The organism is Pelagicoccus mobilis, assembly GCF_016595505.1.
GTDB lineage: Bacteria > Verrucomicrobiota > Verrucomicrobiia > Opitutales > Opitutaceae > Pelagicoccus > Pelagicoccus mobilis.
Map to the genome: position 1 here is coordinate 1 of NZ_JAENIL010000031.1, position 96,136 is coordinate 96,136.

The window sequence follows — 96,136 nt, forward strand, 5'->3', positions numbered from 1 at the left end:
CCCCCCCATTGATAGGTAATCATACAACGTCGAGGAACTTCGTATTCAAAGTGCTTCCCTCGCCAGTTAACCGTAATGCGACGCGCCGACTGACTCCTGTTCGCCACAACGAGAGCTACGGAACTGTCCAAATTTTTAAACGCGACGGTTTCTAGATCTCCAATCCAGCTCGGGCTCGCAATTCGAACAGCACCCGGCCTCACGAATTTGCTCAAGTGCCCAAGGTAGTAGTATTGGCCGTTATAACTCACCTGATCCATGCTATCCGAGCGGATCAAAAGCATCCCTTCGTTGGGATTGTCCTCGCCAATGACTGAGGGTCCACTGTTTTGATCTAACGCTGCGTTCCAGAGAACAATCGCCTTCGCCCAATTTCTCGGAATCTCGATCATCTCGTGCACGATGTTATCGAAGTGATCGTTCCACTCGCCAAAGCCCCCTTCCGTAAACCAAATCCCCTTTTCGGGGAATTCAGAATTCAGGGTGCTCATTGCTTGAATAGGTCCACCGTAGTGGTGAAAGCCACTGCCTGCTACGTATTCAGATGCTGATGACGAGAGAATCGCTTGCGGAATATCCAAGCCGTCATAATTGTGGTCGTGGCAAATGATCTTAACGCGATCCAAGCCAGCGGTCCGTAGAGCTGGACCAAGATAATCGCCTATAAATCTTATTTGCTGATTCTTAGTCAGAATCATACCTGGGTAATGTGCGGGTGAGTATCCCGGTTCGTTCTGCGGAGTTATCGCGTAAATAGGAACACCTTCCTCTTCGTAAGCCTGAATGAACTTCACCAGATAATCAGCGTTGGTCTCATAGTGAGTGTTCAAAAGAGTGCCACCGATCAAATCTCCTGAGCTCTTCATCCAACCAGGTGGACTCCATGGAGACCCCATCACTTTAATCTGAGGATTGATGGATAGAGCGTCCCTAATTCGCGGTAGAATATACTCGCGATCACGTTCAATTGAAAAGCGCTCCAATTGAGGATCTTCTTCTCCGTCGTTATAACTGTAGGTGGATAGATTGAAGTCTGAAGCGCCGATCGTCTGCCTCAGCATGCTGAGACCAATCCCTGTTGGACCGAACAAACTCTCCATCACTTCCTGACGTTTGGCATCACTCAGTCGCTCCGTAATCAACCAAGATGAAGCCCCAGTCAGTGACACACCCCAACCATCGATAGTCTGGTACTGCGTGTCCTCGTCAATGTCCACGATGAGGCCACCACCAGAGCCATCGTCCTTAAACAGAACGTCTTCCTGCTGTTCCAAGGTCACATCAAGAGACTCTGTCGTAAGCCAAACCTCGACCTCGGTCTCACCAAGAGCGATTGCTCCACAAAACAATCCGCCAAGGATCGCTATTCTCCTTAAAGTGAAATCCATCGTCATCAAATTGCAAATACAGGATAGGAGGGCCGAACAACCGGCCCTCCATACCCCATTTACTAGGCTTAGTACCTGTAATCAAACGCAAGTCTCCAGCTGAGCGGAGCTTGATAGACTTGCCCAAACAGCTTCTGCGTATCTTCTATGTTATACACATTCAATTGGACTGACGCAGGATTGTCGTGCATTTCGAACTCGTACTTAACCATGCCATCGAGCTGAAAGCGTGATTCTGTCTCAAGCGTTAGCGGGTCACCATTTTCATCACCGATGATCGCTCCACCACCTTTCGTGATGCCGGAAAAATACTGCCTTGGCCCTTCATAATTGCCGCCTAAGGCGAAGCTAAACCCTTTCAGTTTCGAATCTTCAGGCATTTCGTAATTCACCCAAAAGCTTCCTTGATCTTCCGGAGTATCGTCTAAAGCGAGCCCTGTTCCCGCACTAATGCGCGTTGAGGTATCCGTCCAATCTCCATAGACTTCATCAATTGGCAATCCGCCCAAACCAGCCCATGTTGCTGGATAATACCAAACAGCCCATCTGTCCTCAGGATACGGATACTCGATCCAACCTCCGGCGTTGATAACCTTCTTCTTGGTGTGAGCCCAAGTGAATACAAGTTGTAGATTATCAGTTGGCGAGTAAATGAACTGAGTATCCCAACCAGTCGACTCATCCGAGCCAAGAGCTACTGCAGTATTTCCGATCGGTCCTGCCGGGTCTCCGCCATTATAGTCGAGAGTAGCGTTATTAGTTAGGTTATCCTGATTGTAGAGCCAGCCAAACCAACCGGTAGAGTTCGTCGCGTATGCATTCGCGAATACAGCATCGAGCAAGGCTGCCGCTTGTGGTTGCGAAGCGTTAGCGTACCAGTTGGTATTGCCTGCTGAGTTCGTCGCTTGATAGATGGCTCCAGATCCGACAGCATCGAACCACTCATCTGAAGACGCGACGACCGCAGCGTTCCAGCCATTATTGTCAGGATTGAAATCGTTCACCTGGTAAATGATGTCAGAATTCGGATTGAATCGATTCGCATCAGTCAGTACCGGAGCATACCAAACACTGCTTGGATTTCCAACGGGAGAGCGCTCGCGAGTAATATCGAACTTGCTGAACGTGCCCGACAACTTTCCGTCGAAAAGCTCGAACTTTATTCCAAACTCTTCGTTCTTAGCGAGAGCAGCCGTTATCGGTACTCCCTGGAAATCGACATACCCTGCGAAGTTTGGCTGCACTCCCTCACTACTCATTGCGTAAAGAGAAACGGCTTCGTTGATCTTGAAGCTGATACCACTTTGGTATGTGGTTTCAGATGTTTCTTCAGAAGCTGTGGAAATCGTGTCTAGACTTCCGCCAACAGTTCCGTCTACTCGGTACTGAGGATTTCGAATCTCAGTCGCGTTTGAGGTGGTGTCACGCCGAGCTCCAGCGATTACCATGAGACGATCGTTTAGGAAACGGCCTTGGAATACTCCATAGTACGCATCGTTCATGGTCTCGAAACGCTCGTTTTGGCGCTCTCGCATGACAACATCCTGGGTCACCCCATCTCCTTGGGTTCCAAAACGGAAATAGCTAGCGTCTGTTGGATTATGGAAATTAGCTCCATCGCCAGGAGTCCCGATCGTACTAAAACGTCGCTCCTCGGTCGTGTCGGTATACCCCAACAAGAGATCTCCATGGAATCCGAACCAATTTTCTTTCGGTCCAAAAAGATCGAAGCTGTAATTCAGCTCTGCACGAATCTGATCCGTGGTGTTGTATTCTTTCTTATCTTCCCACTGGTAGGCAATAACCGCTGGTTGAACACCGGTCGTGATCCCTACCGCCTCAGGGCTGATCGCTTCGAAATTCACATCACCAATCGCCCAGGCAGGAGCTTGGGAACGGTTCGAGGCAAGCTCCAAAGAAGCGAGATTATCGCGCTGTTCGTAGTCAAATGAAGAACTATTGGCACCCACTAGAAAATACATATTATCCATGATTTTCTGGGTCAGTTTGAGCTCCAAATTGGAAGACTCATTGTGATTGTAAGTGTCAGGACCACTCCAACGGAAGGTTCGTGGGTCTCGCCCGTCTACCTCCAAGAAGCCGCCAGCCTCACCCCCATCCCAATTGATGAAGTTACTTGCTACTGAACGAAGGCTTTTCCAACCGATGCCATCGCGCTCCTGCTCGCCAAACTCTCCATCCAGAAGAATCTCAGTTCCCTCCCATGGCTTGTAGCTGAGAATTGGGGCAACAAACCAATGACTCTCCGTATCGAAGTCCGTGAACGAGTCGGTATCCTGGAAAGCGCCACTAATCCGGAATGCTAGCTTACCCGCTTCATCCAAGCCATCGGTGTAATCAATGGTGGTCCGCTTCATGTTATCACTGCCTATGGCTACAGACACAGAGCCTTGGCGCTCAGTTGAAGGCTGTTTGACAAGGTAGTTTATAACCCCTCCAAAATTGCCAACTCCATAAAGGAGAGAGGCAGGTCCGCGAACGACCTCCACACGCTCGATGTTTACCGAGTCGGTAGCATGACGCCTGCGAAACCCGTCGCGTAGGACAGAGTCAGTCTGAAACCCGCGAATCTTGAAGCTGGTTCTGTAAGCAGTTCCCGACAGTCCCTGAGGATTGTTTACCTTGCCCGGCGTCTGAGAGGACTCGCCTCCAGGTGAACCAAAGTCATTCTGACTCTCCAAGAGAATTCCAGAACTATACCGCAAGGACTCTCTGAGATCATTCGACCCCGTATCTCTCAAGAACTCTTCCGTTATCACCTCGATAGGCATCGGAATATCCTTGATCGCCGAGTTAAGTCGGGTTCCGGATATCGTGTTCGTCGCACGATAGCCTTCGTCTTCGCTTGCATCAACGGTGAATGGGGAAAGCTCAAAGACCTCCTCCGTCTCTTCTGAATCCTGAGCTATAGCACCTCCGACACCGACAACGGCTACAATCGGAAATGCTCGAATCAATCGCTTTAATGTTCTGTGGTTTGACATTCGATATTGGGTTGAGGTTGCAGCAGGACCATTCCCGTCGCGTTCATTGCGGGTAAAAGGGGCGTTGAGAGCCTTTGAGGGGACAGCTCTGCTGTTGGGGTCAGCTTAGAATTTATAGCAAGCTCGGATATTCCGCATCCCCCTTTGTAGGGGGTGCCGCTTTTATTGCCTACCAGAAGACTATATACAGTCCCACAGTAAGGGAACAGACAAGAGCACCAACCCACTTCGCTCCACGCGAGCTCTCGAGGTCAATCTTGTCGTTTACTGGCATGCGCACAGGTTCCTCCAGGGGGCGAAGGCGAGTCACGAGTAGTCCGAAACCTAGCACTAGAAAGAAGCAAATAGCCATCCGATCGAGGAAGGCCATCTCCTGTGAGTACCACCATCCCTTCGAAACAATCCAAGGCCCCAGTACCCACTTCAACAAAGCATATGCGACAGCGTTCAAAACGATACCAATCGCGCCAAACGCACGAGGCGTCCTAGGAGAGAAGAAACCCAAGATGAACACCGCCAAGATTCCCGGGGAGATAAATCCCTGAAACTCTTGAATATAGGAAAAGATACTAACGAACTGATCCAAAGACGGAGCAACAAACGCCGCCAATACCACGAACAAGAGAACAAACCCGCGTCCAATCCGCACAAGCTTTCGAGAGTCCTTTTCGCCACTAAATTTTGAATACAGATCCATCGTCGCGATCGTCGATGCAGAATTCAACATCGATGCAAGAGAGCTTATAACCGCACCACAAAGAGCGGCTAGAACGAACCATGAAACCAATGGATACGGCTTGATAAGATTTCTAACCAAGACTGGGAAGGCACGATCGTAGTCATAGCTCCCATCCGACGCCAGGAGATCACCGCTAAACAGATTATACGCCAGTATTCCTGGAATAACTACAAGAAAGGGAATCAGAAGCTTCAAAGAAGCTGCAAAAACGATCCCCTTCTGTCCCTCTGCCAAGGACTTCGAGCCAAGTGTTCGCTGTACGATATACTGATTGAGCCCCCAGTAGAAAAAATTCGGAATCCACAAGCCCACCAATAATGCCGTCCACGGCAAGTCGCTATCCTCCTTGGGACGGATCATGTGAACCTTGCCACCAGATCCGTTAGGTCCATTGCGAGCGATTGCCTCACCATCGACTCCATCATTGAGCAATAGAAACCGCTCCCATGCTCCCGCCTCTTTCAGGTCTTCGAGGGTCGCTGTGGAATTCTCTACCTTGGTAGCGATGAGCTCCTCTGCGGGCATAGACTCGAGCTTAGAAAAAGCAGCAATCATAACGATGACGCCTCCGAGTATGAGAGCCGAACCCCAAACCAAGTCCGTCCATGCGCAAGCTTTGAGACCTCCTACGAAAACATAGAGCGCTGCAAAGCCGGCAATCAACCAACACACAACCGTCAAGTTATTCAGTAAAGGTATGTCGTTGTAATACTCGGAAACGAATTTACCGCCCGAGTAGATCACCGAGGATGTCGCCACAAAGACGAGCGTTACGATCGCAGGAATAGCCATAGCCATAGCCAGTCTAGCTACCCCTCCAAATCTGTACTCAAGGAACTCTGGAATAGTGTATAGCCCGGCCTTGAGGAAACGTGGCAAAAACCAGAACCCCACAATCACCAGCGTGACTGCGGCCATCCATTCATAGGATGCGATCGCCATACCCAACCAATTAGAGGCTGCGCCGGACATACCTACGAATTGCTCGGTGGAAATGTTTGCAGCAATCAGAGAGAATCCTACCAGCCACCAAGTAAGTCCGCGTCCGGCCAAGAAATAGTCAGACGCCCCTTCACTTGCTCCTGCGGTCCTCCGACTCTTGGCAATTCCGATCCAGATGACACCGACAACTGCCACCACAAACAGCAAAACCTCAATCAGGTACATGGCTTCTTAGAACAGGTCTAGTTCTTGAGAATGTAAGTATTGATCGCTCGCGGCAGTATTGAGGACTCAGCCGCAAGACCATCGATCATAACCCGGTAATCAACCGCTAACTCGGTTTTGTTGAGAACTACCAGAACAATTTCGCCATTAGGGTTCTGAAAGGCAACCTCACGAATCTGATCGCGACTTGACGAAGAGGCGATGCGCTTTGCTCCCGGTTCGATAAATTTTGAGAAGTGGCCGATATAGTAGTAGGAATTTGTATACACCAGCTCTCCATCCTTCGTGTTCGCATGCACAGGAGCGAAGCAATAGTTCCCAACGTGATTCGGACCACCTCGTTCATTCAACAAAATATTCCAATCAGTCCAAGCGACGGTTCCAGCCTTGAAGTCATTTACCATCGAGTGTCCATATCGCTCGCCCAACTCCCACGCATCCCAACGATCAGCGTCGAACCTCTCAGCGCAACCTTCCGTAAACACGAGCTTAAAATCTGGATACGACTCGGCAACTTGCCGCAAATTGTAGAACTGCATGTCGCCGCCGGTCCACGGTTCATACCAGTGGAAGCCAACACCCCATACGTATTTCGCCGCTTCCGCATCTCCGAGGATTGTCGTGGCGCGTTGATAAATCTGATCCCGGTTGTGATCCCAAACAATGAGCTTCTTGTCCGACATACCCGCTTCTTCCAAAGTCGGTCCGAGATGGTCACGGACAAAATCGCGTTCCTCCTCTGCTGTCCAGACACATGATTCCCAGGTCTGAACCGCCATTGGCTCGTTCTGTACTGTGAGCCCCCAAATTGGCATACCACGCTTTTCGTATTCTTCAATAAACCTCACATAGTGGCGCGCCCAGGAATCCCGAAACTCTGGCAACAGCTTTCCTCCTCGCAATCGATTCCCGTTGTCCTTCATCCACGCCGGAGGCGACCAAGGGCTTGCGTAGAGAGGCAACTCACCACCTGCAGCCTCTATCGCTCGTTTGATCATTGGAATCCGATACCGCTCATCTAGACTCACGTCAAAACTTGCTAGGGAAGCATCCCCTTCCTCCACGTAGTCGTACATCGAGCTGGAAAAGTCGCAGCTGGCAATGTGTGTTCTTAGTAGATTGTAACCAATCCCTTCTTTCCTGTCGAAATACGCTTTCAGAAACTCTTCCTGAACCGACTCGGGCAATTTCGCAAAAGTCTCGGCCGACGAGTCAGTGATCGCCGCCCCAACCCCAACAAAAGTTTGGAAACTAGCACTGGTATCCAGCAATATAAATCCATCCGTCTCAAGAGGCTGTCCAAAGGGTTCAAAAGCCAGCGACTCCCCAGCAGACAAACGTAGCTCGGTGTCCTTAGCCGTCGTGAACGTTTCGATCTTCTTCCAACTGGTCTCCTTGGCAGACAATCCTGCAAGTGAGAAAAATACGGCTGCCGCAGCCGTTAACGTGAGGGTACGTGTTTTCATAGTATTCTAGGGGTAGTCCGCAATTCGGGATAACGCGGACAACACAAACGAAAATAGCAGACGCCTCACACGTCCGCATCCCCCTTAATGGGGGGATCACTTGAGATTCATAGCGGCCTAAAATCCTAGGCTACGACCAGGACAAAATCCTCAAACTCGAAGATACCTCAAATGTTGAACACTTGCGATCTTAGTCTAAGATTCTGAGCCTTGGAGTGCGGAACACCCCTCTTTAGAGGGATGCCACTTTTGCAGCTCCGCAGTATATTTTCTTGCTAACCCCTTTTCATCTGATGCGTGTCATCCGCCCTTTCAAAACTCTAGCCCAGGTGGTTCTACTTGCCACCATCAACCCGGCAATCGCACAAGAAGAGGAGTCACCACCACAACCACTGCGAAACATCGCTGAGATTACCGCCTTGTCCGATAACCTAGCTGGACGACAACTTAGCATCGACGTCACCGGGGTAGTCACCGCAGCCGAACCCAGTTGGCAAGGTCAATTCTTCGTTCAAGATCCAACCGGTGGTGTCTGGGTAGAATACTACGGCAACGCAACCCCTCCAATCGGCTCTCTTATCAAAATCACTGGCCAGAGCCACCCCGGAGCCTTCGCACCTATCATTGCTGCACCTCAGTGGAGCATTCTTGAAACGGTCCCACTACCAACAGCTAAAACAGTCAACATAGACGACCTTGTTCTTGGCGTGTACGATGGCCAACGTGTCGAACTCAAAGGCATAGTGCGAGCCGTTAAACAGGAGGGAAGTCGCTATATCCTAACGGTAGCTGCAGCCGGCCATCGACTCGAAGTGTGGGTCCCAGTGGAGCTGATTAAATCCCCTGAATCACTGATCGCTTCCACCATCGCGGTACGTGGCACTACCGCAACCCACTACAACCAAGACCTCCGGCACTTAACTGGCGTCGGTATATATACAACTCGCAGTGAAGACTTTGAAATAATCGCACTGGAAGAAAACGATCCCTTCCACAGCGCTATCATTCCAATCAAACGTGTAGCTCAACACCGACCTGGAATGGGTTCTGACAAACGAATCCGCATTTCGGGCACCGTTACCCACAAAGGGTTTGGTCCACGTCTATTCATACAAGATGAATCTGCAGGGCTACGCATCATGAGTTCGAAATCGAGCAACATAAATGTTCAAGACCACGTAGAAGTAATAGGATTCCTAGAGTTCGAAAACCACTTGCCAGTCCTTAACGATGCCATTTTGCGTAAAACCTCCGCATCTCGCCAAGTCATCGACCCTAATCCCGTACCAATAGCAGAACTAAAACGTGGATTGCATCACGGAGAGTACATAGTCCTTGATGGAAGAGTATTGGACCGCACCTCGCGCCCTATACTCGATGCGACTGGCAACAGTATTGGAAACTCTACCACATGGCTTGTTCAAGGAGAGGATCTGAGTTTCACTATCGAATACGCATCTGTCGCCGATTCTCCAATACAGACAGTTGCTCCTATTGGCAGCCTCATATCAGCCCAAGGAGTCTGCTTTTCAGTTATTGAGGAACCCGTCGAGTTAAAATCCGTACAGCTCTTACTATCTGAACTCGGCCAAATACAAATAATAAAGAGTCCAAGTTGGTTAACCCCGACTCGTCTCTTAATCGGGCTCGCAATCCTTGGATCCCTCCTGATGCTCGCTATGGCTTGGTTGCTGACTGTCTCCAAAAAGAATGCACGTCTCAAAGTCTTGGTAAACGAAAAGCAAGAAGCGCAGAATCTCCTACAAGTCGCAAACGATACCCTAGAACAAAAGGTAGAAGAACGTTCTAAGCAACTCCAAGTTGAGATGAGCGCCCGTAAGGAAGCTAGAGTTCAATTCAAAGCAGTTATCGCTGAACGCACACGACTCGCCCGAGACCTTCACGACACGCTCGAACAAGCCCTCACAGGAATTGCTCTTCAACTCGAAACCGCCAACAAGCTCTTTTCCACTTCGGAAAAAAAAGCTCAAACACACATTTCACTGGCTAGGCGCTGGCTCAGCCAAAGCCAGATAGAGCTTCGCAACTCCATTTGGGACCTACGCTCGCGCGAGCTCGAGCAGTTCGATCTCGCCCAAGCCCTCAAACAAAGTGTAGAGCGACTTGCCGATAGTATGGGTCTAAAGGCCAATTTCGCGACAAATGGTGAAAAACGTCCTCTCGCTGAAATATTGGAGGAAAACGTTCTCCGTATTGGACAAGAAGCGATGACCAACGTCGCCAAACACTCCAAGGCCACCGAAGTTTGGGTTGAACTTTCTTACTCGGATAAAGAACTCAACTTGAAGATTCGAGACAACGGCATTGGTTTTGAAGCAAAATCCAAGCATACGTCTCCAGTAAATCACTACGGTCTTTTAGGTATGAAAGAACGAGCGAATCGAATCAGCGGAAGCTTCAAAATCGAAAGTCAGGCTGAAATTGGGACGACACTTTATTTAACCACGCCAATCGAAAATCGACCCGCCACAAACCACTTGAAAGACTAAGCAAATGAGCACCGAAGGAAAAATTCGAATAATCGTTGCAGATGATCACTACATCGTGAGAGCAGGTCTCGTTTCCTTGCTGGGAACTGCTGAAGATATGGAGGTCGTAAGCGAAGCGTCGAGCGGTAAGGAAGCCATAAAGGTTTACCAAAAGCATCTCCCCGATGTTGCCCTATTCGACCTCCGCATGCCTGGAATGGGTGGAGTCGAATCCATCAAACAACTTTGTTCAAAGCACCCAGATGCGAAGGTCATCGTTTTCTCTGCCTTCAATGGCGATGAAGACATACATAAAGCGTTCGAAGCCGGTGCACGCGGCTACATCCTCAAAAGCTCGATCGGCGAAGACCTCCTAGAAGCGGTGAGAGAAGTCGACGCTGGGCACAAATGGATTCCTCGGGATGTATCCAGCCGTCTTGCCATTCGCAAGACCTACGAAACGCTCACCCCTCGCGAAACTGAAGTCCTCTCAGAGATCGCACACGGCCGATCCAACAAAGAAATCGCGAACTCCCTCAATATTTCGGATTACACCGTCAAGGATCATATCAAAAACATCCTCGGGAAGCTGCAAGTCGCCGCCCGAACTGAAGCCGTAACTGTCGCTCTTCAACGCGGGATCATCGAAATCTAAATCGGATCTTTAATTGGTCTCCACACAAACAGTTTGGCATACCAAGCATACCCGAAATGAACAATTGGATACATAGCCTCAAAGGAGCAATCATTTCACTTAGTTTTACTTTCTGTGCGGTCGTGGCCCACAGCCAAGAGGCTCAACTTACTCTGATGTCCTACAATATTCGGCTGGATCTTCCAAGCGACGGAGAAAACCGTTGGGATAAGCGCAAGGAAGTCCTCACATCGCAAATACTCTTTCTAAATCCGGATATTTTGGGAATCCAAGAGGGACTGCCACACCAAGTCGACCACCTTGCGCAATCTCTCGATGAATACGCCTACACCGGGGTTGGACGAGACGACGGAAAACACGAGGGTGAATTCTCCGCCATTTTTTACAACGCAAACAAGGTCGAGTATCTGGCGGGAGATACTTTTTGGCTATCAGAGACGCCCAGTGAACCTTCATTGGGCTGGGGGCTTCCTATCGCCGAATTTGTACCTATGCCCATTTTCGCGACAGAGCGTCTGGTCGAACGTATTGGGTTTTCAACACCCATTTCGACCACGAGGTCCCAGAGGCACGATTTAACGGCGCCAAACTGATTTTAGATCGAATCGACAAGCTAGTGCCCCCAAACACACCTTACTTCCTCATGGGCGACCTGAACGCCATTCCGGAAACCCCAGAGATCAAGCTCCTTTCGCAATCGATGAACGACACGCGTATTCATTCTGAAGTGACAGTGTTCGGACAGTCTGGCACTTTCAATGGGTTCAATCCAAGTGTCGCGCCGACACGGCGCATCGATTACATCTTCGCCAGTCGAGACTCAATTCGAGTCATTTCTTACGCGACCTTCAGCGACCTCGTCGATCAGAGGTTTCCTTCCGATCATTTCCCAGTGGTCGCCAGGTGCGAACTTCTGAAAAAGTAGCTTCCTAACATTCGATGAGCAGTCAGAGACTACTCGATATACTTGTCGTGGGTCTTCTCTAGCTTTCCGCTCTTAACCAGCTTTTCGAATTTCAAAAGGTACAAGATTCCCAATACGCCCAGAAGGAATATCCAGTGGTACCCTGCCATGTAGTTGAACGTTCCTTCTTCCAAGCCATAAAAACGCGGCGAAATGAATTCGATCCACGATCCCATCGCGTTCGTTCCTACGAAAGCAATAAAACTGAATACGATCCCCAATCCACAGGACAGCGTCCCGAACTTGTTCCGCGAAACATAGTCGAAAATCAGCGGAAAGCTGGCTATCGTTATGAACGAGCTGACAGCCCCCTTGAAGAGTCCCAAACCCATCACCATGAAGAACGGAGGAATTCCATTTTCGGTCAGGTATTCGGCGTAGACGTAGTACGCGAACTTCAACCCAACCACTGCGCTCAGTCCGAACTTCAAAATCTTCAACCGGTCAAAACGGTCTGAAACAATACCTCCTAGAGGAGCGACCGCGACAGAGATCACCATACTGATCGCCATTATGTTTCCGTATTGAGATTTCGTATACCCCCACTGCTCCGTTACCAACAAGGACTCGAACTGAGCTAGCCCGATCCAAAGATTCTGCATCACGAACGCCAAGCCCAACAAGGGCAGCATTTTCCGGTCAAAGAGGTCCCTAAAAATCGACATGTAGGGCACCTTAGTCAGTTTGCAGGGTTTTATTCCTTCTGGCTTCGTCTCTTTGGTGAAAAACAAGATAACCCCACCCGTTATCAAAATCACCAGTACGTTCGCCCAATACATTATGGCCTCGCCGGTGATCTCAATCCCTTCCGCCAACTCGTAAACCTTATCGAAGCCTCCAATCAGTCCAGCGAATACAATTCCAAACGCTGCCGACTTATAGATGGAAGTAATCGCGCCCGCTCGCCCTCTTTGGGGTGGAGGGATAACTTCCATTGTCAACGACTCGTAGGGAGTGGCGAAGTCTACAAAAAACTGATACGCGATAATCAAGGAAAACGCCAGCCATAGCTCCGTCGCTACGGGAACAAAAAAGCACAATCCAGCAGATACGAAACAACTCACCAATATAAATGGCCGACGCCTTCCCCACGGCGTCCAGATGTGATCGCTGGCATAGCAGCATACCGCCCCGACAAGAAAGCCAAACGCTTGATTCGTGCTTCCAATCAATCCGATCAACGCGGGACTGTCCGTAAACTTCGAAAGCGTAAAGGTGATACCAGCATTGCTAATCGCCTCGCGCATCACAGTTGAGAACCACGGAAACAAAACGATCGTCACGTGCATCCAAGGCACTTGTTTCTGCTGCGTAATGATTTTCATTCTAAAGTTATTTCGAGCCGCTCCCAAACGCTTCTAGGAGGACAAACAGATAAGCCCAACTAGCTAAGCGCCATCTTCGTACCGTTAGTGGGTCTCTTCCTTCGACAAAGGAATCAGCCAAGAGTCACTTTCTGGGTCCACGCGACCTCCCATCTGCTCCACGACAACCGTATCGACCACATCGATACCTCTTCGAGCCATTGAGGAGAAGTCGTCGATTCCCTCATTCGGGAAACCGCCTCGTGTTCGGTGGATGAAGAAGCGGTCCGCAAATTTACGCCCAAACGCCTCCTCTACTCCCTCCTTGCCCAGCATAAATCCGAGCAGACCTCCCCAAGTCGCAGTGGGATTGTCCGAGTCCCACCCCGCCAAGGTCCCGATCTTGATCGTCTCCTTGATGTCGCCTTCGCCATAGAGCAAACTCACAATACTTGCTCCGAAATTGATGCCTGCCGCAAAACAGCCATTGCACGCCTGATCCTTCGTCGCCCACAGGTATCCATCTTCTTGGCGCACCTGATACTTCTCGTGCAACCCATCGCGAGCGGCCTCCCAAGTAGCCCCCGATTCGTACTGCTCGAGCACGAAATCATACATTTTGGCGGAGTAGGAATCCTCTGGCAGATTCTTGCGAGCCTCGCCGGCCATCCATTTGACCTGTTCGGCCATTGGCTTGGATTCGTCCACGATTGAAGCGAGAGAGTGCATCACCACGTAAAACTCCGCAATCCACTCCGCGTTTTCCCTCGCCACCGTACGGATCGGCAAATCGGCAATTTCCAAAGCCACGTCCGAGCGAGCCGGGGCGAACAACCCGAATATCTCCGTCGTCAGCTGAGCATCAATCATGTCGTAGAAAGGATTCAAATCCGGGTCGCTTGTATCCGGAGGCAACACACCTTCACGCATCAGATCATGCGCAGTCTGGTTCGAAACCCAGAGAAAATTCTCCGGGGTCACCCCATCCCTATGCAGAAAGGGAGTATTCTCGTCCGAATAGATGTGCTTCAGCCAACCGTCGCGGATCTCTTCAGGGCTTAGCAGCCCCGTCTTACTTGCCGACATCAACGCGAGGTAAATGTATTCAATATCTGTATCATCATCCGCGCCCCACACGCCTCCTTCATCCTCGAAAATGAAGTCGATTCGGGAAAACTTACCATTGTTCGCCGAATTCGGCCAGATCGTCGGCTGATCCGGTTTTCCCCAGTCCTCACGGGTGTAAAAGCCCGCCCCTCGGCCTTCTCTGCCTTCGCCTCCGATCTTATCCATCTCCGTCACAATTCCCGTCCAGTTGGCGATACATTGTCCCAGCCAAAAACCATAGAACCTCTCCTCGTAGTCTCTACGCGAGATGGTGATCTCCTGATCCTCGTTCGCTGGTCCGGACTCGTTGCTGCAAGCGGAAATCAACACAGCAACGCACATCAAGGAAATGGCAGACAGTGAAATATAAAACGTAGAACGACTCATCATGGAAAAAACTGGCAAGGGTTAAACCGATTACAATGCCCAAGCATAGAAGAACGGCCGAGCTCTAGCACTTATCCCGTCAACTCCTACCGACTTGCCGCAGAATTGATTATACAGAGCGAGTCATTCAAATATAATTACGATACGAATCAGTCTAATGTAAGAGACAACAGGTGAGTGACTCGCCAAAACCATGGCGATCTTTATTCGATCACACAAACAACTCCAATGCCCTACTCCATGAAAATACTAAGCATACTGATCTTCCTCACGCTAGCCGCAAGCAACGCCCTCGGCGAGAGCGCAAAAGCGCCGCTACTCTCCATTGGATCTCCCGCGCCGGACTTCAACCTTCCCGGCATCGATGGAAAAAACCACCAACTTTCCGACTACGATTCCTCCCGACTGCTGGCGATTGTCTTCACCTGCAACCACTGTCCGACAGCTCAAGCTTACGAGCAGCGACTCAACGAGCTTGCGACCGCCTACTCCAAGGAAGACCTAACCCTCATCGCCATCAGTCCAAACGACGACAAGGCCGTTCGCTTAGACGAGCTCGGGTATTCAGAATACAATGACTCGCTCGAAGAAATGATCGAGCGGGCCAAGGACGCGGAATTCAAATTCCCCTATCTCTACGACGGAGAAAACCAGAAGGTCAGCTGGGCCTACGGTGCGCAAGTCACCCCGCAAGTCCTCATCTTCGACGAGGAGCGGAAGCTGAAATTCAATGGACGCATCGACGACAACGACAATCCGGCGCTCGCAAAGAGCTTCGAAACCCGAGATGCGATCGACGCGCTCCTAGCTGGCAAGCCGGTTCCCGTCGAGACCACCAAGGTCTTCGGTTGCTCGGTCAAGTGGTCGAGCAAACGGGAAAACGCCGCGGAGTTCATTGAACGCTGGAACGCAGAACCCAGCGCACTGTCACTCCTCGAACTGGATCAGCTGGAGTCCCTGCGAAAGAACGACAGCGAAAATCTCCGCCTCATAAACGTCTGGGCGACTTGGTGTGGTCCTTGCGTAGCCGAGTTCCCCGATCTCGTCGACATCCATCGCCAGTACCGGGGACGTAGTTTCGAAACAGTGACCGTTTCAATGGACTTGCCAAAGACGCGTTCGAGAGTCGACGCGTTCTTGAAAGCTAAAGCCGCATCCATGACCAACTACCTCTACAATAGCACGGATCGCTACGCTCTGATCAATGCCCTCGACGGCGGTGAATGGGATGGAGCCCTGCCCTACACCCTCCTCGTCGCACCAGGCGGAAAAGTCATCTACCAAGCGCAAGGCCAATTCGATCCACTGCAGCTCAAGAAAGCAATCGTTGGCCACCTGGGCCGTACCTACTTCGAGTAGGTGGGGCCGCTGCGTCTCTAGATGAGATTAATGGCTAGGGCTCCCGAGATGAGCCTCAGCTTTTTGCCCAACTAAACGTGTAAAGTTCACGCCAGCGTTCAGTAGACACTGGGTCTATCGAGATATTTGCCTATCTCGAAACGCTTTCGGGTGCCCAACTGAATCAACAGGTTGAACACCATTACTGGACCTTTGCCAATGATCCCTCAAATCTCACGTTTACTGACTCTTGGTCTGTTCTCACTTGCCCTCAATTCGCAGCTGCAAGCCGAGAACACTATTACCCTAAATCTTTCGGATCGAAACCAGGAGATCGACGGCTTCGGTGGTTGCTTCATCGCCTACGACCAGATGCCCGCCTATCGCGACCCCACCTTTTACGATCTCGCGGTCTACGATGTCGGACTCTCGATCATCCGTGCCCACTTCCCAGATATCAGTACAGTGAATACAAATGGAGAGTCCGATCCAGAACGCTACAAAAAGAGCGAATACGGCAGGATGATTTTCCGCGAATTTAAGAAGCGCGGCGTCGAAACCTTCTTCAGCTCCAACTGGAGCCCTCCCGCAGAGTTCAAAACGAACCAATCCAACCTTCATGGTGGCTACCTAATCCCGGACAAGCGCGAAGCCTACGGACAATGGATCGTAGACAATATTCGAGCTCTGGAAAAGCAGGAAGGCATACGCCTGAAAGCAGTCTCCCTGCAAAACGAGCTCATGTTCATCGAACCCTATGACTCAGGACTCTACAGTCCAACTCAGTATCGGGAAACATTCCGAGCCATAAGCAAAGTTTTCCTAGATCAGAATCTGGATACACAGATCATTTTCCCGGAGGACATGGGGTGGTATGAACGAACCCGACAATATATCGACGCCATCATGCAGGACAAGGAGACAAAAGAGCTTCCGGGCTTCTTCTGCTCACATGGGTGGTCTGGAGATGAAAACTGGGAGCGAATGGGCACACTTGTAACAGAGTACGGTAGAAAACTCTGGATGACAGAAACCAGCGGCCACAATCAGGATTGGGACGGGGCTTTAGCCCTTGCCGCCGATATTCACAAGGTACTAGCCCTCGGCAACGCCAGCGGCTACATCTACTGGCAACTCAACGCCCGCATTCCGAACCGCTCCGCCATATTGATCGGAGGACGTCACAGCCCAAAATCAGCAGCGATGAAACACTACGCTCGCTACGTTCGCCCGGGTGCGGAGCGTATCTACGCGTCGAGCTCCGCTGATTCCCTGTCAGTCAGCGCATACCGTCACGCAGAGGATCAAACCTTAAGTATCGTAATACTCAATACCTCTGATCAACAGGTCCAAACCCGTCTACACATCGCTGGCTCCGACAGTAAACGCACAAAATTCACCCAATTCACGAGTGACGAACAAAAGCGCTTCGAATCCTCAGTCGCCCGAATTGGAAAGTTGATAACAATCCCCGCTCGTAGCATCGTAACGCTTTACGGTCGCGAAGACGGGAAACTCGAGCTTTTGCCAAGCCTAATACCGGCAGGACTGACAATCGATAACAACACTCCTCTTGCCACAACTCAAGACACCACCACTGGGCAGGACGAACAGCTGCACTATGCCGCCAGAGCCAATGATGTGGCAAAAATCAAATCCCTTCTCGCGAGCGATTACGATCCGAACATGAGAAACGTGGGGGGCTTCACTCCCCTTCACCGATCCGCCTGGCCAGGACACAAAGAAGCGATCTCTCCTTTGATCAAGGGAGGAGCCAACCCCAACGCCACTGATTCCAACGGCGAAACGCCACTTCACATCGCTAGCAGCAACGGACATGAAAGCTACATCAGAGAGCTTGTGGGACTGGGGGCCGATGTTGACTTCCCAAGTATCCAAAAATTTCAGACTCCACTCCACAATGCGTGCCGCGGAGGAAATCTAGAAGCGGTCAAGCTGCTCATCGAACTTGGGGCCGACGTCAATAAGCCCGACCACAAGGGCTGGACCGCCCTCTTCTTCGCGGGTGCGAGTCACTACCCGTCCACCCGAACGATACTTGATCACTTGATCAAAACTGGAGCGAACCCACAGCACACCGACGAGCAAGGCAAGACCGCCCTCCATGTCACCGCCTCGAACCTCCACTCCGTGGCGGGTCATCCCCCCGAAAAAGACGCCGATAAACTCAACGTTCTCATCAACGCTGGAACTCCCGTTAACCAAGTAGACATGCTTGGTAAAACCGCCCTCCACTATCTCGCCCAAATCAGCCATTGGGGTTATGCGGAAACCGCCGGAAAAACACCACAGCTCAACTACGAAAATTTCGCTCTCCTTTATCTGCTTGAGCAAGGGGCAGACCCTTCGCTTCAAGACCAATTCGGGAATACCGCCGCCGACTACGCCAAGCTAGAAGGTTACAAAGACTACGTGCGCCTTCTGCAAGAGCACGATTCGAAGGAGGACGAAGCCGCTGAAGGCTCCGAAACGGTCAACCGCGAGCTGAGTCGGGAGCTCCTAAAAGCGACGCACGATAACGATATCGATCGAGTCGCGACCCTCCTCGAGAAAGGAGCCGATCCCAATTTCAAGGAAAAGCAAGGAGGCACTAGCCTGCACGGGGCCGTGCAATCCGGAAACCAGAAGATGCTCATGCTCCTCCTTCGTAACGGGGCGGACATAAACATTCGCGATAGCGACGGCTACCTCCCCGTAGAGCGAGCCCAACAAAGCGGGCGCAGCGACCTCGTTCTGGTTCTCGAAAAGTATTAGAGCTCCAAAAATCCAACTCCAAGCCTGCAATGCGTTGCGAATACCTAGTCAACCCACAGGGAATAGACGTCCATCAACCAAGACTTAGCTGGTCTCACGCCCCGACAAGGGAGTCTAAACAACAGCAAGCCTATCGAGTCCTAGTAGCCAGCTCCATGGAGAAGCTTTCATGCGACGAGGGAGACCTATGGGACTCGGGAGTCGTCATATCGAACCAGTCTTCGCAGATTGAATACAGCGGAACGCCTCTGCGTTCACGGCAACGCTGTTTCTGGAAACTCATGACTTGGGATGACAATGGGTACCTCTCATCCTGGAGCGAACCCGCCTCTTGGACAATGGGACTGCTTAAAAGCGACGACTGGTCTGGCCAGTGGATCTCGATGCAGCAAACCTCGCTCCAAGAGAGAAAAACGGAATTCGGATCCGATGGGAAGGAAGAGGCTGACCACTTCTTCGAATGCAGGAACAGTCCCCTTCTCAGAAAGTCTTTTTCAATTGGCGGTACGGTGAAAACAGCGCAGCTCAGTATCTGCGGTTTAGGATTCCATGAACTCTTTCTCAACGGACAAAAAGTCGGCGATCATGTACTTGATCCCGCTTTGAGTTCATACCATCGCAACGCCCACTACGTTACCCACGAGATTGGACCTCTTCTCGTAGCTGGTGAAAACGTTTTGGGTGTTCAACTGGCGAATGGAATCTACAACCAAGGACACCCCGACGCCTGGGAGTTTCACAATGCCCCTTGGAAGGCGTTTCCTCAGATGCTGCTTCAGCTCGACATTGAATTTGAGGACGGTCGCCAAGAACGAGTCGTGAGCGACACCAGCTGGAAGGTCTCAAAAGGGCCGATTCTTTGGGACCAACTCAGGATGGGGGTCTTGTACGACGCTCGACGAGAAATCGCAAACTGGAACGAACCGGGCTACGACGATTCCGCTTGGGAATCCGCCATCGAAAGAGAAGGAATCGAAGGTCGGCTCTCCTCTCAAATGTCTGAGCCGATCAAGATAATGGATACCTTGAAGCCAATATCTATTTCCGAGTCCGAAGCCTCATACGAAATCGATTTCGGCCAAAACATTGCCGGTTGGGTACAGCTCGCCCTCACAGGTCCAAGGGGCACAGAAATCACCATAAAACACGGCGACCACGACCTCGTATACGCCGACCCACTACAAACCAGCACCTACATAATGAAGGGCGAAGGGAAGGAAGTTTGGGAACCCCGCTTCTCCTTCTACGGATTTCGCAAGATCAAGGTGTCAGGTCTCGCCTCACCTCCTACACACGATACGTTTACGGCAAAGGTCACCCATACAGCTTTCGACCAACGTGGAGGATTCAGCTCCTCAAACGAAATACTGAACGCCCTCGTGGAAAGGACCCGCTGGTCCTACATCGGAAACTTTGTCGGCATCCCGACCGACTGCCCTCACAGGGAAAAGAATGGCTGGACTGGCGACGCCCAAGTCGCTGCCGAAATCGGCCTGCTGTACTATGGAACCGAGGCGGCCTATACGCGATGGATCCAGGATGTGGCGGCAACCAAGAGAGAAGACGGCAAGCTCCCTTGCATCGTCCCGACAGGCACTTGGGGCTACGATACACTAGACGGGCCAGCTTGGGAAATCGCCTACCTCATGATTCCTTGGCACCTATACGAGTATCGCGGAGACAAACGTATCCTCGAAACCCACTACCAGGGGTTCAAGCATTGGCTCGACTGGTACCGCTACCATCCATCTGCGAATCAAGGACAAATCATCCACTACGGGATTGGAGACTGGGTGCCCATCGAGCAGGAAACGCCTATCGAGGTGACCTCCACCGCATACTATTTCGCAGCCACCAAACGGCTGGCAGCAATCGCCAAACGACTCGGCAAACAAAACGACCAAGAAGAGTACGAAAATCTTAGCGAAGAGATCAAGCAGGCGTTCGTAAAGGCCTTCTTTGATTCCGATACCGGACGAATTTCAAACGGTTCCCAAACTGCAATGTCCTGTGCCTTGTACCATGGGCTACTCACAGCAGAACAGTCCTCCACCGTTGCCAACGTACTCGTAAACTCGATACGTGAAAGCGATCACAGACTAAATTGCGGATTTCTCGGATCAAAATACCTTCTTCGCGCTCTCTGCGACTATGGGTACGCGGACGATGCCTTCAAACTCGTAACCAACGACCACGCCCCCGGCTGGGCAAGCATGATAGCGAGCGGAAACACCACACTCTGGGAGAGCTTTAAAAGCGAAGAATCGGACAACCACATCTTCTTGGGTGACGTTGTTGCTTGGTTCATTTCCTACTTGGCTGGCATCCGTCACGACCCGAAGCGCCCTGGCTTTCAACCCTTCATAATCAGCCCTGAAATCGTCGATGGGCTAGACGCGGCTTCAGGGTATCACATTTCCCCCTACGGTCGAATCGAGAGCAGCTGGAAGCGAACGAACAAGCAAATTGCGCTTAACGTTACCGTCCCCTTCAACAGCCAAGCCCGCATTGAACTTCCCGCTAACCAAGAGGCGACGATACTCCAACAAGACGAGCAAACGACGGGAGATAGTAGTCGACTACAGTTCCTCGGATTTGAGGAAGGGAAAGCAGTGTATCTAGCGTCCAGCGGTACCTTCAAGTTTGAAGCCACCCTCCCGAGCCGGAAGCAGACAGCCAGCCTAGCATAAAAACGAGACAGCCTTGGGTGAGCTCTACGGGGAACTCGGCATGGGCATCAAAAAAGCGTGTCAACTGAGGACGAATCACTTCAGGTCAACCGCTCATACACCTCTGGAGTGATTGGTCCTACAACCGCCTCGCCCCGACAAAAGCGTTTCAAATTTTCGATAGCGTGGTCGCCGGCATCGACCATGCGATCCGTCGTCGGACCTGCGATGTGGGGAGACAGCATCACATTCATGCATCCCCTCAATCCGTGAGTAGCCGGCAGTGGTTCTTCGTTAAAAACATCCAATCCGATCTGAAGCCTTCCCTCTTTCGCCACATTCAGTAAGCCCTTACTCTCGACAAGATCCCCGCGGGCCACGTTCACGAAAGCGCCTCCTTCCGGAATAGATCGAAGCAGCGCTTCGTCGACCACGCCGACTCGCTCAGGGGTCAAGGCTTCTACTTCGAAGATGACATCATTTTCCGAGAAAAGGGAGTTCAACGAATCACTGCATTCGACACCGTCATAATCAAACACACCCTTCGGTACACCGTCAGAAAACACCGTCACCTTGGAGGTAAATACCGACAGTAATCGGATCAATTCCTTGGCAATCGCTCCGTATCCGTGAATCCCTACACGGCGATCGAAGAGAGACTTCGTAGTCACAAAATCATCCTTCCACTCGCCATGGTGATGCATCCGATCGTTCCAGTAACCACTTCTGCGAACGCAAGACAAGCCCAGCAACAAGGCGCATTCCGCAACCGTCCGACTGATTGAGCGTCCCCAGTTCGTCACTAGCAATCCCTTCTCGATCATCTTACAGCTTACCTTGTCCCTAACCGTCCCGGGGACATAGCACAAATACTCCAGCCGCGGAGCCATCCAAGAGACACCATCTGGCAATTGCGGCAAGCTCCACCCACCCACGATCACCTTGGGATTGTGCCTAGCTAGCAGCTCCGCCCATTCCTCCGGCTCCATCATTTCAGCGTCAATCACACAGCAAGGCGCTATCAATTCCTCGACCTCCCGCTGACGCCTACCGGGGAGAAAGCATGCCAATTCGCTTTGGTTCATGATTAGAAGATTCATTTCGCTCATAGTAGTCTCAGATACTTCACAATGGGGTCCGGACTTGTTCTTTTCACAAAAGGATTTGGTCCCGAGCAAACAATCGATTTGCCACGTTAAATAGCGACATAGAAAAGGCGACAACCCCACGGGGTTGCCGCCACTGGTAAGCCAAGCCAGATTATACTATTCTACCGAGATTTCGTCGAGATTCGGACCGCCGCTTCCGGTGTTCACTGTCAGCCGGACGGCATTCAGTCCAGGGTCCAAGGACACTACCGCTTGCACAGTCACCCAGGTTGTCCAAGATCCACTCGGAGCGAACGCGACGTTTTGGATAGTCGCTCCGTTGACCGAGAGGGAACATTGGCGATTTCCACCAGACCCATTCGCGTAGCGGAAAGTCAAGGTAGCAGCACCGCCATTTGAGCCGCCATCTATCATTCCCCATTCAGCCCAAGTTCCATTGCCTCCGAAGTCTAGATACCCCGATCCGTTGTATCCGCCGTTCAACGTCGACGCCACGCATCCGGAGCTCGAAGTCGGGCTCTCGCCGGCGTGGGTCGCAGCAGGAATCGGTTCCGTGACACTCACGCTTACCGTAGCCGTATCGGTGAAACCGCCATCGGTTGTGGTGGCTGTAATCACTGCGTTGCCGACACCTTGAGCAGCGACCAAACCGTCGAACCCGACCGTCGCCACATTCGTATCAGAGGACGTCCATGTGACGGACTGCTCTGTCGCTTCCGCGGGAGCAATAGTCGCAGTCATGTATTCCGCCTCACCCACAGTCAGGATAAGATCCGGCTGCACAGTCACTCCAGTCACCAAGATCACTGTCGATCCAAGATCATCAACTTCCACCTCGTCGAGGTTCGGTCCGCCGCTGGAGGTATTGGCAGTCAAACGAACGGTATTGTTTCCGGACTGAAGCGTTACTTCGACTTCCACTAGGACCCAATCCGTCCACGCTCCGCCCGGAGCGAAATCCACGTTCTGTATCACGTTTCCGTTTACAGTGAGTTCGCAACGTCGATCCGTAGCGCCGCCATTTCCGTATCGGAATGCCAATGTAGCAGTGCCACCGCTAGCTCCCCCGTTGATATCGTTCCACTCCATCCAGCTGCCGTTGCCGCCGAAATCGAAGAAGCCCGATCCATTGTACCCGGAAGTATGGGTCTTCACACTTCCGCCGCTCGAGGCCGACAAGGCCTCCGCCTGATAGACGATCGTCGGAACCGGAGTCACCGCGTTAACCGTCACCGCAGTAGAATCGGTGAAGCCTCCGTCCGAGGTCGTCACCGTTATGTTGGCAGTCCCGGCAGCGACGCCGCTGACTAAACCGTTTGCATCCACTGTCGCCACTGTTGCGTCGCTAGTCGACCAGCTAACCGCTTGATTCGTCGCATTCGCAGGAAGCACTCCCGCTGTTAGCTGAACGGTGTCTCCTTCGACTATGGATACCGCCGATGGAGTCAGATCCACTCCCGTCACCGCAACATTCGAGGAAACCACAGTGATCAGGGACGTATCCGTAAACCCGCCATCGCTGGTGGTCACTGTTATCGTAGCAGATCCAGCCGCGACGCCTGTCACAACACCATTCGCGCTCACAGTCGCTACGGAGGCATCGTTGCTACTCCAGCTAACACCTTGGTTGGACGCGTTCGCCGGACTAATCGTCGCAGTTAGCTGCAGACTGTCGCCCTCCGAAACCGTACCGCCCGCTGGACTTAGCGAAACGCCAGTGACTGGCTCCAAAGTACCGCTACCAGCAATGCTCAGCTCGTCTAGATTCGGGCCGCCACTCCCAGTGATAGCAGTTACGCGTACCGTATTCAATCCAGCTGACAAGGAAAGGAACAGGGGCTCAGTTCCCCAATCATTCCAAGTTCCGGTGCTCGCGAAGTCTACGTTCTGCACGAATTGACCATTTACGCTAACAGAACATTGGCGATTACCCGCTGAACCGTTGGCGTAGCGCAACTCCGCATTAACCAAGCCACCAAGTGGACCAGCATCAACAGTCTGCCACTCCACCCACGCTCCATTGCCGCCGTAGTCGACAAAGCCGCTGCCGTTAAAACCAAGAAAGGCTGCCGAAACCTGAGCATCGCTAATAGCGTCGTATTCCTCTGCTTGATACGTCGAGGCAGGAACAGGAGCTGTAGGAGAAACCAAAACGGACGAGCTTCCAACATGCCCACCCTGCACCGTTGTCGCAGAAATGGTCGTAGAGCCTAGAGCAATACCTGTGATAGCCCCATCGGCGTCCACGGTCGCAATGGACGAATCCGCCGAGCTCCAAGTCACGTCCTTATTCGTAGCATTGGCTGGAGCGACCACCTCCGTCAGCTCAAGTACCTGCCCGATTGCGATCTCCGCCATCCCTGGTACAACCGAAACTCCGGATGGAGATACCGCAGCTACAGTAATAATCGCGGTATCGGTGAACCCACCATCATTGGTCGTTGCGGTAACCACCGCTGTTCCGGGTGCTACCGAGCTCACCAAACCATTAGGATCTACTACCGCAACACTCGTATCCGAGCTGCTCCAAACCACATTCTTATTCGTAGCATCGGACGGAGTCACCGTCTCGCTCAACTGAAGCGTATCGATCCCCTGGATCGTCGCGGACGATGGGCTTACATCCACCCCCGTTACATTGACGATCGTCGTCCCATCGTAGAGATAATATCCACTCACGGGAGCTCGATTGAAGCCTTCTCGGATATAGTTGATTGCCGAATACGCGGTCATTTGCCAAGGCAGCACGCCAAGCGGTCGATTCCGCAGCCAATCCAAATAATCTAGAGTGGAGTCGGTCCCTCCAATACTCGCGAAATAGTCTCCTGCATCATCGTCCGGATGAGGCCAAGAGGGATCGAAGGTATCTAACGCAGGATCCCAATTGTGGGAAACATTGTTAACAAATACTCCACTATCCAAATCAAGATAAGATCGATTAGTTCCATCCGCAATACGATTTGCGACAACATTGTCTTCAACAAGAACTCCCTCGATCTTACCTCCACCTCCATCAATGCCCCAAATCGCAGCCGATCGCAGGTAGTTATTATTGTAGTTATTCTCGATGTTATCCATGTCCATAAACCGTCCGCTTAAGACAACATTCTGCCACGCGCGATTTGGAAAAGTAACTACACCTGGATACGTAGGAAGACAGTGACCTCCCACATTCAAAGCCACCGCATTTTGGATAAACAGATTCCTGTCAACAAGCCCTCCCGACCTGGCTTGAATGCCATGGGCAGCACCCCGGGCACTGATATTGCCTCGAATGATTCCTCCTTCGACAATATCGCAATTTATGTAAACGTTATGATTGTACTTATTCGCACCCGCTCCTGGCACGTCTTCGCTCCATCCATTGTGATCAAAGAAGTTCTCCTCCACTAGATAGCTCCCATCAACATCCCCTCCCATGAAGAGTCCCTGAATCTTATCATGAGAATTGGAGGTATTATTAACCCAAGCGTCCAATATTATATTCCTTCGAATCCTAACATCAGTCACTAGGTTACCCCCATAGGAAATGACAGTGGTCATGCCGAATCGAATCTTACAATCCTCTATCAGCAAGTCAGCGCCACCACCTACGAAACGAAGAACCTCCTCGCAATTACTATTGGTATAATCTGGCGAAAACGGATCGCTATTGGACTTATAAATATCAAGACCCACGAAAGCCTGATAATCTCGAGCCTGACCATTCCAATCAATGAACTTCTTTAGTATCTTCACAACCGGTCGCTCACCACTCGCCCCATAGTAGGACATTACCAGTGGCTCGTCTGCACTTCGCCCGTTTTTCCAACGGCCAAGCAACACACTTGTTTCAACCGGAAACACATCTCCTCTTTTCAGAAGCAAGTGATCGGGATACCCATCTCGTATCAAAGCATCGGCAGCGAGAATCGTTTTCTTCGGGGTCGATGGCGACAGTCCGTCATTGGCATCGTCACCTTCTGAATTGCTTACATAGACAATTAGCGAGTCAGCGCTCGGCGTAATCTGAGTCCATCCATAACTATCCACGGAAACCGCGGCATGAGAAAGATTGCTCGTGAACAGGGCAACCAGCAGTGCGCACCAACGCAGCACAGACCTATTGATCTTTAGATACATACAAAAACTCGTTTCGGTTAACTTCAAGGCATATTGAATCCCCCCAAACGCTCTCCTTGCAGCCATGGGCTGGCCCCACAATCTGCTTGCAAACAGATATACGGGGACACAGCCGACCGCTCGACGCACCGGGCATTTGATCCTGGAACGCTGAAAGGAAAGTATTAGCAGGGGGTTAACGATAGCGAAAAAAGCGCCCGCATGGGGCACTCGAGTCTGGATCCAAACAAGGGAGTGACAACTACCCTTGCCCACTACTATAGCGCTCGCCCAAAGACTTTTGTATGTAAGTTTGCGAAATAGATTCTTGATTTTGCGTTGCAAGCACTCCGGTGCCTTTCTCCCTCATCTGCAATCACTTAAACAGCACAAAAACGATTACTACCCACCCTAAAAACAACGCCCTAAGCAATTCCTCCCTTACAAGGCTACACTCCCCCATGTCCCATCAAGCGGGGATCTCTATTCAATCCATGCTAGAGGCACCCCAAAAGCTCTCTTTTTCCCGATTAAGAAGAGTCAGAGCTGCCACGACTCCACCGGAGCCAATGTCGCAATGCAGGAAATGTGTACAAATTTAGTATCCATAATTTGGATCTAATGGAGACAACAAAATCATTGCTCTGACTCTATTTCAGTCCCCGTCCTCCGACAAAACTCCTCTGGAGCATGGGGAGCAAAACTTAGACCGTCTTCTACCGAACGCTTTCCTCAAACGCTACCCAGCACCGCCACTCTGGCTTCGAAATTCGCGCGGGCTGACGCCATACTCTCTTTTAAATGCCCTTCCAAAGCTGTCGCTTGCAGCGTAACCGCAAGACAGGGAAACCGTCTCCACATCAAGCGAGGAGCCAAGCAGCATCGCCCGTCCGCGCTCCAGCCTCAATCGCCTCAAATGGTTTCCAGGCGACTCGCCATAGCGCTCTTTAAAGCTTCGCGCTAAGTGTTCCCGACTCATACCGAGCTCGTCTGCCAATTCTGCCACTGTAATGGGATTCACATGACGCATCTCGATCGCGTTGTAACAATAAGCTACCGGATCCCTCAACCGGCCGACTCCATTTTTTTCCCGGCTCACCGCCAATAAAAACCGGTAGAGTAACTCGGCCATCTCCAAACGATCCCGAAACCTCCGATTCTCGAATCTCTCTAGAATCTCATCGAATAGACGTACCGTCTCACCGAGACCCTCGATGGAACACACATCGCCCCCATATCGAAAGATCTGCGCACAGATGGAATCCGCCAATTCCCCTTCCATGGCGATGAAAGAAAGTTCGTAGACGCCGCGAAACTCAAGCGGATAGCCATAGGCTGATCCGTCGCCATGGTGAAAAACCATCATCTCACCTTCCATCACATCTCGTCGATCCCCATCATGCGTCTCCAAAAAAGCGCGCCCCGACAGGGTCCGCTGAAACACCCACTGACTTCCCCCGTTCCGCCCTCGGTTCTCCCAGTAATACGAGGGGGTTGAATACTCCTCGCGCGAGGCGGCGATCAATTTCAAATACGGATCCATATATAGTCAGTGAAACGAGGCGGCATTTTCGATATCACATATAGCCGTTTCCAATCAACTTTTTCCTATCGGCCAATCCTACAGAGAATGATCACAGTCTGAATCATGCAGACAAAAGTAACCCTCATTGGCGCAGGCTCCGTGGTCTTCGCCCAAAACCTCATTTCCGACCTTCTTCAATTCGAGGAGTTCTCGGAGATACATATCTGCCTCATGGACATCGATCCGGAGCGACTAAAGGTCGCCGAGGTCATGACGCAAAAGATAATCGCCAAACTGGGAGTTCCAGCAACCGCGTCTGCAACAATCGATCGGACCGAGGCGGTGCGTGGAGCCAACTACGTCATCTGCACTATACAAGTGGGTGGATACAAACCGGGCACGGTTATCGACTTCGAGATCCCCAAGAAATACGGCTTAAAGCAAACCATAGCGGACACACTTGGCATCGGCGGCATCTTTCGGGCCCTCCGTACTATCCCGAAGCTAATCGATATCGCGAGGGATATCGAAACCGTCGGAGCGCCTGATTGCCTATTCCTAAACTACACCAACCCCATGGCCATGAACTGCATGGCAGTGGATAAAGCAGTAGGCATTCCCATGGTTGGACTTTGCCACAGCGTCCAAGGCACTAGCGAACAGCTTTCAAATTACCTGGGCTTGGACCATGCAGACGTCAGCTACAAGGTCGCTGGAATTAACCACATGGCCTTCTTCCTAGAGTTCAAGCATCGCGGACAGGATGCCTATCCCTTACTCTTCAAGAAACTGGAAGACAGCCGTTTCAAGAAAGACAAAGTGCGCTTCGAAATGATGCGACGCCTGGGCTATTTCGTTACCGAGTCCTCCGAGCACCAAGCTGAATATACCCCCTATTTCATCCATCATGGTCAAGACGTTATCGATCAGTTCGAGATACCTATCGACGAGTATATCCGCCGCTGTGAATCGAACATTGATACTTGGATACAAACAGAAAAAGACCTACTCGAGAGTGACGGAGAGATCACGATAAAGCCTCAAACTCACGAATACGGATCCTACATCATCCACTCCATCGAAACAGGGAAACCTCGCGTCATCTATGGCAACGTCCCGAATACCGGACTCGTAACCAACCTCCCTGAAAGATGCTGCGTGGAACTCCCCGTACTCGTCGACAAATCAGGTCTGCAGCCGACTTTTATCGGCAAACTCCCACCCCAGCTCGCCGCAATCTGCCGCAGCAACATCAACCCGCAAGAACTCACTGTCGAGGCTGCGTTAACCGGCAAACGGGAACACATATACCACGCTGCCATGGCAGACCCTCACACTGCTGCCACCCTCCCACTAGACAAGATCTGGGCCATGTGCGACGAACTCATCGAAGCTCATAGTAAAGAGGGCTACTTCCCGAAATTCACCAACTCCATCCGCAACACCAGCCGCGGCTTCTAGGGCACCACTAACACCACCTGCAAAAAGGTTTGAGCAAAATTGGTAGCGCCCGCTGTCCCTAGCGGGCACCCCCAAAACACAATGGCCGCAGGGACAGCGGCCGCTACCCTCTACAGCCGCACATTATCAATCTTTTTTGCGGACGGGATAATACAGTTTTCAGCCCAGTCTTGTCGTTTTTGATCACCTACAATCGAAAAATCAAGCAGCGGTCACCGCCCTCTCATTCCAAAACCGTTATCCGCACGTCGTCATAACGCGTGCTGCGCTCGTAGTGCATGTAGATACCGAAGTAGCCCCCGCGCTTTAGGTTATGGGCATCTAAGGAAATGAAGGGTTCGCCATTCATGGTCCAATCGATCCGCTTGGCCTCGACATCCACATCGATCCTCACATCCACCCATTCTCCTAGGTACGACCTTCCGGGCAGTATCAGCCCATCAATTACATTACCGCGAATATAGGCGTCCAGAACTGTCTCGTCCGTTCCGGGCAATTGATTCTCGTAGCCAATCTCGACTCCGTCGAAACCTCCCTTGCCTGCGCCCAGAAGGTAAAAGATCTGATCGTTGTCCGCCTTGAATTGTTTGAGTTCGATACGGTACTTTTTCGCGTCATCGGGAATCACCGCCTTGGCCGTGATCCGATTGGGACACTGGCTGCGATAAGCGCCAGAACGCCCCGCTTGGATCATCTCGCTGGTACCGGGCTCCACCACATAAAAAGCCTGCTCCCAGTCCCCTTCGAAATAACTGTAGTTCCAACCGTAGTGCCACTTCTTCAACAAATGGCCTTCAAGCAGGGAATTCGTCTTATACACCTTGCTGGTCGCATTCTTGGTCAGCTCGGCTTCATAGGATTCCTCCCCATTGAAATCGTCGAAGAAAATCTCCTGCGGTTCCGCCTGAATCAGCTTCGAAAAGCCGCATATGCAAAGAATAGTTAAACCGACAACACTTACTTTTTTCATAACTAACGCTTCGTTTCCAATTCCTGGTATTCCATTATTTCCTCTCCCTCCGGGTAGAGCTTCAACAAGAAGAAGCGGGTACCGAAAATCCCCAGTCCAATAAAGCAGCAGGCCAACAATCCCCCCAACCAGTAGGTCAGCAAGAAGCACATTGCGGCAAACCAGCCTCCCCACACAATCGCTAGGATTGAGGCTGTCAGGGCGATCTGAATACTGATCGGATCTGGAGCAGCCACCTTACCACCCAAGGTGCTGCGTACTGGTCCCCAGAAACCGAAGGGACGCATACGCCGATAAAATTCAGTTAGCTTATCCATCGGCTCGGGTTTCGACATCAACATCACGACGAATGCGAAAGTAGTACAGGCGAGGCCCGCCACCGTGTTGCGCGTCACGTAGAAGGCGTCATTCCCCTCCAAGCCCATGAACTGCACCAATCCTACCACAAACGGCTTGCCGAAAGGCGACAGAATAAACGCAAATACGACCAGCGAGAAGAGCTGGGAAGCGACTTCGGCATTCCCGTTCACTCGCCACCAAACGAGTCGCAACAGCTTAAACCAGCCACCGCCCAGAGTAATCGTCAATGCGAAGTAACCGAGATACAGGATGTCATCCACGAAAATCCCAATCAAAATCGTATTCAGAGCTGCCAGTGTCATGACGACCTGCGTCGCCCGAACATAGTGCTTTTCGCTCTTCCCCTTGGCGATAAACGGACGATACAAGTCGTTCACGAATACGGAGCCCGTCAGGTGGATGTTGCTATCGAAAGACGACATGAACGCGCAGAGAAAACCGGCGACCATTAAGCCCATCAGCCCCACTGGCAGGTACTGCGAAGCCAAAGTCGGAAAGACTCGCTCCCAATCCGGAATCTCTCCTCCTTCCGGAGTCATCAGTGGATCAAAGTTATCCAGAAGGTAGGCATCGCTCACCAGAAACATGCCTATCAGGCCAATCGCAATGAATGGAAAACCTCGTAACAAGAATCCGACTACGCTTTTGAAGATCAAAGAATAGATTACCTCCCGCTCGTCCTTCAGACTCAAGGTTCGCTGCATGCCTGGGTTAAAACCACCGTGATCCAGGAGCGGGTTGATGAAGAACATGTAGACGATGATAATGCTGAAGGGCTGCAGAAACTGCAGGTACTTGCTGTTATCGCCCGAGAGAGCATCGATATTTTCGTGCAAGCCGACGCTTCCCCCAATCTTCGAGTAGACGAGAATCAAAAGTACATACAAGGGCACGATGGCGATGATGAACTCGATCAAGTCAGTCCAAAAGATGCCACGTGCTCCCGCAGCCGCGGAATAGACCAAGGCGATCGCCACCACGCCAATCACCGCAATCGTTTCGGTCGAAACGTTCAATCCCGCCACTTCGACATACGTGGGTAGCCCTAAAATGACCGTCACCACTTTTTTAATACCGACCAGTCCAATCGCGGCCCAGATGGACGTAACGAATCCCCCGAAAACCACCGTATCGAACACGCGGGCGAAATTCGCCTTCCACCCCGTGTAGCGCGCTTCGTAAAACTCCATCTGCGTCTTGAATCGGGCTCGTCGCCACAGGCGCTCGAAGAAGACGCCTTGGATACAGGCCTTCATGGCGAATCCCCACATCTGCATCAGGCCCATCACCCCGTCCTGGCGCACCTTGCGCGAGTCCTGCAGCATACTGCTGGTGTTCAAGCCTACCGCCACGTCCGATACCCCGACTAGCCACCACGGCATCTTTCGCCCCGCCACCAGATACTCGGAGGTATCCGAGCTCGACTTGCGAGAAAGCCCAATTCCAACAAAAACCAAGCCAATCAGAACAAGGCCAACGATGAGGTAATCAATCCAATGCACGGTATCAAAACGTAAACTCTAGCGGGAAACCTCCAAGAGAGCCCATCATCGATGAGATCAACAAACCCAGCACATATTTACCCCGTAAAACGCGTTCCGCCCCAAACTCGAAATCGACTCCTCAAACATCGAAGCACAATTCGGAGTAGCCACTGAATAGCTCCCGCCGCTCACCCGCCACTTCACAGCTCCCGCTTAGCTCCTCTGGCAATCGAATCCTCACCAGTAAGGACGGCCCTTGCCTCTCTGCCTGCACTTCGATGAGCCCCAAGGGGTGCCTGAACTGCCCGCTCACCGATTCTAGCTCGCCCAACAAAGGGGCGATGCTGACGGAAGAGAAGCCGAAACCTGACGGGCGAACCCCAAGCACCGACGCCATAAGATGGTAGCTCGGATGGGCGTTCCAAGCATGGCAATCCGAGCGACCTTCGACTTCGCTCTCCGGAAAGGTGTGTAGCCCCGCCTCGATAAACGCCTTCCATTCGCCGATGCGAGCCACCAAATGCTCTCCCATGCCCCGCTTCCGAAAGGCCTCTAAAACATAATGCGAAAAGTATCCACTCGCTCGCTTCAGCGAATTGCCAGACGCCAAGGCTTGCCCAATCGCTTCATGCATCTCGCCCGAAAGATGACGCGAGAGAGCGGCAAGCGCTTGGGAATGCTCCGCAAAATAGCTTCGCTCCACATCCTCCGCGAACGCCGCTCGGCTTTCGCACCACAAGCGTCGCTGCACCGCCTCCACCAGCGCACGCCCACATCGACTCGCACGTTGGGCCAATTCTCGCTCCCCCAGCCAAGTGCAAACATCCTCGAGGGCCTCAAGGGCCGATACGACCTTCCACTGCACCGTTCCACTCACTTCGCCCGGAAGTTGAAACGAGCTCCCCTCCCCAAAGTCGCCCGTATCGACAAAATTCCACCCCTCCAGATTGGCTACCAACCCATCCTCTCGCCGAGCCAGAAGGAACCGCTCGACGATCAGCCAAGCCATAGGCAGCTGGGCCCGAAGGAACTCAGGTTCCCCCCGCCAGAGAGCGAAGTCGCGTAAGCTGTCGACCCACCCCAGCGCGAACGGCGGAATGAGCTGCAAGCTGCTTGCCGGGAAAGAGGACGATGGAAGGGAAGCTGCGCCCAAGACGCTGTGATTGAAAATCGAAATCGCCTTTTTCGGCAGCTCACAATCTTGAGTAGCAGCGTAAGTCACCAGAAACTGGATACGTGCATCCTCCCAATATTGGAGCCGCTCCCAGAAAGGACAATCCATGTATGCATCGTGCGAACAATTCTCGAGCGTACGAAATCCGACCTTCCAAATCGACTCCAAAACCCGGTCGCTACACTCAAACGCGGCCGTTCTCTCGAAGGGGTAGCCCGTCTCGAATATCTCAAGGCCATCGATCTCCAAAGCCTCGTCTGCCGTCTCAAGCATAATCCGTATCCAACACCCAGATACCCAGTCTAAAGGCTCGAGCACCGAATCAGATTCACCTTCTACGATAAACTCGTCTTCCAGCCCCACAAAATAATGGCCTTCGACCTGGATTCGATCCGGTGCCGCCACATAGGCCAAGGGATCGACCGACAAGCCTTCCGCCCATCCGACCGAGACGCGCGCCCCACGCCCTCCCTGCACTTTCAAACGATAGCGAGCGCAGACATAGTCTTCCAATCGTAGCAAGAGAGCGATCCGCGACGCCGCCGGCAAAACCACCGGACGATCCCCTTTGCGTCCCCCAAGCGACGCCTCCCACCTCGCCTCTTCATCGGGCGACAGACAACCGCTACCAATCTTTGCCCCATGCTCGTATTCAGACGAAGCGTACACGAGACGACAGTGTTGAAATCGTTTTTCTTTCATCGCCGGCAAACGAGCCGGCGTCAGCAATCGCTTCTGGTGGTCAGCATACTGAACGAAACGGCTAAGCCCAAACCGCCCGGCGGCCACGGGTTCCCATTCAGGACAATCCGCCGAAAGTTCCTCACTCCAGCTCCCACCTCGATAACGCAACCTCCCCCCCGAAAGGCACATGCGCCCCAGCTGTGCGGACGAATCGAGAAACTCCACTCCCTCAACGCGGTGCCCCTGCCAATCCGCGATCCCGGTGCTCACCAAGTCGATGAACTCCGGATCCGGCGACGCCAGAAGAAAGGCAGGCTCTACGCTAATCCGTCGTTTCGGCGAAAACTCCCCCAACCACCAGCAAATCGCGCCTAGCACGTATTCCCCCGGCTCGAACTCCACGTCATACCCGTCGTAAAACCATTCGCTGAGGCACCCGACCTCGCTGCCCTCGCCCACTCGCACCCCGTTGATGTAAAACCAATAGCCCTGATCCGCCGTTATCAGTAGTCTAAACTTGGATGCCTCCTCCACTCGCAAGACAAGCCGGTAGGCCTGCACCCCGGGAGTCGATTCCACGCTTCCTCCACTTGGCGAAACGAAGCGAGCGGGCCAACTATACAACTGCGACCAGGGGCGCTCCGGAGCAGTCTTCCTCGCCAAATCAGCGAAAGGATCAGTCGTGACACGCACACGCTTCACTTCGAATTTCGCCGACTTCTGCAACAACCCCTCAAACTCGCTCATAAACTATAAATCCCCAGCGTTATGGCACTTCCGAGGCCCGAAACAACCTGCTCAGCCACTTTTCGCGTAAAACGCAGCCACTCACCTGCCCCGTCTCCACCCTTGCAATCCGAATAAAATCGACCCATTACTTTACGGGATAAGTTAGCAGTGCTTTGAATTTAGTTCCCTCAAAAGGGATACTTCGCACCGTACCCCACTTCGCCTAATCAAACTACCCCCGTGCCCTATGGAAACACCGTCACTACCTGACGCGGATTCATCGATTCCGCCCTCCCCGCCTCCTGCCAAACGCGTCTCCATGCGCGTCATCGCCGAGGAGCTTGGGGTCACGAAAACCACCGTCTCCTTGGCCCTCCGAAACCACAAAAGCATCTCGGAAGCGACGCGTGATCGCGTCCTGAAGCTGGCCAAGGACCTCAACTATCGCCCTGACCCCGCCATCTCGGCTATCGCGGCCCAACGCTGGAGCTGCAAGTCGCCGGAACGGCACCGCGTGATTGCATTTCTCTGCCACCACCACCCAATAAGCAAGTCCCAGCAGGCGGAGTACCTGCCTGCAGCGCGAAAACGAGCCGAGGAGTACGGCTACAAGCTCGAACCCTTCTACGTCGACGAATACCCGACTCCCGAGTCAATCACCCGCGTCCTCTATAACCGCGGCATTCGCGGCCTCCTCGTTCCGGCCATCCACAATCCGGAGTCGAAACGCGCGATCGAGCTGGACTGGTCCAAATTCACCGCCGTCTGTTGCGGCGTCGGACGCATCCGCCCCCCTCTTCACACCGCGACAAACGATATCTTTTCGGCAACACGTCTCGTCTGGGAGACGGTCGCTCAAGCAGGTTTCAAGCGAATCGGAGCCGCCCTGTTTTGCCACGACCCGATCGCCGACGACGACTGGGAACGCATCGGAGCCTCCAGCGCCTCCGTTAAACTACTCGGGCTAACCGAATCGCAAAACATCCCAATCCACACGGGCGAGGTCTTCGACGAGGACTCCCTCATGAGCTGGTACAACAAGTACAAGCCAGAGGTGGTAATCGGCTTCAACCACTCGACCGGCGAAACCTTGGAGCGTTGCGGCTTGCGGATTCCCGAAGACGTCGAGTTCGTTTCGCTCATCTCCCCTCAGGATTCGAAATGGTCCGGCCTCAAGCGCCACGTGGACGATGTCGCCAGCGCCTCGGTAGACATTCTCAACAACGAGCTGCGGGAAAACCAATGGGGCATCCCCAGCGTACCGCACGTCACGCTCATCCAGCCCGACTGGAATCTGGGCTCCACTTTCCGGGGCACTCCTCCGATGGGAGCGAGCTGCCGCAAGCCCATCAAAAACGTGACCGGGATCTCCATCGCCACAACCGCCGTTTCAGCCTAAATTCAAGGGTCATCCGCAAATTGAGTGGATACGCATCTTACTGATGGTGGAACGACTTCTCCAAAGGCGTTTGTATCCGCAGATCAACCCGAAATAGTCGTCTTCGGAGAAGCCGACCCACCTGAAAATGCAATTTCAGGTGTCAAAATTGCCAGCTTCCACCATCTTGGGGATGAACCAAATTCAAGGGCTCGGCGGCTGCAATTCGAGCAACGAGCAACGCTTACTAAACGTGATGAGTAGCCAAGGCGATAGGTAAGGATTTCAAACTCAGCTACGTCATTGAATTCAAAATTCAATGACGCCTATGCTATCCCTTAGAATCCCCCTCATCGCCAGCTGCCTAACCGCCCTGGCCGCCACCCAAACCTTCACCCACGCTGCCGTAGAGCTCGACGCCAATGGCTGGACGGTCATTACCCCGAGCCACGACTCACGCATTGTCTACGTCAGCAGCTCCGAAGGCGACAACGCCAACGACGGGCTTTCACCCAGCACCCCAAAGAAAACGATCGCATCCGGAGACAGCCTGATCCGCGATGGCTACCCCGATCACCTGCTTCTTAAGCGCGGAGACACGTTCACTCCCACCGCCGCCACCGCCCTTGGACGCTGGAAAAACGGCCGCGGACCGGACGAGCCCATCGTATGCTCCTACTACGGAGACGAGGGGCCACGCCCCATCATCAAAATCAAAGACAGGTTCATCAATCACGACGGACACCCCCGCCACTTTCAGGCATTCATCGGGCTGGATATCTACAAATCGAACAGCGACCCCGACTCTCCGGACTTCGACAACTCCTCCTGTGTCGAAACCCTGCGCTTCATTGGCAGCGGAGCCTACATCCGCCTGGAAGACTGCCGCGTCCGATTCGGCATGGTCACTATCCAGAGCTACGCAGGCGTCTACGCCTACCCGGAAGTGCGCCGCAACATCATTACCGACGCTTGGGCCAACGGATCCTACTACAGCCACAGCGCGGAAGGGCGTATTCAGGGCATATACATTTCAGGCGTAGACTCCGGGTACCTTCTCGAAGAAAACTTCATCGACCATTGCGGATGGAGCGCAACCGTGATGGGAGCCGGAGCCAACAAGTACAATCACAACGTCTACATCCAATACGACAATGTCGAAGGCGGCATTATCCGAGGCAACATCATCTCCCGCGGCGCCGCCCACGGCATCCAAGCCCGCTCGGGAGGCCATATCGACCGCAACCTTTTCATCCTTAACGCTGTCTCCCTCAACGTAGGCGGACACAAGGTCGCGACCAAGCCCGCCGTCCTCAGCTACGACAATCGGGCGAAAGAAAACGTCGTCCTGACCGGTCGCTTAATGGATCCCAACAACTCGCAGGAACCGCGATCCGCCGCAGTCTGGGGTATCGACGCGAATGTTCTCCTACCGGGAACCGACGTCCACGACAACATCATCGCCAACCGACAAGACGACGGTGTAAACACCGCCTTCCTCGGGAATGGCAACCTGTCCAACAACGTCACCTACAATTGGGACAAGGACACCGATACTTTCGACCCTAGCTGGCCACATCCAGGCCATCACGCCGGACACTACTTCGCTTCCATCGGAGGCGGCAGCAACCGCACCCTTGACTACCTCGAATGGCTGAGAGAGCGCCCGCTTCGATCCCTCCCGTGGGAGATGACCGCGTATTCCGCAATCAACTACATCCGCGAAGGCTTCAACAAAGCGCCCGTCGACGGTTACTTCGAATACGGCGAAGCAGTCGAACCAGTCGACCCCGAAAAGCCGGAAATCACTTTCGACTTCAATCATCAAGACTCCCCCCCCACACTCAGCATCCTTTGGCAATCGCAAGCAAACGTGCAATACGACCTGCAAAAGGCCGAGGATCTCTCTGCTTGGGACACGGTATCCACAAAACAAGGAAACGGAGATGAAATGAGCTTCGAGCAACTCAACCTCGCTACCTTCTATCGCCTCAAAGCCTACCCGTAGACGACAGCGCGTTCGAACGGCTACTCCGGGCCGAACGCTCCATTTATCTGGTTAACTACGCACCCTTTATCACAGCAATCACGATCAAATCGCCCGACCTTTACCCGTAAAACGACCTTATCCCTTGAAGGCGTTTTCTCCCCCAGTTTCAAACGGGCTACGACGCAAACCGAAAGCAGTCCCGTATGACCCCCAATTTCAACAAATACCTCTTCCTCTTTCTCCTCAGTTCCGCGCCGCTCGCGGCAGAATTCCAGGATGTCAGCCAAAGCGCTGGGCTACTCAATGTTCAGGCCCAAATCGAGGATGACATAGACAACCATGGAGGCTCCGCCGCAGTCGATGTCGACGGCGACGGCTTCACCGACATACTGCTCGCCAAGTACCAATCCCCTCCATTGCTCTACATGAACAATGGCGACGGCACCTTCACCAACGAAGCGACGGAACGTGGACTGGCCGAGGCGATCGACGCTGCTGCTTTCGGAGCTGGCGACCTCGACAATGACGGGGATCCCGACCTGCTAATCGTCCCCTACCAATCGAATCGTTTCTACCTCTATCTCAACGACGGTTCGGGGAACTTTACCGAAGCGGCGATAGAGCGCGGCGCTGACGCCACCGTAAAACAAATCCCTCACGACGGATATAGCGTAGGCCTCGTCGACTACAATCGGGACGGTTACCTCGATATCTACGTCAGTCAATGGGGGATCGAAGCCACCTTCGAAGCGCACAAGCACTCCGTCCTCCTGCGCAATCGAGGAAAAGAAGCGCCCGGGCATTTCGAAAACGTAACCCGCTCCGCTGGCCTCGACCCCGCCGATTTCGGGAACTCTCAATGGAACTTCTCTTCCGGATGGGCAGACTTCGACGAGGACGGTTGGCCGGATCTCGCGCTTGTGGCAGACTTTGTGAGAAGCAAGTTGTTCTGGAACAACGGAAATGGAACATTCGTCGAAACCACCCAAGCCTCAGGCGTCGGATTGGATAAAAGCGGGATGGGGGTCGCCATTGCCGATTACGATGCCGACGGTTTGCTCGATTTCTATGTCACCGCAATTTTCGACCAGCTTCATTGCGAGACGGACGACGCTTGTTCCGGCAGTAAACTGTACCGCAACATCGGCAATCGCCAATTCGAGGAAGTTTCGGAGGCCATGGCGGTCGATCGTCCCGGCTGGGGTTGGGGCGTCTCCTTCTTCGAATACGATAATGACGGGGATTTCGATCTCATCGTAACCAATGGAATGCCCGTTCCCGACAACCCCCAGGCAAATCCCGCCTCGGCTGACGACCCAACCACCCTCTTCGTCAATCCGGGCGACGGCACCGCTTTCCTCGACCAGACCAACGGATCCGGAATCGACGATATCGGATACGGACGCGGCATTCTCGTCATAGACTACGACAACGACGGAGACGAGGACCTCATCGTAGTCAACGCCTTCAGCAACCCCATCGTCTATCGCAGTGACGCAAGCGAAAACGGGAACGACTGGATACGATTCAGCTTCGAAGGAATCGCATCCAATCGCGACGGCATCGGGGCTCTCGTCCGCGTGACTGACGGGGCGAAAACACAAACACTCGTCTTCAATCCGACGAATGCCTTCATCGGGCAGCGTGAAGCCTTTCTACACTTCGGACTAGGTGCAAGCGACGGCACGATCGACACCGTAGAAATTCTCTGGCCCTCAGGTATCGAGCAGACGCTTTCGAATGTAAGTGCAAATCAATTACACCATATCGTCGAGCCCACCGATTCCGAACATCCCCCCTACTTCTCCTTCCACCCCGAAGTAGAGGGACTATTGGGAATCGGAGACTCTATCCACCTCAGGGTCGAAGCTCACGCATTCCCCCAGCCTACGATCCAATGGTTCAAAGATGGCGTTGAAATCGTCGGAGCAACAAGTCCAACGCTTCATATCAAGAGCCTAGCCAACTTCGATGAAGGCAGCTACTACGCCGTCGCTACTTCCGGCGAAACCACCATTCAAAGCGAAGCTGTAGACATCGCTCTCGACTACGATATCGATGAACACTCCGTCGCTCACTGGTGGAACGAGTTCATGCTCGAAGCGATTAGACGAGATTTTCCCGATCCAACCAAGCACGGCCGAAATCTCTACCACGTATCCGCCGCCATGTGGGACGCCTTCTGGCCTTATGAGCAAGAGCAATGGAGCAATGCCGCCGCCGTCTTCCACCAGGAAAACATATCCCCCTCCGATTGGGGCGAAGACCGTCTCGCCACTCAAGAAGAGGCGATCAGCCATGCCGCCTACACAGTACTGAACGCTCGCTATCAAAATAGTCCCGGTGCGGAGTCCTCTCTCTTCGGCTTTCGCTGGCTCATGCAGCAACTTGGTTACGATCCGGACGATACCTCTGTCGAAGGCAACAGTCCCGCTGCAGTCGGCAATCGCATCGGAAACGCCGTCCTAGAGATCAACTACCATGACGGATCCAACGAACTCAACGACTACGCCGACACAAGCGGCTACGAAGCAGTAAATGATCCCATGCCAGTTGAGCTTTCCGGAACCGAAGTGGTGGATATCAATCGCTGGCAACCCCTCCTCTTTCAGAACGCCGTATCCCAAAACGGGATACCAATAGGAGAACTCACCCAAACATTCCTAGGCGTCAATTGGAGGGAGGTGGATACCTTCGCACTCCAAAAGCCGACCTCTAGCACAATTGCCTTCGACCCCGGACCGCCCCCTCAATATCCCGATCAAAGGCAGGCCTTCATCGATTCAACTGTCGAAGTAATCCGCTTCTCCTCGTATCTAGATCCTCAGGACGGCGAGATGATCGACATATCACCCGGAGCGAGACTTAACAACCCGCTCGGAACCAACGACGGTACGGGTCGCCCTACTAATCCTTTCAACGGCCTAGCGTACCAGCCTAATCTCGTTAAACGCGCCGACTACGGTCGCATCCTGGCTGAATTCTGGGCAGACGGTCCTGCATCCGAAACCCCTCCGGGACATTGGAACACCCTCCACAACGAGATCACCCAAAGCCCCTTTTTCGAGCGCAAGTTCATGGGCCGAGGCGAGGAACTCTCAAAACTCGAATGGGATGTTCGCGCCTACCTCGCCCTCAACGGCGCCATGCACGATGCCGCCGTTGCCGCCTGGACGCTCAAGCGCCAGTATGACTATTCCCGCCCCATAACGATGATCCGCTACTTCGGCGGCAACGGCCAATCCAGCGACCCGAACCTTCCCTCCTACCACCCGGACGGACTGCCTCTCATCCCCGAGCTCATCGAGCTCATCACAGACGAAAGCGCCGCCGAAGGTCAACGCCACCACCACCTCGCCTCCTCTGTCGGAAAGGTCGCCATCCGTTCATGGGCAGGCGAGCCTGACAATGCGGATACAGGAGTTGGAGGCGTCGATTGGATTCTTCCCGAGGACTGGTTCCCCTACCAACGCAGCACCTTCGTGACTCCCGCCTTTGCCGCGTTCGTTTCCGGACACAGTACCTTTAGCCGAGCCGCAGCGGAAGTCATGACCCTGCTCACCGGCGATCCCTTCTTCCCCGCTGGAATGGGACAATTTCTCTTTCCTAAGAACGGTTTCCTCGAGTTCGAGCAAGGCCCAAGCGAAGATGTCATCCTCCAGTGGGCCACCTACTACGACGCCGCAGACCAAGCTGGAATTTCTCGGCTCTACGGAGGCATTCACGTTCGGGCCGACGATTTCATAGGCCGCACCCTCGGATCCCGCATCGGAGTGGAAGCCTTCGTGAAGTCCTACTCCTTACGTCACCAAAACGCTGGTTATAAACCTTTCGATTGGGTCGAGATCGAACAGGACCTAATCACCGGTACGGATTTTACCAATACACGTTTGGACCTAATAGATAACGGATTACCGTTCCGACTTTCCCATTCAGTAGAAGAGGCAAGCTCTAACCCCAGCGAAGCGATTTCGTTCATCCCGCCAACAAACGGTTCTAAGATGAAATGGCTCATTCAAAGCGATCACCTCATTGGCCTTGAACTCTCCGGACAAGCAAACGCCAACGATCCACTCACACTCGAATTCGCGATCACACAACAGGCGCCCAAGATGCTCCTTCTCACCGGGAGCTCCACGGAGATATCCGCAGCTGAAACGGACTCATTCTCACTCACTGTTTTGCAGCTCATCGATAATGATTGGGTTGAGCACGATCACAATCCCCATTGGTTGGATACAGATCTCTCCTCGGTTAGCGCTTCACTAGCGAGAAGGCACAACGGCGACACCGCTCCAGAAGATTTTCAAATCAGCGACACCCTCTTTCTCGAAGAAGGAGTCTATCGGGTAGAATTGTTCCCGACGGATTCAAGCGAGACGGTGAGTCTGCAGATACTCAGCCCGCTTTCTCTCGCAAATAACAACTAACACAATTTCACTCAAAACGTATATGTCAGAAATAAGATTCGGATTCATTGGTACCGGAAAGATCGCTTACTCAAGCGCCGAAGAACTCCTCTCGCACGAGAACGCTAGCTTGGTCGCAGCCCAAGATCTCAGCGCGAAACGCCTCGGAGAATTCGCCGACAAGTTTGCAGTCGAAGAACGCTATGCTAACGCTGACGACCTGTTCGCGAGCCCTAACGTCGATGCGGTCTACATCGCTGTACCCAACAAATACCACGCCCCGCTGGCCATCGCCGCCCTAAAGGCTGGAAAACACGTGATGCTGGAGAAGCCTTTCGCGATGAACGCTACAGAAGCAGAAGCAGTCGTTTCCGCTGCCAAAGAGTCCGGCAAGCTTTTCACCCTCGGCATGAACCAACGCTTTCGCGAAGATTCGCAAAAGATACGCAATCTCGCAACGGCCGGAAAGCTTGGCGAAATCTACTACGCTAAGGCCTATTGGTTCCGCAGATCTGGTATCCCAACTTTGGGTACTTGGTTCGGTAACAAAGAACTCGCCGGAGCAGGAGCGATCAACGATATCGGCGTTCACCTACTCGACCTATGCTTGCACACGATCGATAACTTCGACCCTGTTTCCGTATCCGGTCGTACCTATACAAAATTCGGAAACCGTGGCCTCGGCGGCGGGGGTTGGGGCATTTCGGACAAGTCAGACGCCCCCTTCGACGTAGACGACTTCGCAACGGCACTCATTAAGATGAGAAACGGGGCCACCATATCGCTTGAAGTCTCCTGGGCCTGCCATACTGAGAAAAACGACAAGATGGATGTAGAAGTCTTTGGTACGGAGGCAGGGGCCTCACTCTACCCGGCGAGGCTCTACAAATCAGACACCTCCACCGGTGAATACCAAATTGTCGAAGACGTAAACGCTCCCGTATCCATGAAGCACTCTAGCCGCTTCCACAATTTCACGAACGCGATACTGGGAACTGAGGAACTAGCCGTCCCTGCCGAACAAGCGCTCGTCATCCAAAAAATCCTAGACGCCATTGCGGAGTCTAGCTCCACGGGAAAAGAAGTCACCCTCAGCTAATTTGAATCTAAACCATATATCCTCACCCATAAAATGAATCTCTTAAACGAACTTGCCGTACAAAGCTTCTGCTTTCGAAACATCACCGAAAACCAGTCGGTCGCAGGAAAGGTAAAGGAAATCGGACTCGAGCGGGTCGAAGTTTGCCGCGTGCACGCTGACTTCCATGCAGTCAACGACTGGAAGGACATCGTGAAAATCTACAATGACGCTGGCGTATCCATCGTATCCATTGGCGTAGAAACCTTCGATGGTGAAGATCGCGACGAAGCCATTTTCGAATCTGCTGCCCTCGCGGGCGCAAAGCAGATCTCCTGTCACTTCAAAATAGAGACGTTCCAAAAAGCGGTCGCTCAGGTGAAGTCTTGGTCCGAACAATACGGCGTCGACGTCGGTATTCACAATCACGGTGGATACATGTTCGGAGGCTGCCCAGACATCATCAACTATCTCATCGAGCTGGGATCTCCCAATATCGGACTTTGCATGGATACCGCATGGGTGATGCAAATCGGACCGCAAAGAGGAAATCCAGTCCAATGGGCGAAAGACTACCGAGGAAAGATCAAGGGAATCCACTTCAAGGACTTCACCTTCGCGCCGAACGGGCAATGGAAAGATACCATCGTCGGCGAAGGCACCCTCGATCTGAAGGGACTCGTCAGCGAACTTGAGTCCCAAGATTTCTCTGGCGTATCCATTCTCGAATACGAGGCAGACCCAGACAACCCAGTTCCCGCTCTGAAATCGTGCGTGGAGAAAATGAGAGAAATCACTTCCTCACTATCCGTCTAAGGCATCACACCTACTACCCAAAGGTTTGATCTATTCCGGTGCTCGCTCAGGCGAGAACCGCGCAAGTCGGTGAGTCGCTTACGACATAATTGCCACGCAGTATCGGAAAGATGGCGGGAGTGTCGGATGCGACTCGCTAACGACCCGATCTCTCGCTTGAGCCGCACCTCGCTATTTCGACGGACCTGAACAGAACTTCCCTACCGCTTATGGAAACCAAGAACGCATTTCCGTTTATCATCGCTTCACTGCTCGCCCCTGCGCTCTCAGCCCAGTACGAAATCGGCACGGGAAAAGTGAGCGAGCTCTTCAACGCAAATTGCGCCAGCTGCCACGGCGAAAACCTGATGGGCGGCCAAGGTTCGTCGCTCGTCGACGATGTCTGGGCTTACGGAAGTTCCGACGCCGATATCGCGCGTGTCATTGCTAACGGAATTCCAGACACGGCGATGATTCCCTGGAAGACATCTCTTTCAGAGAAACAGATTCGATCCCTCGTCATCTACATCCGCGAACAAGGCCAAATCGCGGCTCAAAAAGAGCTTCCTGGCGACCATTTCAAACCCGAAAATGGCGTCTTCAAATCGCAGGAACACAATTTCACCCTCACAAAAGTGGGCGAAGGCGAAGGCATCCTCTGGGCTCTCGAATTCCTTCCTGACAACACCATGCTTGTCACCCAACGTGACGGCGTGCTTTGGAGCTTCAAGGATGGCAAACGAAGTAAGATCGAGGGCATTCCCGAAGTCTGGCAACACGGACAAGGAGGACTTCTCGAAGTCCAGAAACACCCCAACTTCGAAAACAACGGTTGGATCTACCTCGGTTACAGCGAAAACGTCGGAGGCAAAGAAAACGGCATGGACGCGGGGATGACCGCCGTAGTCCGTGGCCGCATACGCAACGGCAAGTGGGTCGACGAACAGAAAATCTACAATGCTCCCGCAGAACTCCACATCAGCGCGGCGTATCACTACGGGACACGCTTCGTCTTCCAAGACGGCTATCTCTACTTCGCCATCGGCGACCGTGGACGCCAAAATCAAGCACAAGACCTGAGCCGCCCCAACGGGAAGATACACCGCATCTTTGATGACGGCCGCGTCCCAACCGACAATCCTTTCGCCAGCATTCGTGACGCCCTCCCAACTATCTGGTCCTACGGGCATCGAAACCCACAAGGTCTCGATGCGCATCCAGAAACCGGTGACATCTGGGAAGTCGAACATGGACCACGCGGTGGAGACGAAACCAATCTAATCCAACGCGGACTCAATTACGGCTGGCCCGTCATCACTTACGGGATGAACTACAATGGTACCCCCATTACCGATCTTACTGAAAAGGAGGGGATGGAGCAGCCCAAACACTACTGGAATCCATCGATCGCCATCTGTGGAGCTGACTTCTACGAAGGTGACAAATTCCCAGCTTGGAAGAACAACTTTTTCGTGACCGGCATGGCTTCGCAAGAAATGCACCGACTCGTGATTGAAGAAGGTAAGGTTGTGTCCGACGAGGTCGTGTTTAAAAATCAGGGACGTGTGCGCGACATCTACAGCGCTCCGGACGGACATCTCTACGTCCTCCTGATCCAGCAGTCCCCGCTCGTCGGCAGCATCTACCGCCTCGATCCCTTGAACTAGAGCCCTACCCTCCCCTTGTCCGCTCCCAAGAAGCGACAAACCAGGAGGCTGATACCTTTTGCGAAGGGTATCGGACAGCTACAAAATGTTAAACAAGCGAAGGCCCTTGGATTTCCAAGGGTGCTTTCATATTTGACCGGAATCGAGCCACTACGGCGTCTTTGTTCGCCGGTCCAAAAAGCAAAAGGACAGCTCACTCAACGAGGCGTAGTCCCGATCATTTTTCAGATAGATCCGAATCGTAAGCCGGCCGTCTTGCACCGAAACAATCCGCTCCCTACTGCGTCGGAATTCGTTTGCCGACATGTCGAATACGCCCACATCCATCGATTCAAACTCTATCCTTTGCCAAGTGGGTTTCGCTACATCGCCAAGCAAAGCGCTCACCGCATAGCGACCATCGGGAACCACGATTTCAAATTCGTAGTAGTCCTCTGGATTTTCCGCTTCAGAAACCGTTCCCTCGAAGAGTTTCTTCTTCAGCAAGGCGCTTGAGAAATTATCCCCGCTCTCAACCGGCTCAACTTTCTTCGCCGGACACCAATCGCCTAAGTTCCATCCGTATCCAAGCAATGGATCAAATGCGTTCAAACGCTTCACGTTCTCAACCACAGCCCGATTCCGAGCAAAGGGCCAAGCTCCCCAAGTCCAGCTTTTGGGGCGAGGTTCCAGATCCCCGTTCCAGAGTTCGTACAGCATAGGGAAAAGCGTCACGCTGTTTCCATATCGATTTTCGTAAGTCGGAGTTTCGCCCCAGGCAACCAGGCTCAGATGCAAGTGCCCCCAACGATCATCACCCCAAATATAGCCCAAGCGTTGCCCCGCAACCAACTCCTGCCCCTCTACGATCTCAATGCTCGACGTTTCCATGTGTTGATAGATGTAATACACTCCTGGCATCGAGGCGCTTTCCAGGCAAAGGCAAGCTTGCTCGCCGCTGTGTTCCCTTATCCACACCAATCTACTATCTTCCATCGCCACCAAGGCATCCACCCGATTCGCCTTGCCATTCATCAGGCTTATATCCGTGCCTTCGTGCTGCCGCCACGGGCTCAAAAAAGCAAAGCTATGACTGGACTCCGCCATCGACCATTCAAAGCCGTCCGAACGATCCACCGGAAAAGTAAACGTTTCGGGATCAAGCAACGGATCGTTAGCGTTTGAAAGGCAAAAAAGGGCGTCCTTTGTTACGGCATTCCGTGAACCATAGGGTCCTCGAACTGTGTAATTAGCCATTCGTTTCGTATCGCAAACATAGATACGCACGCCATTCAATCTGACCGGTAGAACTCTTCGTGCGATCGGAATCCGCTCGCTCTCATCATCTACCCGAATCTGAGCCCAATCGCTATCAATTGCTTCCAACTCCACTTCGTGCCCTAAGAACTCGAAAGATTCGCCCACCGCCAGATTCACGAACAATTGATTCCCGATTATTCGATTTTCTCCCAAAGGGACAGCTCTCTCCGAACCAACGAGTCCCGACCCAAAGAGGCAAATCAAAAGACCTGCAACCAAGCATTTGGTAAGAAGTCGAGAAACGTATCCAATTCCTCCTAATAAATACAAACTTTTCATAACTTACATAACTAGAACTGTATTCAAAATACAAAGAGCGCCCTAGCCTAGCTAGGACGCCCCGATTTTAAATCAATCTAGATTATTACTACCTAATATCCAGATACTGTTAACTAAGACTAGAACGAAATGTTAGCGCTGATGGTATAGCTTCTTGGTTCCAAGAAGTAGTAGAAAGATTTAACTTCATCTAAATCCGGATAGTAGCGAGACCCGAGCACCTGCTCATCATCGTTTTCGAGAGCATTGTTAACGTTTAGCTGAAGACGTACATCGGACTCACCCCACTTGAACTCGTAGCTAGCCATCGCATTGTAGATCGCATAGCTACCACCCCAGAAGGTGCGAGGATTTGGGTTCTCTACGGAGCCTGGGTCAACACCAAGGATTGCATCGCCCTTGTAGTTAACACCCGCTCCAACTGTAAGTCCCTTGAAGTTTCCGTCACTGAAACTGTACGCAGTAAAGAGATTTGCATTCTTCGGACGGTGATTCACCTCACCAAGACCTTCACTCGCCTTAGTGAAAGTAAGGAACCCATCGAGTCCATTCACCAGATCTCCCACTGTGTTGTCACCAAGGAAACCAGGTTGCGATTCGAAGTCGTAGTTAAGGCTAGCGTTGGCCATCCAAGTGTCGCGATGCTTCGCCATATACGCCTCTAGTCCAGTACCGAGGTTTGCGGTAGTAGTCTCTCCGTCGCTGTAGTTGAAGGAGATTCTCCAGTTATCGACTGGGTTGGCTACCAATTCGAACTCTATACCAGAAGACGCTTGAGACTTTGTTTCCGAACCGCCCACATGATGGCCAAGCGGGTTTTCCAAGTCTGTTTCCCAGAGAGGATCGCTTGGATCAGTACGGCCCGCCGCAGCGTTATCTATAGCAGTCCAAATCGCGTTTATATAAATGGGTACGTTTCCACTACTTAAACCGGTTACCGCATTATCTTGCGATGTTTCGTAGTAGGCAACCGTAGCGTAGACTCTGTCGTTCACGTTCACCTTCACGCCAACATCACGCCCATTTCCCTTAAGCGGACCAATTTCCATGGATTCGCGAACCAGTTCATCCTCGAATCGCTTAGCGCCATTCTGCGTCATGAAGTTCGTGGACTTGTTGGCAAACACACGGAGCCAATCGGCACCTGGCACTTGGTAAACCAAGCCAACTGAATAAGTATCGTCACCATCCAGCGGTGATGTCCAAGCCTCTCCCAAGCCTAGGATTTCGTCGGGCATCGTTTCCGAGCGAGCTGCAGCACGGCCAGAAGCGGATGGATCGTCACGGCGGATTCCGGCTGTCGTGATTAGGCGGTCGTTTAGCAGTCTGCTCTGTACAGCGAATGCCATGGAATCGATTTCGTATTCGCTGTATCCAGTATTTTGAACACGAAAGCCTGCTTCGAATTCATGTCCAAGACTTGGATCAGCCCCCCAGAGAATGCTCTTGGGCAAAGGAGTAGTCCACGGGTCCGGCATACCGCGGTCCGCTAGATTGGGCGAGAAGTAGTCCACGTGGAAGGAACGGCCTGGGTAATCGGTACCATTGAATATTTGATCGGTACGGCTACGGTTTGGCGATACATTGGTTTCCCGGCTCTGTTCGTAGAAGGAGGAAGTAGTCGAACGCTGGGCGAACGCCATCAGAGTGTGCTGACCAGCGCGGTCACCGAGATCAAGGTCATAGCTCGCGGTCACACGCATGTCTTCCTGCTTTTGGGTCCGATTCGTTTCCTGAGGGTAAGAGGTCATGATCGCCATGTCCTGCATCGGATTATTGATAAGCGAATCGAAGATCATCGTTCCGATACCAGGACCGGGCTCGCCACGCTCCGGGTGGTCGAGGATCAAGGTAGCGTCATATGTGCCATCGTTGTTGAACGTCGGCAAGGTGCTCATGATGTCCTTGTTGAACAAAATTCCATTGAATCCCAAGGTTGAGCGGTGGCGGCGGTCATTCGTCGATTCGTTCATCGTGAGATTGATATTCAACTTCTGACCAATCCGCTGATCGATGGAGAACCCATAGGTCTCATAATCATTGAACTGACCTTCACCCGATCCACCCGGATTGAGGTTTCGGGGAAGAGATGGATCGTTATAGAACTGAGGGATATCGAAGACGTTGACCGCACCCCCTGATTTACGGTAGTAGCGTTGGCCGAGCTGGCGAGTGCCCACTTCGATATACTTGCCTGCCAATGGGCCCGTTGTCATCAAGATAGTCGGAGTACCCAAGTGGTGCGAGCGACGCTCGAACTGGTCTGGATTATCCGGCGTCCAAAAGTCGGGCAACCCGTTGGAGTCCGGATTGATTCCGAAGCCCCACCAACCCGCTTGAGGAAGATTGTCTCGCTTCTGCGTGTAGTTGTCGTCGCCATCAGTCCAAGGCGACTCTGGCGTACCGTAGTCGAAGTAGTGAGAACCGTTGAACTCCCACTGCGTCACACCATCTACAGGCTGCCAAGGGCGCGCGCGATTCTGGTCGAGTTCACCCATCTCCAATCCGAAACGAAGCGTCGTCGAATCAGTAGGCCTGAATGTTGCCGCTAAGGCATAGCGCTCCTGGTCGTCCTTCGCAAAGTCCTTCCAGCCGTCCTTCTGCTGGTTCAGGTAATTGAAGCGAACACCGAGCTTATCTTCGATCAATACTTGGTTTGTATCCAAGGTATAGCGCTGAAGTCCATAACTACCAAATTTCGCTCCAATCTCGTGATCCTCGGATTGAGTGGAAGCGCGCTTCGCTTGGATGTTAACGACGCCACCGGGACCTCCGATACCAAAGATCAATGAGTTCGGGCCGCGAGCCACCTCTACACGCTCAAGATTGAAGGAATCTGACGCGATAAGCGTGGGGAAGTAGTCACGCGTTGCCGCGACATTTCTGTATCCACGAATCTGGAAATTGAACTCGTTGCCAACGAGGCCGTTTCCTGTCACCGCGCCAGCGTCAGTGGCGCCGCCACCGATATCGTTACCGGCATTGAGCCCGTAGACCATCGATTCATTGACGTTATCCGCGCCAATATCATCCAGGAACTGCTCCGTCATTACCGACAGAGCGACTGGAGTCTCCTCCAAAGAAGTCGCCAAACGACTGCCTGCGAGGGTAGCACCCGCACGGTAAACCTTGTCGTCATCGGCAGAAACCTCGAAGGGAGAGAGTTCGAATATTTCCTCTTCATCCGAAGAGTCATCTTGAGCGTAGGCCGACATGCCGACGCCAAGCGCCAAGAAACTTCCGAGCGCGTATCTAAACTTAGGTTTATTTAGATTAATCATAGGGTATCTGATAGGTTTGTCTAATCTGAGCAAGTAAGTGCCTACATTGGGTAGAGGTAATCGCTTGCGTGGAACAAGGCGCACAAAATCCCAATACTAACTCCGCTTAACAACAAAACCGGTTATTCATCCCGTAAACCTACCGTAAAATCGGAACAACAAAAGAGCCCAGGAAGCTACTCAAAATCGATCTCGTTCGGCACTATGACCTTCCTGACTGCACGAGCCCAGCGATCATAGCCCAGATCATTGAGGTGTATCCCGTCCTCCACGAAATAACGCTCCTTCGCAACCCCATCTCTCCCGATCAAGGCGTGCGCTACGTCGATAAAGTTCAACCGCTCGTCTTCCTCGCAGATCGCTTTCAACATGGCATTCGCTTTGACGGCCTGCGGCCAAACGGACGCTCGCGCAATACTCGGCTTGATCGAAATGACATAGACCCTCATCTCGCTGTTTTGCTCATGGCAGAGGCGTACAAAGTCCAGAAAGTCCCGAGCCACCACCACTGGCGTCTTCCCTTTCGCCACGTCGTTATCCCCCTCGTAGACCAAGACCGCACGCGGTTCATAGGCGGCCACCAAACGGTCGAAATAATGGATCGCATCGCTGAACTGACTTCCCCCAAAACCCATCGGCACCACGCTCAAAGGGGCTAGATCTTGCTCGATTCTCGGCGTCCACATCCGCATCGAGGAACTACCAACGCAGACGATCCCACCCTTCGAGATACCACGCTCGCGCGCCCTTTCCTCCAGTTCAGTCACCTCCTTCTCGAATCGGGTTGCATCTTGTCCAGCACCCCAGCTACAGGCCAACGAGCAGCAGAAAATTGAAACGGCAATTCGGTAGAAAAAACGGTCAAAAACACGAGTCATGGGAGGGAGGAAGAGCGACGCCCAAGCCCCGAACAAACCCACAAGCACTTATCCCGTAAAGCAATCGCTTCCGCGATTTATCGGACAGGCTTAACGGGTAAAGGCCAGAGCAGCCACGACCTCACTCCCTTTTCGTTGCAGCCTGAACTCCCCATCACCTTCTCTCTATGCCTGCTTACGACCCTCCAGGACAAATTGTCCTCCTTCACAATTCCTCCGGACTGCGAATCGAATTCAACATCCAAGAGCGAGCCAGTTACCTCAACCTCTGGACTTCGCCCCTCGCGGGCAAATCGAACGACTACCGGGAACGCAACTTCAGCAATCGAGACGACCATACAAGAGTCTTCGCTCGGATCTCGCTGCCAAATCTCACTCAAGCGAACTTCGTCATCTGCGACTATGATCCCACCCACACCGTCGTTCAGTTCAAAGATCAACGCCTCCATTTGTTGCCGCATCCGAGCGAATCGGCCTTAGCCGTTTGGACCGAACAAGCCCAGGCGATCGATTTCAAATCCCAATCAAGCGACACCATCCACTCCCGTGACAGCGACCACTTCGCGATCGCTCACAGAGATCGCTGGCACGACTTCATCTTCACAGCCAGAATTGGCGACAAACGCTCCCGCTTCGTCCATCAGCTTCTAGGTGAAGAAGGGCGTAGCTCCTACGCGCGATTGAACTTGCACCCCCGGAGAAGCCTGATCCTTCACTCCGCTCTCGCAAGCGAACCCTGTGCCATCCCGCTCAAACTCGCAAGGCAGTCGATTACCGATCTGGAGAAAAAAGCGGAAGCCTCTCTCTCGCAGGCGCTCGATACAGGCAAGATACAACTACGCGGTCGCGACGAATGGGCCAACCTGCATGAGACCTGCCGGAAACATCTCTTTACTGCTCGTGACAAGTCCGGCGCCGTACGAGCCGCTCTCAGTCGAATCTACTACCTCATCTGGGTCCGTGACGGAGCGTTCATCGAAGCTAACATCGCCTACTCTGGCTGGTCGCACGGAGCCAACCTCTGGAAAACCTTCCTGCTCGCCAATCCCACTCGCATAGCAGACGGAGCCAGTAAAGGGAAAGCCTTCCTCATGCTCGTGAACCAGATCACGAAATGGGAAGAAGATGGCCTCTTCTACGCCGTCTGGTCCGCATTCTCAAGTATGACCCAATGGCGATGCGCTCCGACATCCGAGGAACTCGCTACCCTCGATGCCGCCACGGAATGGCTAGAAGACTATTGCTTCAATGCAGTCAAAGGACTCTTCGGAAGAAACTATGCATGCGAAACGCCGCTGATTGGATCACGAGATTTTGGATACGACAATGCAGTCGGTAATCCCACAGACACGCCTCCGCCCAAAGCTCACAACGGAGTAAATGCCCTCCTTTCCTACGATATTTATATCAACGAAATCGCATTTAGTTCGTACTGCATGCTGGCCGCCATGCATGACGACCCAGAGAAAGCGGACAGCTATCTGACCAAGGCCAAAAACCTAAAAGCCCGTATGAAACGTTGGTACAAGAAAGGACTCCCCCCTTACGGCTACCTCCTCCTCGAAGACGGGCAGTTTTCACAGGAACCCGCTTACGGACTTGATCTCACCGACTACGTCTGGGCCTTCACCGCTCCGCCCATCAGCTCTCACCCCCATCGGCTTCCTGAAATCCGGGAAACCCTTCTGGCCGAATCCAAAGAGCACGCTCCTGAGTATTTCCTCAGCGGATACTTCAGTCTGATCCGTTCCTTGGATACACTCTACGTCAACGAGTCCAAAATATCTCAGGCGATCGACTACGCGGTTCGGCAGTCCACTGAAGGTGGTTCTACACTCGCCATGCCGTATGCCATAAAAGAAAAGTTGGATGTTTCAGACGGCGATCCTTGGCATGACGTACGCCCCCAATCCTTCAGCGCCGCCCCCTACCTATCGTGCCTTTCTAACCTTGTCCTGAGAGCGATGCCCTTCGGATTAGCTATTAGACCGAGCGGTATCGTACATAGCCTGACGAACTATCACTATCGCGAAACCAGCATCGATCTGATCAATCACTGCGGCCAAGTCGGCTTCTCATTCGAAATTCTGATCGATGGAGAAACGCTTCAGCATTCCCTCCAAATCCCTGAATCACTCCTGGAAAACGAAAAGGTCACCGTAGAAATTAAAGAGGCCGATTCAGTCCCTTTTGGTCCTCTCCTCGTTTCATCAACCGTTCGACTGTCTTCAATCAACGAAGAGGGAAGTAGAGTCGCGTACGTAGTCGATACCTTTGGATACAACACCCTGGAATTCGACGGAACAGGACTGCATTTCGAACTCTCTCCTTCTTCACCAGAACCGACTCCCGAACTAGAAATCCACAACACAAAGGACAGTACCTTCATCAGCTTCTGGGGACGAGGGCGTTACGAAATCGGTGTCGCACGACGTGGAGAAGAAAACGAGATTTCTTCACCTCAAACTGCGACGTTCAAAGCCTAGCGAGTTACTTTCGGAAGAACATGTCCAAAACCTACTGCTCTCTCATCCTCGCTTCGTTTGTCGCGTCGATCCTATCAACCGCCTTTGGAACCCCCAAACTCCCGCCCTATTTTTCCGACCATATGGTCCTTCAACGGGAAACGCCCGTCATCCTTTCTGGATACGCGGATCCTTCCAGCGATGTACACGCGCAATTGGACTCCTTGGAAACACGGCAACGTCTCAGCGTGCAGACTGACGCAGACGGAAACTTCAAAGTCGAATTCCCATCCTTGCCTGCGGGTGGCCCCTACACCCTCACCCTCGAAGACCCTTCGGGAAAAGCGATCTACAACAACATTCTAGTCGGCGACGTCTGGCTCTGCTCCGGACAGTCAAATATGGAATGGAGACTCGAAGCGACCCAAAACGCCCAAGACGAAATCGTTCGTTCTCATCACCCGCACCTCCGCTTTTTCAAGGTTCCGCACGCCATGAGCAACACGCCTCATACCACGCTTGCAGCAGGACCTTGGCAACCATCCTCCCCCGACAGCGCCCAAAACTTTTCAGCAGTCGGATACTATTTCGGAAAGGAGATACAACAACGCACAGGCGTACCCATCGGTTTAATACAATCAACTTGGGGGGGCACGGAAATCCATCTATGGATCAACAAATCCGCCTTCGCCTCAGTCCCAGAGCTGCACTACTATCTCGATAAAAACACGAGCAGACGCCCGTTAGACACCCTCGAAATCGAACGCATCGATAAACTGCTTGGCACCCTCGACCGCCCAGCTGATGCCCCGCCATTAAGAGCTCTCAAACGCGGCGTCGCCCACCCAAAGAATCCCGGGCATCTCTACAATGCCATGATCCACCCTCTCATCCCCTTTCCAATCAAGGGCGTGATCTGGTATCAAGGCGAGGCTAACGCCCACCTCGCGGGTGAATACCAAAGCCTCTTCCCGCTTCTTATTAACAGCTGGCGTGATGAAAGAGGACAGAACGAACTCCCCTTCTACTTTGTCCAACTCGCAAACTATAGGAAACGTCAAGAGGAGCCAATCGAGAGCGACTGGGCAGCCCTCAGAGAGGCCCAAGATAAAACGCTCGATCTTCCTGCCACAGGACAAGCGATAGCTATCGATATCGGCGATGCCAAAGATATACACCCTCGCAACAAAAGAGATGTCGGAAAACGCCTCGCCCGTCATGCATTGAAAAACGAATACGGCGTCGAACTTTCCTCCGATGGCCCCCGACTCGCGAAGGTCGAAAAAGAAGGAAACGCCCTGCGTCTCAGTTTCGACAATGTCGACTCCGGGCTGATCCTCCAGGGTGATACGCAAAGAGCGTTCTCGATTTCAAGCGAGGACGGTCCTTTCGAATGGGCTGAGGTTCGACGAGAGGGCAACCGACTTCTCATCAGCTCAGATAAAGTAGCCGACCCTAGCTACCTGCGATACGCTTGGGCCGACAATCCTCCATCGCCCTTGTACAACGGCGATGGTCTTCCCGCCTCTCCTTTCCGCACGGATCAACGACCTTTGCCATCCGACGATCGTCACTGGATCACCCCTAGCAAACATGTCGAATTCGATACCGCTCTCGAGTTCATCGACAAAGCCGAGTGGACTCCCTACGGAAGCGCTCGGATCGCCGTCTCCAGTTACCAACACGGAAACTCCACCCTAAACCTGATCGATGGCGACACAGACACCCGCTGGTCTACTGAGGGTCTAGACCGAAAGTTAATGGTCGATCTTACAGATTTGACGCTATGCGATCATATAGGCCTGCAGCTTTACAATGGAGACAAACGCCAAACTCTCCTCAAAGTTGAATACTCAAAGGATGGTCAAGAGTGGACCGAATCCTTCTTCGGGCTTAGCTCAGGCACCAGCTCCGACCTAGAGAATTTTCCAGTATCCGACACGCCGATACGGTACATACAAGTCACATTTTTCGGCAATACATCCAACCTTTGGAACAGCATCACCGAACTTTTACTTCCCACGCGTTAATCAATCGATTGGGACCCTAAACTTGCATGACGCCTACACCCGACCCATCGCCGTTCCCTAGCCCAACCGCTCATTTCTGCTGGTACGACCGGGAACGCCCTAAGCCATTCTCGGCAGCATTCTTTAGACGTGCCTTCGAGATCTCCCAAATACCGTATCGTCTCTCCATAATTGTGAGTGCCGACAACCGCTACCGACTCTGGATAAACGGTATCCCGATCGGACGCGGCCCCTTAAAAGGCACTCCCTCCCGCTACTACGCGGAAACCTACGACCTCGCCCCCTTCCTCAAGCAAGGTCGAAACGTATTGGCAGCGGAAGTACGTTGGCTCGGAGACCTAGGTCCCATAAGTGAGGTTCACACCGACGAACCAGGGCTCTACGTTCAAGGCATAGAAACCGAGATCCTAGATACTCCAGGAAAATGGAAAGTGCACCCTGACACATCGCTTTCACCAAACGTCGACGACCCATACAAAGCAGCCCGCGGGTGGCTCGGCTATCTCGACAAGATCGACTACCGAGTTCAGCCCACAAATTGGCAATCGCCAGAATTCAATGACTATCATTGGCAGACAACCCTCTCCGTAGGGGAGGTTCCAATACGTAACCCATGGGGCATCGATCCTGCCCATTGTCTAGTTGAGCGAGACATTCCACACCTCCTAGAAACGCCTCTTGATTTCGATAGCATACTCCTAAACCGCACGCCAACGGAGTTTCCCTTCACCATCCTACCAGGCGAATCAAAAGAACTCTGGCTCGACGCTGGAAAGCTTACCACTGGCTACCCCAATCTCCACTTTACCGGAGGAGAAGGTCGCCGAATCGATATCACCTACGCTGAAGCGCTCGGGAAATGGCAAGACGGACGTTGGGAAAAAAGCCGCCCGCGCTCGGATATAGACTCCTCTGAACCTCACGGCTACAGCGACTCCATAATCTTGGACGGAGGCCAAACGGTTTTCGAACCGTTCCACTGGAGAACCTTCTGGTTCATCAAGGTAAAAGTATATTCGGGCGACCAAGCAGTGACCCTAACACGAGCAGATTATCGCTTTACCACCTACCCTCAAGATTTCTCCGCTCGCTTCATTTGCGCCCACCCTCAAGTAAAGAAGCTATGGGATATCAGCCTTCGCACTCTCCAGCTCTGCGCTCACGAAACCTACGAAGACTGTCCCTATTTCGAGCAGCTCAACTACGTCGGAGACACGCGCCTGCAGGCCCTTTGCAGTTATTATCTCGCCAATGATACATCACTGGCAAAGCGCTGTATCCAACTTTATAGACACTCTCTTCAGTCGCACGGTCTTACCGCCAGCCGGGAGCCCTGCAACGAGCGACAAGAGATTCCAGCATTCTCTTTGCACTGGATCCTAATGCTCAACGACTATTGGAAATGGGTCGGCCCTGATGGACGGGACTTCGTTCGCTCCAACCTCCCCGCGGTAATCAGCGTCCTGTCCTATTTCCGGGATCATCTCAACCAACACGGTTTTGTGGGAGAGCTCGACAATTGGACTTGGACCGATTGGGTCGCGGGTTGGGAACGCGGCGTGTCCCCTGCCGACCAAGGCGGTAACGGGTCAACCTACCACACCGCCCTCTTCGCCCTAGCCCTTGAAGCCGCAACTCGACTCATAGACGAAACTGAAAGTTCCGACGATTCAGGGCAATGGAAAGCGCTTCGCGAACAGCTTCTCATATCCATCCGAGAAAAGACATGGAGCTCAGAGGATCTATATTTTCTGGACGGTCCCGGTCGGGAAGAAGACCCGTTTTCTCAGCACGCTCAAGCATGGGCTATCCTCTCTGGAGCAGCCACATCTGAACAACGGGAAGCGCTAAAAGGCCGACTCCTCGACGATACTGAACTTAAGAAGATGTCTCTCTTTCAACGCTTCTACCTCTGCCAAGCCCTCGATCGAATCGGCGACTCGTCCCACTTTTTCCCAAAAACCCTAGATCCTTGGTATCAGCTTATCCATGACGCTTTCACCACATGGCCTGAAAATGAGAAAAACACACGCAGCGACTGTCATGCCTGGAGTAGCTGGCCAGTAATCGAATTTTTCCAATCCCTACTCGGAGCCCGCCCCGCCAAACCAGGATGGCGAGAAATTCAAATCGCTCCCCGCTACGAGGCAACTCGCTCGGCCTGCGGCTCCTTTCCCTCCCCAGTCGGTGAAATCTCCATCAGCTGGGAATGCGACGAAAACGGATTCTTCCGCATCGACGCAAAGACTCCAACTGGTATCCCCACTTACCTCACGCTCCCAAACGGTCGGACAAACAGTTATCCCGACGGGGGGTTCATCGAACTGGAACTTCGGCCAAAGGCTCAAAGCGTAGAAGCATGAACCCCTTCCCGAGAAGCATTCGAACTAGGGCTCTGAAGCTCGTTCGTCGCTTCCATATGTATCTCGGTCTCCTGTTGCTCCCGTGGGTTTTACTCTACGGAGCGAGCGGATTTCTTTTTAATCACGTTTCCCCATTCTGGGGAGGAACGGTGGATACGGTTGCGACATTCACCCCTAAACAAATCGAAACGTACACTGACTTTCGCCCCATAGAGATCCAAGAACTATCTCACTCTCTCTTGTCCCGCATCTCTTCCGAGCTCGGCCAAGATTATGAATTGAAAAGCGCCTGGCTACACGGCCCATTGCGCTTCGTAGGCGACCAAGGCACCCAAGGTGTGCGACTTCACCTGTCACCGAAAGACGGATCCTCAAATACAGTCGTATTCAGAAAACAGGGACCCGACCAGGAACATGCCCCCTACCATGGAATGTACGTGCACCTTCCGACCCCGCAACTAGAGCCCCTTGCAAAACAACTGAATACGCTGCTCGAAACAGAAGGCACAAAGCTCGACGTACCGCTGAGTCCCGCCATGCAAGGCTCAAACGCCGAGCTAAGGTTCGTACTAATGGACCGTGACAGAAAAGAATGGCGAGGCGGTTACAATCTCGCAACGGGTAAGCTCACAGGAGTGGCCAATGATTCTCCCTCCCGATTCAACCTAAGTCTTGCCGCTAGGAGACTGCATACGAACCACAGCTACCCCGAGTCTATAAATAGCAAATGGGTTTGGACCCTGCTTAGCGACATGACCGCGCTTTCGCTCGTCATCTGGGCCTTAACAGGTCTATTCATGTGGTGGCAAATTGTCCCAAGTCGAACGGCAGGCAGCTTGGTCCTCCTGAGTACAGCTTCGATCGCCTTCATCCTCTTTTTGCAAAACCTCAATTCCCTAGCCTTCTAGGATACGAGATTCGCCTGAGTACCATGTCCAGCCCTTCACAGAGTCCCTTGCCTCTTGGTATGTCTCCCGTCGAGCGAGAGGAGAAAAACGCATCAGACACCTCTTCGAGCTACAAGAGGCGGAAGGAAGTCGCTCTCATAATCGAAACTTCCAATGCCTACGCACGAAATTTACTGTATGGAATCGTCGACTACATTCGGAAGCACGAAACCTGGGCCTTTCACCTGGTTGAAAAAAGCCGCGGAGAAACCCCGCCCGACTGGCTCGAAAATTGGAAAGGACAGGGCATCATCGCTCGCATCGAAAACAAGCGTATCGCAGAATCGGTTACAAATTCGAATGTCCCCGCGATCGACCTGAGCGCCGGACGACACCTCCCCTTCCTACCCTGGGTAGAAACGGATGACAGACGCATCGCCCACCTCGCCTACGATCACTTCCACTCACGCGGTTTTACCCACTATGCATTCGTCGGGGACTCTCGATTTAACTGGTCCAAGCAAAGGGGCGAAGCCTTTAAAGCAAAACTCAAGGAGAGCGGACTCTATTGCTTCAGTCGAAACGTTGATTCCGGCAACACTTTGAGACGTCCCGACAATGAATCACTCATCAAGTGGCTAAAAAATCTGCCAACGCCCATTGCCGTCTTCGCCTGCTACGACCTAATGGGGCACCGCGTCCTAGAAGCCTGCCGTGAAGCAGGATTGTCCGTTCCCGAAGAAGTCGCAGTTCTTGGAGTCGACGACGACGAGCTCATCTGCGAACTCTCCAACCCGCCACTTTCCAGTATCATTCCCAACGCCCAGCTCGCTGGCTACACTGCAGCGGAACAGTTGGATCATATGATGAACGGATTCCACCCGCAAAGGATCGAAACGCTCATCCCTCCCATAGGAGTCACGACCCGTCAATCTACCGACATACTCGCCATAAACGATAGAGAGGTCGCCCTTGCCCTCCGTTTCATTCGCGAACACGCCTGCGATCCTATCAGCGTAAGCGACCTGCTCAAGGCGGTTCCTCTCTCCCGACGTGCTCTGGAAGGAAGGTTCTCGGCTTTACTTAAAACCTCCCCTCATAAGGAAATTCTCAACGTCCGCCTCAATCGGATAAAACAGCTCTTGATTGAAACAAACTATTCGATCGAAGAAATCGCCTACAAAGCTGGATTCGAACACCCCGAGTACATGGGGGTCGTCTTCAAAAGGGAGCTTGGCGAAACCCCACATCATTTCCGAAAACGGAATCAATACGCCAAAACCGAATCCCCACTCTCCCGGCCGAAAGCAAAGGACTAGTCAATCAATCGTCCAATTGCTTAACGGAATAAGCTCCGCCAAAAATCGAGGAGAAAACTTACCAATACATAATTCTCCCAACAAAATGAAACTAACGAAATTCGAGTCCCCGCTTTGGAACGGCGACGTACCTGTTCCACACGACACCAACCTCGTAGAGACGCACTATTTCCAGCCCGACACCGAAGCCTACAAGGATGTCGCGACACCGCTTCTCTCCCTGCAGCTCATCGAGTCTTCTTCCGCATTGCCCACCGTTCTCGTGTGCCCAGGAGGCGGATACGACATACTCGCCTGGGACAAAGAGGGAACGGAAATTGCCGACTGGCTGAACAGTCTCGGCTTCTCTGCAGCGATACTGAAATACCGCACCTCCCAAAATCGCGTAGGAGCCCTTCAAGATGCGCAAAGAGCAATGGGTATCTTGCGTTCCAAAGCGCAGGAGTGGAATCTAGATCAACAGCAGATTGGAATACTAGGCTTTTCCGCAGGGGCTCACCTCTCCGTCAACCTCTGCTCCAACTACAACAGTCGTTCGTACTCCGCCGTGGACGAAGCCGATCTGCTCTCCTGCCTTCCAGACTTCGCACTCCTCGTCTACCCAGCTTACCTTGCCGACGAAAAACTTCAGCTCTGCGAAGGGCTAGCTGTCACCAGCAAAACGCCGCCAAGCTTCATCGTCCATACCCAAGACGATCCCATCCCGGTGACCAATGCGATCGCTTACTACTTGGAGTTGCAACGCCAGAACGTTCCTTCCGAGCTGCACATTTTCCCTCACGGCGGCCATGGCTACGGTATCCGTCCATCCGAGCATGCGGTCTCAGGTTGGCACGAACTCGCTAAAGATTGGCTCCAACGCAGAGTCCAGAAACCAGAACCCGCGACTGCAAGTACCTAAATTTTCACCAATGCCACTCAAATCAATCGCAACGATCTCAGCGCTCTTCCTGCTGCACACCCAGTCTACCTTCGCACAAGCTGAAGAGGGCCTGAAACGGATCTCCGAAACGGACTTAAAGGACAAGATCCACGGCTACTGGATCGGCCAACTCACTGGAAATTACATAGGCTTCCCCTTTGAAAATCTCTACGACGAAGAGCCTATCCCAGTCTTTATCGAACGCTATTACACCTTCAAGGATGCCGAAGCACTCGGGCTGAAAATGAACCTCGATGACCGACGATCCTATACCCCCATCCTAGCCGATGCCCTTGGCGGAGCCTGGAGCGACGATGACACAGATATCGAATTCGCCACCTTGCATGCCGTTGAAGAATATGGGCTCGACATCACCTATCCTGAAATCGTCGCCTTTTGGAAGAAACACGTAAACCGCTACATCTGGGCCGCAGCCCGCGCAGCGCGTGACAATATGGATACAGGGCTTCTTCCACCCGAAACAGGAGATCGCGAAAACAACCACCGCTGGTTTGGCATCTCCTCGCAACTCATGACGGAGATCTGGGGAGCCTTCTATCCAGGTATGACACTACAAGCCGCTGAACGTGCCGAATGGAATGCCAAAATGATGACCGCCGACTGGGCGACTCATCCGGACATCGTCTACGCATCCATGTACAGTGCCGCCTTTTTCGAAAGCGACGTCAGGAAACTCGTCACTGATGCAGCCCGCAAGCTTCCCAAAGAGAGTCCTTATCGCCGGGGAATAGAAGAAACCCTTATGTGGAGCCTCCAACACGCTGACTGGCACGTCACGAGGAAGCTGATACACGATAAGTACTACACTCGCGTCGACGACTTCGAAGTTCCCTATGAAATGGGCGGGGCTGTGATCAATGGCCTAATCGGAATCATGTCGATCCTCTATGGCGAGGGCGACTTCATGAAAACCGTTTCCATCGCAACAACCGCGGGCTACGACTGCGACAATCAAGCAGCTACCTGCGGTGGCCTCCTGGGGATTATCAATGGTGGCAGTTCCATTCCAGACACGCTTACCAGAGACCTCCCAAGCCGCTGGCCATGGGAAACACCATTCAACGACCAGTACATCAACTATTCGCGTGACGGTTTACCCAACTTCACTCGAATCAGCGATATCGTTACTCGCATTCAGAGAATCGCCGAACAAGCTATCTTCGAAAACGGAGGCCGCAAACTCAGGCAAGATGGGCAGGTGGTCTATGAGATCGTCACCAACTAGTAGATACATCTAGACCGCTACGAACGGATCTCCGGACTCGATGTATTCAACTTGCACTTCCGGCAAGATACGTCGTAGCCAGCTTGCTGCGTGCTTCATGCCTCCTTCCTCGGACGCCGAGTGACCGAGAATCAAGTAGGCTTTTCGCTGCCCAAGGGCAACGGCATCACGCACATACTCCACCGTCTCCCATTCTCGCGATTCACCTCCGACTAGAAGCTCGACCGACTCGTCACGCAAAGCCTGGATCTGCGAGCGAGACGCAGGAGCGCCGGCGCAAAAGGCGACTTGACTCACCACGAGATCCGGATCTCCAACCAAACGTGGACACGTCGCGTTGAGAGCGACCTTCAAAGCATTCGCTACATCAGCAACCGTCTGCTCTGAAATGCGAAACCGCTTATAGGATCCTTCGATTCGAAAGTCGCTCCACCCCATTTCCTCAACCACCCCAACATCGATTAGGTCGGGACGGATCGCGTGCATGTAATCATGAAAACGCCACACGGCCAAACCGGAGTCCTCAATCAGTTGGCGCTTTTCTCTTTGAACCGTATCAGCCTCCATCCATTCGAAGAACTCATCGGACGCGTTATACCAAGTCGGTTCGTGAGTCACGATCATTTCCGCGCCGCAGGCGATCGCCTTTCGAACAACCTCCACCGAAGCGACAAAACAAACAGCAACCCTCGAAACTGACATAGACTCGGATCCGCACTTAAGCGTATCGTTGCTCCTTTCTCTGGGCTCCCCAACCGAGTGCTTGATAATCCGATCAGTGATTTTCTCAACAGTGAGCATAAGACGATCCCAAAACTGGTTTTTAGCGATTCTCTACGATTCCAGCAAATGGGTTCACCAGAACAACTGTAATCCGTTAGAGACCGTTCACTCTGAGTAACGTCTTATCCGATTGGACACGTCAACTTCCCGGTTTTCCATAACCACGTTCGGCGTCGTCAATCACAAGCACCCAATCCGGTCCCCCCATGTCTAGACTGACTCGGTCTTCCCACTTGGGACTATAGGTGCCTTCGTTTTCGAAGGATTCGATAAAGTAGGTCAATCCAGTCCGAGGATCATACCACCAAGCCTTCAATCGACCTCCCTCGATCACGCTCGTATCCAACTTCAAAGCACGAGCAATCGACAGATAGGCCATAATATAACTAGCATCCTTTTCTCCCAGTACGCCATCGCGTGTAATCTGGATATAAGCGCTGCCAAAATTCTCCTCCGTCAGAAGCAACGATTGATCGGGGATCCGACTTAGAAAAGGCCTCGACTCCATCAGAGAACGCAAATGCCGCATCTGGTAGGAAACCGGCGAATCGATTGCGACATGCCAGGGATCTTCCGCCCAAACGATTGGCTCCCTCCCTTCCTCAAGCATCTGCCAAACGCTGTTATGTCCATAGCTATGCCCGAACGCACCCGCGAAAACAGATAGATAGGCAGACTTGCGAATGTCGTAAGCGTCGAACCTGCCATTTACCTCATTCCAGCCAATCGGTATCTGCTCGTAAGCCGGTTCGGCATTGAGCACCGGCTTCGCTGGATGGGTCAGATAGTCACTTCCAATATCTTCCCATACTGGGATGTCACGAGCGTCATGCCCCGACTGTCTCATGTGAAAATCAAGCCAAGGAGTGTCGGGAAAATACTCCGTCGTCGCGTGGCCTCCGCCTGGATGATAGCTGATTAAATGCTTGCCGCCATCTCCTTCCTTCAAGCCGCTGGCCATACTGTCCCAAATATCTTCCGTATCTTCAGGAGAGCGATCCCCGCCCAGAACCCACACGATGTTCCAAGCGTCTCGATAGCGTTCCCCCAAAAAACGACCATAGGCGCGAGCGGTTTCCTTTGAGAACAAGCTGTGGTTCTCGAAAAGCGGATGCGCCTTGTCCTGAGCATGAGCGCCCCAGGTTGGCAGCATCGCCAGATAGACCCCCTGTTCCGCAGCCAAAGACACGACCTTATCAACGTGCTGAAAGTAGGCTTCGTTGGGACGAGTAGGATCTAGATCCTCGAGCGGCAGATGGCCATCGGGAGTCGGATCCGTCAGGCCATTGCACTCCGCTAACAATACGACTTGTACGACCGTGAATCCCTTCGCGGCACGATTTCGCAAATAGCGCTCGCTCTCCTCGAGATCCAATCGATGAACCAACTCCCAAGCCGTGTCCGCGAGCCAAAATAAGGGGTTTCCGTCGTCGGTTTCCAAATACCGACCATTTTCGCTGACTCTCAAGTACTGAGCCTGAATAAAAACGCTACTCATCGCCGAAAACGTAAAGAGTACGAAGAGCAGCTTCATTGCAATAGACCCGGTCCTCTAGCGGAAATCTTACTTGAATCCCTCTTCGCCTGCGGCATGCAACGAATCGCCGCATTTCTCGATTTTCTCAGGAGCGTCTTCAATCGGAATATTCGGGGCTTCGTCTTTCCAAATACTCCCTTGAGGAGCCGCCCAACGAACAGCGTTTATCAGTACCCGACGTACGTTCTTGTCATAATAGATCGGATACGTTTCATGACCCGGCCGAAAGTAGAAGATCTTTCCGTTGCCACGATTCCAGCAACAACCGGATCGAAATACCTCTCCCCCCTCAAACCAGGATACAAACACCTGTTCGTCCGGAGCTGGAATTCCAAAAGGCTCACCATACATCTCCGTCTGCTCAAGCTCAATATACTTGTCGACTCCTTGAGCTATCGGATGGCCCGGATTGCAAACCCACAAGCGCTCTTTCTCTCCAGCCTCACGCCAAGTCAAGGAACAGGTCGTCCCCATCATCCTTTTGAAAATCTTGGAATAGTGGCCCGAATGCAGAACGATAAGCCCCATTCCCTCTAGCACACGCTTCTGGACGCGATCTACGATTTCGTCCGGCACATCTCCATGAGCGCAGTGTCCCCACCAGGTCAATACGTCCGTATTGGCGAGACGCTCCTCGGTAAGCCCACACTCGTCTTCCTGCAAAGTTGCGGTCCCGACCTCAAGTTCGGGCCCCAGCTCCCTCAGCGCTTCCGCAATCGTCGCGTGCATCCCCTCCGGATATAGACGGCCGACCACTTCGTTCGTGTGCTCGTGCACGTTTTCCCCCCAAACAACTACGTTCAGTTTCTTGCTATTCATTTCAATCGATTCTAAAATTTTCTACACCTCGAGAGCAGCTACCGAGCTGTTCCCGAATACGACTTCACGGCCGCTTGCGGCGCTTTGATAAAGCCCATCGAGCACCTTTTGGATTCTCAAACCATCATCGACGTCCACTGGGAATGGTCTTCCTTCCTTCACGCAAGACACCATCTCCTGGTAAGGATCGCTCGCGTTGTACGTATTCAGCTCAACCCTACCAGTCAGGTACTGCCCCGCTTCCGAACGAGCAAAGCGAGCCTCGAACTCGTAGCCCTCCCCAATATTCTGATGGATGAGAGTTCCTCGCTCGCCCATAACTCGCGTCAACATATCCTCCTGCTTTTCCTGCAGACCAGCCCAAGAAGCCTCCAGCAACAAAGAGGCCCCATTTTCGAATTTCACCATGCCTGAGGCTAAATCCTCGACATCGAATTCCTTGCCCTCAGCTGCAGCGCGGCCGCGACCGATACGTTCATGCACTGCCCCCGAAACGCTCACTGGTTCCGGAGAGCCCATTAGCCACATTGCTAAATCAATCCGGTGCACCCCAAGATCGATCAAGGGTCCACCGCCCGACTGGCCTCGTTTACCGAACCATCCACCGAAGCGTGGAAAACCGTCTCTTCGAAGCCAACGTGTATATCCGTGGTAAGCCTCGCCTATAAATCCATCGTCAACCAGCTGCTTTAGCGCCTGACCCGCAGGACTAAAACGATAGCTCAAATTCAAGCCGAGCTGTCTTCCGCAGCGCTGGGCGACTTCCTTCATTCGCTCCCCTTCCTCGACACTCATCGCCAAGGGTTTCTCGCAAAGCACATGAGCCCCGCTTTCCATCGCATCGATCGCCACTTTCTCGTGCAAAAAGTTCGGCAACGCCACACTTACGATATCAGGCTTGGTCGCCTCTAGCATCTCCGAGTAATCCTCGAAAAGGGCTTCTACTTCCAGCTCCTTGCCCATCTCCTGGAGAAGCTCGTTGTTGAGTTCCGCCAAGCCGACGAGCTCGATGTCGTCTCGCTTTCTAAAGCCATAGGCATGGTGGCGCCCCATTCCGAGGCCGATCACTGCGCATTTCACTTTCGACATAATCTATTCCAATGAATCGGGTTAAAACGAACTCATGCCAGCTCACCGCCAATGGCGAAAGCAGAGAAACACTTATCACGTAATCCCAGCCTGCTCCCAATTTCGTCTTCGGCTCTCCCTATCACTCCCAAAGTGATTCCAATCTCAAGTCGCGTAAAACTCCCCGAGACCGACGCCTAGCCCTTAGAGGGCCAAATACGGCCCATCGCAAAGCCCCCAAAAATCAACCTAAGCTTGATTCATGCCCCCAATCAGACCGGGAACACGATCGAAACCAGAACCAACACCACCTACTTTTGAATCTTTATTCGCTTTCAGTGCAAAACCTTCGGAGCACACATGAACAAATGAGATTTCAGCCCACTCTTCCTGCTTGAAGATGCAACCTAGACAAAAATTCATTCTAGCATAACGCGATAAACGTACAACAGAATCGCAAACGGCAATGATAGCCATGAAACGTCTAGTGCTGTTACCTTCACCCAACTAAGCTGATGTCCTGCGAAACCCGAGCGCCCAATCTACTCTTTATCATGACCGATCAGCAGCGTTTCGACGCTCTGTCATGCCACAACGGAGTAGCTCGAACGCCAAACCTCGATGCTCTAGCCGCTCAGGGAGCTGATCTGCGAAAACACTACTCCCAAGCTCCCGTCTGCGTGCCATCTCGCTGTACGATTTTCTCCGGACGCTACCCGCACTCCACAAACGTATTGGAAAACTTCGTACGCTATCCTTCCGGAGAGGACCACCTCTTCTCTATCCTCAAAGAAGCCGGCTACCATCTGTCGTACTTCGGGAAGAACCACCTTCTCGAAGACGATGAATTCCGAGCTAACCTAAACGTATTTGAAACCTTCTCAGAACACAGCGACGACTCCCAACGCAAAGCCTATCAAGAACTGGAAGAGCGATCGCTCCAACGACTCGAATCAATCGGCAGCTACGCATCCTCCGAATACCACGACTTTCCAGATATGGCCACGACCTCTGGCCTGATCGCCACCAGCGTCGCGACCGCTATCCGTGTCGCTCCCCACGATCGCCCCTGGTCAATCACCGCATCGTTCTACGACCCTCATGTGCCCCATCTCGCTCCCAAGCGCTTCGAGAAAGAGTATCCACCAAAGGATATACAGATTCCAATCAATCCGAACGAGAACCTGAAGGACAAAGCTCCCAGAGTCGCCCTCAAGCAAGAAGCTCAAGGCGCCCTTCGGGCCAGTTTGCAAGAGAAACGGCTCTATTCCTCTGTCTACTACTCGATGTGCAGCTATGTTGACGAACTCATCGGGGACATCATCGAAGAACTTGGCAAACGCGAGGACGCTGAGAATACCATTATCGTATTCCTTTCCGACCACGGGGACTTCAACTGGGACCACGGACTCTGCAAGAAGGATCTTCTACTCTACGAAAGCCTCCTTCACGTTCCTTGCATCATCAGCTGGCCTGGAAAGATCCCCCCGCAAGTCGTCGACAAAACGTTTACGGAGCATGCTGATATCGTCCCCACCCTTCTCGAACTCGCCTCCATACCAAGACCTCCGACAATCCAAGGAAAATCGATGGTACCTTTGCTCGAGCAGCAAACCGCATCGCATCGCAAAAGCACTCATGCCGAGGTCTGCTACCCGGACATGCGCAATCCCTTCTCTACGTATCCAGAGTTCATAGACGCTTTGAACGATGCCAAGAAGAACGGGGATCCTCTAGGTCAATCGACCTCCTTCAACATCCCTGGCGATTATACGAAATCTATCCGCACTGAAGATTGGACCTATATCTGGTACGGAAACGGATACGAAGAACTCTATGATGCCAATAACGACCCAAAGGAGGAACGCAATCTCGCATCAGAACCGACCGAGGAAACGCGGCTACTCTGCCAAAAGTTGAGACTCGAACTATTCGACTGGTTCCTTCATACGGCCCCCGTCGCTAGGAAATCCGTTCCTAGCAAGACGCGCAATTCTTCCAACTCCTGGATACATCCCTAAAACACCAAGGGTAAAAGCCACTTGGAAAACGCCACCAGCAAGGCCACCGAAACTAGGTTCAAATAAATCCCTGCTCGCATCATTTGGCTGATCTTCAATTCCCCAGAAGCGAACACAATCGCGTTCGGCGGGGTTGCCACAGGCAACATAAACGCGCAGCTCGCCACCACCGCCGTGGGAATCGCAAGCAACAAGGGCGACTCCCCTAGCGTCAAGGCGATCGGCCCCATCAATGGCAACAATCCCGCAGTGGTAGCCGTGTTGCTGGTTACTTCTGTAAGAAACACGACAACCAACGCGACGACCGCAACCACCCAAATCGTCCCCATGCCTGAAAGCCCTTCAAACAAGCCGCCAACATAAGTCGCTAAGCCGGAGGACTTCATCAATGAAGCCAAAGCTAAACCGCCACCAAACAACAGCAGAACCCCCCATGGGACGCTCCCAGTATCCTTCCACTCCAACAAGCCTTTCCCTTCCCGCCTCCCAGACGGAACGATGAATAGCAAAAGAGCCGCTGCCATAGCGATTCCTGTATCCGAGACAGCAAGACCTAACCACTCGTTCAAATGGGATCGAAAGATCCAACCCAAAGCCGCGACTCCGAAGATCACCGCAACCGCAATTTCATCTCTAGAGATTGCGTCAAGCTTACCAAATCGCTCTTCATCGCTTTGAGACTCAACAGCGCTCGGCCCAACTCGCTGCATCCTCGCAGTCAAAAGCAGCCAAGTCCCCACCAACATAACGATACTGAAAGGCACTCCAAACAACATCCACTGGGCAAACCCGATTTCGATGCCATAGGAATTTTCAAGATAGGCCGCCAACAGAGCATTAGGCGGCGTTCCAATCAAAGTCGCCATTCCCCCAATACTCGCAGCATAGGCAACGCTAAGAAGCAGTACCGGACCGAATCCAGGCATCGCCTTGCCTTGCTTCACCAGAAAGGAAGCAGTCGAGAGAGCGACTGGCAACATCATGATGGTAGTCGCCGTATTCGACATCCACATACTTAGGAATGCGGCCACCGCCATCATCCCACCTATTTGGCTACGCGGGCTTGAACTAATCGACGATACGACTGCTCGAGCAATACGAAGATGCAGTCCAGTTCGCTCCATCGCGATCGACAACAGAAAGCCCCCTAGAAATAGATAGATCAGCGGATTCGCATAAGCGCTCGTGACCTCCTTTACAGAAATCAATCCGATCGTAGGGGCGATGACGATCGGCAAAAAAGAAGTTGCCGCTAAGGGCAGGCATTCAGTCATCCACCAAATGGCCATCAACATGCCCAATCCAGCAGTCCTCCAGGCCTGTACCGACATTCCCTCGAAAGGCGGTTCGAAACTCAAGCAGCACAGCAAAGCGAGCAAGCCAAACCAAAAACCGAACCGCTTCCAATTAAGTCTCTTCATCCAGAAGGAGTCACAGAGACACAGCTCCCCTATCAAAACCTAAAACAAATCATCCCGTAAAGCGGCGAGCGACCTTACGCGTCTCCACTTTGTCGTTACTTGTTCTCAGGTGAGTCCTCAGTCGGATCAACGACCAGCCGATGTCCCTCGTCAAAGATCCAAGTCTCTTCGTAGTCGACCTCAAAGAGATGCCCGTCCGGATCCTTAAAGTAGCCGGCGACTCCCCAATGTGTTCTAGTCGCAGACTTCACCAAAACGCCTCCGGCATCTACCGCTTTGGCCAAAATCCTTGGAACCTCCTCGGCAGATCTCGCGAGATAGATCAACCCTACCCCAGAAAAGCCAGTCCCAACAGAGCTTGAATACAACGAATCCTTAGCAAAGTCCTCCCTTGAGATCAGAGCCAACGCGTATCCACCCAAATCGAACTTCACGAAACCTTCATCACTCGATTCCGCACGTTTCCACCCAAGCTCTTCGTAGAACTGAGCAGACCGTTGCACATTCTCCACTCCCAGGAGGATCAAATGCAATCGCTGGCTTGGACGAGTAGGCTCATTTCCACTCGACTCAAATTCACTCCCTACCGGGGCCGATAGCATCTCTTTGTCTTCCATAACACATACAGTTCTCGTCGATGGACTATTACATCAAGAAATCTTCTCAACGAATACACTCATTTGCGTATGAAACCCGTAAAACGACGCCACACGACTTAACGCGAAAAGCAAAACCTGCTCTAGCGTCTCGAGAAGGCCGTCGATCCAATTCATCTCTCAAAATCATTCTCAAGGTGCACAAAATACTCTTCCTCGCAGACGATCACTTCTCAGCTCGACCGGGATACGCGCTCTACAAAGCCCTCCGTCACACACATAATATCGACTTTTTCGAAAACGAGTGGAGCGCCCTCGATTTGCGCGGCCCCATCGAAAGCGCGGATCTTCTTGTCCTGAACATGATCCACAGCACCGGCGACCATCCAACGCCCACGGAGACTCATGCTGAGAGCGTAAGGCACTATTTGCAAAAAAGGAAGCCGCTGCTCCTTCTCCACGGAGCATCCGCCGCCTTCTGGCCCTACGATTGGTGGCGCAGAAATGTAGGACTACGGTGGGTACGACAAGACGATCCCGGTAACGCTCCCCCTTCCACACACCCCGTACAACCCTATTTGCTCAGACGACCCGATCCCGCACCCCCACTATCCCAATCGCTGAAGGAAGCCGACTTCCCTACAGACGAAATCTATATCAACCTACAGCCCGAAGGTGAAATATCCCCTCTCTTGCACACGGAACTGGACGACAAGACCTACGTCCAAGCCTATTTATCGACCACGCAATGGGGCGGCTCGGTAGCCTGCTACTTGCCCGGACACTCTTCAGAAGTAGTAACCCATCCATCGAGTATTCACAACGTAAACACGCTTATACAACATCTGCTTCAATCTTGATGCTCCTCACATCGCCACACGCTCCATGCCGATCCTAGACAAACCGCTGCCCGAACTTAGAACTTATCAAGGCATCAATCCGTGCCCTCAGGACTTCGACTCCTTTTGGGACGAGAGCCTCGCCGAATTAGACCAGATCGCACCAGAACCGGAACTGGTTCCCAACCAGACGCTCACCCTACAGCATGCAGAGTGTTTCGACCTACGCTTCACCAGCGTCGGAGGAGCTCGGATATACGCGAAATATATTAAACCGAAAAACGCAAGCAACTGCCCGGCAACGCTCGCTTTTCACGGTTACAGTTTGGAATCCGGCGACTGGAGCGAAAAACTCTCATTCGTCATCCAGGGCCACGCGGTAGCCTCCATGGATTGCCGAGGTCAAGGCGGTCTTTCCGAAGACGTCGGCAGCGTAAAAGGCACAACCCTACGTGGACACATCGTCAGAGGCCTAGAAGACCCTGACCCGAAAAATCTCCTCTACCGTTCCCATTTTCTGGATACCGTACAACTCGCTCGCGTGGTTGCCTCGTTCGACGAAGTGAATGCAGAGCAAATAAGCTGCGTTGGCGGCTCCCAAGGAGGTGGGCTTTCCCTCGCCTGCGCCGCTCTCTCTCCTCTGATCAAGCGTTGTTCTGCCACCTTCCCTTTCTTGTGCGACTACCAGCGCGTCTGGGAAATGGACCTCGCCAAAGGAGCTTACGAAGAGCTCAGCTACTTCTTTCGACGTCGAGACCCTACTCACGAAAAGAAGGACGCCATCTTTACGAAGCTTGGTTATATCGATTGCCAACACCTAGCGCCCCGCATCACCTCAGAGGTCCTCATGCTCACAGGCCTGATGGACGATATCTGCCCGCCTTCCACCCAATTCGCCGCCTACAATAAGATCCAATCCAAGAAAAACGTGATCATCTATCCTGACTACGGACACGAAGGGCTGCCAGGCGGAAACGATACGCCTCTGGAATTTCTCACTCGCCCTTACTAGCGGGCTCTGTGGCTCATCAACGCTTCGAAGAATACGGATCCGCCGCATCGCGCAGCCCGTCTCCCAGAAAGTTGAAGCACAAGACCGTCAATACGATCATCACTACCGGCATCAGCAGCCACGGGTAATTCGATATCGTGCTCAGGTTCAAACAATCCTGCAATAGCACACCCCAACTAATAATTGGAGCCCGCAAACCAAGCCCTAGAAAACTGAGGGCCGTTTCACCGAGTATCATTCCAGGCACACTCAGAGTCAGGGTGACGATGATATGACTCGCGAAACCGGGCAGCAAATGCTTGAAGATGATCCGACCATGACTCGCCCCCATCAGCTTAGCCGCGACCACATAGTCCTCGTTCCTCAGTGATAGAATTTTACCTCGAACCACCCGTCCAAGTCCGGTCCAGTTCAGAAAACTCAATACAATCGTGATCGCCAAATAGACTTTCAACGGCGTCCAAGTATCCGGTAAGATTGCGCCGATCGCCAACCAAAGCGGCAATTGTGGGAAAGAGTTGATAATCTCGATGACGCGTTGAATGACCACATCTGTCGTACCGCCGAAGTATCCTGAAACGCCGCCAATCGCCACACCAAGGATAAAGGTGATCACAATCGCAACCAATCCGATCGAAAGGCTGATTCTCGAACCGTGCACGATTTTGCTCAACATGTCTCGTCCATAGCGGTCTGTGCCGAGAAGAGCAAAACGTGGAGCAACCTCACCCGAGGAATTCCCCTTGGCCCACTTGTCGATGTTCACTCCAAAGAAGTGACGATCGCACTCAAAAACTCCAAAAAGCGAATACGCCTCTCCTCTCACGAAAAAACCCAGAGGAATCGACTCCTCTTCATTTTTCAAATAGTACTTGCGGAGCGTAACTGGATCTTCCTGCAACGTAAGCACAGGAGAATGCAGGCCTTCGGAAAGACTGAAATTCAATTCCTGCGGGGGGAGATAGGCATAGTCCAAATCCTTTGAATTCGCCCCATACGGAGCGAAAAATCCCGAAAACGCCGCAACGATGTAGAGCATCAACAGCACCAAACCGCTGATCACAGCCGCTTTGTGCTTACCGAATTTGCGGGACATGAGAGCGAATTGAGAATCTCGCCTCACCTCATTCTTAACCGAGGGATCCTCTTGAATTCCTTGTTTCATACGAATCACTTTTTCCCTCCTTCCAAGCGGATCCGCGGATCCAAGGCCAAAAGCAAAAGATCACTCACAAGCGTTCCTAGGATTCCAAGTAAACTGAGAAGCATTAGCATCGACCCAGCGAGGTACATGTCCTCCGTCTGCAACGCGTCCAGCAGCAACGGCCCAATCGTCGGGAGACTAAGTATCAACGCCACAATAGCGCCCCCTGAAACGAGCTGAGGAAACAAGCTCCCAATACTTGAGACAAAGGGATTTAAAGCGATGCGGATCGGATATTTTATCAGAAGCTTCAGTGGACGGACCCCCTTCGCTCGAGCGGTCGTTACATAGGGCTTCTTCAGTTCGTCCAACAGATTAGCCCGCATCACTCGGATCATCCAGGCCGTTGAACCGATGCCCACAACCAAGATCGGTACCCAAATGTGCTTTATCAAATCCCATACCTTTCCTGCCGACCACCCCGGCTCCGAGGCATACTCTACCGAGAACAGACCCGACACCGGCACGTCGAAATACCGCATCGACACGTACATCAGGATCAAAGCGAGCAAGAAATTCGGCACGCACATACCGACAAACCCAACAAAGGTCGCGACGTAGTCTCCAATCGAATACTGACGCACTGCAGAATACACGCCGATAGGCAAGGCAACCACCCAGGTAAACAAGATCGCCAGTACGCTAATCGCCATCGTCAAAAGCAGTCGGTCCCCCAACTCTTCGTTGACCGACTTGAAAGTCTTCATCGATCTTCCCATCTCTCCCTGCAATAACCCGCGATCACTAGAGTCGAAAGAGAAGAACCACTTGAAGCCCATCCAGCTCAAGTAGCGAGACACCACTCCTTTATCCAGTTCGAACATCTCTCGCAATTCCTCAACCTGCTGTTGATCGACTTCTTCCCCATTCGACTCCAGCTGATAGATATAGGAGGTCAAGTAGTCGCCTGGCGGCAGCTGCACAACCGTGAAGGTAATTATGGATACAACGAACAGGGTCGGCACCATTATCGCCAAACGACGTCCGATAAAAGGATGACGTACCGCCAGGAGCAGCACCGCGACAGTCAATATGCCGCCGACTACCCAACGTATCAAACCTCCAAATGCGCTTTCAGCGGCTTCGTTTGAGTCCCCGATCGGACCACCGCTCATCTTGCTGCCATTTGCGATGGCTTCCTGGATAGCCGCAACCACCCCTTCCGAATTCGTTTGCGTCTCGAAAAAGAAGGTTTCCGGAGCGACGTTGGCTGGACTGGAAAAGTCGAAATTCATAACCGCCAACTGCGGTACATTCTTTAAATCCCTATCCACGGCCATCAAGGTCGGCGGGGAGCGACCAATATTGATCGTCCACACTTGCTCCGCCGCTATCTTCAGCACCTCTCGAAAAAGCTCGATCTGTTCCTCACGCGTAGAGGCATTCGAAGCCTCCTCATACAGTTTCATCACCTTGATGTATTCAGAATCTGGAGGAGGTGCCGCCGCCCCTTTTCGGGAAGCGCTTTCATTCCCTCGAAGCCCTCCAGCGCTATACCATAGGCCAAAAGCTTTCGCCCAGTCGGAGTCACGCGTTGGAACGTAGTTCTTAGGATCGATCAACGGGTTCATCTTCCCATTCATACGGGTGACGATAAGATCCTGCTGATAACCGGCTTGCTCTACTTGAAACAGGGCTGGAGCACGGTTGCGAGCAACCACCCGCAAACCCAACGCCCTCCAGTCCTCAACCACCATTTCGCTGATCGCTGGATTTTCAGTCGCCCGGTAGTCCAGGTAAAACTGCATTCGCGAGCCGTCCTTGAAGGTGCGCATTCCCTCCGAATCGCGGTTGCTCAAGCCAATCTGGTCCAGCAAATCATTCGCCCGCTTCGGGTCAAATTGAACGTAGGCGTTAAATAGCGAGGGCTCGTAGAAGGGCGTTTCCTTAGCCGGAGCCAGCTGTGACGGCTCCAGCAAGCCGCTAAACTCCGCTCGATTGATTCGCTCGCGGTCGATCGACAAGGAAAGCGCTTGCCGAAAACGTTTATCCTGAAACAGCTCTCTCTTCTTCGCGCCCTCCGGATCCTTGGAACCCTCCATGTGATTGTGATTGGGCAGGATCAAAAACTCTGTCGTATCGAAGCTATACCAATGATAGAGATCATAGCCGCCATTTTCGCGTTGCGACATCAGCATGGTGTACTGATCGAACGGAAGCTCCCGATAGATCGAAACTTCTCCCCCCGAAACAGCGATGATTCCCATATCCTTGGACCGGGCCTCATAGTGGATCTGATCAATATACGGCAACTGCCGCCCCTGCTCGTCCACAGCGAAGTAATAGGGATTGCGAACGAACACCTGAGGTGGGCTCGTTTTGTATGTTCGGTATACCCAAGGCCACAAACGAGGATGTTCGGGATTGCTCCAGTCCTTTAATTTCAAATACATCGCGTTCGGACTGGGAGCATCGAGCTCCGCCATTTTCTGGGCGATCAGATCCGGATCACCTCGATTCGGGTGATACTTCTCCAGATAGTGCTTGGGAGCATCACATATGAAGGCTCCAAACGCGGTCGCAAGCCGTTCCAGAAACACCACGTTCGGGCTTTCAAACGTGATCTTGAAGCTGTAAGTGTCCAATTTTTCGAGCTGCCCGCGTACTCCATTTGTTGAATACACGTTCTCGAAATAGCTTGGCACGTCTGGATCCAAGATTTCCGCTTCCCAAAAGTAGAGAATATCGTCAGCCGTAAACGGGTGTCCATCTGACCAACGCATACCGCGACGCAGATGGAATGTGAACTCCCGCGAGTCCTCCCCGACCTCCCAAGACTTCGCAACATGCGGCACCACCGGATAGCCCTGGGCTGACCAACGCGCCAGGGTCGAGCCGCTATAACGGCTGGTTATATCCAAAAACGCCCCAGGCTGCATCACCTTAAAGAGTGTACCGCCGTAACGGGCATCCGCCTCCAATCCGCACAAAACGACCGGTTCAGGACCCACACGTTCTTCGACAGACGCCAACACACCAGATTCGACGAGTTCGCCTAGAAGCGGCGCCTCCTCTTTAGGGTACCAAACGGCATCCGCTCCTGCCCCATAGTCCGTATCCACCCAGTTTACGACTTGATCGACCTCGTCTAAGCGAGCCGAACGCAAGGCCTTCGCCTCCGCCACCGAAGCTTGGTCAAACGCAGGTCGTTCGCTCGCCACCTCCGGACGGAAAAGCCATCCCCATGCATACAGGAAGAGACCGATTCCCAACAACGTTGCCGCCAGCTTTAAAGCAAGGCTCCCTATAAACTTTATTTTGCGTAGTTCCAATTGAAGTAAAATCGCGATCCTAAGGTATTGAGGTCAGAAACGGCAAGCGCCCCCTAAAAGAGGGCGCTAGCGTGGTAACTAAGAACATCGACCCGGCCTTCACCCCGAAGCGCCGAGTCCCTCAATGATAGATCATCCAGCATCCATTGCATACTTCTTTGAATGTCATAATTTGAATTTTTGAAGCGCACTTCGCATCAGGAAAGCTACTTCCCGAACAAACTCAAATTCTGTAGCAGCAGTCGCACTTTTGCCTCCCCGCCATGGGGACTGATCTGCCATAAAGGGGATAGAACTCGCAAATCAGTATTATGACCAGCAAACCAACTATCGGCGTTATCGGACTTGGGGATATGGGAGCCGCCTACTCCATCAATCTCGCTGCAAGCGGCTTTCCAAGTGTAGGCTTCGACCTGCAACCCGAAAAGCTTGAACAGGTCGCTCAGAAGGGAGTAACCCCTGCCAAGGATATCGCTGACCTTGTCGAAAAAAGCGATATCATCCTTACAAGCCTCCCCAGCAGCAAAGCCTTCCTATCCGTCGCGGAAAACGAAATCCTGCCAAGAATACGCCCCAACCAGCTAGTGATTGAGACTGGCACCACTGTAAGCTCGGCGTTCATCGAATTGAGCAAGAAATTCGACGAACGAGGCGCCACTCTCATCGACTGTCCTGTATCCGGCGGAAAATACGGAGCAGAAAACCGTTGTCTTAAAATCTTTGCAGGCGGCAGCGTTCAAACCCTCGAAAAAGCACGTCCCGTTCTCGTTGTGATCGGAGGCGACGGCATGATCTACCATTGTGGAGAAACAGGTTCCGGCCAGGCCATGAAAGGAGTTAACCAACTCAAAATGGCATTCGAGAACGCCATGTACCTGGAAATCCTCGCCTACGCTCAAAACACCGGACTCTCCCTCGAGCAAATCGAGGAAATCTGGCCAGACTCCTGGGACGACCGGATCCGCAACGTCGCCGCTGAAGTCCTCAAGGGAAATGGCAGCAACATCAGCGTCAAGTTCCGAGAGCTCCCGTATTTCACCGACGATGCCGCCAAGCGGAGCTTCCAGCTCCCCATGACCACCGCCCTTCACGAATTCTGCTCGAAGGGCGAGTACTCGTTTTTCGACGATCACCGAGATGCTCCCTCTTTTTGGCATGAGCTGACACGTCCAGCATCCAATACCTGAACACGGACGCTCACTACGGCTTCCATTACGGGATAAATTCAATTTCCGAACCATCCAGGGCACTGAGAGCAATCTAGGAATTGCCAGACACTCTACGACATGAGTCCTTGAAAGGACTCAATATGTCTCCCCCATCCACGCAGCCCTTAGCTCTACGACAAAATACAAAGCAATCCCACCCTTCCTACACGTGCACTCCCCCTTCCTGTATCCGAGTAAAGGAATGGAGCCTACACTCAGGTGAGACCTTCAAACTCGACCGACTGTGCCGAGCGTCCTCGGGCGATACCGCAATCTGGATTATCACAACCGCCGGAGGGGCGACTCTCAGTATCCAAGGCCTGAGGTACCTGCTGAAACCCGGTTCCGTCCTTTCAATCCCCACCATATCCGGAACGAGCATAGAACAACACCAACGATCCTCTGACTGGGAATTCATCATCGTCGAACTCTCCGGGAAGCAAAGCCTCCACCATGCAAAGTATCTGCGCAGCGAATACGGTGCCTACTATGAATTACCATCTTCCTCAGCTGCCATCCAATTCGCTTTGACCACCGCCACTCAACCAAAGAGCGACGACGAATCTCCTCACCAAAAAGCCCGCCAGGCAAATCGTTGGCTCTGCTCATTGAATCAATACCTCTCCAATCACAGACTTCCCTTCGGCATCCTCTTGAAACTCTCGAAAGGCGATATCGCCATGATGGAGTTCGCAAAGCAATCGGTTAAGGAAATCACCCAAGCGAAAGGGTGCTCCCGCACTTTGATCAGCCGTTACATACGCGATGAGTGGGGCGCCAATCTAGCGGAAATCCAGCACTCGCTTAGAATAGAATGGGCGATGCTGAACCTTCGCGACAGCGATCTCAAAGTCTATCAAGTCGCTCTGGAAGCAGGGTACGCTTCTCTCTCGGCCTTCATCAGCTCCTTCAAGAAAAAGACAGGGCTAACGCCCCAAGCTTACCGAAAAGATCCGAACGCAGCTCGATTCGTCACGCCACGCTATCTCAACCTAGACCACTATTCCCTTCACGAAGCTGAAAAGGAAATCCAGGCGAAGAAGAAAGCCCTCCTCACATCCTACCACCAAGAGACTCCAGCCTTCGCAGACGAAGGTTGCTACACCCTGGAAAACGATCAACGCAACGCGCTTCCCTATTTTACAATAGGTCTGCACCACCGTAGGGAAACCATCGATACACCTATCGACATGTCCTTCGAACCCTTCCGCAAAAAGTGTTTTTTCACTTACACTCACTCCGGATCGGCCACGGTTTGCTGGAAAACCAAACGCTACCATCTCACTCCCGGAGATCTCATCCTCTACCCATCGCCCTCAAACATCTCCTTCACTCCCAATACCGCGAGTAAACGCTGGAAGCGAAGCACCGTAGCGCTCTTCGGAGTACCCACGATTCGCGCAGTTCAGGATATCATCGAGAAACACGGACACCTCGCAAAACTGCCCCACGACTCCCCCCCGATCCGGTCACTATTGAGCTTGCCCCAACGCGCTCAACGAACGGAAAGCGTCGAAGAGCATTCCCAAGAGGTCTACGATTTCATTTCCACCTTGCACCAGTATTTGGATACATACGGAAACCCATTCGCCAGCGAGCTCGACTTTAGCGATTGCGACTCGCGTATCATCCCTTACCACACGGTCAAGAACGTCAAAGCGCTTGCCGAAGAAATCGGATATTCCCGAACACACTTCTCGCGTAAGCTTCGCAGTCAATGGCAAACCGCCACACCAGGAAAGGTAATCCGAAATGGAAAATTGGCGATCGCCAGCAAACTTCTCAAGGATACTGACCTATCCATCGGCCGCGTTGCGGAAAACGTAGGCTACACTTCGGTTGCGGGCTTTATCGGAGCCTTCAAGAGAAAGTACAACCAGACCCCCCTTCGCTACCGACGCGACCTACAGCGAACCCACTAACCCCAGACGACTAAAGCGTACCGTACTCTTTTTTCCGATACTCATTAAGTGTCACACACAATTGGAACAAATTTCGATGAACCCGATTATTCTCTTCGACAACTTTTTTGAAGGTTACAAACGGAGCTACTCCTGGAAAACCAAGTTCGCTATCGCCAAAGACTGCGGCTTCGACGGCTTCGAGTTCGTAATGATGGACTTCGAAAAGGACTGGGCAAACATAGAACCACTCCTCGAAAAGCACGCCTTCACTCACCTCGGTTTTCACTATAGCACCCAAGCGGTCATTGACGCTCAAGCCGAGAACATCGACTCCGAAATCGCCCTGCTGGAAAGACGCATCCACAAGATTGCTCAGATCGGGGGTAATACCTACATGACCCTTTCCTTAAGCGGGACTGACGAACTCGGCGGAGAGACGATCGCTGAACGTGGCTCCGCAAAAGCGGAAGAGCGCCACTGGGAACGGGCCGCCCAAATCATAGAAGCAGTGGACCGAGCAGCAGCCCAAAACCAAGTAAAAGTCTATCTCTATCCGCACATCGACTGGATATGCGACACCCCCCAGTCCCTATCGAAGATTCTATCCGACGCCGATGCCCAAGCGGTTGCAGCAAGTTTCTGCTGCCATCACTGGTACGCAAACGACAATAGCTGTACCCTCGAAGAAAGCCTCGAACTCCCTAAGATGAGCCCACTCAATTACGCCGTGATGACCAACGCGAAAGTATCGCCGGGCTGGTTTAGTGCCGTCCAGATCGACCAAGGAGAAATCGACATCGCCGGAATTCTAGGCTACCTTTGGAGCAATGGTTTCAAAGGTCCCATCGCCTCCCAGGGAGCAGGCATTCCGGGCGATCCCTACCTCGCCTGCGCTGCCGTTCCTCGCTACATTCGCTCCCTTTGGCAACGCTTCCATGACAATCCATCGTTAAACCCGGCAAGTCAATCCTCCCACTAGCTCTCCCATGCCCAACCCAAACGAAAACGCCTTAAGCATTAGAGAACTGAGCGTGACATTCGACTCGGAGGACGGGGCATTCGAAGCCGTCCGCAACGTTTCCTACGACGTACCTCGAGGAAAAGTCCTCGCAGTCGTTGGCGAGAGCGGCTCCGGCAAAAGCGTAACCGCAAACGCGATACTCGGCTTGATTCAAGCTCCGGGAAGAGTATCCAATGGACAAATACTATTTTACCCCAAGAAGGGAAACCCGGTGGATATCACCACCTTAAGCGAGAAAGACGACCTCCTCTTCAAAATTCGTGGAGGAAAGATCGGAATGATCTTCCAAGAGCCGATGACTGCCCTCAGCCCAGTTCACTCGATAGGGAATCAACTCTGCGAAGCTCTTTTCCTCCACAAGAGCGTGGACAAAAAGGAGGCGGAACGAGTCGCAATCGAAATGCTCGAAAAAGTAGGAATCACCGATCCGGCGACTCGCCTAAAACAATACCCCCACGAATTCTCAGGCGGCATGAGACAACGCGTTGTAATCGCCATGGCGCTTATCTGCGAACCGGAAATCATCATCGCAGACGAGCCGACCACCGCGCTCGACGTCACCATACAGGCTCAGATCCTCACCCTGCTTTCCAAATTGCAGAAGGAAACTGGAACATCCGTGATATTCATCACCCATGACCTAGGCGTCGTCGCCCAAATCGCAGACGATGTCGCAGTCATGTACAAAGGACGGATTGTCGAGAAAGGTAGCGTGAGACAAGTACTGAAAGATCCACTACACCCGTACACCAAAGCCCTCCTCGCAGCCATTCCGAGCCAGAAGAACTTAGGAGCTCGGCTCCCAACCATCGACTCGGTCCTAGGCGACACCGATATCTCGACTCATACTGAACTCATAGAAATCGGAGCAGGTCGATCCGTAGCGCTCGCCCCAGAAGAGGCCGCTCGCCATTCCAAATAAGTCTCTACCCATGCCAACAACCAAACCTATTCTAAGCGTCAAACGTCTCAGCAAGCGATTTCCCATCTACAGCGATGGCGTGGTTCGTCGCGTGGTAGATAACTTCACCGCAGTAAATGACGTCAATTTCGACCTGATGCCAGGAGAGACCTTAGGCATCGTCGGCGAAAGCGGCTCCGGTAAGACAACCTGCGCCCGATGCGTCCTGAGAGCTCTCGAACCCAGTGAGGGAGAAGTGATCTTTCAGTCGAGGAATGGTCCCTTGGACCTAGCCCAACTAAGCGAGAAGCAACTCAAGCCTCTGCGACAAGAGATGCAAATGATCTTCCAAGATCCATTCTCCTCACTCAATCCAAGAATGACCGTGGGAGAAACCGTCGCCGAGCCAATGCTCATACACAAGCTCTCCAAAGGGGCAGCCCTAAAAGAGCAAGTCGTCAGCATTCTCGAAAAAGTCGGCCTAGCCGCCGAACACCTAAACCGCTATCCGCACGCCTTTTCTGGTGGTCAAAGACAACGGATTGGAATCGCTCGAGCGCTCATAATGAAGCCATCCCTAATCGTCGCCGACGAGTCCGTTTCTGCGCTCGACGTCTCGGTACAAGCGCAAGTAATAAACCTTCTTCAAGATCTGCAGGAAGAGTTTCAGCTCACCTATATTTTCGTCGCCCACGATCTAAGCGTAGTAAAACACATTTGCGACCGCGTACTGGTAATGCGCAAAGGTGAAGTTGTTGAGTCCAAAACAACCTCAGAGCTTTTTTCAAATCCAGAACATGGATACACAAGATCGCTCCTGTCCGCAATACCAAGCCCAGATCCGGACATTCCTCTTCAGCCTATCGCCTACAAGGAATAGGCTCGCCCCTGCCCCAAGGAGCGAGCCGTCCCTACTACTAACACATCTAGAGACTCAGAAAGTCAGGAATCTGGACACGCTCCCCGTCCCTCATTGCCGACTCATGAGCGCAAAGTCCTGCCGCGGTCCAGTTTGCTGACTGCACGGCATTTGGGAAAGGTTCTCTATCCTCCACAATTGCAGAAACAAACTCGTGGGCTAAATGCGGATGAGAACCTCCATGGCCACTCCCCTGCTTAAAGGAAAGGTGAGTATTCTCCGAGAGGTCATACACACCCTTCGTAGTAAACTTGCGGATACCCTCCGGCAGGCGATCGGCGAAATCCGGAACAGACACCCGCTCCGGGTCCTCTCCTCTATGTAAAACGCTCTGCTCGTGCTCGATCAAGGTCCACTCCCAAGAGACATCGCTACAATAAACATCAAAGCTCTCCCTGTATTGGCGCGCCGTATTGAAGAGCGAACGGGTGACCTCCGCTTTAACATCGCTGTCCTTGAGAGAAAGAGTTGCTGTCTCGATTGCAAACGGAGAGCCATTCTTCAAGATGAGAGCTTCGTCGATACGTCCCGAACCATGACACACGACGCTCTCCGCTAATTTGCCTGAAAGGGCAAGCAATGGGCCAATACAATGTGTCGCATAGTGCATCGGAGGTAGACCTTCCCAGTATCCCGGCCAGCCCGCCATCTCCTGCTGGTGAGAACCACGGAGGAACTGAAGTCTCCCCATCTCCCCGCTATCGTAGAGATCCTTCACGTACAAGTACTCCCGAGCGTAAACAACGGTCTCCATCATCATGTACTTTTTACCTGAAGAAATCTGAGCACGAACAATCCCCTTCAGAGCTTCTAAATTGGTCGCGGCCGGAACCGTACAAGCGCAATGCTTACCTGCATTCAAAGCCTGGATACTTTGTTCGGCATGCGCTGGTATCGGAGTGTTTATGTGGATCGCATCGATATCCGGATCCGCAAGCATCTCCTGATAGTCCGTGAAGCGTTTCTCGACTCCAAACGCGTCACCGATCTGATTCAGGCTATCGACGTTGCGTTGGCAAATCGCTACCATTTCCGCCTGAGGGTGATTTTGATAAATGGGTATAAATTCGCTACCAAAGCCCAATCCCACAATTCCGATACGTACTTTTTCGCTCATGCAGGATGATACCACTGATCGTCAGCGTTCCCCACTGCTCTCTCCTATGCAAACTCAATTTTTGTATCAACTTCACTTCATGCCATTCGTTTTTTCTTACACGAGGTCAATTTGGCCTCTCACACCCAAAGAAAACAGTCAGCAAACAGTTTGACCCACAAAAGCGTCACGGATTCGGGATCAACACAGACTTCTGTCGAGAAATTCGAGCTAATCGTCTCGCACACAAAATCCCCCAAAAGGGTGAATGAGAACACTCCTCGTTAGTGCTATAATCGCGACTGCGATACACCAATAAAAGTCCACCCCTTTAAGTATGAAACCATTGCTTTGTTTTTTCCTGATGCTCATGTTTCCAGTCCCTGCTATTCTTGGATCTCGAGTTGAGGTTGATTTGGGCCTCAAGTACCAGACAATTGAAAGTTTTGGAGCTTCAGACGCTTGGAGTATCGATCCAGCGATTCGAAAGTGGGCCTCCACTGGGGACGAGAAGGCCATAGAACACCTTGCCAATCTCCTTTTCTCCACGGCGGAGGGAATCGGATTATCAGCTTGGAGATTCAACATCGGAGCTGGCAGCTCGGAGCAAGGCGAGAAAAGCCGAATTCCAGATCCCTACAGGAGAGCAGAACTATTTGTTTCCCGCCCTGGAGGCGAAGTGGACCATTCGAAACAAGCTGGGCAAGTACGACTGCTCAAGGAAGCCCACGAAAGAGGAGTATCCGAGTTCGTCGCCTTCGTGAACAGCCCTCCAGTATGGGCGACCAAAAACGGTTTGTCTCATCCTAGCAAAGGCGAAGGTGTCGGATCGTCCAATCTGGACCCCAAACATCTACATTCCTTCGCGGACTTCCTTTCGGAAGTTATTACGTACCTAAGAAGCGAATACGTCGGCGTACCCGTCAACCATTTGAGCCCTGTCAATGAGCCAACGTGGGAATGGGAAGGCGAATCCCAAGAAGGGAATCGATACAATATGGATGAGCTTAAAGCGGTGTACAAATCCGTGCATGCGTCTCTCAAGAAATCAGGACTTTCGGAAGTCATTCACTTAGATGGTGCGGAAGCCGTAGAGTACACCGCGGCTTTATCTGATCCCTACAAGCTCAAGTTCGACGATCAAATCTACAATGGAGGCATGAACAAGTCACTCAATGGTTTGTATCGAAACTATATTGACGAGCTCCTGGGAGATCCAGAAATGAGATCCATACTGGGCAACAAGCTTTCGATGCATGGGTATTTTTCGGATGCCAACAGCGAACGAATGAACCGACTAAGGGATCTTACACTTAAAAGCGTTCAGAAGGTTTCACCTGATGCGAAACTGTGGATGAGCGAATTCTGCATCATGGGAGAGCCTGGAGACGTGCGAAGTTTTTCTGGTCCCGGATTCGATCCCTTGGACATGGAACTCGCTTTGCATGTCGCGAGAGTGATCCACCGTGATTTGACCAGACTAAATGTGTCTGCCTGGCACTGGTGGCTGGCTATGACTCCCTACGACTACAAGGATGGGCTGATCAAGGTTGATCCAGATCTCGCCCCCGAAAGCGTGACCCCTTCAAAGCTTATGTGGGCTTTGGGAAACTACAGCCGCTTCATTAGGCCTGGCTTCAAACGAGTCGCTCTTTCTGGGGCTGACAACATAAACGGAGTCGCCGCTTCAGCCTACCTCAGCGGCGATTCATCTCAGATCGTTTTGATCGCCATTAATTCCGGGCACAAGGACGAAGAGCTCATGATCGACTTCACAAACGGCGGCTCTTTTCAGGATACGAAACTGGCGAAATCGTATTTGACCAATAAATACTCAGACCTCGTAGAGCACAAAGGAGACGAGGAAATAGTAGTTCCGGCTAGAAGCGTCATCACTTACATATTCGATACCCTCTGATCCACGCCTCCATCGGAGAGGATATTTACGAGAGCGTGAAAATTGCTCACCTCAGAAACCTTCCGCCAAAGGGTTTTTCCCTAAGAGAAAGTGGTCAGGGTATCTTAGTCAGCAAAGGTAAGATCGAACATCAGACACTACCCTCTGCCTTTAACGTAAGCTCGTAACGATATTCCGCCTGATTCAACAGGTACTCGTCATGCACGCTAGCGCTCCAAGAATCATCTCCTCCCACGCCCATGTGAAATCCGTCAATTCGCACGTGTAGCTCCTGAGTTTTAACGAGATCGCTAGTGTGCTTGGCCTTTGCAAGGTTCTGTTGCGTGTAGGGACTGACGCCGAAATGGAAGTCTCCCGAGACAACGATTCCTCCGACCTGAAGTTCCCGCGTATCGCAGCGCAGTCCATTTTCGCTAGGAAATATGTAATCCGTATGCATGGATTCGATACTGCTCGAATACAATCCCATACGTGCACTCGACTTGCGATCAGGGTAGTTTTCGTGAGGCCCCCTACCGAACCACTGCAGAGAATCGGGCATTGAAAGCAAAGAAAAAGCAAGGCCGACTCGAGGCAAAGTTTCGATGAGCTTGCTCGCGGTAACATCAACCGTAAGGGAAATCTTCCCAGAACTATCTACCCTGTACTGCCAAGCGCTTCTGAGCAATTCTCGCTCTTCATTGGAATAGCTAAACTCCGCTGTAACCGTTGCATACCACTCATCCACGGAGAGCGAGATATTTGTACAGTCTTGATTCAGCTTGTCCAAACCGAGACGTTCCCACTTGGCAAGATAGGTATTTGGATCAACTCGATCAACCTCACTGGTGCCGATGTCGTTATCGATGGGAGCTCGAAAGAAGTTGTCTCTAAGACCGTAACCGAGAAGCTCCTTGCCGCCCTTTCTCCAGCTGTTTAGTCCGCCCGTCCTAGCGTCGAAGACAAGCTCGAAATCGGTATCCTTTATCAGGATACGTTCTTCATTCTGATCAGTAATCTCTGGCGCTTTCGAATCCATATCGCCATCGATGCTGAGAACATCCTTCGAGCTAAGTTTGAGCTGCGCTTCCGCTACCACTTGCCCTTTTTCGCACCATGGCAAATCCTCGTCAATGATCACATCGAGGTTGAGCCAGTAATCGAAGTCAGAAGCGTAATCGATCGTATCCTGGGATTTGATCTGAAGCGTTGATTCCGGATCAATAGAGAAATCCATCTCCTGCACGTGAACGACTTCCTTCTCTTTTAAGACGCTCAACCTAAGTCGTTTTTTGCAGTCGTCGGAGAACAAGTGTTCACTGGTAACCTCGACGCTAATAGGATCGTTGCCCACCAATTTGAACTGGTAGAACTCCTGGGCTTTCTTCGCTTCCAATGCAGATGGATGAGGCGTGCGATCAGGAAACACGAGACCGTTTATACAGAATTGCCTGTCGTTTACGCTATCTCCGAAGTCGCCACCATAAGCCCAGTATTCTCGACCGTCCTCGTCCTGCTTAGAAAGCCCCTGGTCTACCCAATCCCATATGAAACCGCCTTGCAGGCGATCGTGTTTTCGAAAGTTCTCCCAATACTTGAAGAAGCCACCAAGGCTGTTTCCCATGGCATGAGCGTACTCGCACAAAATCAATGGTCGGCTCTCGCCCGGCATTGCGATCCATTTGTCCAATGCGTAACGCGTGTTCGTATCGTGAGGCAAATCCTTATGGTGACGCGCATACATAGGCGCGATGATGTCGGTAGCCGCGGACTGTGCTCCTCCCCCTTCGTATTGAACAGGGCGGGTTGGATCCTTTTGCTTGGTCCACTGATACATCGCATGGTGGTTTAGCCCGAGTCCGGACTCATTGCCCAGAGACCAAATGATAACGGATGGATGATTCTTATCGCGTTCTACCATACCGCTCATGCGCTGCATGTAGGCGTCTATCCAGCTGATATCGTTGGACAACCTGCCCATTGGGAATTGCCCGTGCGATTCTATGTTTGCCTCATCTACCACATAGAGGCCGTATTCGTCGCACAAATCGTACCAAAGAGGGGCGTTCGGATAATGCGCCGTACGGACAGCATTGAAATTGAGCTGCTTCATCAGCTTTATGTCAGCTATCATGCTTTCTCTGCTGATGTAGTGGCCAGTCTTGGGATCGTGCTCGTGCCGATTAACTCCGCGAATGAGCAGTGGCTTACCGTTTAGTTTGAGCAGACCATCAGAAACCTCTACATTCCTGAAACCAACGTTGTAGGCCTCACAATCGATGACTTTGCCATCCACGTCGAGAAGACTGAGCACGCAACGATAAAGATAGGGAGATTCAGCTGACCAATGCTTGGGGTTCGTGACGCCAAGCGTTTGAAAAAAACGGTCACGGTAAGGTCCCTTCTCATCAACCTCCTTCTCCGCGGTTGAGACGGTTGTCTCGCCTAATAGCGCAACCTCATTTGAGGCATCGTCAAACAACTGGAGTTTCAGAGCATGCACATCGCTGCATTGGGTGATGAAGGTCGAGACCGTGAGTGTGGCGTTTCTAAACTCCTTGTCTAGTTTCGCTTGGATTTGTACATCAGCGATGGCGATTTCCGGCTTCCGGTAGAGATAAACGTCACGAAATATACCACTGAGCCACCACATATCCTGGTCCTCGAGGTAGGACCCGTCGCTCCATCGTATGACCATTACAACAATCGTGTTCTCACCCACACGCAGGTAGGAGCTGAGATCGAACTCGGCAGCCGTTCGACTGTCTTGGCTGTATCCGACCCACACACCGTTGAGCCATAGATGCATAGCGCTACTCACACCGTCGAAGACGATTTTCGTAAATCCTTCCAAGTCTGCCTCAGTAAGAGTGAAGCGGGTTCTGTAAACGCCCGTCGGGTTCTCTTCAGGAGTAAAAGGAGCATTGTCCTCGAACGGGTACTTAACGTTGGTGTAGATAGGCCGGTCATAGCCTTGAAGCTGCCAATTCGCCGGAACCTGTATATCACTCCAGCCCTCATCTTCGAAACCTGCTTCCACAGCCGCCGCCTCTACGCTCGCCGGAGCATCGAAGAGCTTGAACTTCCAAGCTCCGTTCAAAAGCCGCCTACTGCCGCTACCTCCAGCCATCCCTTCCTCACGGGATGCGTATCCATATAATGGACTATGAGGACTCACAGTATTGAGCTTGACGACTCGTTGATTCTGCCAGTCCTCAGCGTTGACGATATCTTGGAAACTTCTCGCTTTATTCATTCGTTTGTTTGTCACACCTTCACGAATACAAAACATGACCTAGGTTTTCGCGACTCATCCTTGGGCCTCGGTTTTTATCGCCGGCTCGAAAGCCTTTTCATCAAAGCCCTCATGCATCTTATAATACTTCTTATATATAAAAGCGCTTAAAAGCATCAGAATGCTGGGCATGCCGAGCATCAGGAACTGGATCCCTGTAACAGTCGATTCGCTCTGCTCTACGTTGGCTTCATATCCGATGATGCTTAAGCCTACCCCGGTCATAAAGGCGGACAATGCCCCAGCAAGCTTCACAAGCATGGTTTGAACTGAGAAAATCACGCTCTCGCTCCGCATGCCGGTCTTGTGCTCGCCGTAATCGACGACATCGGCTAGCATAACCGTGGACAGCACGTTGAACATGCCTACTCCAAACTTCACAATACCGCCAGAGATAGCGACGAAGATCGCAGTTTGAGGAGAAATGATACCTGCGGCATAGAGCACCGAGCAGGAAATAATCGGGAGAGTACATGCGAGCAGCCACATCCATTTCCTTGGAAGTCTGCTTGCTAAGTGAGGAAGCAGGAATACCCCGGCGATCTCAGACAGACCCGCGGCCCACATGTATTCAGAAAACAACCCCTCCGTGCCTACGACATACTTGAAGTAATACAGGGCGAAGCCGCCGATCATCATGTTGGCCACCTGGAACGCCAATACGCATCCGATCAGGATTCTCAGCTGATCGTTGTTTTTAATTATGGCGATAACGTCTTTGGGAGTGAACTTGGAATGGACCTTGGTGTTAACCTTTTCCTTTACATTGAAGAACACGATGAAAGCGCTGGCGATGAACACCACGCAAATGGCGAGAGACGCATTGAAGAAGCCTTCCGCTTGGTCGCCATTGCCAAAGTAGCTGACCGTGACCAGTCCATAAGCACCGACTAACCACCAAGCCATACTCGCGAATATACGTGGCCAAACAACTAGCTTTTCGCGCTCAGGGCGACTCTTGGACAGGGCTGGGATGATCGACCAGAAGGGGATGTCCATAATCGTGTACGTCACACCCCAAACGATGTAGGCGATGGTTGCATACACATAAAGGCTCGTCCCCTCGAACAGGTGAGCTTTGAACAAGGCAAGAACCACCACGGCGTTAACCAGTGTACCAATAACGATCCAAGGTCTGAATTTGCCAAACCGACTCTTGGTATTATCAACGACCATACCCATCATCGGATCCGTCACCGCATCTATGAACCGAGCGAACAGGAACATGGTCCCCACAAACGCTGCTTCAAGTCCGGCGATGTCCGTGAAGTAGAACATCAGGAAAATGTAGATTGGGGCGCAACCAAAGTCTTTGCCCAAGGCTCCCAGGCCATAGGCTACTTTAGTCTTTAATGAGATATGGTCAGTCACGTTGTGTCAGGCTCTTCGACTTCGCTTTAGGGAGCACCTCGCGGACTACGCGAAAAGAGCTCTGCCAATCTTTATCGCAGAGGAAGAATAGAGGGGGTTGAGTGCTTAGAGGTAATCTGAGGTGAAAGTGAACGACCCGATTTCTGTTCAATCGACAGCCATGCTCTGGGTTCAGGTCGTGTGAGATGAAGAGATGTTACCGGATCACTCGAGACAGGTCTATCCCCCGAATAGGGGAATGACGCCGCCACAATTCCCTAGAGTTCCAGCCGGACGAGCAAGCATACCTCCTCATACACTTGATTTCAATTCAGTCCAACTTCTCCCGATCCCAGTAACTAAAAATCATAAACCCTTGAATTAAAACACCTTAAAGCAGAGTCGCAAACTGAAAAAGACTCCTATATGGACCCCTATCGAACCTGAGTCACAAATAGACTCGCACTCACGCCCTAGACTAGATTGTTCGGATGTAAAACAATCTCTACCAACGCACGAAGGGCTTCCGGTTGTTTCCACTATCCATCCTCTACTTGCAACCGATCGATCAAGGCTAATTCATCACTACTCGGCCGAAAGCCAGTTACCCAGCACCATCCACTCATGCTTCAATAGCTTACGATTTTCTACCGCAAAAATTCCTTTTCGATTTCTTTCCGACTCCAAAACCCTTTTGATTTTTGGTATATGTGCCTTCGTCTGAGGCGGTGATAGATTGCAGAGTCCGACAAATCGCCCCACCCAACTTCTCTTCGTATCCATTCGTAAGATACATTAACATCATTTCTTTCTTCACGCAAGCTTGCGACTTCTGCCTTCAATTCGGCAAGCATGGTCAAAGCAATAGTCTGAAAGTCAGATGTATCCATCCTCGCTACCAAACAAAGCTTACCGAATTCGATTTCTACCCACGATAGAAATCGACCTCAAAATCCGGATACAGAAATCAGTGAGTACGCGTTGACACCGCTGGTTCGATCCATTAGCAAGGCGAACACAAAACTCAGCTTCTCCCACATTACCTAAAGCCTCAATGGAGAAAAAGCAGCCCCTCAACCGTTTGTCTGAGCAGCAAAGACTCGGTGGGGACCCAACTAGGGTCATATCAGAGGGAGGATTCGCTACACATAGCAAAATCTCCCTCAAACGTAGCTGTATTTTCTTCTCAATTAGTTTGCTCATTTCTAGGCTTCGCGACTAATCATAAATCGCGTCTTTCAACCTAGGAACTTCCCTCTCTGATTTTAAAGCACTCTCCCCCATGGGAGAAACCTAACAGAACAAACATAACCCACTGACTTTGTATACTTTAGCAGGATACACAAATACTCCAAAAGTACAGAAAACACCGAGCACACAGAGAATTCTACTCAAGAAACGATTGAGCTAATTTGCCCAAAAACAATGAACTCAGATACTTACTGCTGCCGAATCCCTTCACAAAGAAAAGGCTAAAGACAATATCCAGATCTCAGGCGCGTTGCCGACCCCATTTTGAAGTTACAATTGAGCTTATATCGATTTCCTAGAGACTCCAATCCTACAAAATCTTGAGGACACACTAGCCTTCATTACTTTATAAGCCCCTGTATACGACTTTCAACTTCAGCCAGCACATAAGACTTCTCGAACCTACCACTTTCGATCGATCTCTGAACTGTTTCAGCTTTCTCCTCCCAGGACTCAGCAACCTCTTTCTTAGACGGACCTCTAGACAGAGCATTAGAAGCCTCCTTTAAATCCGAGGCTCGAACAGCCTCCAACTTTCGACAAATCGAATTGTGCAAGGATGGATAAGCTACTCGATAAACGACATTGCCACGTTGATCTATGAAACTCTCAATGCCAGGTACTTCAACCTCGTCGAGAACAATAGCTTCCGCCCATATTCGAGCTGTTTTCTTAGTCAACTTTGGGAGCTTGTACTTACGAAGCTCCTTAGATGCGATTTCGTTGTGTAAATCCAAGTCGAACTGGCTTAGATTGGAAGAATCTACCCCCCAGCCTTCATACTCTTTCCTCAAAGACTCTAGAGTATACAGGGCTGGTTCTGGTCCAGATTTTTCAAGATATCTTCTTTGGACAAAATCCAGAATTACCAAGTTGAACTCATCATGCATGGGATTGTAATGCACCGGAAGGGACATCCCCAGCTTTAGAGCGTTAATTCGACGTTCAAACTCAATCCGCTTGTTTTGAGGTCCATCGCGCTTTGATGAGTTTTTTCGATCCTGCGTGGCGTAGGCTAGAATAGGCCAACTCAACTTAGTTCCGGCGACCCTACGCACTAAATGAGGACACGTCTGCTCAAGTAATTCAACCCTCTCACATGCCCACCTAGCGAGTTCTAACAGCAACTCCGCTCGATAAAGGTCATCCTCGCTTGGATCTTTTTTGTCATAGCCTCCATCATAGGTATCTTCCACCGATGGGCCGAAAAATGAATACGACAATTCATCCAAGAGCCCCCATAGTGAATCGTATTTACTACCCATAGATTCCGCCGTTCGGCTAACTGAACAAAATACCTGAGGTAAGTTTGCTGCAGCTGAGCAGATTGCAGGAAAACTTATGCACCCGAGAAAACGAATTGATCAGTTACAGAATAGTTTCACAGGCATCCCATGGCGTATGTGCTCCATTTCTGCACCGGGAAAAACCAGCCCAGAGCTCAATTCCCATCTGGACTTCAATTAACGGGCAATCTCAAAAAATGGATCTGGATCACCAACAACTTAGATAGTGCCTGAAAACACCTGCAATTCTAGCTGCACCAAAGCAGAAAAACTCGAAATCCGGACGACTGATGGTCCCCAATCGGTCCCGGGTCCCAAAACTAGCTACAAAAAAGCCTGCAGCCAAAGATCTCTAAGTTCCTCAGCTGCAGGCCTTTCAGGATGGGGTGATAAACCGGACTCGAACCGGCGACCCCCGGAATCACAATCCGGTGCTCTAACCAACTGAGCTACTACCACCATCCTAAAAAAGAGGAGCACTAAAATTCACCGAGCGCCCCCTTTGTCAATGGTTTTTGACAGCAAAATACCATCAGTCCCGCAAAGCCACTCATCCTCAAGCAATAGCCCCCATTAACTTCACTTTAACTCATAAGCATTAACGCGTTTAAGGTGTTAGGGATGGACAGACACCTGAAATTCCTAATCGTGTTGCGAGTTGCCAATCCTCACGCTCCGGCCCCAACCCACCAGGACGCGTGGCGACGTCGCGTAACACCCCTTAGAATCACAAACCTGCCTCCTGCCCGAGAGTCGCTCGGTGGATGGCAGCTTCCCTCAACTGAACCTAACTGCGTGTAGCAAGAATCTATGAGTAACGTTAATCCCTCCAAATTGTTCACGGCGAGCTGTCTCGCACTGATCGTGACAGCGATGACCTTCGCCATCCGCGCCGGCATCCTTTCTCAGCTCTCAACCGACTTTGGCCTCTCCGACACACAGCTCGGCTGGGTCAACTCCATGGCCTTCCTCGGCTTTCCCGTAGCCATGATGGTTCTCGGCCTCGCCTACAATTTCCTCGGAGCCCGCAACATCCTGATCATGGCCTTCATCGGCCACATCGCCGGCCTCTTGCTCACCATCTTCGCAGGAGGCTTCTGGGGACTACTCATCTCCACCTTCCTCATCGGTTTCGCCAACGGCTCGGTCGAAGCAGCTTGTAACCCGCTGATCGCCGACATGTATCCGAAGAACCAGACAACCATGCTCAACCGTTTCCACGTCTGGTTCCCTGGCGGTATCGTAATTGGCGCCCTCTCGTCCAAGTTCATGACCGACGCAAACCTCGGCTGGCAGCTTCAAATCGCCATCATGCTGGTTCCAACCGTCATCTACGGCATCTACATCTTCACCCAGACCTTCCCGAAGTCCGAAAACATCGAGACTTCCACCTCTACCAATATTAAGAGCCTCTTCCACCCGCTCTACCTGTTCATGATCGTCTGCATGACCCTCACCGCTACCGCCGAGCTCGGCACCCAGCAGTGGGTTGGACGCATCCTCTCTGAAAGTGGAGCCTCTCCGATGATCATCCTCGCCCTCGGCACCGGCCTCATGGCGATCGGCCGCCAGTTCGCTGGTCCAGTCATCCACAAGCTCAACCCGATCGGCGTTCTCCTGCTCTCGGCAATCGTCGCCACCATTGGTATCTACCTCCTCAGCATCGCGACCGGAGCAATGGTATACCTCGCCACAATCGTCTTCGCCATCGGCGTCTGCTACTTCTGGCCAACCATGATCGGTTTCGTCGGCGAGTATCAGCCAAAGACAGGAGCCCTCGGCATGTCCCTCATGGGAGGCGCCGGCATGTTCGCTACCGGACTCTGGAACCCAGTCATCGGTGGCTGGATCGACTCCGCTCGCGCCGAAGCCACAGCAGCAGGCGTAGACGCCGAGCAAATTGAGCTCGTAGCTGGTCAGTCTACCCTCACCAACATGACCCTCTTCCCGCTCGCCCTCATCGTCTTCTTCGGCATCCTCTTCGCAATGCGCAGCAAGGTCGAGGCAGCCGCCAAGGCCTAAGCGGTCCACACTCCCTAAGCCATTTTCCAAGCCCTCCGCTCAACAGCGGAGGGCTTTTTCATCGCCGTAGCGCGGCGC

Annotated in this window: 59 protein-coding genes and 1 tRNA gene; 31 read left to right on the forward strand and 29 right to left on the reverse strand. The window is 52.3% G+C overall.

Going from position 1 to position 96,136, the window contains the following annotated elements:
- The 4 genes from JIN87_RS16470 to JIN87_RS16485 form a co-directional block, all read right to left on the reverse strand.
- Positions 1-1,394: glycoside hydrolase family 30 protein (locus JIN87_RS16470; protein WP_200356689.1), on the reverse strand; the 1,394-nt coding region annotated here is incomplete at its 3' end.
- A 62-nt stretch (positions 1,395-1,456) separates the two neighbouring features.
- Positions 1,457-4,393 (reverse strand): TonB-dependent siderophore receptor, encoded by a 2,937-nt coding sequence (locus JIN87_RS16475; protein WP_200356690.1) that lies wholly within the window; start codon positions 4,391-4,393, stop codon positions 1,457-1,459.
- Positions 4,394-4,562: 169 nt separating this feature from the next.
- Positions 4,563-6,299, reverse strand: coding sequence for a sodium:solute symporter family transporter (locus JIN87_RS16480; protein ID WP_200356691.1), 1,737 nt, complete (start codon positions 6,297-6,299; stop codon positions 4,563-4,565).
- 17 nt (positions 6,300-6,316) lie between these two features.
- Positions 6,317-7,765, reverse strand: a complete 1,449-nt coding sequence (locus tag JIN87_RS16485) for a glycoside hydrolase family 30 protein (protein WP_200356692.1) — start codon at positions 7,763-7,765, stop codon at positions 6,317-6,319.
- A 293-nt stretch (positions 7,766-8,058) separates the two neighbouring features.
- Here JIN87_RS16485 and JIN87_RS16490 point away from each other — a divergent pair, with 293 nt between their 5' ends.
- From JIN87_RS16490 to JIN87_RS16505, 4 genes are read left to right on the forward strand one after another with little or no spacing between them, the layout of a single operon-like run.
- Positions 8,059-10,275 carry a histidine kinase gene (locus tag JIN87_RS16490; RefSeq protein ID WP_200356693.1) on the forward strand — a complete coding sequence of 739 codons (2,217 nt, stop codon included), beginning with the start codon at positions 8,059-8,061 and terminating at the stop codon, positions 10,273-10,275.
- A 4-nt stretch (positions 10,276-10,279) separates the two neighbouring features.
- Positions 10,280-10,909, forward strand: coding sequence for a response regulator (locus JIN87_RS16495; RefSeq protein WP_200356694.1), 630 nt, complete (start codon positions 10,280-10,282; stop codon positions 10,907-10,909).
- 56 nt (positions 10,910-10,965) lie between these two features.
- A complete protein-coding gene (locus tag JIN87_RS16500) occupies positions 10,966-11,502 on the forward strand; it encodes an endonuclease/exonuclease/phosphatase family protein (RefSeq protein ID WP_200356695.1) in 537 nt (178 codons plus the stop codon).
- An 11-nt stretch (positions 11,503-11,513) separates the two neighbouring features.
- A complete protein-coding gene (locus JIN87_RS16505) occupies positions 11,514-11,834 on the forward strand; it encodes an endonuclease/exonuclease/phosphatase family protein (RefSeq protein ID WP_486644354.1) in 321 nt (106 codons plus the stop codon).
- Between the two features lie 29 nt (positions 11,835-11,863).
- Here JIN87_RS16505 and JIN87_RS16510 read toward each other — a convergent pair whose 3' ends face one another.
- A complete protein-coding gene (locus tag JIN87_RS16510; RefSeq protein ID WP_200356697.1) occupies positions 11,864-13,198 on the reverse strand; it encodes an MFS transporter in 1,335 nt (444 codons plus the stop codon).
- An 84-nt stretch (positions 13,199-13,282) separates the two neighbouring features.
- Positions 13,283-14,674 carry an ADP-ribosylglycohydrolase family protein gene (locus JIN87_RS16515; protein WP_200356698.1) on the reverse strand — a complete coding sequence of 464 codons (1,392 nt, stop codon included), beginning with the start codon at positions 14,672-14,674 and terminating at the stop codon, positions 13,283-13,285.
- 237 nt (positions 14,675-14,911) lie between these two features.
- Between JIN87_RS16515 and JIN87_RS16520 the strand changes: the two genes are divergently transcribed.
- The 3 genes from JIN87_RS16520 to JIN87_RS16530 all read left to right on the forward strand — a co-directional run bounded on the left by JIN87_RS16520 (position 14,912) and on the right by JIN87_RS16530 (position 21,474).
- Positions 14,912-16,030 carry a redoxin domain-containing protein gene (locus JIN87_RS16520; protein WP_200356699.1) on the forward strand — a complete coding sequence of 373 codons (1,119 nt, stop codon included), beginning with the start codon at positions 14,912-14,914 and terminating at the stop codon, positions 16,028-16,030.
- 198 nt (positions 16,031-16,228) lie between these two features.
- A complete protein-coding gene (locus JIN87_RS16525; protein ID WP_200356700.1) occupies positions 16,229-18,784 on the forward strand; it encodes an ankyrin repeat domain-containing protein in 2,556 nt (851 codons plus the stop codon).
- 29 nt (positions 18,785-18,813) lie between these two features.
- The gene (locus JIN87_RS16530; RefSeq protein ID WP_456238700.1) at positions 18,814-21,474 is read left to right on the forward strand and encodes a family 78 glycoside hydrolase catalytic domain; all 2,661 of its coding nucleotides are present in this window, start codon (positions 18,814-18,816) and stop codon (positions 21,472-21,474) included.
- 80 nt (positions 21,475-21,554) lie between these two features.
- Here JIN87_RS16530 and JIN87_RS16535 read toward each other — a convergent pair whose 3' ends face one another.
- From JIN87_RS16535 to JIN87_RS16545, 3 genes are all read right to left on the reverse strand, one after another.
- Positions 21,555-22,553, reverse strand: coding sequence for an NAD(P)-dependent oxidoreductase (locus tag JIN87_RS16535; RefSeq protein WP_200356702.1), 999 nt, complete (start codon positions 22,551-22,553; stop codon positions 21,555-21,557).
- Positions 22,554-22,718: 165 nt separating this feature from the next.
- Positions 22,719-26,684: an Ig-like domain-containing protein gene (locus JIN87_RS16540; RefSeq protein WP_200356703.1), complete on the reverse strand. Its 3,966-nt coding sequence runs from the start codon at positions 26,682-26,684 to the stop codon at positions 22,719-22,721.
- 718 nt (positions 26,685-27,402) lie between these two features.
- Entirely contained in the window at positions 27,403-28,206 is an 804-nt protein-coding gene (locus JIN87_RS16545; protein ID WP_200356704.1) for a helix-turn-helix domain-containing protein, read from the reverse strand.
- A gap of 105 nt (positions 28,207-28,311) precedes the next feature.
- On the opposite strand from JIN87_RS16545, the gene melA reads away from it, so the two are divergent.
- Positions 28,312-29,649 (forward strand): alpha-glucosidase/alpha-galactosidase, encoded by a 1,338-nt coding sequence (gene melA, locus JIN87_RS16550; protein ID WP_200356705.1) that lies wholly within the window; start codon positions 28,312-28,314, stop codon positions 29,647-29,649.
- A gap of 223 nt (positions 29,650-29,872) precedes the next feature.
- On the opposite strand, the gene JIN87_RS16555 is transcribed toward melA, so the two are convergent.
- From JIN87_RS16555 to JIN87_RS16565, 3 genes are all read right to left on the reverse strand, one after another.
- The gene (locus tag JIN87_RS16555; protein WP_200356706.1) at positions 29,873-30,619 is read right to left on the reverse strand and encodes a hypothetical protein; all 747 of its coding nucleotides are present in this window, start codon (positions 30,617-30,619) and stop codon (positions 29,873-29,875) included.
- A 2-nt stretch (positions 30,620-30,621) separates the two neighbouring features.
- Positions 30,622-32,481 carry a sodium:solute symporter family transporter gene (locus JIN87_RS16560; RefSeq protein ID WP_200356707.1) on the reverse strand — a complete coding sequence of 620 codons (1,860 nt, stop codon included), beginning with the start codon at positions 32,479-32,481 and terminating at the stop codon, positions 30,622-30,624.
- A gap of 121 nt (positions 32,482-32,602) precedes the next feature.
- Complete coding sequence (locus JIN87_RS16565) at positions 32,603-35,068, reverse strand: alpha-L-rhamnosidase-related protein (RefSeq protein ID WP_200356708.1); 2,466 nt, start codon at positions 35,066-35,068, stop codon at positions 32,603-32,605.
- Positions 35,069-35,297: 229 nt separating this feature from the next.
- Here JIN87_RS16565 and JIN87_RS16570 point away from each other — a divergent pair, with 229 nt between their 5' ends.
- The 6 genes from JIN87_RS16570 to JIN87_RS16595 all read left to right on the forward strand — a co-directional run bounded on the left by JIN87_RS16570 (position 35,298) and on the right by JIN87_RS16595 (position 46,367).
- Positions 35,298-36,449, forward strand: a complete 1,152-nt coding sequence (locus JIN87_RS16570) for a LacI family DNA-binding transcriptional regulator (protein ID WP_200356709.1) — start codon at positions 35,298-35,300, stop codon at positions 36,447-36,449.
- A gap of 307 nt (positions 36,450-36,756) precedes the next feature.
- On the forward strand, positions 36,757-38,436 hold the full coding sequence (locus JIN87_RS16575; RefSeq protein ID WP_200356710.1) for a right-handed parallel beta-helix repeat-containing protein: 1,680 nt from the start codon (positions 36,757-36,759) through the stop codon (positions 38,434-38,436).
- Between the two features lie 185 nt (positions 38,437-38,621).
- Positions 38,622-42,848 carry an FG-GAP-like repeat-containing protein gene (locus tag JIN87_RS16580; RefSeq protein ID WP_200356711.1) on the forward strand — a complete coding sequence of 1,409 codons (4,227 nt, stop codon included), beginning with the start codon at positions 38,622-38,624 and terminating at the stop codon, positions 42,846-42,848.
- Positions 42,849-42,870: 22 nt separating this feature from the next.
- On the forward strand, positions 42,871-43,926 hold the full coding sequence (locus JIN87_RS16585; RefSeq protein ID WP_200356712.1) for a Gfo/Idh/MocA family protein: 1,056 nt from the start codon (positions 42,871-42,873) through the stop codon (positions 43,924-43,926).
- 33 nt (positions 43,927-43,959) lie between these two features.
- The gene (locus JIN87_RS16590; protein ID WP_200356713.1) at positions 43,960-44,721 is read left to right on the forward strand and encodes a sugar phosphate isomerase/epimerase family protein; all 762 of its coding nucleotides are present in this window, start codon (positions 43,960-43,962) and stop codon (positions 44,719-44,721) included.
- A 209-nt stretch (positions 44,722-44,930) separates the two neighbouring features.
- Entirely contained in the window at positions 44,931-46,367 is a 1,437-nt protein-coding gene (locus JIN87_RS16595) for a PQQ-dependent sugar dehydrogenase (RefSeq protein ID WP_200356714.1), read from the forward strand.
- A 150-nt stretch (positions 46,368-46,517) separates the two neighbouring features.
- Here JIN87_RS16595 and JIN87_RS16600 read toward each other — a convergent pair whose 3' ends face one another.
- From JIN87_RS16600 to JIN87_RS16610, 3 genes are all read right to left on the reverse strand, one after another.
- A complete protein-coding gene (locus JIN87_RS16600; protein ID WP_200356715.1) occupies positions 46,518-47,783 on the reverse strand; it encodes a M23 family metallopeptidase in 1,266 nt (421 codons plus the stop codon).
- A gap of 281 nt (positions 47,784-48,064) precedes the next feature.
- Entirely contained in the window at positions 48,065-51,226 is a 3,162-nt protein-coding gene (locus tag JIN87_RS16605) for a TonB-dependent siderophore receptor (protein WP_200356716.1), read from the reverse strand.
- 176 nt (positions 51,227-51,402) lie between these two features.
- Positions 51,403-52,104 (reverse strand): GDSL-type esterase/lipase family protein, encoded by a 702-nt coding sequence (locus JIN87_RS16610; protein WP_200356717.1) that lies wholly within the window; start codon positions 52,102-52,104, stop codon positions 51,403-51,405.
- A gap of 167 nt (positions 52,105-52,271) precedes the next feature.
- Between JIN87_RS16610 and JIN87_RS16615 the strand changes: the two genes are divergently transcribed.
- The 7 genes from JIN87_RS16615 to JIN87_RS16645 all read left to right on the forward strand — a co-directional run bounded on the left by JIN87_RS16615 (position 52,272) and on the right by JIN87_RS16645 (position 63,336).
- Positions 52,272-54,590: a hypothetical protein gene (locus tag JIN87_RS16615; RefSeq protein WP_200356718.1), complete on the forward strand. Its 2,319-nt coding sequence runs from the start codon at positions 52,272-52,274 to the stop codon at positions 54,588-54,590.
- A 20-nt stretch (positions 54,591-54,610) separates the two neighbouring features.
- A complete protein-coding gene (locus tag JIN87_RS16620) occupies positions 54,611-56,599 on the forward strand; it encodes a sialate O-acetylesterase (protein WP_200356719.1) in 1,989 nt (662 codons plus the stop codon).
- Between the two features lie 26 nt (positions 56,600-56,625).
- A complete protein-coding gene (locus JIN87_RS16625; protein WP_200356720.1) occupies positions 56,626-58,962 on the forward strand; it encodes an alpha-L-rhamnosidase-related protein in 2,337 nt (778 codons plus the stop codon).
- A complete protein-coding gene (locus JIN87_RS16630) occupies positions 58,959-59,870 on the forward strand; it encodes a hypothetical protein (RefSeq protein ID WP_200356721.1) in 912 nt (303 codons plus the stop codon). The genes JIN87_RS16625 and JIN87_RS16630 overlap by 4 nt, the downstream gene beginning before the upstream one ends.
- A 23-nt stretch (positions 59,871-59,893) precedes the next feature.
- The gene (locus JIN87_RS16635) at positions 59,894-61,168 is read left to right on the forward strand and encodes an AraC family transcriptional regulator (protein WP_200356722.1); all 1,275 of its coding nucleotides are present in this window, start codon (positions 59,894-59,896) and stop codon (positions 61,166-61,168) included.
- A gap of 85 nt (positions 61,169-61,253) precedes the next feature.
- Positions 61,254-62,069, forward strand: a complete 816-nt coding sequence (locus JIN87_RS16640; protein ID WP_200356723.1) for an alpha/beta hydrolase — start codon at positions 61,254-61,256, stop codon at positions 62,067-62,069.
- A 10-nt stretch (positions 62,070-62,079) separates the two neighbouring features.
- Positions 62,080-63,336: an ADP-ribosylglycohydrolase family protein gene (locus tag JIN87_RS16645; protein WP_200356724.1), complete on the forward strand. Its 1,257-nt coding sequence runs from the start codon at positions 62,080-62,082 to the stop codon at positions 63,334-63,336.
- Between the two features lie 9 nt (positions 63,337-63,345).
- On the opposite strand, the gene JIN87_RS16650 is transcribed toward JIN87_RS16645, so the two are convergent.
- From JIN87_RS16650 to JIN87_RS16670, 5 genes are all read right to left on the reverse strand, one after another.
- Complete coding sequence (locus JIN87_RS16650) at positions 63,346-64,137, reverse strand: Nif3-like dinuclear metal center hexameric protein (protein ID WP_267909404.1); 792 nt, start codon at positions 64,135-64,137, stop codon at positions 63,346-63,348.
- Positions 64,138-64,258: 121 nt separating this feature from the next.
- The gene (locus JIN87_RS16655; RefSeq protein ID WP_200356726.1) at positions 64,259-65,653 is read right to left on the reverse strand and encodes a glycoside hydrolase family 140 protein; all 1,395 of its coding nucleotides are present in this window, start codon (positions 65,651-65,653) and stop codon (positions 64,259-64,261) included.
- 30 nt (positions 65,654-65,683) lie between these two features.
- Positions 65,684-66,475, reverse strand: a complete 792-nt coding sequence (locus tag JIN87_RS16660) for a ThuA domain-containing protein (protein ID WP_200356727.1) — start codon at positions 66,473-66,475, stop codon at positions 65,684-65,686.
- 21 nt (positions 66,476-66,496) lie between these two features.
- Positions 66,497-67,564, reverse strand: a complete 1,068-nt coding sequence (locus JIN87_RS16665) for a Gfo/Idh/MocA family protein (RefSeq protein WP_200356728.1) — start codon at positions 67,562-67,564, stop codon at positions 66,497-66,499.
- Between the two features lie 228 nt (positions 67,565-67,792).
- Positions 67,793-68,020 (reverse strand): hypothetical protein, encoded by a 228-nt coding sequence (locus JIN87_RS16670; protein WP_200356729.1) that lies wholly within the window; start codon positions 68,018-68,020, stop codon positions 67,793-67,795.
- A gap of 38 nt (positions 68,021-68,058) precedes the next feature.
- Here JIN87_RS16670 and JIN87_RS16675 point away from each other — a divergent pair, with 38 nt between their 5' ends.
- The gene (locus JIN87_RS16675) at positions 68,059-69,564 is read left to right on the forward strand and encodes a sulfatase family protein (RefSeq protein WP_200356730.1); all 1,506 of its coding nucleotides are present in this window, start codon (positions 68,059-68,061) and stop codon (positions 69,562-69,564) included.
- On the opposite strand, the gene JIN87_RS16680 is transcribed toward JIN87_RS16675, so the two are convergent.
- Positions 69,561-70,985, reverse strand: a complete 1,425-nt coding sequence (locus JIN87_RS16680) for an SLC13 family permease (RefSeq protein ID WP_200356731.1) — start codon at positions 70,983-70,985, stop codon at positions 69,561-69,563. The genes JIN87_RS16675 and JIN87_RS16680 overlap by 4 nt on opposite strands.
- Positions 70,986-71,080: 95 nt before the next feature.
- A complete protein-coding gene (locus tag JIN87_RS16685) occupies positions 71,081-71,587 on the reverse strand; it encodes a VOC family protein (protein WP_200356732.1) in 507 nt (168 codons plus the stop codon).
- A 191-nt stretch (positions 71,588-71,778) separates the two neighbouring features.
- Between JIN87_RS16685 and JIN87_RS16690 the strand changes: the two genes are divergently transcribed.
- Both JIN87_RS16690 and JIN87_RS16695 read left to right on the forward strand, forming a co-directional pair.
- The gene (locus JIN87_RS16690; protein ID WP_200356733.1) at positions 71,779-72,441 is read left to right on the forward strand and encodes a type 1 glutamine amidotransferase family protein; all 663 of its coding nucleotides are present in this window, start codon (positions 71,779-71,781) and stop codon (positions 72,439-72,441) included.
- A 25-nt stretch (positions 72,442-72,466) separates the two neighbouring features.
- Entirely contained in the window at positions 72,467-73,432 is a 966-nt protein-coding gene (locus tag JIN87_RS16695) for an acetylxylan esterase (protein ID WP_200356734.1), read from the forward strand.
- 16 nt (positions 73,433-73,448) lie between these two features.
- Here the strand turns inward: JIN87_RS16695 and JIN87_RS16700 are convergent, their stop codons facing one another.
- Together JIN87_RS16700 and JIN87_RS16705 are read right to left on the reverse strand one after the other, a co-directional pair.
- Positions 73,449-74,597 carry an ABC transporter permease gene (locus JIN87_RS16700; RefSeq protein WP_200356735.1) on the reverse strand — a complete coding sequence of 383 codons (1,149 nt, stop codon included), beginning with the start codon at positions 74,595-74,597 and terminating at the stop codon, positions 73,449-73,451.
- 5 nt (positions 74,598-74,602) lie between these two features.
- Positions 74,603-77,908, reverse strand: coding sequence for an ABC transporter substrate-binding protein (locus JIN87_RS16705; protein WP_200356736.1), 3,306 nt, complete (start codon positions 77,906-77,908; stop codon positions 74,603-74,605).
- Positions 77,909-78,219: 311 nt separating this feature from the next.
- Between JIN87_RS16705 and JIN87_RS16710 the strand changes: the two genes are divergently transcribed.
- The 5 genes from JIN87_RS16710 (at position 78,220) to JIN87_RS16730 (ending at position 83,822) form a co-directional block, all read left to right on the forward strand.
- Positions 78,220-79,095 carry an NAD(P)-dependent oxidoreductase gene (locus tag JIN87_RS16710; protein WP_200356737.1) on the forward strand — a complete coding sequence of 292 codons (876 nt, stop codon included), beginning with the start codon at positions 78,220-78,222 and terminating at the stop codon, positions 79,093-79,095.
- A gap of 122 nt (positions 79,096-79,217) precedes the next feature.
- Positions 79,218-81,038 carry a helix-turn-helix transcriptional regulator gene (locus JIN87_RS16715; RefSeq protein ID WP_200356738.1) on the forward strand — a complete coding sequence of 607 codons (1,821 nt, stop codon included), beginning with the start codon at positions 79,218-79,220 and terminating at the stop codon, positions 81,036-81,038.
- A 76-nt stretch (positions 81,039-81,114) separates the two neighbouring features.
- On the forward strand, positions 81,115-81,999 hold the full coding sequence (locus JIN87_RS16720) for a sugar phosphate isomerase/epimerase family protein (RefSeq protein ID WP_200356739.1): 885 nt from the start codon (positions 81,115-81,117) through the stop codon (positions 81,997-81,999).
- 7 nt (positions 82,000-82,006) lie between these two features.
- Complete coding sequence (locus JIN87_RS16725; protein ID WP_200356740.1) at positions 82,007-82,963, forward strand: ABC transporter ATP-binding protein; 957 nt, start codon at positions 82,007-82,009, stop codon at positions 82,961-82,963.
- Positions 82,964-82,973: 10 nt separating this feature from the next.
- Complete coding sequence (locus JIN87_RS16730) at positions 82,974-83,822, forward strand: ABC transporter ATP-binding protein (RefSeq protein ID WP_200356741.1); 849 nt, start codon at positions 82,974-82,976, stop codon at positions 83,820-83,822.
- Positions 83,823-83,868: 46 nt separating this feature from the next.
- Here JIN87_RS16730 and JIN87_RS16735 read toward each other — a convergent pair whose 3' ends face one another.
- On the reverse strand, positions 83,869-84,978 hold the full coding sequence (locus JIN87_RS16735) for a Gfo/Idh/MocA family protein (RefSeq protein ID WP_200356742.1): 1,110 nt from the start codon (positions 84,976-84,978) through the stop codon (positions 83,869-83,871).
- A gap of 316 nt (positions 84,979-85,294) precedes the next feature.
- Here JIN87_RS16735 and JIN87_RS16740 point away from each other — a divergent pair, with 316 nt between their 5' ends.
- Entirely contained in the window at positions 85,295-86,875 is a 1,581-nt protein-coding gene (locus JIN87_RS16740) for a glycoside hydrolase (protein ID WP_200356743.1), read from the forward strand.
- A gap of 130 nt (positions 86,876-87,005) precedes the next feature.
- Here JIN87_RS16740 and JIN87_RS16745 read toward each other — a convergent pair whose 3' ends face one another.
- The 4 genes from JIN87_RS16745 to JIN87_RS16760 form a co-directional block, all read right to left on the reverse strand.
- Positions 87,006-90,110 carry a beta-galactosidase gene (locus JIN87_RS16745; RefSeq protein ID WP_200356744.1) on the reverse strand — a complete coding sequence of 1,035 codons (3,105 nt, stop codon included), beginning with the start codon at positions 90,108-90,110 and terminating at the stop codon, positions 87,006-87,008.
- 54 nt (positions 90,111-90,164) lie between these two features.
- Positions 90,165-91,520: a melibiose:sodium transporter MelB gene (gene melB / locus JIN87_RS16750; protein WP_200356745.1), complete on the reverse strand. Its 1,356-nt coding sequence runs from the start codon at positions 91,518-91,520 to the stop codon at positions 90,165-90,167.
- Positions 91,521-93,091: 1,571 nt separating this feature from the next.
- Complete coding sequence (locus JIN87_RS16755) at positions 93,092-94,015, reverse strand: hypothetical protein (protein ID WP_200356746.1); 924 nt, start codon at positions 94,013-94,015, stop codon at positions 93,092-93,094.
- Between the two features lie 403 nt (positions 94,016-94,418).
- Positions 94,419-94,495: transfer RNA gene (locus JIN87_RS16760), tRNA-His, on the reverse strand.
- A gap of 351 nt (positions 94,496-94,846) precedes the next feature.
- Between JIN87_RS16760 and JIN87_RS16765 the strand changes: the two genes are divergently transcribed.
- A complete protein-coding gene (locus JIN87_RS16765; protein ID WP_200356747.1) occupies positions 94,847-96,058 on the forward strand; it encodes an MFS transporter in 1,212 nt (403 codons plus the stop codon).
- The last annotated feature ends 78 nt before the right edge of the window (positions 96,059-96,136 follow it).

What these genes read in the sequence shown, in the direction of transcription:
- JIN87_RS16585 (WP_200356712.1), top strand. Translation starts at nt 42,871, where the DNA reads ATGTCAGAAATAAGATTCGGATTCATTGGTACCGGAAAGATCGCTTAC.
- JIN87_RS16710 (WP_200356737.1), top strand. Translation starts at nt 78,220, where the DNA reads ATGACCAGCAAACCAACTATCGGCGTTATCGGACTTGGGGATATGGGA.
- JIN87_RS16565 (WP_200356708.1), bottom strand. Translation starts at nt 35,068, where the DNA reads ATGAGCGAGTTTGAGGGGTTGTTGCAGAAGTCGGCGAAATTCGAAGTG.
- JIN87_RS16525 (WP_200356700.1), top strand. Translation starts at nt 16,229, where the DNA reads ATGATCCCTCAAATCTCACGTTTACTGACTCTTGGTCTGTTCTCACTT.
- JIN87_RS16490 (WP_200356693.1), top strand. Translation starts at nt 8,059, where the DNA reads ATGCGTGTCATCCGCCCTTTCAAAACTCTAGCCCAGGTGGTTCTACTT.
- JIN87_RS16635 (WP_200356722.1), top strand. Translation starts at nt 59,894, where the DNA reads ATGTCCAGCCCTTCACAGAGTCCCTTGCCTCTTGGTATGTCTCCCGTC.
- JIN87_RS16580 (WP_200356711.1), top strand. Translation starts at nt 38,622, where the DNA reads ATGACCCCCAATTTCAACAAATACCTCTTCCTCTTTCTCCTCAGTTCC.
- JIN87_RS16765 (WP_200356747.1), top strand. Translation starts at nt 94,847, where the DNA reads ATGAGTAACGTTAATCCCTCCAAATTGTTCACGGCGAGCTGTCTCGCA.
- JIN87_RS16695 (WP_200356734.1), top strand. Translation starts at nt 72,467, where the DNA reads ATGCCGATCCTAGACAAACCGCTGCCCGAACTTAGAACTTATCAAGGC.
- JIN87_RS16680 (WP_200356731.1), bottom strand. Translation starts at nt 70,985, where the DNA reads ATGAAGAGACTTAATTGGAAGCGGTTCGGTTTTTGGTTTGGCTTGCTC.
- JIN87_RS16610 (WP_200356717.1), bottom strand. Translation starts at nt 52,104, where the DNA reads ATGACTCGTGTTTTTGACCGTTTTTTCTACCGAATTGCCGTTTCAATT.
- JIN87_RS16665 (WP_200356728.1), bottom strand. Translation starts at nt 67,564, where the DNA reads ATGTCGAAAGTGAAATGCGCAGTGATCGGCCTCGGAATGGGGCGCCAC.
- JIN87_RS16715 (WP_200356738.1), top strand. Translation starts at nt 79,218, where the DNA reads ATGTCTCCCCCATCCACGCAGCCCTTAGCTCTACGACAAAATACAAAG.
- JIN87_RS16615 (WP_200356718.1), top strand. Translation starts at nt 52,272, where the DNA reads ATGCCTGCTTACGACCCTCCAGGACAAATTGTCCTCCTTCACAATTCC.
- JIN87_RS16735 (WP_200356742.1), bottom strand. Translation starts at nt 84,978, where the DNA reads ATGAGCGAAAAAGTACGTATCGGAATTGTGGGATTGGGCTTTGGTAGC.
- JIN87_RS16605 (WP_200356716.1), bottom strand. Translation starts at nt 51,226, where the DNA reads ATGATTAATCTAAATAAACCTAAGTTTAGATACGCGCTCGGAAGTTTC.
- JIN87_RS16725 (WP_200356740.1), top strand. Translation starts at nt 82,007, where the DNA reads ATGCCCAACCCAAACGAAAACGCCTTAAGCATTAGAGAACTGAGCGTG.
- JIN87_RS16720 (WP_200356739.1), top strand. Translation starts at nt 81,115, where the DNA reads ATGAACCCGATTATTCTCTTCGACAACTTTTTTGAAGGTTACAAACGG.
- JIN87_RS16475 (WP_200356690.1), bottom strand. Translation starts at nt 4,393, where the DNA reads ATGTCAAACCACAGAACATTAAAGCGATTGATTCGAGCATTTCCGATT.
- melA (WP_200356705.1), top strand. Translation starts at nt 28,312, where the DNA reads ATGCAGACAAAAGTAACCCTCATTGGCGCAGGCTCCGTGGTCTTCGCC.
- JIN87_RS16630 (WP_200356721.1), top strand. Translation starts at nt 58,959, where the DNA reads ATGAACCCCTTCCCGAGAAGCATTCGAACTAGGGCTCTGAAGCTCGTT.
- JIN87_RS16675 (WP_200356730.1), top strand. Translation starts at nt 68,059, where the DNA reads ATGTCCTGCGAAACCCGAGCGCCCAATCTACTCTTTATCATGACCGAT.
- JIN87_RS16640 (WP_200356723.1), top strand. Translation starts at nt 61,254, where the DNA reads ATGAAACTAACGAAATTCGAGTCCCCGCTTTGGAACGGCGACGTACCT.
- JIN87_RS16755 (WP_200356746.1), bottom strand. Translation starts at nt 94,015, where the DNA reads ATGGGTAGTAAATACGATTCACTATGGGGGCTCTTGGATGAATTGTCG.
- JIN87_RS16545 (WP_200356704.1), bottom strand. Translation starts at nt 28,206, where the DNA reads ATGGATCCGTATTTGAAATTGATCGCCGCCTCGCGCGAGGAGTATTCA.
- JIN87_RS16530 (WP_456238700.1), top strand. Translation starts at nt 18,814, where the DNA reads ATGCGTTGCGAATACCTAGTCAACCCACAGGGAATAGACGTCCATCAA.
- JIN87_RS16575 (WP_200356710.1), top strand. Translation starts at nt 36,757, where the DNA reads ATGCTATCCCTTAGAATCCCCCTCATCGCCAGCTGCCTAACCGCCCTG.
- JIN87_RS16480 (WP_200356691.1), bottom strand. Translation starts at nt 6,299, where the DNA reads ATGTACCTGATTGAGGTTTTGCTGTTTGTGGTGGCAGTTGTCGGTGTC.
- JIN87_RS16685 (WP_200356732.1), bottom strand. Translation starts at nt 71,587, where the DNA reads ATGCTATCGGCCCCGGTAGGGAGTGAATTTGAGTCGAGTGGAAATGAG.
- JIN87_RS16700 (WP_200356735.1), bottom strand. Translation starts at nt 74,597, where the DNA reads ATGAAACAAGGAATTCAAGAGGATCCCTCGGTTAAGAATGAGGTGAGG.
- JIN87_RS16595 (WP_200356714.1), top strand. Translation starts at nt 44,931, where the DNA reads ATGGAAACCAAGAACGCATTTCCGTTTATCATCGCTTCACTGCTCGCC.
- JIN87_RS16645 (WP_200356724.1), top strand. Translation starts at nt 62,080, where the DNA reads ATGCCACTCAAATCAATCGCAACGATCTCAGCGCTCTTCCTGCTGCAC.
- JIN87_RS16520 (WP_200356699.1), top strand. Translation starts at nt 14,912, where the DNA reads ATGAAAATACTAAGCATACTGATCTTCCTCACGCTAGCCGCAAGCAAC.
- JIN87_RS16620 (WP_200356719.1), top strand. Translation starts at nt 54,611, where the DNA reads ATGTCCAAAACCTACTGCTCTCTCATCCTCGCTTCGTTTGTCGCGTCG.
- JIN87_RS16510 (WP_200356697.1), bottom strand. Translation starts at nt 13,198, where the DNA reads ATGAAAATCATTACGCAGCAGAAACAAGTGCCTTGGATGCACGTGACG.
- JIN87_RS16555 (WP_200356706.1), bottom strand. Translation starts at nt 30,619, where the DNA reads ATGAAAAAAGTAAGTGTTGTCGGTTTAACTATTCTTTGCATATGCGGC.
- JIN87_RS16740 (WP_200356743.1), top strand. Translation starts at nt 85,295, where the DNA reads ATGAAACCATTGCTTTGTTTTTTCCTGATGCTCATGTTTCCAGTCCCT.
- JIN87_RS16495 (WP_200356694.1), top strand. Translation starts at nt 10,280, where the DNA reads ATGAGCACCGAAGGAAAAATTCGAATAATCGTTGCAGATGATCACTAC.
- JIN87_RS16660 (WP_200356727.1), bottom strand. Translation starts at nt 66,475, where the DNA reads ATGAATAGCAAGAAACTGAACGTAGTTGTTTGGGGGGAAAACGTGCAC.
- JIN87_RS16570 (WP_200356709.1), top strand. Translation starts at nt 35,298, where the DNA reads ATGGAAACACCGTCACTACCTGACGCGGATTCATCGATTCCGCCCTCC.
- JIN87_RS16485 (WP_200356692.1), bottom strand. Translation starts at nt 7,765, where the DNA reads ATGAAAACACGTACCCTCACGTTAACGGCTGCGGCAGCCGTATTTTTC.
- JIN87_RS16500 (WP_200356695.1), top strand. Translation starts at nt 10,966, where the DNA reads ATGAACAATTGGATACATAGCCTCAAAGGAGCAATCATTTCACTTAGT.
- JIN87_RS16650 (WP_267909404.1), bottom strand. Translation starts at nt 64,137, where the DNA reads ATGCTCACTGTTGAGAAAATCACTGATCGGATTATCAAGCACTCGGTT.
- JIN87_RS16655 (WP_200356726.1), bottom strand. Translation starts at nt 65,653, where the DNA reads ATGAAGCTGCTCTTCGTACTCTTTACGTTTTCGGCGATGAGTAGCGTT.
- JIN87_RS16730 (WP_200356741.1), top strand. Translation starts at nt 82,974, where the DNA reads ATGCCAACAACCAAACCTATTCTAAGCGTCAAACGTCTCAGCAAGCGA.
- JIN87_RS16515 (WP_200356698.1), bottom strand. Translation starts at nt 14,674, where the DNA reads ATGATGAGTCGTTCTACGTTTTATATTTCACTGTCTGCCATTTCCTTG.
- JIN87_RS16535 (WP_200356702.1), bottom strand. Translation starts at nt 22,553, where the DNA reads ATGAATCTTCTAATCATGAACCAAAGCGAATTGGCATGCTTTCTCCCC.
- JIN87_RS16590 (WP_200356713.1), top strand. Translation starts at nt 43,960, where the DNA reads ATGAATCTCTTAAACGAACTTGCCGTACAAAGCTTCTGCTTTCGAAAC.
- JIN87_RS16745 (WP_200356744.1), bottom strand. Translation starts at nt 90,110, where the DNA reads ATGAATAAAGCGAGAAGTTTCCAAGATATCGTCAACGCTGAGGACTGG.
- JIN87_RS16670 (WP_200356729.1), bottom strand. Translation starts at nt 68,020, where the DNA reads ATGGCTATCATTGCCGTTTGCGATTCTGTTGTACGTTTATCGCGTTAT.
- JIN87_RS16625 (WP_200356720.1), top strand. Translation starts at nt 56,626, where the DNA reads ATGACGCCTACACCCGACCCATCGCCGTTCCCTAGCCCAACCGCTCAT.
- JIN87_RS16540 (WP_200356703.1), bottom strand. Translation starts at nt 26,684, where the DNA reads ATGTATCTAAAGATCAATAGGTCTGTGCTGCGTTGGTGCGCACTGCTG.